This is a genomic window from Streptomyces sp. NPDC058525 (assembly GCF_042719495.1).
Taxonomy (GTDB): domain Bacteria; phylum Actinomycetota; class Actinomycetes; order Streptomycetales; family Streptomycetaceae; genus Streptomyces.
Map to the genome: position 1 here is coordinate 56945 of NZ_JBHXNP010000004.1, position 111468 is coordinate 168412.

The following is a 111468-nucleotide window of genomic DNA, read 5'->3' on the forward strand; positions in this document are numbered from 1 at the left end:
GTCACGTGCGGGAGGGCAGCGGGCTGGTCTCCGCCTATCTGCACTGGCATCTGGAGCGCGGGCTACGCTCCCTGCGATACGTCGAGAAATAGGAGCTGGGCACATGGCACGACGCGGGATTCTGGGACGCTCTCGCCGCGAGTACAAGGTTCCCGAGCCGCACCCGTCCGGTGAGCGCCCGCCGAAGATCCCCGGTGAGCTCGTCCCGAACCACGTCGCGGTCGTCATGGACGGCAACGGCCGCTGGGCCAAGGAGCGCGGCCTGCCGCGCACCGAGGGCCACAAGGTCGGCGAGGGCGTCGTGCTCGACGTGCTCAAGGGCTGCCTGGAGATGGGCGTCAAGAACCTCTCCCTGTACGCCTTCTCGACGGAGAACTGGAAGCGCTCGCCCGACGAGGTCCGCTTCCTGATGAACTTCAACCGCGACGTCATCCGCCGCCGCCGCGACGAGATGAACGAGCTCGGCATCCGGATCCGCTGGGTGGGCCGCATGCCCAAGATGTGGAAGTCGGTCGTCCAGGAGCTCCAGGTGGCCCAGGAGCAGACCGTCGACAACGACGCGATGACCCTGTACTTCTGCGTCAACTACGGCGGCCGCGCGGAGATCGCGGACGCGGCGCAGGCCATCGCCCGCGATGTGGCGGCAGGCAGGCTGGACCCGTCGAAGGTCAACGAGAAGACCTTCGCCAAGTACATGTACTACCCGGACATGCCGGACGTGGACCTGTTCCTGCGCCCGAGCGGCGAGCAGCGCACGTCCAACTACCTGCTCTGGCAGAGCGCGTACGCCGAGATGGTCTTCCAGGACGTGCTGTGGCCGGACTTCGACCGCCGCAACCTGTGGCAGGCCTGCCTGGAGTACGCCCAGCGCGACCGCCGCTTCGGCGGCGCCGTCCCCAACCAGCCCGAGGCCCCCGGCGCGACCGGCTGAAAACGGCCCCTTAGGATCCCCGTCCATGGACACCACGGGCGGGGATCCGCTGTACCGGATACACGAGGCGGCGACGGCGGGGCAGGCCGTCGAGCTCCACTACACGCCGACGACGGCGGACATGGCCGAGGCGCTGCGCGCCCGCAACAGGACCCCCGCCGGCCGCCGTCAGCGCCGGCCCTACGTCCTGCTGAGCCTGCTGGGTCCGGTCCTGGCCACCGTGCTGATCGTGCGGGACGGCGGGACGACGCCCGTGACGACGGGGCTGCTCGCCGGGGTCGTGTTCGGCTGGGCGTACCTGCTCTTCGGCCACCGGATGATGGCCCGGGCCTTCCGGGGCGTGCTGGAGACGGCGGGCGACTGCACGGCGGTCGTCGACGAGCACGGGGTGGCCGTCACCGGATCCCGGTCCTCCACGCACCACGCGTGGACCGCCCTGGCCCACTACGCGCAGACCCCGGCGCACTTCGCGCTGTTCTCCGGTGACCGGCAGGCGGCCACGGTGACGGTGCTGCCCGTGCGCGGCCTCGCCGATCCCGCGGACGCGGACCGGCTGCGGGCGATCCTGGACCGCAACCTGACGCGGGTCTAGGCGGCGGCCGCGCAGTCGGCGCAGGTGCCGAAGATCTCCACGGTGTGGGCCACGTTCACGAAGCCGTGCTCGGCCGCGATGGACTCGGCCCACTTCTCCACGGCCGGGCCCTCCACCTCCACCGCCTTGCCGCACTTGCGGCAGACCAGGTGGTGGTGGTGGTCCCCGGTGGAGCAGCGCCGGTAGACCGACTCGCCGTCGCTGGTGCGCAGGACGTCGACCTCGCCGGCGTCCGCGAGCGACTGGAGCGTGCGGTACACCGTGGTCAGGCCCACGGAATCGCCACGGTGCTTGAGCATGTCGTGGAGTTCCTGGGCACTGCGGAACTCGTCCACCTCGTCCAGCGCCGCCGCCACGGCGGCCCGCTGCCGGGTGGATCGTCCTCGTACTGGCGCGGCATTCGTCTCGCCAGGCGCAGTCGCCACCGGTTCCTCCTCGTATCGGCCTGCGGCCATTGTGCCAGCCCGCTAGACCTTCACATCGTCCCGAGTGCAGACCGCCTCCGCCGCGACCGCGGCTCTGGCCCGGCGCCGGGCCAGGGGAGCGGAGAGTGCGGTCAGCGCCATGAACACGGCGATGGCGAGCAGCACGATCATGGCACCCGAGGGTGCGTTGACGTAATACGTGGTGGCCGTGCCGGTCAGGGAGACGGCCAGGCTGATGGCGACGGCCCCGCCCAGGGTGGCCGCGAACCCGCGGGTGAGGCGCTGGGCGGCGGCGACCGGGATCACCATCATGGCGCTGACCAGCAGCAGGCCGACGATGCGCATCGCGACGGTCACGGTGACGGCGGCGGTGACGGCGATCAGCAGGTTCAGCGCGCGCACCGGCAGGCCCGTGACCTTGGCGAACTCCTCGTCCTGGCAGACGGCGAAGAGCTGCCGGCGCAGGCCGATGGTGACGGCGAGGACGAAGGCGGCGAGGATCGCCATCGCGGTGACGTCCTCGGCGGCGACGGTGGTGATTGAGCCGAACATGGCGCTGAGCAGGTTGGTCGTGGAGCCGCCGCCGACGTTGATGATCATCACGCCGCCGGCGAGGCCGCCGTAGAAGAGCATGGCGAGGGCGACGTCGCCGCTGGTCTTGCCGCGGGAGCGGATCAGCTCCATGCCGACGGCGCCGATGACGGTGACCAGGGTGGCCATCCACACCGGGCTGCTGTTGAGCACGAAGCCGAGGGCGACACCGGTCATGGCGACGTGGCCGAGGCCGTCGCCCATGACGGCCTGGCGGCGCTGGACCAGGTACGTGCCGATGGCGGGCGCCGTGATGCCGACCAGGGCGGCGGCGATCAGGGCCCGCTGCATGAAGGCGTGGTCGAGGAGGTCCATCAGCTCAGCAGTCCCGTCCGCAGGGGCTCGGCGTCGTGCGCCGCGTGGGGGTGTACGTGGTCGTGGCCGGGCAGGGCGTGCTGGCCGACGGCCTCCGGGGGCGGGCCGTCGTGGACGACGCAGCCGTCCCGCAGGACCACGGCCCGGTCGATCAGCGGCTCCAGCGGGCCCAGCTCGTGCAGGACCAGCAGTACGGTGCTGCCGACGGCGACCTGCTCGCGCAGGGCGTTCGCCAGGACCTCCTGGTTGGCGAGGTCGACGCCGGCCATGGGCTCGTCCATGAGCAGCAGCTCGGGCTCGCCGGCGAGCGCCCGGGCTATGAGCACGCGCTGGTGCTGGCCGCCGGAGAGGGCGTTGACGGAGACGCCGGCGTACCCGTCCATGTCCACGAGGGCCAGGGCGCGGTCGACGGCGGCCCGGTCGGCCTTGCGCAGGAGGCCGAAGCGGGTGCGGGCGAGCCGTCCGGCGGAGACGACCTCGCGGACGGTGGCCGGGACGCCGCCGGCGGCCGTGGTGCGCTGCGGGACGTACCCGATGCGCGACCAGTCGCGGAAGCGCTTGAAGTCGGTGCCGAAGAGCGACAGAGAGCCCTCGGTGAGCGGGACCTGGCCGACGATCGCGCGGACGGCGGTGGACTTGCCGGAGCCGTTGGCGCCGAGCAGCGCGACGACCTCACCGCGGCGGACGGTGAGGTCGATCCCGCGCAGCACGGGGCGCGAGCCGAGCGAGGCCGTGGCCCCGCGCAGGGATATGACGGGCTGGTCAGCGGCCTGCCCGGGCAGGGTCTGCATGGCTCGCGCCTCCGTAACTGCTGCTGTCATCTACTTGGCTCCGAGCGCCTTCTGGAGGTTCTTCAGGTTGGAGCGCATGACCTCGAAGTAGTCAGCGCCCTGGGACTTGTCGGTGATTCCCTCGAGCGGGTCGAGGACGTCGGTCTTCAGACCGGTGTCCCCCGCGAGGCTCTTCGCCGTCTTGTCGCTGGCCAGGGTCTCGAAGAACACCGTGGAGACATTGTCCTTCTTCGCGATCTCCTGGAGCTCCTTCATCCGGGCGGGGCTGGGCTCGGACTCGGGGTCGACGCCGGAGATGCCCTCCTGGTCCAGGCCGTAGCGTTCGGCGAGGTAGCCGAAGGCGGAGTGGGTGGTGATGAAGGTCTTGCCGGCCGTGTTGGCCAGGCCGTCCTTGAACTCGGTGTCCAGGGCGGTCAGCTTCGCGACGAGGTCGTCGGTGTTCTTCTTGTAGTCCGCGGAGTGGCCGGGGTCGGCCTTCTCCAGGGCCGCGCCGACGCCCTTGGCGATCTCCGCGTACTTGGCGGGGTCGAGCCAGACGTGCGGGTCCTCGCCGGCCTCGCCGTGGCTGTGGTCGTGGCCCGCCTCGCCCTCGCCCTCGTGGCCGTGGTCGTGGCCGGAGGCGGCATGGGTCTCGAGCTTGGTGAGGGTGGCGGCGTCGACGACGTTCTTCACGCCGGACTGGGCGACGGCCTTGTCGACGGCGGGCTGGAGGCTCTTGAGGTAGACGATCACATCGGCGTCCGCGAGCTGCGCGGTCTGCTTCGGGGTGATCTCCAGGTCGTGCGGCTCGACACCCGGCTTGGTCAGGGTGTCGACCTTCACGTGGTCCTTGCCGATCTGCTCGGCGAGGAACTGCATCGGGTAGAACGACGCCGTCACGTCGAGCTTGCCGTCCTTGCCCTGCGTGCCGCCGGATTCGGCGGCACCGGCTCCGGAGCAGGCGGTGAGGGCCGTGGCGCCGAGGGCGACGGCTCCGGCGAGGGCGGCGGCGGGTATGAGGCGTCGTACGTTCATGACATCCATTTTCATCAAAAATGGAAACGATTGTCAAAAACCCTGGTGGGAGAGGTGTGGGCGGGCCCGGGGAGGGGGATCCGATTTGAAAGGGGGGGTGCGGGCGCCGGTAACCTGAGGCATTCGCCGTTCGTCCTCGTAATGAAGAGAGCACCGTGGCCGCCGACAAGATCGACACCATCGTCAGCCTGAGCAAGCGCCGTGGCTTCGTTTTCCCGTGCAGTGAGATCTACGGCGGTTCCAAGGCCGCCTGGGATTACGGCCCGCTCGGTGTCGAGCTCAAGGAGAACATCAAGCGCCAGTGGTGGAAGGCGATGGTCACCGGGCGTGAGGACATCGTCGGCATCGACTCGTCCGTGATCCTGGCCCCCGAGGTCTGGGTGGCCTCCGGCCACGTCGCGACCTTCTCGGACCCGCTGACCGAGTGCACCTCCTGTCACAAGCGCCACCGCGCCGACCACCTGGAGGAGGCGTACGAGGCCAAGCACGGCCGCGTGCCCGCCAACGGCCTCGCCGACGTCAACTGCCCCAACTGCGGCGTGAAGGGCCAGTTCACCGAGCCCAAGCAGTTCTCCGGCATGCTGGAGACCCACCTCGGCCCGACCCAGGACACCGGCTCCAAGGCGTACCTGCGCCCCGAGACCGCCCAGGGCATCTTCACCAACTTCGCCCAGGTCCAGACCACCTCGCGCAAGAAGCCCCCCTTCGGCATCGCGCAGATGGGCAAGTCCTTCCGCAACGAGATCACGCCGGGCAACTTCATCTTCCGCACGCGCGAGTTCGAGCAGATGGAGATGGAGTTCTTCGTCAAGCCGGGCGAGGACGAGCAGTGGCAGGAGTACTGGATGGCGGAGCGCTGGAACTGGTACCGCGACCTCGGCATCCGCGAGGAGAACATCCGCTGGTACGAGCACCCGGCGGAGAAGCTGTCCCACTACTCGAAGCGCACCGCCGACATCGAGTACCGCTTCAACTTCGGCGGCAACGAGTTCTCCGAGCTCGAAGGCGTGGCCAACCGCACCGACTTCGACCTCAAGGCCCACTCCGCCGCCTCCGGCCAGGACCTCGTCTACTTCGACCAGGAGTCGAAGGAGCGCTACACGCCGTACGTCATCGAGCCGGCGGCCGGTGTCAACCGCGCCATGCTCGCCTTCATGCTCGACGCGTACAACGAGGACGAGGCCCCGAACGCCAAGGGCGTCATGGAGAAGCGCGCCGTGATGCGCCTCGACCCGCGCCTGGCCCCGATCAAGGTCGCCGTCCTGCCGCTGTCCCGCAACGCGCAGCTGTCGCCGAAGGCCAAGGGCCTCGCCGCCGACCTGCGCAAGTTCTGGAACATCGAGTTCGACGACGCCGGCGCCATCGGCCGCCGCTACCGCCGCCAGGACGAGATCGGCACCCCGTTCTGCGTCACCGTCGACTTCGACACCCTCGACGACAACGCGGTGACCGTGCGCGAGCGCGACACCATGAAGCAGGAGCGCGTCTCCCTGGACCAGATCCAGAGCTACCTCGGCAGCCGCCTGCTCGGCTGCTAGCCCAGGCTTCCGCTTCGGCGAAACGACCGGTGGCCCGGTGCGCACGCGCGCACCGGGCCACCGGTCTTTGCCGGTGGGGTTCGGGGCGGGGGAGCCCCGTCAGGCGCGCAGGCCCCGGATGATCAGCGCGGTGACCGCCTCGAACTCGGTGAAGATCGTGGGCGACAGCCAGTCGGCCGCGTACTGGGGATCATGGAAGCGGCCGGTGGCGTCGAAGACCGCGCGGGCGGCCGCCGGCACGTCGTCGGCCGAGAGCGTGCCGGCCGCGACCCCCTCGGCGATGATCCGGGCCAACTGGTCGATCAGCTCGGTCAGATGCCGGTCCACGACGTCGCTGTTCTCGTCGAGCAGCACGATGTAGGTGGCGAACAGCTCCGGGTCGTCGCCCGCCTTGTGGCGCTTCGCCTCGAAGAGGGCCGCCAGCCACGACTCCAGCTTGGAGGGGGCGCTGGATGAGCTCGCCGAGGTGATCTGCTCCAGCGCGACCACGCTCTTGGCGAGCCAGCGGTCCGTGACGGCCTCGCGCAGCGCCGCCTTCGACGGGAAGTGCCGGTACACGCTGCCGTGGCTGACGCCCAGCGCGCGGGCCACGTCCACCACCGTCGCCTTGGTGGGGCCGAAGCGGCGCAGCACGTCCTCGGTGGTCTCGAGGATGCGCTCGGGTGTCAGGGGCTCGGCAGCAGCGGGGGACATGGGTACGACCGTACCGCCAGCTCAGTGCTCACTGTCGAGGTGGGCCATCTGGGCCGCCGGGTACCGCTCGCCCGCCGCGGCGCCGACGGGGACGGCCTCCTCGATGGCGGCCAGGTCGGCGGCGCTCAGCGTTATGTCGAGGGCGCCCAGTGCCTCGGTCAGCCGGTCCCGGCGTCGGGCGCCGACCAGCGGCACGATGTCCTCGCCGCGCGACAGCACCCAGGCGATGGCGGTCTGGGCCACGCTCACGCCCTTGCCCTCCGCCACCTTGCGCAGCGCCTCGACCAGGTCGAGATTGCGGTCCAGGTTGTCGCCCTGGAAGCGCGGGCTCATCCTGCGGAAGTCGCCCGGGGCCAGCGCGCGGTCGCGGGTGAAGTGGCCGCTGATCAGGCCGCGGGACAGCACCCCGTACGCCGTGACGCCGATCCCGAGCTCCCGGGCCGTCGGCAGGATCTCCTCCTCGATGCCGCGGGAGATCAGCGAGTACTCGATCTGGAGATCGGCGATCGGGGCGACGGCGGCGGCCCGGCGCAGGGTGTCCGCGCCGACCTCGGAGAGGCCTATGTGGCGGACGTGTCCGGCCTCGACCGCCTCGGCGATGGCCCCGATGGTCTCCTCGATGGGGACGTCCGGGTCCACCCGGGCGATGCGGTAGATGTCGATGTGGTCCCGGCCGAGCCGCTGGAGCGAGTAGGCCAGGAAGTTCTTGACGGCCTCGGGCCGGCCGTCGTAGCCGGTGAAGCCGCCCTCGACCGTGCGCAGGGCGCCGAACTTGACGCTGGTCAGCGCCTGCTCGCGAGCGGCGGCCGGGGCGGTGCGCAGGGCCTCGTTGATCAGCAGTTCGTTGTGGCCCATGCCGTAGAAGTCGCCGGTGTCGAGCAGCGTGACGCCCGCGTCCAGGGCGGCGTGGATGGTGGCGAGGGACTCGGCGCGGTCGGCCTCCCCGTACAGGGCGGACATGCCCATGCAGCCGAGGCCCAGCGGGAAGACGGACGGCCCGGTGGTGCCGAGCCGGCGGTGGGCCGGGTTCACGGTAAGGGGTGAAAGGGGTGAGGTGCTCTCGTTCTTCGTCATGGAACGAGAGTGACATGACGAGTGACAGATTTCAATATCTGTCACTCGTCAGGGTGGCGGGGCTACGACAGCGCCCGCAGGACCAGGGCGGCCGCGGCCGCCGCGGCGAGGACGGCGGCCGGTGCGAGCTCGTAGTCCTTGACCCGGAGGTGGCTGATGACCGCCCCGATGAAGTAGAGGGTCGCGCCGGCGGCCGCGATGCCGAGCGGCGTGAACCACAGGCCCGCGACCAGCCCGATCGCGCCCGCGGCCTTGAGGGTGGCCAGGCGCGGCAGCCAGGAGTCCGGCACCTGCACTGGTCACCCAGACCCGGGTGAAGAAGGCGCTCGGCGCGGCCGGGCTCACCCCGCGGCACGCGATGACGCTGATGCACCTGGAGGACGGCCCCATCAGCCAGCGGGCGCTCGCCGAGCGGCTGGAGGTGGACCCGAGCGTGCTCGTCGGGATCCTGAACGACCTGGAGGGCGACGGCCTGGCCGAACGCCGCCGGGACCCCGCCGACCGGCGCCGCCACAACGTGGCCATCACCGCCGAGGGGGAGGCCGCCCTCGGCAAGACGAACGCGGCCCTCGACGAGGTCGAAGGCGGCATGTTCGCGGGACTGTCGGACCGGGAGCGCGATCTCCTGCGCAGCCTCCTCGACCGGGTCAACACCTCGGCCGAGGACTTCAGCTGCGACGAGTAGGGGCCGCGCGGGTGACGCCCGGACCTGCGGACCGGCAGCCGGCGCGCGCGGGAGACCGCGAGGTCAAGGGCACGGCCAAAGACGCGGTCGGGGACGCGGTCAGGAACGCGGCGAACCCGTCGCCGCGGAAGGGCTGACCGGCTCCTCCAGGCTGCGGGCCGTGCGGTCCGCCGTCGCGCGGGCCCAGTTGCCGCTGGTCACCGCGCCCACGACCAGCACCGCCAGTCCGCACAGCATGATGATCCACCAGGCCGGCTGGGCCGCCTCGGAGAAGTCCGATCCGCTCGCCAGCCCCGCCGCCAGGACCGAGCCGATGACCGCGACGCCCAGCGTGCCGCCCGTCTGCCGGCTGGTGGAGGCGATGGCGGCCGCGACACCCGCCTGGGAGCGCGGCATCCCGGACACCGCCGTATTGGTGATGGGCGCGTTCACCATGCCGAAGCCGAGCCCGAACAGCACGTACCCGGTGAACAGGAGCGGGTTGGACGTCTCGGCCTCGAAGAGCGCGAAGAGCAGCCCGCTCGCCCCCATCGCCACCCCCGCGATCAGCAGGCAGATCCGGGGCCCCCGGGAGCCCACCAGCCGCCCCGCGATCGGCGCGAACACCACGGTCAGAGCCGCCATCGGCAGCATGTAGAGCCCGGCGTGCAGCGCGTTCAGCCCGCGCACGTCCTGGAGGTAGAGCGTGTTCAGGAAGAGGAAGCCGGCCAGTCCGGCGAAGGCGCTGATCGCGATCACCGTCGACCCGCTGAAGGGTGCGCTCCGGAAGAACCGGAGATCGATCAGCGGCTCCTTGCGCCGGGGCTCGTAGACCAGCAGTCCCACGAACGAGGCGACGGCCACCACCCCGCAGCCCATGATCAGCGGCGAGCGCCAGCCCGCGGCCGGCGCCTCGATGATCCCGTACGTGAGACTGCCGAGCAGCGCGATGACCAGCACCTGGCCCACCGGGTCCGGGCGGCGCGGCCGGGCCGCCCGGGACTCGGAGATGTGGCGCAGGGTGAGGACGAGCGCCGCCAGGCCGATCGGCAGGTTGATCAGGAAGATCGAGCGCCAGCCCACGGAGTCCACCAGCACCCCGCCGATCAGCGGGCCCGCGGCCATGGAGATGCCGCCGACCGCGCCCCACACGCCGATGGCCCGGGCCCGTTCGGCCGGATCGGTGAAGGTGTTGGTGATGATCGACATCGCCACCGGGTTGAGCATCGCCCCGCCGATGGCCTGGACCATCCGGAAGAAGACGAGCCAGCCGAGGCTGGGGGCGAGCGAGCACAGCAGGGAGCCGGCGGTGAAGGCCAGCAGGCCGGCGATGAACACCTTGCGGCGGCCGATCCGGTCGGCCGTGGAGCCCGCGAGCATCAGCAGCGAGGCCAGGACGAGCGTGTACGCGTCGATGGTCCACTGCAGCCCCGCGACCGAGGCGTCGAGCTCGCGGCGCATCGACGGGAGCGCGACGTTGAGCACGGTGTTGTCGAGGCTGACGATCAGCAGGCTCATGCAGCAGATCGCCAGGACGAGCATGCGCTGCCGGCGGCTCGGCTGACTCGGCTCGATCATGCCGCCGATCGTACGTCTGCCGCACCCCCTCGGCATGCGGGACAATGGGCGGATGACCACGCTCCCTCCGCCCCTCGCGATCGGCCCGTACACCGTGCAGCCGCCGGTGGTGCTCGCGCCGATGGCCGGCATCACCAATGCCCCGTTCCGTACCCTCTGCCGGGAGTTCTCAGGCGGCAAGGGGCTGTTCGTGAGCGAGATGATCACGACGCGCGCCCTGGTCGAGCGCAACGAGAAGACCATGCAGCTGATCCACTTCGACGAGACCGAGAAGCCCCGCTCGATCCAGCTGTACGGAGTCGACCCGGTGACGGTCGGCAAGGCGGTCCGCATGATCGTCGAGGAGGACCGCGCCGACCACATCGACCTCAACTTCGGCTGCCCGGTCCCCAAGGTCACCCGCAAGGGTGGCGGCTCCGCGCTCCCGTACAAGCGGAACCTGCTGCGCGCGATCCTGCGCGAGGCCGTCGCCGGCGCCGGCGACCTCCCGGTGACCATGAAGATGCGCAAGGGCATCGACGACGACCACCTCACCTACCTCGACGCCGGCCGGATCGCTGTCGAGGAGGGCGTCACCGCCATCGCCCTGCACGGCCGCACCACGGCCCAGCACTACGGCGGCACCGCCGACTGGGAGGCCATCGCACGGCTCAAGGAGCACGTGCCGGAGATCCCGGTGCTCGGCAACGGCGACATCTGGTGCGCCGAGGACGCGCTGCGGATGGTCCGCGAGACCGGCTGCGACGGCGTGGTCGTCGGCCGCGGCTGCCTGGGGCGGCCGTGGCTGTTCAACGACCTGGTGGCGGCCTTCGAAGGCCGCCCGGAGGACTTCCACAAGCCCACGCTGCGCGAGGTCGCGGGCACCATGCACCGCCACGCGCAGCTGCTGGGGGAGTGGATCGGCGACGAGGCGCGCGGGGTGATCGACTTCCGTAAGCACGTGGCCTGGTACCTCAAGGGCTTCTCGGTCGGCTCCGAGATGCGCAAGAGGCTGGCGGTCACCTCCTCCCTGGCCGAACTGAACGCTCATCTGAGCGAGCTCGACTTGGATCAGGCCTGGCCGGAGAGTGCGGACGGCCCTCGGGGCCGGACGTCCGGAAACAACCGGGTTGTCCTGCCGGAGGGCTGGCTGAAGGACCCGTACGACTGCGCGGGCGTCAGCGAGGAAGCGGAACTGGACACCTCCGGAGGCTGACAAATCGCCCTCCGTGTTGCGTGATATACGCCACGCATGGGAGGGGTTTCGCTCAGATGAGCGCTGAAGTCACGGGTAAGACTTTCAAAGGGTGGCACTGGGTGCCACCCTTTGTGCGTTCAAGACTTGAACGCAAATGTATCGATGATCGCTCATCCGAGCGTGATCAGGCTTCAAAACCCACCTCCCCATTCGGGAAGTGAAGGCTGTTGGTACGTTCTGATTACCCGTGAGTTACTTTCGATCTGCTGGCGCACGGGTGGTTACAGCCGCATGACGACCAAGTGGACGTACCCAGAAGCCTTCGATCTGGGTATGTTCCTGGCCGTCAGGGCAGCCACCGAGCCTCGAGGAGTCGAGACCCGTGTCGGAAAACAAAGATCAGAAGTTCGTCTACGACTTCACCGAGGGAAACCGCGACCTCAAGGACCTTCTCGGCGGCAAGGGTGCCAACCTCGCCGAGATGACCAACCTGGGCCTCCCGGTCCCTCCCGGCTTCACCATCACCACCGAGGCCTGCAAGGTCTACCTCGACAGCGGCACGGCCCCGGCCGAGCTGCGCGACGAGGTCAGCGCCCACCTTGCCGCCCTCGAGACGAAGATGGGCAAGAAGCTCGGCCAGTCGGACGACCCGCTCCTGGTCTCCGTCCGCTCCGGCGCCAAGTTCTCGATGCCGGGCATGATGGACACGGTCCTCAACATCGGCCTCTCCGACGACTCCGTCACCGGCCTCGCCTCCCAGGCCGGCAATGAGCGCTTCGCGTGGGACTCGTACCGCCGCCTCATCCAGATGTTCGGCAAGACCGTCCTGGACGTCGACGGCGAGCTCTTCGAGGACGCCCTCGACGAGGCCAAGGCCGCCAAGAAGGTCACCGTCGACACCGACCTCGACGCCGCCGACCTGAAGAAGCTGGTCAAGCACTTCAAGAAGATCGTGGCGAAGGAAGCCGGCCGCGAGTTCCCGCAGGACGCCCGCGAGCAGCTGGACCTCGCCGTCGAGGCGGTCTTCAACTCGTGGAACACCGACCGCGCCAAGCTCTACCGCCGCCAGGAGCGCATCCCGAGCGACCTGGGCACCGCGGTCAACATCTGCTCCATGGTCTTCGGCAACCTCGGCCCCGACTCGGGCACCGGCGTCGCCTTCACCCGCGACCCGGCCAGCGGCCACCAGGGCGTCTACGGCGACTACCTCCAGAACGCCCAGGGCGAGGACGTGGTCGCGGGCATCCGCAACACCGTGCCGCTCGCGGACCTGGAGGCCATCGACAAGGCCTCGTACGACCAGCTCATGACGATCATGGAGACGCTGGAGACCCACTACAAGGATCTCTGCGACATCGAGTTCACCATCGAGCGCGGCCAGCTGTGGATGCTCCAGACGCGCGTCGGCAAGCGCACCGCCGGTGCCGCCTTCCGCATCGCCACGCAGCTCGTGGACCAGGGCCTGATCGACGAGGCCGAGGCCCTCCAGCGCGTCACCGGCCACCAGCTGGCGCAGCTGATGTTCCCGCGGTTCGACGAGGGTGCCGGCGGCAAGAAGGGGACCGAGCTGCTCGGCCGCGGCATCGCCGCCTCCCCGGGCGCGGCCGTCGGCAAGGCCGTCTTCGACTCGTACACGGCCGTCAAGTGGTCCCGGTCCGGCGAGAAGGTCATCCTGATCCGCCGCGAGACCAACCCGGACGACCTGGACGGCATGATCGCCTCCGAGGGCATCCTGACCTCGCGCGGCGGCAAGACCTCGCACGCCGCCGTCGTCGCCCGCGGCATGGGCAAGACCTGTGTCTGCGGCGCCGAGGAGCTCGACGTCGACACCAAGCGCCGCCGCATGACGGTCGGCGACACGGTCATCGAAGAGGGCGACGTCGTCTCCATCGACGGCTCCACCGGCAAGGTCTACCTCGGTGAGGTACCCGTCGTACCGTCCCCGGTCGTCGAGTACTTCGAGGGCCGCATGCACGCCGGCGCCGACGACGCCGACGAGCTGGTCGCCGCCGTGCACCGGATCATGGCCTACGCGGACCGCGTCCGCCGCCTGCGGGTGCGCGCCAACGCCGACAACGCCGAGGACGCGCTGCGCGCCCGCCGCTTCGGAGCCCAGGGCATCGGCCTGTGCCGCACCGAGCACATGTTCCTCGGCGAGCGCCGCGAACTCGTGGAGCGGTTGATCCTCGCGGACACCGACGAGGAGCGCGAGGAGGCACTCAGTGCCCTCCTGCCGCTGCAGAAGAAGGACTTCGTCGAGCTGTTCGAGGCGATGGACGGCCTGCCCGTCACCGTCCGCCTCCTGGACCCGCCGCTGCACGAGTTCCTGCCCGACATCACCGAGCTGTCGGTGCGCGTCGCCCTCGCCGAGTCCCGCAAGGACCACAACGAGAACGACCTGCGCCTGCTCCAGGCCGTCCACAAGCTGCACGAGCAGAACCCGATGCTGGGCCTGCGCGGCGTCCGCCTGGGCCTGGTCATCCCCGGTCTGTTCAAGATGCAGGTCCGGGCGATCGCCGAGGCCGCGGCCGAGCGCAAGAACGCCAAGGGCGACCCGCGCGCCGAGATCATGGTCCCGCTCGTCGGCACCGTCCAGGAGCTGGAGATCGTCCGCGACGAGGCCGACCAGGTCATCGCCGAGGTCGAGGCGGCCACCGGCACGAACCTCAAGCTGACCATCGGCACGATGATCGAGCTGCCGCGCGCCGCCCTGACGGCCGGGCAGATCGCCGAGGCCGCGCAGTTCTTCTCCTTCGGTACGAACGACCTGACCCAGACGGTGTGGGGCTTCTCCCGCGACGACGTCGAGGCCAGCTTCTTCACCGCGTACCTGGAGAAGGGCATCTTCGGGGTCTCGCCCTTCGAGACCATCGACAAGGACGGCGTCGGCTCGCTGGTCCGCCACGCGGTCGAGCAGGGCCGGGCCACCCGCCCCGACCTCAAGCTCGGCGTCTGCGGCGAGCACGGCGGTGACCCCGAGTCCGTCCACTTCTTCCACGAGGTCGGCCTCGACTACGTCTCCTGCTCGCCGTTCCGGATTCCGGTCGCGCGCCTGGAGGCCGGCCGCGCCGCCGCCGAGGCGAAGGGCAGCGACAGCCGCTGATCCCCGGCCCCTGAGAAGGGCCCCCATAGACCGCGCCTGCCCCCGGGTTCCCTGACTGCCCGGTGGCGGGCGCGCCCTATTTTTTTCTGTTCAACAAATCTTTACGCCAGCAGGCGGTGGACGGATCCCCACCCGTCCACCGCCGCTGTCATTCTGCCGGGCACGTCGGCGCTTCCCGGTGCGACCGACCGCCAGGCCCCGCAAAGCCCCCCACGGCCTTCACGGAGCGTTTCGGTCGCATCGGAGTGTGCCCGGCGGAGTACAGGATTTCGGTTGTCACGCTCCTGCCGAAAGGGGTTTCAACTGTGGCCGAAAGGGCGTGGTGACCACGTGTGACGGCATGCATACTCATGGGGCGGGGGGATTGCGGTTGCACAGGTGGGGGTTCGGTGCTGCGTATCCATTTCACTGGAGTGGACCTGGCACGCGTACGGATGGCAGGGCGTCCCGATGCGTTGTGGGAAACGATTCTCAGCTTTCACCGCTTAAGGGACCGGCGTGATGCCCGGTTGTTCGGTGAATGGCGAACGGAAACGCGGGGCAGGTTGAATGGTGAAACACGCACGCTCGGCATGCTCATACCGGCGCGCGGATATTTTCCCGATTTCCTGACCCCGGTGGAGGGGCAGTACGGGTGGGACGTGGCGCTCGACGCGCTGCGCGGGCTCCGGCCGGACCGGCTGCGGCGCGAGCTCGTGCTGCTCGCCGGCGGGTCCGGCGCGGGAGCGGGCGCGGGCAGCGGACCGGGTGCGGGCGCCGGAGCGCCGATCGCCCCGCGGCTACGGGAGTTCATGGACGGCGGCACCAAACACCTGCCCAGGCTCCTGGGCGAGCTGCGCGCCTACCACCGGGCGGCCGTGGAGCCGTACTGGACGCACATACAGGCGCAGATAGAGGCCGAGCGCGCCGCGCGCGGCCGCGCCCTGCTGGACGGGGGCGCGGACGAGCTGCTGGCCTCGCTGCCGCCGATGCTGCGCTGGCGGGCCCCGGTGCTCGAGTGCGACTACCCGGTGGACCGGGACGTACGGCTGCGGGGGCGCGGGCTGCTGCTCCAGCCGTCCTTCTTCTGCCGGCGCACCGCGGTGACCCTGCACGATCCGGAGCTGCCGCCGGTGCTGGTCTACCCGGCCGCCTCGCACCTGGCCTCGGCCCCGGCGGGCGGCGAGGCGGCGCGCACCGTGCACGTCGAGGAGCAGCGCCGGCGCACGCTGGGCAAGCTGGTGGGCCACACCCGCTCGGTGGTGCTGCGGGCCATCGGCGACGGCGCCACCACCAGCGAACTGGCCCGCCGGGCCGGGGTCTCGCTGGCCTCGGCGAGCCAGCACGCCTGCGTGATGCGCGAGGCGGGGCTGGTGACGACGCTGCGGCACGGCAACGCGGTGCTGCACACCGTGACCCCGCTGGGGGCCGCGCTGCTCAAGGGCGGCGCGGTGGCCTCGTGAAACGCCGCGGCCCCCGGCTGGGCGCCGGGGGCCGCGACGGTACGGGGCTCAGGTGCGGAACGGGCCCGTCACCTCGTAGGTGATGCCGGCCGACGAGCTGCCGCTCGTACCGCGCTGGCTGGAGAAGTACAGCCGGTTGCCGGCGGGGGAGAAGGCCGGGCCGGCGATCTCCGAGGAGGACTGGCCGGTGATCCGCAGGAACGGCGCCACCACGTCGTCCGGGGTGATCACGCAGATCTCCATGGTGCCGCCGTCCTCGGCGACGTACAGATCGCCGAACGAGGATCCGGTGACGTTGTCGACACCCGTCAGCGGGGCGGCGCCGCCCGGCACCAGGGAGTCGTCGTACGCCAGCTCGTACGTGTTGTTCGCGAGGTTGAGCTGCCAGACCCGGTTGTCGCCCTTGGTGGTGAACCAGACCGTGTCGTTGGCGTAGTGGCAGCCCTCGCCGCCGTTGAACTTCTTCGACCCGGAGACCTGGCTGCGGGTGGCGGTCGGCGAGCCGTCCGGGTCCGGGACGTTCGCCCAGGTGAAGGAACCGGAGGTGGCGGTACCGGCCTTGAGGACCTGGAGGGTGCCCGAGGAAAGGTTTCCCCAGGTGGTCGGGACGAAGCGGTAGAAGCAGCCGCTGCTCTCGTCCTCGGTCAGGTAGATCACCTTGCGCACCGGGTCGGCCGCGGCCGCCTCGTGCTTGAAGCGGCCCATCGCGGCCCGCTGCACGGACGCGTTCACGCCGTACGGATCGGCCTCGTAGACGTAGCCGCGGTCGACCTCCTCGCAGGAGAGCCACGTGTTCCACGGGGTCTTGCCGCCCGCGCAGTTCTGCCGGGTGTTGGAGAGGATCCGGTAGGCGCCGGTGACGGTGCCGGAGGAGTCGAACCTGACCGCGCTCGCGCCCCCGGAGGGGTTGACCTCCGAGTTCGACACGTAGATCCAGCCCGCGCCGTCCGTGTAACAGGCGCCGCCGTCCGGGGCGTTGTGCCAGCGGTACGAGGTGCCGGCGACGGTCTGGCCGGAGCGCGCGATCACCCGGCTGGTGAAGCCGGCCGGCAGCTGGATGCCGTTCGCATCCGCCGCGCCGAGCGCTCCGTACGGTCCGGCGCCGGGCTGGGCGGGCGCCGCGTAGGCCGCCCCGTGCATCAACGTTCCGCCGAAGGCGGCGGCCGACGAACCGATCACCGCGCCGCGCAGGAAGGTACGACGTTCCACGGTCACTCCTGTGGGAGGAAGGCCCCGCGGCCGGTCGGACGCGGGGTCGCACGCGTCGAGGAACCTAGGAGGCGCCAGTTGACGTGGCGCCAATTCCTCATTACGCATGAGCGACCGCTCAGGTTCAATCCTCCGGCAGGCCTTTCGGAGCGCCCGGGCGCCCACGATGTGACGTACGGCGGGACTTTCTGCCCTGGGGAGGCCCGCCGTGCGGAAGGATGGTGGAGCGATGAACCACTTCGCCGCCGCCGACGACATCTCGGGCCGCGCCGACCTCGACGTCGTGCTGCGCCGCTTCTACACGGCGGCCTTCGCCGATTCCGCCATCGGCCCCTTCTTCACCGAGATCGCCGGCACGGACCTCGAAGTCCACCTGCCCCGGATCACCGACTTCTGGGAGCGGGCCCTCTTCCGCTCCGCCGAGTACCGGCGCGACGCCTTCGGCCCGCACGCCGCCCTGCACTCGGTGCGGTCGCTGACCGCCGCCGACTTCGGCCGCTGGGTCCAGCTGTGGCACGCCACCATCGACGGACTGCACCGGGGCCCGAACGCCGAGCGGGCCAAGGCCCAGGGCGAGCGGATCGCGCTGGCCCTGCACAAGCGGCTCGCGGGCGACGGGGCGGCCATGGACGGCGAGGACGGCCTCGGCTTCGTCCCGCTGGCGGCGGTGGAGCTGCGCTCGGTGGCCTGACCTGCGGTTTTGGCCTGCCGGGCAGGGCCGGGAAGAAATCTCGGAAAAATCCCGCGCAGAGCGATGAGTTTCCTCGCGTCCCCCGGTCTACCTCTCGAAAGCAGCGAACACCGCGCGAGAAGAAGAGAGACCGAGATGTCCCAGCCCCAGATGATCTTCGTCAACCTGCCGGTCAAGGACCTGGACGCCGCCCGGGCCTTCTGGGAGAAGCTCGGCTACTCCTTCAACCCGCAGTTCTCCGACGAGACCGCCGCCTCCCTGGTGATCAGCGACACCATCTTCGCGATGCTGCTGACCGAGGAGAAGTTCGCGTCGTTCGCCACCAAGCCGGTCGCCGACGCCGCCAAGACCACCGAGGTGATGGTCGCCCTCAGCGCGGACAGCCGCGCCAAGGTCGACGAGGTCGTCGACGCCGCGCTCGCGGCCGGCGCCACCGAGCCGCGGCCGCCCATGGACCTGGGCTTCATGTACGGCCGCGCCTTCGAGGACCTGGACCACCACGTGTGGGAGTACGTCTGGATGGACCCGGCCGCCATCGAGGGCTGATGCCGGCTACGAGGTCGCGGCGGTCCGCACCGGATAGGTACGGACCGCCACCTCCTCGTCGTCCAGACAGCGCCCCGACTCCAGGTCGAAGCGCTGCTTGAGCAGCGGCGAGGCCACGAACGGCCGGCCCGCCGCACTCCCCAGCAGCCCCCGCGACAGCACGTGCGCGCCCGTGAAGGGGTCCTGGTTCCCGATGGCGTACGGACGGCCCGCGCGGTCGACGAACACCGCCGCCTGGCTCCCGTCGGGCAGCAGGGCCGCCACCCCCCGCCCGGGGATCAGCGCGGACAGCTCGCACACCGTCAGCCAGCCTTCGGCCACCTTCAGTTCGACGGTCATCGGACGGCTCCTCCAATGGTCAGGACGGCCAGGTCGGGCTTGACCTGGTCGCGCTCGGGGACGAACTTCACGGTCGGGTCGGGCGCCCCGGGCGCGTTCACGAACGACACGAACCGGCGCAGCCGCTCCGGGTCCCCGAGCGTCTCGGCCCATTCGTCGCGGTAGTGCGCCACGTGTTCGGCCATCAGCGACTCCAGCTCCGCGCACAGCCCCAGCGAGTCGTGCACGATGACGTCCCGCAGGTGGGACAGGCCGCCCTCCAGCCGCTCCAGCCAGGTCGAGGTCCGCTCCAGGCGGTCGGCGGTGCGGATGTAGAACATCAGGAACCGGTCGATCAGCCGGACCAGTTCCGCATCGGACAGGTCCTGGGCGAGGAGGTCGGCATGGCGCGGGGTGGCCCCGCCGTTGCCGCCCACGTAGAGGTTCCAGCCGCTCGCCGTGGCGATGACCCCGAAGTCCTTGCTCTGCGCCTCCGCGCACTCGCGGGCGCAGCCGGAGACCGCCGACTTGAGCTTGTGCGGGGCGCGCAGCCCCCGGTAGCGCAGCTCCAGGTCGATGGCCATCCGTACGCTGTCCTGCACTCCGTAGCGGCACCAGGTCTGCCCGACGCAGGACTTCACCGTCCGCAGGGCCTTCCCGTACGCGTGCCCGGACTCGAACCCGGCGTCGACGAGCCGGGCCCAGATCCGCGGGAGCTGGTCCACGCGCGCGCCGAACAGGTCGATGCGCTGCCCTCCGGTGATCTTCGTGTAGAGGCCGAAGTCGCGGGCCACCTCGCCGATCACGATCAGCCGCTCCGGGGTGATCTCGCCGCCGGGGATGCGCGGGACCACCGAGTACGAGCCGTTGCGCTGCATGTTCGCGAGGAAGTGGTCGTTGGTGTCCTGGAGCGCGGCCTGCTCCCCCTCCAGCACGTAGCCGCTGGCGCCGACGGCCGGGGCGAGGGAGGCGATGATCGAGCCGACGGTGGGCTTGCACACCTCGCAGCCGTCGCCGCCGCGGGCCTCGGGACGGCCGTGGCCGTCGAGGAGCTCCTGGTAGGAGGCCAGCCGCCGGGTGCGGACGATCTCGTAGAGCTCGGCGCGGGTGAAGGGGAAGCAGCCGCACAGCCCCTTGTCGGCCGCGGCGGGCAGCAGTTGTCCGATCACCTTGACGCAGCTGCCGCAGCCGGTGCCCGCCTTGGTGCACTTCTTCACCTCGGCGAGGGTGGCGCAGGCGGCGATGGCCTTCTTCGTGACGTTGTGGCAGGAGCAGATCACCGCGTGGTCGGGGAGCGCGGACGGGCCGAGCGCGACGGGCGCGCCGACACCGGCCGGCAGGACCAGCTGCTCGGGGGCGACGGGCGGCACGCTGCCGGTGAGCGGGCGCAGCAGGCCGTACGCGTCCGCGTCGCCGACGAGCACCCCGCCGAGCAGCACCCCGTCCGGGGAGACCACCAGCTTCTTGTAGACACCGGAACGGGAGTCGGACCAGACCACGTCGAGGCTGCCCGGTGCGCTGCCGTGGGCGTCGCCGAAGGAGGCCACGTCCACGCCGAGCAGCTTGAGCTTGGTGGACAGATCGGCCCCGGTGAACTCCTTCTCCCGGCCCAGCAGATCGTCGGCGGCCGTCTCGGCCATCTCGTAGCCGGGCGCGACCAGGCCGTAGACGCGGCCGTCGCAGGCCAGCGCGCACTCGCCGATGGCGTAGACGCGCGGGTCGGAGGTGCGGCAGCGGGAGTCCACCGCGATGCCGCCGCGGTCGCCGACGTCCAGGCCCGAGGCGCGGGCCAGCTGGTCGCGGGGGCGGACCCCGGCGGAGAAGACGACGAGGTCGGTGTCGACGGCGGATCCGTCGGACAGCAGCATGCCGCTGACGTGGCCGTCCTCGCCCGTCAGCACCTCCTGGGTGCCGACACCGGTGTGGACGGTGAGGCCCATGGACTCGATGGTGCGCAGCAGGGCGGCGCCGCCGCCTTCGTCGACCTGGACGGGCATCAGGCGCGGGGCGAACTCCACCACGCGGGTGGCGAGCCCGAGCCCCTGGAGCGCGCCGGCCGCCTCCAGCCCGAGCAGGCCGCCGCCGACGACCGCGCCGCTGGTGCGGCCCTTCGCGTACTCCTCGATCGCGAGGAGGTCCTCGATCGTGCGGTAGACGAAGCAGCCGGGGGCGTCCTTGCCGGGGACGGGCGGCACGAAGGGGAAGCTGCCGGTGGCCAGGACCAGGACGTCGTACGGGAACACCTGCCCGGAGCGGGAGGTGACGGTGCGGGCGGCCCGGTCGATGTGCTCGGCGGGGTCGCCCAGGTGCAGGTCGATGCCGTGCTCCGCCATGAACCCGGCGGGCGTCATGGACAGGTCCTCGGCGGTGCTGCCGGAGAAGTACGAGGTCAGGTGGACGCGGTCGTAGGCGGGCCGGGGCTCCTCGCAGAGCACGGTGATCCGGTGGGACCGGGTCGCACCGCGCTCGGCGAGAGCCTCCAGGTAGCGCTGGCCGACCATGCCGTGCCCGATGAGCACGATCGCGGGCAGGGGCTCGGTCATGTCAGTGGCCTCCGTCGTCGGTGAGCAGGTGGAACAGGTCGAGGGGTGCCTCGTCGCCCTCCCAGGTGCGGGCGACGGCGCCCACGGTGGAGAGCTCGCCGAGCAGGACCCCGCCGACGAGGCGGTCGTCGCGCAGGACGACCGTCCGGTAGGTCCGCCGGGTGGCGTCGGCGAAGCGGACCACGTCGTCGCCGGGGCGGGGGGTCGTCTCGCCGAAGCAGGCGAGGTCGAAGGGGCCGGCGCCGGCGCTGGTGCCGGTGCCGGTGCCGGTGCCTCCGGCGGTGGTGAGGGTGAGGCGGGTGAGGGCGCGGGTGCCGGTGTACGAGGCGTCCGCGCCGTTCAGTACCGCGGCGAGGACATCGGCCTGCTCCAACGCGGCCCCGGCCAGGCCGTACACCTGGCCGGCGTGCTCGGCGCAGTCGCCGATGGCGTGGATCCGGGGGTCGCTGGTGCGCAGCCGGTTGTCGACCACGATGCCCTTGCGCACGTCGAGCCCGGCGGCCTGCGCGAGCCCGGTGCGGGGGCGCACGCCGCAGGCGAGCACGACGAGATCGGCCTCCAGCCGATACCCGTCGGCCAGCTCGACCCCGGTGACACGACGCTGCGCCCCCGGCAGCGGCGCCGTAGCCGCAGTCGACAGGCCGCGGACCCGGCATTCCGTGTGGATCTCCACGCCCAGCGCTTCGAGGTGGGCATGGAGCAACGCGGACGCCTCCGCGTCCAGCTGGCGTTCCATCAGCCGCGCCGCCTGCTGCGACAGGACCACCTGCGCCCCCCGCGCGGCCAGCGCACGGGCCGCCGAGACGCCCAGCAGGCCCCCGCCGATCACCACCGCCCGCACGCCCGGACGTACGGCGGCCGAGAGCTCCAGGCAGTCGTCCATCGTGCGGAACGCGTGGACCCCGTCGGGCAGATCCCGGCCCTCGGGCTCGAACAGCCCCCGCAGCGGCGGCAGCACCGGGTTCGATCCGGTGGCCAGCACCAGCGTGTCGTAGGCCAGGGCGGCGCCGTCGTCGCAGTGGACGGTCCGGTCGGCGCGGTCCACGCGGACCGCGCGCACCCCCCGCCGCAGCACCGGACCGGCCTCCGGGAGGGCGGCCACCTCCGGCGCGTACCGGCCGGCCAGCACCTCGGCGAGCAGCACCCGGTTGTACGGAACGTGCTGCTCCTCACCGAGTACGGTCACCGCCGCGCCGCCGGTCAGCCGCGCGGCGAGCCGCAGGCCGGCGAGGCCGCCGCCGATCACCACCACACGCTGCTTCGAGGTCATGCCCCGAGCGTGCGGGTCCGCTGTTTCCCCGCCGCATCGCCCTTGTTACCCGGACGGAACGCCGCCCTCAGCGCACGGGTTAAGCGTCGGTGAGGCCTCCCTCAAGGCGGTCTTAAGGATCACCGAACCCCTCCGGCGGGCCCTTAGCGTGACCCGTATGCGAGATGTGGCGGGGCTGGTCAGGGGCGGGATGCTGGGCGGGGCGGGGGCGGTGACCCTGCTCTGGGCGGTGCAGGTGCGGCCCTCGGCCCGGCCCGACGCGCTGTTCGCCACCGCCGCGCACCTGACCGGCCTGCTCGCCGGGTACGGGGTGCTGGTGCTGCTGTTCCTGATGGCCCGGGTACCCGCCGTCGAGCACGGCGTCGGCGCCGGCCGGCTCGCCCGCTGGCACGCGCTCGGCGGCCGGCACGTCCTGCTCCTCTGCTTCGGGCACGGGCTCTTCGCCCTGCTCGGATACGCCGTGCACGAGGGGGTCGACCTGGTCTCCGCCGTCCGGGAGCTGCTCGGCTACCCCGCGCTCGCCGCCGCCACGGCCGGGACCGTCCTCCTGGCCGCGGTCGGTGTGACCTCCGCCCGGGCGGTACGCCGCCGGGTGTCCCACGAAACCTGGCGCGGGGTGCACCTGCTCGTCTACCTCGCGGCCGCCCTCGCCTTCGGACACCAGCTCGCCGGCCCCGATCTCGCCCTCGTCGCCTGGTTCTGGGCGCTCGCCCACGCCGTGGTCGCCGTCCTGCTGCTCTGGTACCGGGCCGTGGTCCCCGTACGGCAGGCCCTGCGGCACGCGCTGCGCGTCGCGGAGGTCAGGGCCGAGGGGCCCGGGGTGGTCTCCGTCGTCATGTACGGGGAGCACCTGGCGGAACTGCGCGCGGAGCCGGGCCAGTTCCTGCGCTGGCGGTTCCTCCAGCGGCGGCTGTGGCACACCGCCCTGCCCTTCTCGCTGTCCGCCCCGGTCCGCGGCAACACCCTGCGCATCACCGTCAAGGGGCTCGGCGGCCACTCCCGGCGGATCCGCCGGCTGCGGCCGGGCACGCGGGTCCTGGCCACCGGGCCGTTCGGGGCGCTCACCGCCGCCCGGCGGACCCGGCCCAAGGTGCTGCTGATCGCGGGCGGGGTCGGGATCACGCCGATGCGGGCCCTGTTCGAGACGCTGCCCGGCGCCCCCGGGGACATCACCCTGCTCTACCGGGCCGGGGCCGAGGAGCAGCTCGTCCTGCGCGCCGAGCTGGAGGCCATCGCGGCCGAGCGGCAGGCCGGGCTGCACTACCTGCTGGGGCCCTCGGGGTCCGCGTACGATCCGCTCGCCCCGCAGGCGCTGGCCGCGCTGGTGCCGGACCTGGCGGAGCACGACGTGTACCTGTGCGGGCCGCCGGGGATGGCCGAAGCGGCCCAGACGGGGCTGCTGCGGGCCGGGGTGCCGGCCGGACACATCCATTCCGAATGCTTCGGCCTCTGACCGGGCGTCCGGTTCGAGCCCCGCTCTTCGGCTTCCGACGTCAGTTTCCGACGCCGGCTTCCGCCTTGAGTCCCCGCCTTCAGCTTCCGACTTCAGTTCCCGAGAGGCCCCGCTCCCATGCGCCATCCGCTGCACATCGCCCTGCCCCTGTCCGCGCCGGCCGCCGCCCCCGCCGCCAGGGCCCGGCACCGCAGACCCCGCCGGCCTCCGCTGCCGGCCGGCGGGCTCGGTCTGGGCCTGGGGCTGGCCAGTGTGCTGGTCGCCAGCGTGCTGACCGCGGCCGTGGACCCGGCGGCTCCGGTGGCCCCGGACCGGGTGCCGGCCCGGCAAAGCTCAACCTTTGCGCAAGTTTCCGGGGATTGATGGATACGACACCTGACAGGTCCATAGGGTCAGGTGGTGCCTGACATCTCCTTGACCATGATCATCATATTGTGCGTGGCCGCGGCGGCCGCCGGCTGGATCGACGCCGTGGTGGGCGGCGGTGGCCTGCTGCTCCTGCCCGCCCTGCTGCTCGGCCTGCCGAACGCCCACCCGGCCACCGTCCTCGGGACCAACAAGGCCGTCGCCATCGTCGGCACCACCGGCGCGGCCGTCACCTACCTCCGCAAAGCCCCGGTGGACGTGAAGCTCGCCGTCCGCATCGGCGTCGCCGCGCTCGCCGGCTCGATGGGCGGCGCCGCGCTGGCCGGCGGCATCAGCAAGGACGCGATGCGTCCGCTGATCATGGTGGTGCTCGTGGTCGTCGCCGCCTTCGTGCTCTTCCGGCCCGCCTTCGGCACCGCCCCCGGTGCCTCGCCGGTCAGCAGGCAGCGGGTCTTCCTCGCCATCGGCCTCGCCGGTCTCGGCATCGGCTTCTACGACGGGCTCATCGGGCCGGGCACCGGCACCTTCCTGGTCCTCGCGCTCACCGCCCTGCTCCACCTCGACCTGGTCACCGCCTCCGCGACCGCCAAGATCGTCAACGTCTGCACGAACGCCGGGGCGCTCGCGATGTTCGCCTACCAGGGCATGGTCCTGTGGCAGCTGGCCGCGCTGATGGCCGCGTTCAACCTGGCCGGCGGCATGGTCGGCGCCGGCATGGCCCTCAAGAAGGGCAGCGGCTTCGTCCGCGGCGTGCTGCTGACGGTGGTGGGCGCGCTGGTGGTCAAGCTCGGCCTCGAGCAGTGGGGGTAGCCGGTCAGTACGTCCCGGTGAGGTGCGCGAAGACGACCACGTTGCCGCGGTAGCCCGTACGCGGCGAGAACCCGCCGCCGCAGGTGATCACCCGGAGCTCGGCGCGCGCCGAAGGGCCGTACACGCGGGTGTCGGGAAAGGCCTTGGCGTCGTAGACCTCGACCGCGTGGACGGTGAACACGGCGGTACGGCCGTCCGCGCGCGGGACCTCGACGGCGGCCCCGCGGCGCAGGGCTCCCAGGTGGTAGAAGACCCCGGGCCCGGCGGAGTCGTCCACGTGCCCCGCGATGACCGCCGTGCCGGTGGCGCCCGGGGTGGTGCCGTCGCGGTACCAGCCGGCCAGGTCGGGCCGGTCCGGCGGCGGCACTTCGAGGCTGCCGCCCGGCTGGAGGCCGAGCCCGGTCAGCGGGGCGTCGACCCGGATGGAGGGGATCCGGATCCGCCGGGGCGGTGATCCGGTCAGCGGGGCGATCCCGGGGCCCGTGGCGCCGGCGGCGGTCAGGGCCTCGGCGGGGGAGGGCAGCGGCGGCCCGACGGGCTCGCGGGAGCCGCTGGTCACGAGCCAGATGCCGATGCAGGCGGCGAGGGCCACGAGGCCTCCGTGGCGGGCTCCGCGGAAATCGCCACCCATGCGTACCCCCTCGGCCTTCCGTTTCGGGGTGACTGGCCGTCGCCCGGCCCCGCGAACGGGGGGACCTCGCGGGGCGGGCGACGGGGGACGGTACCGGTCGGACCGCGGCCGGAGCCGCGGTGGGCGTCCGTCAGCTCCGCGTGCCGCTCGCCCGGCGACGCAGGAGCCAGGTACCGCCGACGGCGGTCGCGGCCAGCACTGCCGCTCCCGCCGCGATCTTGGCGGGGTCGCTGGTGGTGGTCGTGCCACCGCCCACCCCGGTCTGGACGTGGCCCTGCGGGCCTCGTTCGGTGACGACCAGGTCGCCGGTGGCGAACTTGCCGTTCGCGCAGGTCGCCCCGATGCCGTAGGTGCCCGGGCGGGTGCCGCGGGCGACCTGGAACTGGCCCACGACCACCTCCTTGTGGGTGCCCGGGACCAGCTTGAACCGGCCGCCGCCCACCGTGGTGGCATCGCCCTCCGCATGGCTGCCGGGCCCGCAGGCCTTGGTGTTCACGGTGACGGTGGCACCCGGGGCCGCGGACTTCGGCCACACCTCCAGCGGGGCGAAGTCGCCGGGTGCGAAGCCCACCATGCCCAGGTCCACGGCGGCCACCGCACCGGCGACGGGGCCGACGAAGGCGGCGCAGGTCAGCGCGGCGGCAGTCAGCGCGTGGGCCGTACGTCGGCGCATGGGAGCTCCCTGGAGACACGGGGTCGTGCTTCCGAGGAAACCCGGACCGCCCGCGGCGCGCCTGCTGATGTTCCGTCAGGTCCGCTCGCGCGGGCCCTTCCGCCGGACCGTCAGCGCAGGTCAAAGGCCCTGATACGGCCATTCGGGCCGCCTTCGCCGTCCGGGTGAGACCGGCCGCGCGGAAGCGGTCAGGCCGGCGGCAGCACCACCGTGGCCGAGGCGCCCGACGGCGGCACGTTCTCGAGGACGACCCGTGCGCCGATCACCTGCGCCTGCCCGAGGGCGATGGTCAGGCCGAGCCCCGTGCCCTGGCCGCGTTCGGCGGCGCCGGTCAGGAACCGCTGCGGCCCCTCGCGCAGCAGCTTCTCCGGGAAGCCCGGCCCCCGGTCCCGGACGGTCACGGTGGTCCCGGACACCGTCACAGTGACCGGCTCCCCGCCGTGCCGCCGCGCGTTGACCAGCAGGTTCGTCAGGATCCGCTCGAAGCGCCGTACATCGGTGCGGACGTACGCCGACCCGGCCGCGCCCTCCGCCCCGTCCAACCCGTCCGCCCCCTCCGGCTCCGCCGCCCCCTCCTCGGGGTACGCGCCCACCACCACCAGGGCCGCCACCCCCGAGCGCCGCGTGATCGAGTGCACCAGCGGCCCCAGCCGGTGCGCCGCCAGCTGCGGCTCCTCCCGGTTGGCGTCGAGCCGGGCCACCTCCAGCAGGTCCTCGGTCAGTGTCCGCAGCGCCGCGACCCGGTCCCGTACGAGCTCCGTCGGACGCCCGGCCGGCAGCAGCTCGGCCGCGGTGTGCAGACCCGTCAGCGGGGTCCGCAGCTCGTGCGCCACATCCGCCGTGAACCGCTGCTCGGCCTCCAGGCGGTGCTGGAGGCTGGCGGCCATCGTGTCGACCGCCGAGGAGAGTTCCGCGACCTCGTCCCGCGTCCCCGGCACCCCGGACAGCCCGATCCGCGCGTCCAATTCGCCCGCGCTGATCCGGCGGGCCGTCTCCGCGGCCGTCCGCAGCTCCCTGCTCAGCCGGCTGGCCAGCAGCGCCCCGCCGACCGCCGCGAGCGCCACGATCACCGCCGCGTACGCCACGAGCCCGCGGTCCAGCTCGGCCAGCTCCTCCCGGTCGTCGGCCAGCGACAGCCGTACGGACAGCACGTGCGCCCCGCCGACCGGCCGGGCGGCCCACACCGCCGGGTGCGGCCCGGACATGTCCAGGTAGGTGGTCCGCTCCCCGTCCAGGGCCGCCGTCCGCAGCGGCTCCGGCAGCTCCGGACAGTCGATCCGGGCATCGGCCTCGCCGACCTTGTCGGCGTCGAGCCGGCCGGTCAGCTCGTACACCTTCCGCACGCTGATCAGCTGGTTGGTGGCGTTGGCCCGCGCCGCGTCGGCGATCTGCCGGGTGCGCGCGTCGTGGATCAGGAGCCCGATGGCGACCGCGACCAGCGAGCAGCCGACGGCGAGCAGGATGGAGATCTTCCAGCGCAGGCCGAGGGCCCGCAGCAGGTGCCGGTAGCGGGTCAGGAGGGCCCTCACGGGGTGTTCCTGCCGTCCTTGCGGAAGCGCCGCTCGTCGTTGACCACCGTCATCCGCTCGCCGTCCCAGTGGTAGCGCACGACCTGTTCGGAGCCGTCGTCGGCGGCGATGCGGACCAGCAGGTCCGTGCCGATGGTCTCCGCCGTGAGCCGGCGGCCGATGGTGAAGAGGATCGAGACGATCCGGCCGTTGACCACCGCGTACACGCTCAGCGCCGAGCGGCCGGTCGGCACGTCGGCGGCCACGATCAGGTCCGGGTGGCCGTCGCCCGTCAGGTCCCGGTGGACGGGCGGGCGGATCCCGGCCCGGCCGGGCACCAGGATGCCCGTCCCCTTGCCGAGGTACGGCTTCATCCGCGGGTCGGCCCGCGCGATCTCGGTCGCGTCGAGCCCGGTGAGCCCCTTCGGCCCGGGCTCGGGGGCGTTCTTCAGGGGCGTCGGCGCCGGCTCCCGGCGGCCCACCGCGGAGCCGGGGGCCTGGGTCCAGGCGGGCCAGAGCGGTTCGGGGCTCGGCTGGCTCGAGACCGGGGGCGCGGGCGTCCCCGCGCCGAGCCCGGCGGGTGCGGCGCAGCCGCCGGCGGCGAGTGCGCAGACGCACAGCACGGCGGCGAGCAGGCGGTGGGACGAAGGTGTCATGGGGGCAGAACCGTGGGGTGGGGGAGACCGGGGACCGACGCTAGACGGCACGGGTCACGGGCACCGGGACGTTGTGTAACAGCGGTGCGTACGGTGGTGTGCCGCAGGCAAGTCGGGACCTTGGTCCCGGTCCGCGGAGTGTTCCGCCGTACCCCAGGGAGGGCCCCGTGACATCGGTCGTTCGGCCACAAGATCCGACCGCTCCGCTCCCGTTCTTCGTCTACGGGACGCTGCGCCCGGGCGAGGTCAACCACGACCTGTTCCTGCGCGGCCGCACGGTCGCCGAGGAGCCCGCGAGCCTCCCCGGCGCGGCGCTGTACGAGGGCCCCGGCTATCCGTACGCGGTCGAGCGCCCGGGCTCGGCCGTGGCCGGGGAGCTGATCACCGCGGCACCGGACGCGTACGGGGAGCTGCTGGCCGCGCTGGACGTGCTGGAGGAGTACGGGGGCCCGGGCAGGCCGGGGAACGTCTACGACCGGATCGCCCGCGAGGCCCTGCGCGCCGACGGCACTCCGGTGCGGGCCTGGGTCTACCTGGCGTCCCCGCTGCTCGCCCGCGACCTGCGGGAGTCGGGCACCGAGATACAGGGCGGGGACTGGCTGGGGCGCTGAGGGGCCGCCGCGGCGCCGCTACACCCTTCGGGGCTGCTAGAGCCCTTCGGCGCCGCGGTTGCGCAGCCGCTGGCCGTACTGCTGGAGCACCCACAGCTCTTCCTGGACCGCGGCCAGTTGCTCCGGCGGGGCCTGCGGGCCCAGCCGGGACAGCGTGCCCTGGATCTCGTGGACCCGGCGGTCTACGGCGCGCAGCCGCACCTGGACCAGCTGGACGCCCGCGTAGATCTCGTCCACCGTCTTGGCGTGGATGGCCTCGACGGCCAGCTCCGTGACGAGCGCCCGGACGGTGTCGTTCGGCGCGGCGTCCCGCACGCGGGCCAGGTAGTCGTCGGTGCCGAGCGAGGCCCCGCCCGCGTCCTGGACGGCCTGGCGCACGGCCGCGTACGGCGGGGCGGTGAACTCGTCGATCCCGTACGCGTCGAACGCCGGGGAGACCAGGGCCGGGCGCTGCAGGGCCAGCTTCAGCAGCTCGCGCTCGGTGCGGTGGGCGGGGCTGCGCAGGTTCAGCGCGGGTCCGCCGCCCGGCTGGGCGGCCGGCGCGGCGGCGGCCTCGTAGGACTGCCGGCCGCCGCCCCTGCCCTGCTGCTGGGGCTGGCCGCCGCGCTCGCGGGCCCAGCGCGCGAGCTGGGCGACGCGCTTGACGACGAACTGCTCGTCGCGGATGCCCAGCATGCCCGCGAGCTGGACCGCGGACTCGTGCTGGATCGCGATGTTCTTGATGTGGGCCACGACCGGAGCGGCCTCGTCCAGCGCCGCCGCGCGGCCCGCCGGGTTCTCCAGGTTGTGCCGGGCGACGATGTGCCGCAGCGCGAACTCGAAGAGCGGGGTCCGGGATTCCACGAGCCCGGCGACGGCCGCGTCGCCCTGGGCGAGGCGCAGGTCGCAGGGGTCCATCCCGCCCGGGGTGATCGCGATCGAGGTCTCGGCGGCGAACTTCTGGTCGTCCTCGAAGGCCCGCAGCGCGGCCTTCTGGCCGGCCGCGTCGCCATCGAAGGTGAAGATCACCTCGGCGGTGGCGTTGTCCATCAGCAGCCGCCGCAGGATCTTGATGTGGTCCCCGCCGAAGGCCGTGCCACAGGTGGCGATCGCGGTGGTCACCCCGGCCATGTGGCAGGCCATCACGTCCGTGTAGCCCTCGACCACCACGGCCCGCGAGGTCTTCGCGATCTCCTTCTTGGCCAGGTCGATGCCGTACAGGACCTGGGACTTCTTGTAGATCGCGGTCTCGGGCGTGTTCAGGTACTTGGGGCCGTTGTCGTCGTCGCGCAGCTTGCGCGCGCCGAAGCCGACCACCTCGCCGCTGATGTCGCGGATGGGCCACATCAGCCGGCCTCGGAAGCGGTCGATGGGCTTGCCGCTGCGGCTGTCCTGGGCGAGGCCGGAGGTGACCAGCTCCTTGTCGCTGAAGCCCTTGCCGCGCAGGAACCGGGTCAGGTGGTCCCAGCCGGCCGGGCTGTAGCCCACGCTGAAGTGCGCCGCGGCCGCCTGGTCGAAGCCGCGCTCGGCCAGGAACTTGCGGCCGATCTCCGCTTCGGGGCTGCCCAGCTGGTCGACGTAGAACTGGGCGGCCGCCTTGTGCGCCTCGACCAGGCGGATCCGCTCACCGCGGCCGCTGGTGCCGGCGGTGTAGCCGCCCTCCTCGTAGCGCAGGGTGATGCCCGCCTGGCCGGCCAGGCGCTCGACCGCCTCCGAGAAGGAGAGGTGGTCGATCTTCATGATGAAGTCGAGGGTGTCCCCGCCCGCCTGGCAGCCGAAGCAGTGGTAGAGACCCTTGCTGGGGCTGACCTGGAAGGACGGGGACTTCTCGTCGTGGAAGGGGCACAGGCCCTTGAGGTTGCCGCCGCCCGCGTTGCGCAGCTGGAGGTAGTCGGAGACCACGGCGTCGATCGGGACCGCGTCCCGTACCGCCTTCACGTCGTCGTCGTTGATCCGTCCTGCCACGCGTGAAGTCTACGGCCGCACGCGGACAAACCCGTCAGGCCCCCTCGGGCGTCAGCAGCGACGCGAGCGGAACCGAGGGATCCGCCAGTTTGTCGCGGTCCACGGGCTCCTTCGACCTGATCAGGGCCTGGATGTGCTCGGTGACGTCCCAGACGTTCACGTTCATCCCGGCGAGCACCCGCCCTTCCGAGAGCCAGAAGGCGATGAACTCCCGCTTGGCCGCGTCCCCGCGGATCAGCACCTGGTCGTAGCCGCCCGGCGGCGCGTAGCCCGAGTACTCCAGACCCACGTCGTACTGGTCGGAGAAGAAGTACGGCACCCTGTCGTACGAGACCTCCTGGCCCAGCATCGCCCGTGCGGCGGCCGGCCCCCCGTTCAGCGCGTTGGCCCAGTGCTCGACCCGCAGCCGGGTCCCGAGCACCGGGTGGTGGGCCGCGGCCACGTCCCCGACCGCGAAGACGTCCGGGTCGGAGGTGCGCAGGGAGGCGTCCACCGCGATCCCGCCCCCGTGCTCCCGGTCGACCAGCGCCAGCCCGGAGGTCTCCGCGAGCGCCGTGCGCGGGGCCGCCCCGATCGCGGCGAGCACCGCGTGCGCCGGGTGCTCCTCCCCGTCGTCCGTACGGGCGGCCAGCACCATGCCGTCGTGGCCGACGATCTCGGTCAGCCGGGCGCCGAAGTGGAACCGCACCCCGTGCTCGGCGTGCAGGTCGCCGAAGAGCCGGCCGATCTCCGGACCGAGCACCGCGTGCAGCGGGGTGGGCTCGGGCTCGATGACGGTGACCTCGGCGCCGTAGCCGCGGGCCGCCGCGGCGACCTCCAGGCCGATCCACCCGGCGCCCGCGATCAGCAGGTGGCCGTTGTCCCGGCCGAGCCCGGCCAGGACGCCCCGCAGCCGTTCGGCGTGGGCGAGGCGGCGCAGGTGGTGCACCCCGGCCAGGCCGGTGCCCGGGATGTCCAGGCGGCGCGGCTCGGCGCCGGTGGCCAGCAGCAGCTTGTCGTAGTGCAGGACGGCGCCGTCGCCGAGGACCACCTTCTTGGCGTCCCGGTCCAGGTGGACCGCGGGCTGGCCGAGGTGCAGCTCGACGTCGGCGGCTGCGTACCAGGACGGCTCGTGGACGAAGACGCTGTCGCGGTCGTCCTTGCCCGTCAGGTACCCCTTGGACAGCGGGGGCCGTTCGTAGGGATGGTCGCGCTCGTCGCCGATCAGGATCACCCGCCCCGTGAACCCCTCGGACCTCAGCGTTTCGGCCGCTTTTGCCCCGGCCAGCCCTGCGCCCACGATGACGAACGTCCGGTGTGCGTCGACCACCTGATGCCTCCTCATAACCTCTCCGCCACATGCGACCACATGCGAGCGTCCCGCAATGAGCCTGCCGCGTGAAGGGGGAGTGGCCCGATCAGCTCACCCGTCGGCGCGTCGCGTGCGCTGGGTGAGGCGTGCGTGCAGGGAACGGGCGGACGCGTCGGTGAGCGACGCGATCTGGTCGATGACCGCCCGTTTCCTGGCCTTGTCGTCCGGCGCCGCGTCGAAGATGGCCCGGAACTGCGGGTCCAGGCCCTCGGGGGCGCGGGCGCTGAGCGCCTCCGCGAGTTCGGCCAGGACGATGCGCTGGTCGGCGCGGATCCGCTCCTGTTCGTCGCGCTGCATGACGTACAGGTCGGCGACCGCCTTGAGGACGGCGCACTCGTTGCGCGCCTCGCGGGGGACCACCAGTTCGGCGCCGTACCGGGTGAGCCGGCCGGAGCCGTACGCCTCACGGGTGGCGCCCTCGGCGGCCAGGCAGAAACGGCCGATGAGCTGGCTGGTCGCGTCCTTCAGCCGGGCCTGGGCCACGGCCGAGCCGTCGTACCCGTGCGGCCACCACTCCTGCTCCATCAACCGGTCGAGGGCGGCGCGCAGCTCCTCGGGCTCGGTGTCGGAGGGCACGTAGCGGCCGATGGCGACCCGCCAGATCGCGGTGCGCTCGGGCTCGGCGAAGAGCAGGTTGGGGTCGAGGTGGCCCGCGTGCAGCCCGTCCTCGAAGTCGTGGACGGAGTACGCGACGTCGTCCGCCCAGTCCATGACCTGGGCCTCGAAGCACTTGCGGTCCGCGGGCGCGCCGAGGCGCAGCCACTCGAAGACGGGCAGGTCGTCCTCGTAGGCGCCGAACTTGACCGAGCCGGGGTCGGTGGGGTGGTTGCCGCGGGCCCACGGGTACTTGGTGGCGGCGTCCAGGCAGGCCCGGGTGAGGTTGAGGCCGACGCTGACGAGTTCGCCGCTCGCCGGGTCGGGCACGAACCGCTTGGGCTCCAGACGGGTCAGCAGGCGCAGCGACTGGGCGTTGCCCTCGAATCCGCCGCAGTCTTTGGCGAACTCGTTGAGCGCCTCCTCGCCGTTGTGGCCGAAAGGCGGGTGCCCCATGTCGTGGGAGAGGCAGGCGGCCTCGACGAGGTCGGGGTCGCAGCCGAGCGCGGCGCCCAGCTCCCGGCCGACCTGGGCGCACTCCAGGGAGTGCGTGAGGCGGGTACGGGGGCTCGCGTCCCAGTCGTAGGAACGGGTGCCGGGCGTGACCACCTGGGTCTTCCCGGCGAGGCGGCGCAGGGCGGCGGAGTGCAGCACGCGGGCGCGGTCGCGCTGAAAGGCGGTCCTCCCGGGCCGTTTGTCCGGCTCGACGGCCCAGCGTTCGGTGGCGGTGGGGTCGTACAGGTCGTCTGCCGGGGTGTGCGCGGTGCCTTCCATGAAGAGACGGTAACCGGAACCTCTGACAAACCGGGATCAGGCGGAGAGGAGTTCCGGCCGTTCGGCGCTGTGGACGGCGCCGCGGGGCAGGGCGCACGCCCGGTCGAAGCGGTGCAGCAGCAGGCGGGCCAGCGCCGGGTGGTCGCCCAGCGGCGCGGCGGCGAGGCCGGGCGCGGCCGCGGCGGCCTGGGCGGCGAACCGGCCGGGTGCGGCGAAGTACGAGGCCACGGCCGGCCGGCGGTGCCCGCGGGCGGCCAGGGCGCGGATGGCCTCGGGGACGGTGGGGGAGGCGGCGGAGGCGTAGGCGGGGACCACCGGGACGCCGCCGAGGCGCTCGCCGAGCAGGGCGGCGGTGCGGCGGGTGTCGGCGGCGGACTCGGGATCGCGGGAACCGGCGGCGGCGAGCACCACGGCGGTGCTCGCGTGGCGGGCGGAGCCCCAGCCCGCCTCCTGGAGCCGTTCGTACAGGGCCTCGACGAGCAGCGGGTGCGGGCCGAGGGGCGCGGCGACGGTGACCCGCAGGTGCCGGGCGGCGGCGGCCGCGGCGGGGAGATCACGTTTGACGTGGTACCCGCGGCCGAGGAGCAGCGGGACGAGGACCGCCTCGCCGCTCAGCTCCCGCAGGGTGTCGCCGAGCAGCGGCCGGTTCAGCTCGATGTGCCCGAGCCGGACGTCGAGGCGGGGGCGGAGCTCGCGGACGCGTTCGAGGAGGGCGAGGGCGGTGTGAAGGGCGCGCGGGTCGCGGCTGCCGTGGGCCACGGCGACGAGGGCGGGCTGCTGCATGGGTGGGCTCCGTGGGGCCGGGCGCGCGGCGGGCGGACGCCGCTGAGCTGCGTGCCGAGTTGGGCGGTGATCCGGGACAGCAGTTCGGCGGCGCTGCCGAAGGGGAGGGACAGGGTGTCGGGAGGGTGCACCGGCTCCGTCATGAACCGATCCTGCGCGCCGGAGGTTGCCGGGGCGTTGCGCCGCGGTGACGGGTGTTTTCCGGGTGCTCACCCACGCGTTCGGTCATTCGTGCGGGTGAAAGGAGGGGAGGGCGGAACTGGCGGCCGTGGCCCACTCGTCAATCCGTGCGAACGAGGTGTGAGGCGTGGGGTGCGAGGGGGGCGGTCATGAAGAGGCACGGCTGGACTGGGGCGGAGGCACGGTCGGCGGCGCGGTCGGTGGCACGGTCGGCGGAGGCGGCTGGGGCGGGGGCGCGGTCGGCGGCACGTACGGCGGCGCGGGTCGCGGTGCGGGTGGTGGCGCGGGCCGTGGCGGGCCGGCGGTCCGGGGCGCCGCGCGGGGTGCGTGCGCGGCGGCGGGCCGTGCGGGTCGTGGTGGCGGGCTGCGCGCTGGCGCTGCTGCCCGCGGCGTGGACGCACGCGGCGGCCGCGGACCGGCTGCGGACCACGGCCGACGCGCCCTCGGCCGAGGTGGCCGTGGTGTTCGGGGCGGGGCTGTGGAACGGGCAGCCGACCCCCTATCTGGCCACCCGGCTCGATGCCGCCGCCGAGCTGTACCACGCGGGCAAGGTGAAGGTGGTGCTGGTCACCGGGGACAACAGCCGCAAGGAGTACGACGAGCCGGACGCGATGCGCAGGTACCTGACCGGGCAGGGGGTGCCGGACGGACGGATCGTCAGCGATTTCGCGGGCTTCGACACCTGGGATTCGTGCGTCCGGGCCAAGGAGATATTCGGGGTCGACCGGGCCGTGCTGATCAGCCAGGGCTTCCACATACGCAGGGCCGTCGCCCTGTGCCAGGCGGCGGGCCTGGACTCGTACGGGGTCGGGGTGCCCGACGAGCACGACGCCACCTGGTACTACGGCGGGACGCGCGAGGTCTTCGCGGCCGGCAAGGCGGCGCTGGACGCGGCCTTCAAGCCCGATCCGCGCTTCCTGGGACCGAAGGAGCAGGGGGTGTCGCGGGCCCTGGGGGCTCTGGCAGACTGACGCGGCGTTGGCTATTCCTATTAGTCATATACGGTCGGTCCGTTCGAGCGTCAGAGGTGAACCGTGGCTGTGGTGGATCTCAGCGGCAAGGTCGTCGTCATCACCGGTGGGGCCCGCGGCCTGGGCGCCGCGACGGCGCAGGCCGTGGTGGACGGCGGCGGCAGGGTGCTGGTCACCGATGTGCTGGAGGCGGAGGGCGCGGAGACGGCCGCGAAGCTGGGCGGCTCGGCGCGCTTCCTGCGGCACGACGTGACGAGCGAGGCCGACTGGCAGGCGGCACTGGAGTACGCGGTCGCCGAATTCGGCCGCGTCGACGGGCTGGTGAACAACGCCGGGATAGCCACCGGCCAGTTCCTGGAGCACGAGAGCGTCGAGCACTTCCGCCAGGTCGTGGAGATCAACCTGGTCGGCGTGTTCATCGGCATCAAGACGGCCATCCCGCTGCTCCGGGAGAACGGCGGCGGCTCCATCGTCAACATCTCCTCCGCCGCGGGCCTGACCGGCCTGGCGCTCACCGCCGGGTACGGCGCGTCCAAGTGGGGCGTGCGCGGCCTGTCCAAGATCGGCGCGGTGGAGCTGGCCGAGGCCGGGATCCGGGTGAACTCCGTCCACCCCGGCATGACGCTGACCCCGATGACCGCCCCCGTCGGCATCCGGACCGGCGAGGGCAACTACCCCGGTGCCCCGATGGGCCGGGTCGGGGTCCCGGAGGAGATCGCCGCGGCCGTCGCGTTCCTGCTCTCGGACGCCGCCGGGTACATGACGGGCGCCGAGCTGGCCGTCGACGGCGGCTGGACGGCCGGCCTGACCGTGAAGTACCTGACCGGCCAGTGAACCCCGGCCGCCCGCCGGAGCGCCGGGCCTCACAGGCGCCGCCGGACCCCGCTGAGCCGGAGCAGGCAGGCTTGTAACGCGAGGCGGCGGCCCGCGTAACACCGCCGTCGCAGGCTGGGCGGTATGCACACCCCGGAAGCAGCCGCCACCGCCACGCACTGTCCGTACTGCGCGTTGCAGTGCGGCATGAACCTCCGCCCCGAACCGGGCGGCGAGGGCGTCACGGTGGAGGAGCGCGCGGACTTCCCCGTCAACCGGGGCGCGCTGTGCGGCAAGGGCCGCACCGCCCCCGCCGTGCTCTCCTCCCGGGTGCGCCTGACCGGGCCGCTCGTCCGCACCCACGCCGGGCGGCTCGAACCGGCCACCTGGGAGGAGGCCCTCGACGCCGTCGCCGAGGGCCTCGCCCGCACGGGCCGCGCCTACGGGCCGGACGCGGTCGGGGTCTTCGGCGGCGGCGGGCTCACCAACGAGAAGGCGTACGCGCTCGGAAAGTTCGCCCGGGTGGCCCTGCGCACCTCGCAGATCGACTACAACGGCCGGTTCTGCATGTCCTCGGCCGCCGCCGCGCACCAGCGGGCCTTCGGGCTCGACCGCGGCCTGCCCTTCCCGCTGGAGGACATCCCCCGCACCGGCTGCGTGATCCTCGTCGGCTCCAACCTCGCCGAGACCATGCCGCCCGCCCTGCGCTACCTCACCGAGCTGAAGCAGAACGGCGGCACCCTGATCGTCATCGACCCCCGCCGCACCCGCACCGCCGAACAGGCCGACCTGCACCTCGCCCCGCGGCCCGGCACCGACCTCGCGCTCGCCCTCGGCATGCTGCACCTGGTCGTGGCGCAGGGGCGCACGGACGAGGAGTTCATCGCGGACCGGACCACCGGCTGGGAGGCGGCCCGGGCCGCCGCGATGGCCCACTGGCCCGAGCTGGTGGAACGCATCACCGGCGTGCCCGTGCCCAGGCTCCGCGAAGCGGTCGAGATGTTCTGCGCGCCCTCCTCCGCGATGGTCCTCACCGCCCGCGGCCCGGAGCAGCAGTCCAAGGGCACCGACACCGTCGGAGCCTGGATCAACCTGTGCCTGGCCACCGGCCGGGCCGGCCGCCCGCTCTCCGGCTACGGCTGCCTCACCGGCCAGGGCAACGGCCAGGGCGGCCGCGAGCACGGCCAGAAGGCCGACCAGCTCCCCGGCTACCGCAAACTCACCGACCCGGCGGCCCGCGCGCACGTGGCCGGGGTCTGGGGCGTCGACCCCGACACCCTGCCCGGCCCCGGCCGCAGCGCGTACGAACTGCTCGACGCCCTCGGCACCGACGTCCGCGCCCTCCTCCTCATGGGCTCCAACCCGGTGGTCTCCGCCCCCCGCGCCGCCCACATCGAGGACCGCATCCGCTCCCTGGACTTCCTCGCCGTGGCCGACGTGGTCCTCTCCGAGACCGCCGCCCTCGCGGACGTGGTCCTGCCGGTCACCCAGTGGGCGGAGGAGACCGGCACCACCACCAGCCTGGAGGGCCGCGTCCTGCTCCGCCGGCGCGCCCTGACCCCGCCGCCCGGAGTCCGCACCGACCTCGAGGTGCTGCACGGCCTCGCCGCCCGCCTCGGCATCGAGAAGGGCTTCCCCACCGCCCCGGAGGAGGTCTTCGACGAACTGCGCCGCGCCTCCGCCGGCGGCCCCGCGGACTACTCGGGCATCAGCTACGCCCGCATCGAGGCCGAACAGGGCGTCTTCTGGCCCTGCCCGGACGGCGCTTCGGGCACGCCCCGCCTCTTCCTGGACCGCTTCGCCACCGACGACGGCCTGGCCCGCTTCGTCCCCGTCTCCCACCGCGACGCCGCCGAGGTCCCCGACGCCGACTACCCGCTGCTCCTGACCACCGGCCGGGTCGTCGCCCAGTACCAGTCCGGCGCCCAGACCCGCCGCGTCGAGGAGCTCAACGCGGCCGCCCCCGGCCCCTTCGTGGAACTCCACCCCCGCCTCGCCGCCCGTCTCGGCGCCGTCGACGGCAGCCCGCTGGCGGTGGTCTCCCGCCGCGGCCGGTCCGTGGCCCCGGCCCGCATCACCGACGCCATCCGCGCGGACACCGTCTTCATGCCCTTCCACTGGCCGGGCGAGGGCCGCGCCAACACCCTGACCAACCCCGCACTGGACCCGGTCTCCCGCATGCCCGAGTTCAAGGTCTGCGCGGTCCGCGTCGAACCGGCCTGACCTCCGGCCGCCGGATCGGACATGGGTGCGGACCGCTTCGGACGGGCCCCCGGGGGGTAACCATCCGGTCACGCACCGGACTCAGAAAGTGCCCGCACGCCCCTCGTGACAGTGATGTGTCGTACCCCACACTGAGTTGCGGTGCCTGAGTCCTCGGACCCCTGGAGGTCGCCCCCGTGCAGACCCAGACGCAGCCCCCGACCGTCACCCTGACCGTGACCGAGCAGCCCGAACCCGAGGCCGAGGCCATGGACGACGAGCCCGAGCCCCTCGACCTGGCCGACCAGATCGAGCAGGTGCCGGCCCAGCGCAAGCGCGTGGACAGCGGTGCCGGGGCGGCGGGCCCGTCCGCCGACCTGTTCCGGCAGTACCTGCGCGAGATAGGCAGGATCCCGCTGCTCACCGCCGCCGAGGAGGTGGACCTCGCGCGGCGCGTCGAAGCCGGCCTGTTCGCCGAGGAGAAGCTCTCCGGCACCCCGGACCTCGACTCCCAGCTCGCCTTCGACCTCGACAAGCTCGTCGTCATGGGGCGCATGGCCAAACGCCGGCTCATCGAGTCGAACCTCCGCCTCGTCGTCTCCGTCGCCAAGCGGTACGTGGGCCGCGGGCTCACCATGCTCGACCTCGTGCAGGAGGGGAACCTCGGGCTCATCCGGGCCGTCGAGAAGTTCGACTACGCCCGCGGGTTCAAGTTCTCCACGTACGCCACCTGGTGGATCCGGCAGGCGATGTCCCGGGCCCTCGCCGACCAGGCCCGGACCATCCGCGTGCCCGTCCACGTCGTGGAGCTGATCAACCGCGTGGTGCGCGTACAGCGCCGCATGCTCCAGGAGCGCGGCTACGAGCCGACCGCCGAAGAGGTCGCCGCCCACCTGGAACTGACCCCCGAGCGGGTCCTCGAGGTGCTGCGCCTCGCCCAGGAGCCGGTCTCCCTGCACGCCCCCGTCGGCGAGGAGGACGACGTCGCGCTCGGCGACCTCATCGAGGACGGCGACGCCGCGTCACCCGTGGAGTCCGCCGCGTTCTTCCTGCTGCGCGAGCACCTGGAAGCCGTGCTGTCGACCCTCGGCGAGCGCGAGCGCAAGGTCGTCCAGCTGCGCTACGGGCTCGACGACGGGCGCCCGCGCACCCTGGAGGAGATCGGCCGGATCTTCGGCGTGACGCGCGAACGCATCCGCCAGATCGAGTCCAAGACCCTCAACAAGCTGCGCGACCACGCCTTCGCCGACCAGCTGAGGGGCTATCTGGACTGAGCCGGGACACCGGAAGGGGGCGCCCCGCAGGACGCCCCCACCCCCGCCCCCACCCCCGCCGCCGGGCCGTCGCCCGCTAGTCGACCTCGGCCACCGCCTGCGCGAACTGCGCCGCGTACAGCCGGGCGTACGCCCCGCCCGAGGCCAGCAGCTCCTCGTGCGTGCCCTGTTCCACGATCGAGCCGCTCTCCATCACGAGGATCACGTCGGCGTCGCGGATCGTGGACAGCCGGTGCGCGATCACGAAGGAGGTCCGGCCGTGCGCCAGGCGCGCCATCGCCTTCTGGATCAGCACCTCGGTACGGGTGTCCACCGAGCTCGTCGCCTCGTCGAGCACCAGGATCACCGGGTCCGAGAGGAACGCCCGCGCGATGGTGATCAGCTGCTTCTCACCCGCGCTGACCCCCGCGCCCTCGTCGTCCAGCACGGTGTCGTAGCCGTCCGGCAGGGTGCGGATGAACCGGTCGGCGTGGGCCGCCCGCGCCGCCTCCTCGATCTCGGCGCGCGTGACCTCTCGCGAGGCGCCGTAGGCGATGTTCTCCGCGATGGTGCCGCCGAACAGCCAGGTGTCCTGGAGCACCATGCCGATCGAGCCGCGCAGTTCCTCGCGCGTCATCTTCGCGATGTCCACCCCGTCCAGGGCGATCTCGCCGCCCGTGACCTCGTAGAACCGCATCAGCAGATTGACCAGCGTGGTCTTGCCGGCGCCGGTCGGGCCGACGATCGCGACCGTGTGCCCGGGCTCGACGCTCAGCGAGAGGTTCTCGATGAGCGGCTTGTCCGGCGCGTAGCGGAAGGCCACCTTGTCGAGGGTGACCTGCCCGCGCACGTTCTCCGGCCGCTCCGGCACCTCGGCGTCCGGCTCCTGCTCCTGCGCGTCCAGCAGCTCGTAGACCCGCTCCGCCGAGGCGACGCCGGACTGGATGAGGTTCGCCATCGTGGCGACCTGCGTCAGCGGCATCGAGAACTGCCGCGAGTACTGGATGAACGCCTGCACGTCACCGATCGACAGGGTGCCCGAGGCGACCCGGAGCCCGCCGACCACCGCGATCAGCACGTAGTTGATGTTCGATATGAAGAACATCACCGGCTGCATGATGCCGCTGACCAGCTGCGCCTTGAAGGAGGCCCGGTACAGCGCCTCGTTCTGCTCGGCGAAGACGGCCGCGGACTCCTTCTGCCGGCCGAAGACCTTGACCAGCGCGTGGCCCGAGTACATCTCCTCGATGTGCGCGTTGAGCACACCGGTGTTCTTCCACTGCGCCACGAACTGCGGCTGCGACCTCTTGCCGATCTTCGCCGCGGCCACGACCGAGATCGGTACGGTCACCAGCGCGACCAGCGCCAGCAGCGGCGAGATCCAGAACATCATCGCGAGCACGCCCACGATGGTCAGCAGCGAGTTCAGCAGCTGCCCCATCGTCTGCTGGAGCGTCTGCCCGATGTTGTCTATGTCGTTGGTGGCCCGGCTGAGCACCTCGCCGCGCTTCTGCTGGTCGAAGTACGACAGCGGCAGCCGCGACAGCTTCCCCTGGAGCTCCTCGCGCATCCGGTAGAGCGTGCCGTTCATGACGTGGTTCGACATTCGGGTGGCGACCAGCATCAGCAGCCCGGCGAGGGTGAAGACCACCAGCGCCCAGATCGCCACGACCCCGACCGCACCGAAGTCGATGCCCTGGCCCGGCGTGAAGTCGGTGCCGGAGAGCATGTCCGCCATGCCGTCCTGGCCCTTGGCGCGCAGCCCGTCCAGCGCCTGCTGCTTGCTGATCCCGGCCGGCATCTGCCGTCCGACGATCCCCGCGAAGACCAGGTCGGTGGCCTCGCCCAGGATCTTCGGGCCGACCACCGCGCAGCCGACGCTGCCGATGACGGCCCAGACCATGCCCCACAGCCTGAGCCGGTCCTGCGCGAGCTGGCCGAGCAGGCGCTTGCCCGACCCCTTGAAATCCATGGACCGTTGGACCGGTCCCGCCATCATCCGTCCTCCGGGCCCGCTCATGCGGCCTCCGCCTCCGTCAGCTGGGAGAGCACGATCTCCCGGTAGGTCTCGTTGCCGGCCATCAGCTCGTGGTGGCGCCCCTCGCCCACGACCTGGCCCTCGTCCAAAACGATGATCCGGTCGGCGTCGCGGATCGTGGAGACCCGCTGGGCGACGATCACCACGGTCGCGTCCTCCGTCTCGCGGGCGAGCGCCGCGCGCAGCGCCGCGTCCGTCGCGTAGTCCAGGGCCGAGAAGGAGTCGTCGAAGAGGTAGATCTCCGGGCGCTGCACCAGCGTGCGGGCGATGGCCAGACGCTGGCGCTGCCCGCCGGAGACATTGGTTCCGCCCTGGGTGACGGGCGCCTCCAGGCCGCCTTCCAGCGTGGACACGAACTCCTTGGCCTGGGCCACCTCCAGCGCCTGCCACAGCTCCTCGTCCGTCGCGTCCGGGCGCCCGTAGCGCAGGTTGGAGGCGACGGTTCCGGAGAACAGGTACGGCTTCTGCGGGACCAGGCCGACCGTCTTGGCCAGCAGGTCGGGATCGAGCCGCCGTACGTCCTCCCCGTCGACGAGCACCTCGCCGCCGGTCGCGTCGAACAGCCGCGGGACCAGGCCCAGCAGCGTGGACTTGCCGCTTCCGGTGGAGCCGATCACGGCGGTCGTCTCGCCGGGGCGGGCCAGCAGGTCGATCCCGCGCAGGACCGGGGCCTCGGCGCCCGGGTAGCGGAAGTCGGCGCCGCGCAGCTCCAGGCGGCCGCTGCGGGTGAGCTCGCGCACCGGGTCGGCGGGCGGGACCACGCTGGACTCGGTGTCCAGGACCTCCTGGATGCGCTCGGCGCAGACCTCGGCGCGCGGCACCATCATGAACATGAAGGTGGCCATCATCACGGACATGACGATCTGCATCAGGTAGGCGAGGAAGGCCGTCAGCTGGCCGATCTCCATGCCGCCGCTGTCGACGCGCATCGCACCGAACCAGATGACGGCGACGCTGGAGACGTTCACGACCACGATGACGGTCGGGAACATGTAGGCCAGCAGCTTGCCGGTGGCCAGCGAGACGCCGGTCAGATCGGCGTTGGCCTCCCGGAAGCGGTCCTTCTCGTAGTCGTCGCGGACGAAGGCGCGGATCACCCGGTTGCCGGTGATCTGCTCGCGCAGCACCCGGTTCACGGTGTCCAGGCGCTCCTGCATCGTGCGGAACAGCGGCCGCGTCCTGAAGACGATCGCACCGACCGCCAGGCCGAGTACGGGCACCACGGCGAGCAGGACGCCCGACAGCTTCACGTCCAGCGACAGCGCCATCGCGATGCCGCCCACGCACATGATCGGCGCCGAGACCATCAGGGTGAAGGTCATCAGCACCAGCATCTGGACCTGCTGGACGTCGTTCGTCGTACGGGTGATCAGCGACGGGGCGCCGAACTGGCCGAGCTCGCGCGCGGAGAAGCTCTGCACGCGGTCGAAGACCGCGGCGCGCACGTCCCGGCCGAAGGCCGCCGCCGTGCGGGCACCGTAGTAGATGGCCCCGACGTTGCAGACCAGCTGGACGAGCGAGACACCGAGCATCAGTGCGCCGAAGCGCAGGATGTAGCCGGTGTCGCCGTTGACGACACCGTTGTCAATGATGTCCGCGTTGAGGGTGGGCAGGTAGAGGCTCGCACTGGTCTGGAGCAGCTGCAGCAGCACCAGCAGGGCGATGGGTTTCCGGTATGGACCCAGATGGGTCCACAGAAGTCGTATGAGCACGCGCAGGCTCCGGTCGGCATGATCGAGGGGGTTCACCCCATCTTCGGCCACCCGGAGGCCGGATCCCCAGCAGTTTTCGCAAAGGCCGGTCAAAAGGAGGAGCCCGCCCTGCGACGCGGGACCTAGTGCCCGGCCGTCCCGGCCGAGGCGCTAGAAGGCGCCGGGGTGGATCTCCTCGCGCGTCGCGGCGTACTGCTGGCGCACGGCCTGCCACGAGGGGAACTCCTCGCCCGGCTCGAACACCTGCGCCGCCGGGGCCGGCCAGACCGGCGGGGTGTGCGGGGCCAGGGTGCCCTGCGCCACTCCCAGCGCCCACGCCGCCTGGCGCGCCGCGCCCAGCGCCGCGTAGTCGGCCGGAGCGGGCACGACGATCTGCGTTCCGAACAGCCCCGGGGCCGCGGCCTGCACGGCCGGCAGCTCGGCCGCCGCGCCCAGCAGGAACACCCGGCGGATCTCGACCCCGCGCGAGCGCAGCACGTCGAGCGCGTCCACCAGCCCGCACAGCATGCCCTCGAAGGCGGCCTGGGCCAGGTGTTCCGGCTTCATCGAGTCCCGGCGCAGCCCGGACAGGGTCCCGGCGCTGTGCGGCAGGTTCGGCGTCCGCTCACCCTCCAGGTACGGCAGGAGCACGAGGCCGTGTGCGCCCGGAGTCGACTTCAGCGCCAGCTCGGACAGCCCCTCCAGGTCGGTGCCCAGCAGCTCGGCGGTGCCGCGCAGGGCCCGTACGGCATTGGAGGTGTTCACGACCGGCAGGTGCATGCCGCTGGCGTCGGCCAGCGAGGTGATCAGGCCGCCCGGCTCCGACAGCGCCTCGTGGTGCACCGCCATCACCGAGCCGGAGGCGCCCAGCGAGACCACCGCGTCGCCGGGGCCGAGCCCCAGCCCGAGCGCGGCGGCCATCGTCTCGCCGGTGCCGGCCGATATCAGCAGCCCCTCGGGCGTGGTCCCGGCGGCGTCGGCCGGACCGAGCACCTCGGGCAGCAGCGCCATGTGCCCGAGCGCCAGCTCGACCAGGTCGGGCCGCCAGGAACCGGTGGCCGCCGACCAGTAGCCGGTGCCGGAGGCGCCGCCCCGGTCGGTGGTCCGGCGGACGGGCCGGCCCAGCAGCTGCCAGACCAGCCAGTCGTGCGCGGACATCACCACGGCCACCCGGCGGGCGGCCTCGGGCTCGGCGCGGGCCAGCCAGGCCAGCTTGGCCAGCGGCTGGGCGGCGTGCGGGACCGAGCCCACCGCCTCGGCCCAGGCCTGCCGGCCGCCGAAGGCGTCGACGAGGTCGGCGGCGGCGACCTGCCCGCGCTTGTCGTTGCCGATGAGGGCAGGGCGTACGAGTGCGCCCTGCGCGTCGAGCGGCAGCAGGCCGTGCTGCTGCGCGGAGACCCCGATGGCCTGGACCCCTTCGAGGAGCCCGCCGCCGGCCGCCTCGCCGAGCGAGAGCAGCCAGGCCTGCGGGTCCGTCTCGTAGGGGCTCGCGCCGTCGGGTTCCCCGGTGGGCTGTGGATGGGGTGCGTACCCCTGGCGCAGCACGGCACCGGTGTCGGTGTCACAGACGACGATGCGAGTGAAGGCGGAAGAGCTGTCCAGCCCGGCGACTATCCCCATGCGGAGAATTCTGCCGCACGCCGGGCCGGTCTCCGCCGCCTCGGACGCCTCGGATGTCTGAGGTGACGCAGGTGACTCAGGTGTTGCTCGTGCCCCAGTCGTCCTCGCTGCCACCGCCGACCCGGTCGCGCAGTCCCCGTACCCGGCCGGCCAGCGAGGCGGGCACGGCGTCGCCGACCTTCTCGCTCACCGCGGCGAAGGCCTTCCCGGCGAACTCGCGCCCGGTCTGCCCGGCCGTCTCGGCGGCGTTGCGCACCGCGGGGTTCTGCGCGATCTCCCGCGCGGACTTCTTCAGGGACTCGTAGCGCTCGCGCCCGGCCCGGGTCCCGAGCACGTACCCGAGGGCCAGTCCGACCACGAACGTGACCTTGTACCGCATGCCTGCCACCCTTCGTCGTGTGGTGCCCGGCCTGCTGTCGATACCGATTGGCGGAGCACCCCCCTGCTTGCGCTAATCTATGACTCGCAACGGGCGCTCGCCCCCCGGCAAGGCCGGAGGTGGGCTGTTCGATGCACCGCAGCAATCCCCTGTAGCTCAATTGGCAGAGCAGCCGGCTGTTAACCGGCAGGTTACTGGTTCGAGTCCAGTCGGGGGAGCGCGATCCCCTGTAGCTCAATTGGCAGAGCATTCGGCTGTTAACCGGAGGGTTGCTGGTTCGAGTCCAGCCGGGGGAGCAACGAAGAAGAGGGCCCATCGCGGGTCCTCTTCTTTTTTGTCACCCCGTCCGGGAACCGGGCAGCCCTCAGCGCGGTCTCTCTGAACAGGCGAAGCCGATCATGCGAGGCATCCGAGGCAGGAGATCGTATGAGCGGCTATGCTGCGGCAGACGGCGCGCACACATGTACGCGCCACGCCGTGAAGGGGCGGTAGCTCAGCCGGTTAGAGCAGCGGACTCATAATCCGTCGGCCGTGGGTTCGAGTCCCACCCGCCCCACTGCGAGCCGCAGGTGCAGAAACGATTGCACCTGCGGCTTTGGCGTTCCGGGAGTTCTGCGAGTCCAGGACTTCCCGTACTTCCGGGAGTTCCGGACTAGAAGTTCTCCGTTTCGTCCGCGAGGTGGCGCAGTACGTCCGACAGGTCCTGCCGGCGGGCGAACGCGGCCCGCTGCCGGTGGGCGCCCGAGCCGTCGCGGAGCAGGCCCGCCAGGGTCTTCGCCGCATGGTCGAGGTCGCCCGAGGCGGCCAGGGCCGGGGCGACCAGGTCCAGCAGGGCCTCCGCGAGGTCGGCCGCCGGGAGTTCGGCGCCCGTGTACGGGTCGAGGCCGAAGCCCTCCAGGCCGTCGTGGGCCGCCCGCCAGCGCGCCAGGCGCAGTACGTCGTCCCGTACGGGCGGATCGGGACGCTGCTCCGCGATCTCCCGCAGCGCCGTGGACACCAGCGCGCGGACCAGCTCGGCCTGGAGGATGGCCGTGTCGAGGTACGGGGACATGTCGGGCGCCCGGATCTCGAGCGTCGGCCAGTGCCCCGAGGGGCGCAGGTCCCAATAGACCATCTTCGTGTCCAGCGCCGCGCCCGAGCCGAGCAGCGTCTGCACCGAGTGCCGGAAGTGCGCGGTGGACGTGAAGTGCGGGGGCAGCCCCGCCGAGGGCCAGCCCGACCAGGCCATCGCCCGCCAGCTGGCGTGACCGGTGTCACGGCCGCCCCAGAACGGCGAGTTGGCGGCCAGCGCGATCAGCGTCGGCAGCCATGGTCTGACCCGGTTGGAGACCGCGACCGCCGTGTCCACGTCGAGGGTGCCCACGTGGATGTGCCGGCCGCAGCTCACCAGGGTGTCGGTGAGCGCGCCGAAGCGGCGGTGCTGCTCGCGCTGGCGCGGTTCGTCGTCGGTCAGGTGCAGCGGCCCCTCCACGGCCACGACCGGCGAGGGGGCGGCCAGCAGGCGGCAGCCGTGGGCGCGGGCGGCCCGGCCGAGGGTGCGCCGCAGCGCGGCGAGCTCCTCGCGCAGCGAGGCCGCCGAATGGGCGATCGGGGTGGAGATCTCCACCTGGTAGCGGGTGCCCTCGGGATGCAGTTCGCCGGGCAGCCCGCCGGCCGTGGCGAGGACGAGCGGGGCGGCGGGGACCACCCGGAAGGTGCGGGCGTCGACGAGGAGGAACTCCTCCTCGACGCCGACCGTGAGCGGGACGATGGGGCGCACCGTCTTCTGCCCGGTGCCGGTGCTCGTGGTGCTGTTGCCAGGTTCGATCACTACGCCTCCCTGGACATACGAGTCTTTTCATCATGAGCTGAACACCAGGGGAGGAGCGCCTGTCGATTCGGTCAAAAATCAGGTGATAGTGGCGAGTTAGCGGCAAGGGCCGGTCCGGCGTGGGGCCGGGGATCCGCGTGGGGTGACTGGTGCCGGTGCGCGCAGCCGGCGGAAATCCCCGGGGCCGCCCGGGGGCCGCCGGTTATCATCCGCTGTGACCCCCGTAGCCGCCCCCGACCGCCCGCGGCGGCGGATATTCGCCGACCTCACCCCGCTGCGCACCTCCCGCGACTACCGGCGGCTGTGGGTCGGCGGCACCATCTCGTGGGTGGGCCAGGCGATGACGGCCCTCGCGATCTCGCTCCAGGTCTACGACATCACCCGGTCCAGCTTCGCCGTCGGTCTCGTCGGACTCTTCTCGCTCGTCCCGCTCGTCGCCTTCGGGCTCTACGGCGGGGCCATCGCCGACACCGTCGACCGCCGCAAGCTCGGCCTCTACAGCTCGCTGGGCGCCGCCGCCCTCTCGGTCGCGCTCGCCGCCGCCGCGCTGCTCGACTACCACCGCGTCTGGTTCCTGTACGCCGTCGTCGCGCTCCAGGCGGTCTGCGGGGCGCTCTCCGGCCCGGCCAGGTCCGCCATGATCCCCCGGCTGCTGCCGGCCGAGCAGCTGCCCGCCGCCAACGCGCTGAACTCCGTGACGATGACCTCCGGGACGATGGCGGGCCCGATGCTGGGCGGGCTGATCGTCGGCTGGTGGGGGTACCAGGCGGCGTACCTGATCGACGCCGTGACCTTCCTCGCCGCCCTCTACGCGATGTGGCGGCTGCCGTCGATGAAGCCCGACCGCGCGGAGGGGACCCGGGGCAGGGCCTCGGTCGTCGACGGCCTGCGGTTCCTCGGGACCCGGCCCAACGTCCGCATGACCTTCTTCACCGACATGGCCGCCATGGTGCTGGCGCACCCGAGGGCGCTCTTCCCGGCTGTCGCCGTCCTCTGGTACGGCGGCGACGCCAAGACGGTGGGCCTGCTGGTGGCCGCGCCCGCCGTCGGGGCGCTGCTCGGCGGGCTGTTCTCCGGCTGGCAGGGCCGCATCCGGCGGCACGGGCTGGCCATCCTGTTCGCCGTCGGCTCGTGGGGGGTGGCCATCGCGGTGTTCGGGCTCACCCGGAACCTGTGGCTCGGGCTGCTCTTCCTGGCCCTGGCCGGGTGCGCGGACACCGTCTCGATGGTGTTCCGGACCACCATGCTCCAGTCCGCCACCCCGGACGACATGCGCGGCCGCCTCCAGGGCGTGTTCATCGTGGTCGTCGCGGGCGGGCCGCGGCTCGGGGACTTCCTCGCCGGGACGGCCGCGGACCTGACCTCCCCGGCGGTGGCGATCACGGGCGGCGGCCTCGCCTGCGTGCTCGTACTGCTCCTGCTCGCACTGCGGTGGCGGGGCTTCGCCCGCTACGACGCACGGTCGCCGCAGGCCTGACCGGCGGGGAGGGGGCGATTGCCCCGATCCGGGCGGTTGTGAAGAGTCGGTGCGCGGCTTCTGCGACTCGCTCGACAAGGCCACCCTCGACGGGTCGCCGGTCGGCGGCATCTCGGGACTCGCTCTCGACCGGGACGGGACGGTCGCCGCGGTCTCCGACCGGTCGGCGCTGTACCGGCTGAAGGTGGCGAAGGGCAACACCCCGGCCGCCACGGCCACCGCGCGCCTGCCGCTGACCGACGGCGCCGGAAAGGTCCTCGACTCGGAGGGCGTGGTCGTCGACCGTGACGGAAGCTACCTGGTCGCCGACGAGACCGCGCCCGTGATCCGCCGCCACGGCCGGACCGGGGAGGTGCTCGCCGCCCTGCCGGTCCCGCCGTCCTTCACGATCGCACCGGAGGGCCGGGCCGCGGCGAACCAGACCTTCGAGTCCCTCACCCTGCTGCCGGGCGGGCACACGCTCGTCGCCGGTCTCGAAGGGCCGCTCGCCGGCGACGGCAAGGACGCGCAGGGCCGGACCCTGCAGCGCATCCAGACCTGGGAGCGGCGCGGCGGGCAGTTCGCGCTCGGCCGCCAGTACGCCTACCCGGTGGACGCGGGCCACGGCCTCGTCGAGCTCGCGCCGAGGGTATGGTCGCGACGGACCACGACGGCCCCGGCCAGGTCCGGCTGCTGCCGGCCGGCGACGACAACGAGCTCCCGCAGCAGGCCACCCGCCTGTACACGGCTGATGTGAAGCTGCCGAAGCGCCGCTTCTAGGCCGCCGGAGTGACGATTCCGCGGGCCACCCCCAGGGCCACCAGGTCCTGGGGGCGGATGCGGAGCTGGTCCGCGGTGGCGGGGGCGTCCGCCGGGGGCCGCTTGAGGATGGCCGCCGCGAGCTCCGGGGCGATGACCGAGAAGTAGCTGTCCGGGGTGACCCAGGTGTTCCCGGGCGCGGCCAGGGCGAGGGCGCCGCCCGAGCCGCCCTCGCCGATCAGCAGGGTGGTGACGGGCACGGCGGCCGCGGCCAGGGCGGCGAAGGTGTCCGCGATGGCCGCGCCCGCGCCCGCGTGTTCGGCGGCGGCGTCGTTGGCCGCGCCCGGGGTGTCCACCAGGGTGAGCACCGGAATGCCGAGCCGGTCCGCGAGGCGGATGACGCGGGCGGCCGTACGGTAGCCCGCCGGGCGGGTGGCCGTGCCGCACTGGGCGGCGTACGCGACGGCCCGGCCCTCCCGGAGTCCGAAGCCGCACAGCATCCCGGGGTCCGTACCGCCCGCCCGGTCCCCCGAGAGGGGCAGCCGCAGGGTGAAGTACGCGTCCAGGTAGGCCTCGGCGCGCGGCCGGTCCGGGTGGCGGGCCCGGAGGACCGCGTCCCAGCCCGTGGCGGGTTCCGTGACGCGGGCCAGGGCGGCCGGGGGCTCGACGGGGCCGTCGGGGCGGGGCGCGGACAGTACGCGGAGCCAGTCGGACAGGGTGTCGGGGAGCTCGGTCGGCGGCACGACGGCGTCCACGTGGCCGGCCGCGAACTGGCCCTCGGCGCAGTACGCGGCCGGGTCCGCGTCCGCCGGCCGCACCCGGGACCCGGCGAAGCCGACCTGGGCCCCGGGCAGCGCGAGCACCACGTCCGCCCCGGCGCCGAGCGTGGCCCAGCCGCCGCCGGTGGTCGGATCGCGCAGCACGGCGATCTGGGGGAGCCCGGCGGCCCGGGTCAGCACGCACTGGCGGGCCACGCGCTGGAGCTGGGTCAGCGCGAGCATCCCCTCCTGCATCCGGGAGCCGCCGGTGGCGATCAGGGAGACGAGCGGGAGGCGGAAGTCGCGGGCGTGGGTGTACGCGGCTTCGAGCCGGTCCCCGGTGCGCTCGCCGAGCGAACCGCCGAGGAAGCCGAACTCGAAGGAGATGACGACGGCTTCGCGGCCGTCGATCCGGGCGGTCCCGGTGACGACGGACTCCCGCTCGCCGGTCCGGGCCTCGGCGCGGGCGCGCGAGTCGTCGTACCCGGCCCAGGCCAGGGGACCGTCGGCCGGTGATTCCCGTGGGGGCGCGGGGAGTTCGGTGAAGCTGCCGGGGTCGGTCACGGAGGCGATGGCCGCGCGGGCCGAGAGGCGGATCGTCACGGGGCCACCCTAGGGGCTGCGTTCACGGGAGGGGCAGGGCGATTTTGACCGCGTACGCGGCGACCAGGCCGTAGCCGAGGCGGAAGGTCCAGGCGCGGGCGGCGGCGGAGATCCGGCTGCCCGCGAGGGCGCCGAGCGCGACGAGGGCCTGCTGCCAGAGGAGCGAGGCGGCGCCCACACCGACGAGGAAGGCGGCACCGGCCGCGCCGGTGCCGAGGGCCTGGCCCTGGGCGGTCGTGAGCGCGGCGAAGTAGAGGGCGGTGGTGGGATTGACCGCGGTAAGCCCGACATACCGAGCAAAGGCCCTACCCGGCCGGCCGTACCCCGACCGGGGGTTCGCCTCCATCGCCGGCGGGGCTGCGTTGGGCTTCGTCGGCGGTTGGGGCCCGGGGCGCGGCTCCGGGAGGGTTGACGATGTCGGATTCCGGCGGGAGTTGGCGAGGCCGTGAGCCGCGATGGCCAGGAGGATCAGGGCGGAGACCAGCCGGACCCAGGCCTCGACGGGGGAGACGCGGGAGGCCACCCACGGTCCCAGGGCCGTGGCCAGGGCCGCGTAGCCGAGGTCGACCACCGCGATGCCCGCGGCGGCGGCCACCGCGGTCCGGCGGTGCCGCATCGCCTCCTGGAGCAGCAGCACGCTCATCGCACCCATCGGCATCGCCACGCCCAGGCCCGCGACCGCGCCCGCCAGGGCCGGTGTCATCAGTTCGTCCATGGGGGGAGGGTCCGGCCCGCGGACCGCCGGACGGGCACGAATATCGGCCACGACTGCGAGAATCGTGGTATGGACCGCCTAGACAGGGAAATCCTCGGGATCCTCCAGCAGGATGCGCGGATCTCCTACCGCGACCTCGGTGTCCGCGTGGGCCTCAGCGCCAACGCCACCGCCGACCGGGTGCGCCGGATGCGCAGGGACGGCGTGATCCGCGCCTTCACGGTCGTGGTGGATCCGGCCGCCGACACCGCGGGCGGGCTGGTGGTGTTCATCGACGTCACCCTGCGCCAGGACACCACGAACGAGGAGTTCGAACGGCAGGCCGGCAAGCTCTCCGGGATCACCGAGGTGGTCCACGTGACGGGCGAGCACGACTACCTCGTACGCGCCCGGGCCGCCGACCCGGCCGCCCTCGACGCCCTGCTGCGCCGCCTGAAGCGCGAGGCCGGCGTCGCCCAGTCCAACACCCGCATCGCCCTCCGCGCCGCCACGAGGCCACCCCCTCCGTAGCCCCGGTGACGGGGACGGGGTGGGGTGTTGTCCGGGACGTAAAACGTGATTTGTTGGCGCGGTAGATCCCCGCGCCCCTCAATCAGGACAGGGCGCCATAAATCATGAGTCCCGGCCAACACCCCACCCCGTCCCCGTCCCCCAAAGCCCGACGCAGCAACGGCCCGGCTCCGGCGCAGCCGACCCGGCCCGGCGCAGCCGACCTGCCCCTGTGCAAGCCCACTTGGCTCCGGCGCAGCCGCCCGACCCGGCCTCGGCGCAAGCCGATCCCGCCCCGGGGCAGCGGCCCCAGCCCCGGCGCAGCGGCCCCAGCCCCGGCGCAGCCGACCCGGCCCCCGGCGCAGCCGCCCCCGCCCCGGCGGAGCCAGCGCGGCCGAGGCGCAGCCGGCTCGCCCCCGGCGCAGCCGGGCCCGGACCGTTACCCCGCCCGGGAGGGCTACAGCGCCGAGGTCCACGTCAGCGTCGTCCCCCGCGCCCCCGACTCCCCGCGCCCGTCGTCCGCCACCGTCAGCCGGACCCCCGTCGGCGTCGCGTCGATCTCCACGTCGATGGAGGTGACGTCGCCGCGCCGGTGCGCCGCGGCCAGCGCGCCGCGCAGCGCGGACAGCAGGTCGCCCGCCACCGGCTCCGGGAGCAGCGCGTCCACCGCTCCCACGAACTTCACCGACGGCTGGAAGCCGAGCAGCACCGCCGCGCCGCCCGTCTCGCGCAGCACCCGCCCCCGAAGCGTCGTCGGGGCGTCGGTCGGCGGCTGCTGGAGGGCGAAGATGGCCGTCCGGACCTCCTGGATGGTGGAGTCCAGTTCGTCGACGGCCAGGCCGAGCTCGTCCCCCACCAGATCGCCGGAGGGGGCGTTGGAGGAGCGCCGCCGGGTGCTCTCCAGCATCATCTCGGTCGCGAACAGCCGCTGTACCACCAGGTCGTGCAGGTCCCGGGCGATGCGGTCGCGGTCCTCGTACACCGCCAGCTGCTCCCGGTCGTGCTGCGCGTCCGCGAGGACGAGCGCCAGCGCCGCCTGGGAGGCGAACTGCGAGGCCAGCAGCCGGTCCACGGCATCGTACGGGCGGCCGCCCCGGTCGCGCGGCAGGGCCAGGGTGCCGATCAGCTGGCCGCCGCTCTGGAGCGGGAGCATCATGCTCGGCCCGAACCGCTCCCGGACGTGCGTGGTCATCCGGGGGTCGGTGGCCGAGTCCTCTATGAACACCGCCTCGCCGCCCAGCAGCTGCTCCAGTACGGGCGAGCCGGGGGCGATCGCCGTCCCCACCAGGTCCCCGGGGTCCCCGTGGGTGGAGGCGGCCACGATTTCCATGCCGCCCTCCGGGGTCGGCTGGAGCACCACCCCGGCGGCCGCGTCCGCGAGCAGCCGGGCCCGTTCGGCGACGCACATCAGCGCGTCCGCAGCGGGGCGCCCGGCCAGCAGGGTGGTGGTCACGGCGGCGGCGCCCTCGATCCAGCGCTCCCGGCGGCGGGCGGTCTCGTAGAGCCGGGAGTTGCCGATCGCTATGCCCGCCTGCGAGGCCAGGACGCGCAGCAGCGAGAGGTCGGTGTCCGTGAAGGGGCCGCCGCCGCGCTTCTCGGTGAGGTAGAGGTTGCCGAAGACCTCGGTGTGCACGCGGATCGGCACGCCCAGGAAGCTGCGCATGGGCGGGTGGCCGGGCGGGAATCCGGCCGACCGGGGGTCCTGGGCGAGGTCGTCGAGCAGGAGCGGGCGAGGGTCGCTGATCAGCGCTCCGAGCAGGCCGGAGCGGCCGTCCGGCAGGTGCGGGATCGCGGCGCGCTCCGCGTCGGTCAGTCCCGTGGTGAACAGTTCGGTCAGCCGGGAGCGCTCGGGGTCGACGACCCCGAGCGCTCCGTAGCGCGCCGTGCAGAGCTCGGCCGCGGATTCCACGATGTGCTGGAGGGTGGAGTGCAGCTCCAGCTCGGAGCCGACGCTGAGCACCGCCTCCAGCAGTACGGGAAGACTCGGCTGCTCCGGCTCGGGGTACGTCATTCGGCCAGCGGGTTGAGAACCATGGGGGCGATCTTGCCTTCCAGCATGGCGCCGAGTCCGAGCACGGCGCACACGTCCGGCCGTTCCGCGATGGCCACGGGCATTCCGGTCGCGTCGCGGAGCATCTGGTCGAGGCCGGGCAGCAGGGCGCTGCCGCCCACCATCATGATCCCTCGGTCCGTCAGGTCCGCGACCAGGTCCGGCGGGCAGTCCCGCAGCACCTTGCCGATGCCGTCGAGGACGGCGGTCAGCGGGGTGTGGATGGCGTCGCGCACGGCCGCGGTGTCCACGTGGACGGAGCGGGCCAGTCCGGTGGCCACGTCGCGGCCGTGGATGAGGGTGGAGGCGGGGCCTTCGGCGGTGATGCCGTTGCCGTGCAGGGCCAGCTGGAGCGGCCGGACGGCCTGGCTGGGCAGCATCAGCTCGTGCGCGTGGCGCAGGTGCTGGACCACCGCGTGGTCGATGGCCTCGCCGCCGACGGGGATCCGCTCGGCGGTGACGATCGAGCCGAGGGACAGGACGGCGACCTGGGTCGCCGCGGCCCCGCACACCATGATCATCGTCGCGGTCGGCTGCTCCACCGGCAGTCCGCAGCCGACGGCCGCCGCGATCAGGGTGTCGACCAGTTCGACACGCCGGGCGCCGAGTCCCACGAGGGTCTCCACGGCGGCCCGCTGGGCCAGCGGGTCGGCGTCGTGCGGGGTGCAGGCGGCGGCCCGCAGCCGCGGCTTGCGGCGCAGGGCGCGCCGCAGCTTCTCGCCGAGGAGGTGGCGCAGCATCCGCTGGGCCATCTCGATGTCGACGACGGTGCCGCCGGAGACGGGGCGTACGACACGGATGTAGTCGGGCGTGCGGCCGGTCATCCGCTCGGCGAACGTCCCGACGGCGATGAGCGCGCCGGTCCGGGTGTTCACCGCGGCGACGCTGGGCTCGTCGACCACGAGGCCGGCGCCCTTGACGTACACGCGGGTCCGGGCCGCCCCCAGGTCGACGGCGACGTGGCAGCGGCGCAACTGCTCAAGACTGACGGTCACGGCAGATCCTCCCGAGAGCGCTGACGCAAGAGGACCGGCGGGGTGCCGGTCACTTTTCATATCATCCCGGATATTTCGGACTTACCGCCCGTTGAGCTGCTCCGGCCGGGGGGTGCCGCGCGCCGTTCCGCGCCTGCATGGGGGTGGATTTCTGTACCGACAGGCAGCAGCATGCGCGCACCGCACGCGCTACTCGCCCGTAACAAGGTAAAGGGGACCCGATGCTGACGGCCCGCCAGAGACTGCTGGCACTCCTGACACTCTGCCTGGCGCTGCTGGCGCCCCTCTCCGCCCATGCCGCCGACCGGGGTACGGCCCCCGCCCCTGATCAGGCGTCATCGCGCAATCCGGTGATCTTCGTGCACGGCTACAACGCCGATCCGGGGGTCTGGGGGAGCCTGCGCGCGGACCTGCGGGCCGCCGGGTACGCCGACTCGGAGCTCTTCTCCTGGGGCTACGACACCCACCAGTCGGTCAACGAGGTCCTCGCCGGGCGGTTCGGCGCGTACGTCGAGGAGGTCCGCCGGCAGACCGGCGCCGCCAAGGTCGACGTCGTCGCGCACTCCTTCGGCTCGCTGGTCAGCCGCTGGTACGTGAAGTTCGGCGGCGGTCAGGCCACCGTGGACCGCTGGGTCTCCCTGGCCGGGCCCAACCGCGGCACCTCCACCGCCTGGGCCTGCGCCCTGTGGGACCAGGCGTGCCGGGACATGACACCCGGCTCGTACGTGGTGAAGAACCTGAACGGCGGGGACGAGACCCCGGGCGCGGTCGCGTACGCCACCTTCTGGTCGAACTGTGACGAGGTGGTCAATCCGGACGACAGCGTCCCGCTGACCGGAGCCGCCAACACGCCGGTCGGCTGCCTCAAGCACAACGACCTGCTCGGCGACGACGCGACCTCGGCGGGCGTCCGCGCCTTCCTCGCCACCTAGCCGCTAGCCGTCGGCCACGGCGACCCGCTGGAGCAGGCCGTACGTGAACTCCGCCACGCGGGGCCTGCCCCCGGCGGTGAACGCGAGGCGCCAGCGGGTCGGCGCGGTGCCCTCCATCGGCCGCACCGGCGCGAAGGCCCGCGCCACCTCGTCCACCGTCGCCGACCAGGGCCGCAGGTCGTCCGCCGACTCCAGTACGGGTCCCCCCGCGCCCGGGGCCCGTACCAGCCACTCGTTCCACACCGCTCCGTCCGGCGCGGCCAGCACCTCGAAGCGCAGGTCCGGCCAGAGCGGCACCGGCCACAGCAGGGCCTCGCACTCCAGGTCCCCGATCCGGCGGGGCCCGGCCGACTCCGGCGGGCCGAGCACCGAGCGGTAGCGGGCCAGGGCTCCGCGGGACCGCGGCGACCGCACCATGGCCTGCCAGCGCTTGTTCGCCTCGCGCTGCTCCGCGAGCGAGGCGCCGAGCCGCCGCCGGGCCTCGTCGGCGAGGTCCGGCTGGAAGTCCGCCATCCGGCGCAGCAGCACCAGCTGGAAGGCGGCCGGCCCGAAGGGTCCCGGGGTGCCCGCAGGGGGGTTCGCTGTCACGGAGTCCACGATTCCACACAGGATCCTTACGTTTGCGGGATCCGGATGTTGCCGGGGACCACGTAGCCTGCGGGCGCTATGGACTACTGCCCCGCTTGTCGGAGGCACCTCAACGGCGCACTGGCGTGCGCCGGGTGCGGAACCCCGGCCGAATACCTGATGCCCGCGCCGCCCGCCGCGCCCGCCGCCGCGGTGGCCGGGTACGAGCCCGAGCGCGCTCCGCGGACCACGGCCGAGGTGTACGCCGACTCGCTCGTCGTGCTGTCCGCGCCGAACGAGCGGCGGCCCGGTGCGCGCCGCCGCGCCACCCACCGCAGGCGCCGCCGGACCGTGCTGACCATGGGGCTGGGGCTGCTGATCGCGACCGCCGGCACCCTGGCCGTGGCCAGGATGGCCACGGACGGGCAGCGCAGCGACCGGGCCGCCACGGTGGTGCTGACCGACGACGGCCCCCAGCAGCCCGCGCCGCTGCCGGACGCCTCGACTCCGCGCGCCCCCGAGCCCGCCGCCTCGGGCAAGGCCTCCGGAGCCGCCAAGGCCACCGGGCCCGCCGCGAAGACGGGCGCGCCCGCGCAGGGAGCCGGGGGAGCCGCGCAGCCGGAGCCCCCGTCGTCCGCCCCCGCGCCCACGGCGTCGGGGCCGGCCTCCGGTACCCCCAGTCCGCGGGGCTCCGTGAAGCCCACCGCGTCGGGACAGCAGACGCCGAGCGGATCCGCAACGCCCCCGCCCCCGCCCCCGCCGGCGCCCACCCCCACCAAGGACTGCGGCTTCCTGGGCTTCCTGTGCTGGGGTGACTAGCACCGGGGCGAACAGGGCCGGGGTGACCAGGCCTAGCCCAGCATCCGCCTGAGCAGGTCCCGCAGGGCCGTCCGCTCCTCCGCCGACAGGCCGGCCAGCGGTTCGCGGGCGAAGTCCAGCGACTCGCGCAGCCGGTCCGCGGTCTGCACGCCCTCCTCGGTCGGGGCCGCCAGCTTGACCCGCCGGTCGGCGGGGTCCGGGCGGCGCTCGACCAGGCCGCGGGTCTCCAGCCGGTCCACGATGCCGGTCACGTTCGAGGGCTCGCACCTCAGCTTCTGGGCGATCCGGCGCATCGGCAGCGGCTCCAGCGCCAGCAGGTTCAGCACCCGGGCCTGGGCGCCGGTCAGCTGGTGGCTGGCGGCCGCGTGCTCGTACTCCATGTGGTAGCGGGCCACGACGTCGCCGATGAGTTCGACGACCTCGACGGTCACTGGGTCTACGCGACGACTGGGCATGGAACCAGCGTACCCATTTACTTGACAACATGAAATATCCAGGCGCATGGTTGTTTCACCTAGTGAAGCAATTCCGTTCTACCAGGAGCGCCGCATGTCCCAGATCCCTGCCGTCAGCCGCGAGTGGCACCTCGTCCGTCGCCCGCAGGGCTGGCCCGTCGCCGAGGACTTCGCCCTGCGCGAGGTCCCCGTATCCGCAGAGCCCGCCCCCGGCCGGATCCTCGTGCGCAACCTCCACATGTCCGTGGACCCCTACATGCGCGGCCGGATGAACGACGTGAAGTCGTACGTCCCGCCCTTCCAGCTCGACCGGCCGATGGACGGCGGAGCGGTCGGCGAGGTCGTCGCCTCCGCCGCCGAGGGCTTCTCGGTCGGCGACCACGTCCTGCACGGCCTGGGCTGGCGCGAGTACGCGGAGCTCGACGCGAAGCACGCCACCAAGGTGGACGGCTCGCTCGCCCCGCTCTCCGCCTACCTCGGCGTGCTCGGCATGCCGGGCCTGACCGCCTACGCCGGCCTCTTCGAGGTCGCCTCCTTCGAGGAGGGCGACGCCGTTTTCGTGTCCGGCGCGGCGGGAGCGGTCGGCAGCCTCGTGGGCCAGTTCGCGAAGATCAAGGGCGCGTCCCGGGTGATCGGCTCCGCAGGCTCCGACGAGAAGGTGACGCTCCTCACGGAGAAGTACGGCTTCGACGCCGCCTTCAACTACAAGAACGGCCCGGTCGCCGAGCAGCTGCGCGAGGCCGCCCCCGAGGGCATCGACGTCTACTTCGACAACGTCGGCGGGGACCACCTGGAGGCCGCGATCTCCTCCCTGAACGTGAAGGGCCGCGCCACCCTGTGCGGCGCGATCGCCCACTACAACGACACCGAGGCCGCCCCCGGCCCGCGCAACCTGATGCAGGTCATCGGCAAGCGCCTGCGCCTGCAGGGCATCCTCGTCAACGACCACGCCGGCCTCCAGCCGCAGTTCGTCCAGGACGTCGCCGGCTGGCTGCGCTCCGGCGAACTCCGCTACGACGAGACGGTCGTCGACGGCGTCGAGAACGCGGCCTCCGCCTTCCTCGGCATGCTGCGCGGCGACAACACCGGGAAGATGATCGTTTCCTTCACCGGTTAGGCTCACCCCACACCGCTGTGGTCGTGGGCGCGAGTCACGGCGATTCACCTGGAGGATTTTCTTCATGTCCATCACGCAGTCCGACGTCGCGTACACCGCTGTCGCCACCGCCGAGAACGGCCGTGACGGCCGCGTCGCCACCAACGACGGCCAGCTCGACGTCGTCGTGAACCCGCCGAAGGAGCTCGGCGGCAGCGGCGCCGGCACCAACCCGGAGCAGCTGTTCGCCGCCGGCTACAGCGCCTGCTTCCAGGGCGCCCTGGGTGTCGTCGCGAAGAACGTGAACGCCGACATCTCCGGCTCCACGGTCACCGCCGAGGTCGGCATCGGCAAGAACGACGAGGGCTTCGGCCTGATCGTCAAGATCTCCGCCGTGATCCCGAACGTGGACGCCGCCACCGCCAAGGAGCTCATCGAGAAGGCCCACGAGGTCTGCCCGTACTCCAAGGCCACCCGCGGCAACATCACCGTCGAGCTCGCCGTCTGATCCGGCACCGCTCAGCCGAGGGCCGCACCCCGATCCGGGGTGCGGCCTTCGTCGTAGACTGGCGCCATGCGTGATCTTGCGGGGGGATTCCGGTATCTGCTGGCCGGACAGCGGTGGGTGCTGCGGCACGGGCGGTGGCTGGGATTCGGGCTGCTGCCCGGGCTGGTGTCGCTCGCCCTGTACGCCGGCGCGCTGATCGGGCTCGGCTACGGCGCCGACGACTTCGCCGCCTGGGTCACCCCCTTCGCCGACGGCTGGTCCTCGCCGTGGACCGGGCTGCTGCGGGGCTTCCTGACCGGGCTGGTCTTCGGGCTCGGCCTCTTCCTCTCCGTCATCACCTTCACGGCCGTGACCCTGCTGGTCGGCCAGCCCTTCTACGAGTCCCTCTCGGAGCAGGTCGACCGCAGCGAGGGCGGCGACGTCCCCGAGTCAGGGCTTCCGCTCTGGCGCGAGCTGTGGGTCTCGGCCCGGGACAGCGTCAAGGTGCTCGGCCGGGTGCTGCTGTTCGGGATCCTGCTCTTCGCCCTCGGTTTCATCCCGCTGGTCGGGCAGACCGTGGTACCGGTCCTCGGCTTCTGCGTCTCCGGCTTCTTCCTGACCCAGGAGCTCACCGCCGTCGCCCTCCAGCGGCGCAAGGTGGACCTGCCCGAGCGGCTGGCGCTGCTGCGGTCGCGGCGGATGCTGGTGCTGGGCTTCGGGGTGCCGCTGGTGCTCGCGTTCCTGGTCCCGCTGGTCGCGGTGTTCCTGATGCCGGGCGCGGTGGCCGGCGCCACGCTGATGGCACGGGACCTGACGGGGGCCGGCGAGGCCCCGCGCACGGAGAACGGGGCCGGAGCCGGATCCGGGGCCCTGCCCGCGGCCGGGCCCGGAGCGGCGGCCGGAGGTTTCGGACCGCCGCCGCCCGCCTACTCGTAGCCGGCCCCCGCACGCGCGGTCGCACGCGCGGTCGCGCCCGCGGTCGCACCCGCGGTCAGGCGCGCCGCAGCAGGGTGATCGCCCCCGCGGTGTCCTCAGCCCCGTGCCCGGCCGGGTCGGCGGCCAGCCTGCGGCGCATCAGCTCCAGGTACGGGGAGATCAGCTCGGCGCTGACCCCCTGCTGCTCGGCGGTGCGCAGCAGGGTGCCGCTCGCGGCGACCTGCATGGCCAGGTTGGACACCACCCCGGTGGTGAAGTCCCGCGAGTCCAGCCGCTCGGCGGCGTTGCCGACGAAGAAGCCCATCGCGCCGAGCCACTCGGACAGCAGCGGGGCCAGGTCCCGCGCGGGGATGTCCTCGCCCTCGATCAGCGCGTAGGCGTGCGAGATGCCCGCGAACATCCCGTACATCGCGCTGAGCAGCGCCACGTCGTGCAGCGCGGCGTGGCCGGGGTCCTCGCCGACGAACCGGGCGCCGGCCGGAACCTCCAGGACGGCCCGGTGGGCGTCGAAGAGCCCGCGCGAGCCGCTGTAGAAGACGTAGCCGCCGCTCTCCGGGGCCCCGATCATCGACGGGGTGGCCATGATGCCGGCGTCGACGAACCGGGCCCCGCGCTCCTTGGCCCACGCGGCCCGCGCCCGGCCCTCGGCCGGGGTGCCGGTGGTGAGGTTGACGAGGTCCTTGCCGGTCAGGTCGACGCCGTCCAGGGCGGAGCCGACGCTGGGGTCGTCCAGCAGGCAGACCACGACGAGCCGGTTCGCGGCCACCGCCTCGGCGGGGGTCGCGGCGGCGACGGCGCCTTGGGCGGTGAGCGGACCGGCCTTGGCGGCGGTGCGGTTCCAGACGGTGAGGTGGTGCCCGGCGGCGAGCCAGGTGCGGGCCAGGGCGGTGCCCATGTCGCCGAGGCCGAGCAGGGTGAGCGCGTTGCGAGGTGCGGTGTCGGTCATGACGTTTAGCCTGGTGGCAGGCCGTGAGGCACTCAAGTACGCACCTTGGAGTGGGTGGTTACCCCGAGGTGAGCGAGCAGGTGGGAGGGGTGCGCGATGGCGGTGGCACGGAGGCCCGGAGCGGATCACTGCGGGATCGCCGCGGCGATGTCCGTGATCGACGGGAAATGGAAGGTCTCGCTCCTGTGGGAGCTGGAGCAGTGCCCGCGCCGCTTCGGCGAACTGCGCCGGCTGGTCCCGGGCGTCTCGGAGAAGGTGCTCGCCGCGCAGCTGCGCGAGCTGGAGGCGGACGGCATCGTGCACCGCGAGGTCTTCGACGAGATCCCGCCCCGGGTCGAGTACTCCTTGACCCCGCTGGGCCAGGAACTGAACGCGGCCCTGGAATCCCTGGGGCAATGGGGTGCGAAGCACCTTCTTCCGGATTCGGCGTAGGCCCCGGTCCTCGGTTCCGGGCCCCCCTCTACCCCCGGTGGGCCCGTAGTATGCATGGCAGCAAGTGCCAAGGCTGTCTCTCACTGCCCTTGAGTTCGCCCTGGCCCGGAGCTTCGGCGGGGCCGGGGCCGGGCAGCGGCTTGCCGAGCAACGACCGGCCGTCGGGCCGAGGACCGACCAGCAGTAGGGACACAGCAGTGACAGTCAGTACCGAGGGCACCGCGACCGTGCTGCCCCCGGGCGGACCGGCCGCGTCCGCCCGCCCGATACCGGCCGTCCGGCGCAGGCCGGGCTCCCGCGGCACGCTCCTGCTCCTCGAGGCCGTCGTCGCGTTCGCCGCGGCCCTCGTGCTCCCGCTGCTGGCCCGCGGCTTCAAGCTCGACCCGCTGGACCGGATCGCGCAGGTCAGCGGCCTCGCCGCGATCCAGCTGCGGTTCGCGCTCGTCGGGCTGCTGTTCATCGCCGCCGTGGCGCTGGCGCTGCGGCTGCGCAAGGGCCGGCACTTCGACCTGGCCGCCCGGATCGCCGCAGCCGCCATCGCCGGTCTGGCCAGCGGCTTCGTCGCCGCCGGCGCGGTCGTGGCCCTGCACGGCACGCCCTGGCCGATGTTCGGCCTCAACGGCGACAGCGGCCGCATCGTAGAGTGGGCCAACGCGGTCGCCAACGGCCGCCCCTCGGGCTCCCCGGTCTACCCGCCGGCCCCCCTCTACACCCTCGGCCACTACGCCGAGTGGTTCCGCGGCGGCAACACCGCGTACGCCTTCAAGGACCTCCAGATCCTGGGCGCCGCCGCCTTCGGGCCGCTGGTCTACCTGTGCTGGCGCATGCTGCTCAGCCCGGTCCGCGCCCTCGCCTTCGGCGTGGCCCCGGCCTTCGCGCTGATCGACGCCTACAAGCCGTACAGCCAGACCGTCCTCGTGCTGCTCGTGCCGGTCCTGGTGGCGCTGGTGGTGTCGCTGAGCCGCAGCGCCGTACAGGGCTGGCGGCCGCTGCTGGTCAAGGGCGCCGGGTTCGGTGCGCTGCTCGGCCTGATGTTCCTCACCTACTCGGGCTGGTTCCTGTGGAGCGCGGCCGGCGTGTTCTTCGCCGCGCTGCTCTACTTCCCGTGGCGGAGCGGACGGCTCGGCCGCCTCAAGGGCGCGGCCTTCCTCGGCACCACCCTGGCGGCCTTCCTCGTGGTCGCGGGGCGCTACCTGATGGTCATGCTGACCGAGGGCCAGACCACCAAGGACTACAACTTCCGGTTCGACAACTTCACCGACCCGGCGTACTACCTCATGTGGCGCACCGACATGCCCGGCAAGGTGGGGGACTGGCCGCCGCCCGGCGAGTACGGCGGGGTCGGGCTGTTCGCGCTGGTCACCTTCGTGTGCCTGGGCGCCGCGATCTGGCTGGGCATCCGCAAGCCGATGGTGGTCACCATCGCGGCCATGTTCATCAGCGCGTGGGTGATGCGCATGTACATCGCCTCGCACATGTACGAGACGCAGACCGTCCAGCTCTACACCCGCACCAACAACCAGCTGCTCTACTGCGGGCTGCTGCTGTGCGCGCTCGTCGCCCACCTGGTCTCGCAGCGGATGGCCGCGCGCAAGGCGGAGGCGGAGGTCGCGGCCGGTGCGGCCGGCGGCTCCGCGGGCAGTACGGCGGGCACCGGGTTCCCGGCCCGCGAAGGGGCGGTGATCGGAGCGCTGTGCGCCCTGCTGCTGCTCCTCGGCACCGTCTCCTCCTCGATGGCCGACCGCTACATGCCGGCCAAGGAGAACACCTACCGCATTCTGCCCTGGGTCTCGCACACCATCACGGAGCAGGACGGGAGCTGCCCGAAGTACGCGCCCGGCGGCACCTGCTCCAAGGACGGCGACCAGAGCTGGCTGAGCTTCATCCGATGACTCGAGGGAACCGATGATCCCCGCACTGACGCGGTTGGCCGACTGGTCGGCCAGAACACCCAAGCGGCTCTGGCTGATCTCGTTCGCGCTGTTCTTCACGCTCGCGGGCTCCTGGTCCGCGGCCAGCCCCCTCGGCAGCTCCCCCGACGAGCACGCGCACTTCATCCGTGCCGCGGCCGTCGCCAGGGGCCAGATCGGCGGACCCCAGGTGATGGTTCCGCACACGGTGGCGGGCATCGAGGGGCAGTTCGCCGAGACCGGGGTGGACCTCCCGCGGTGGTACGGCAACCTGCCCACGGTGCACGAGTGCTACTCCTGGCGCCAGTCGAGGCCCGCGTCCTGCGCGCCCTCGCTCGGGAACGCCCAGGAGATCGTGCAGACCACCACGGCGGCCGGCCGCTACCACCCGGCGTACTACCTGGCGACCGGCTGGCCGAGCCTGCTGGTCGACGGCCCCAAGGGGCTGTACCTGATGCGCTTCGTGTCGGCGCTGCTCTGCTCGGCGCTGCTGGCCAGCGCGGTGGTCACGGCCGCCGAATGGCGCCGGCGCTCGCTGGCGGTGCTCGGCGTGCTCGCCGCGGCCACGCCCATGACCCTGTACATGGCCGGCATGGTCAACCCCAGCGGCGGTGAGATCGCCGCCGGGATCCTGGTGTGGACGGCCCTGCTGGCGATCGTGCTCTCGCCCGATCCACGGCTGCTGAACCGCCGGCTCGCCCGGCTGGGCATCGGCGGACTCGTACTGATCAACATCCGGCCGCTCGGCCTGATCTGGTTCGCCGGGGCCGTCGTCTTCTGCCTGCTGCTGACGCAGCGGCGCGGAGTGCTCGGCTCGGTGCTGCGCCGCAAGGCCCTGTGGATGTGGACGGGCCTGCTGGGCCTGGCCACGGCCGGGGCGCTGTACTGGGCGGCGAAGCACCCCGACAACTCGAAGATAAACATCCCCGACTCGCTCACCGCGGGCGTGGCGGCCAAACGCACCATGGGCAACACCGACTGGTACATCAAGCAGATGCTCGGGTTCTTCGGCTGGCTGGACACCCCGGCCCCGGCCTTCACGTACCTGGTGTGGATGGCGGTGCTCGCGACGCTGGCCGCGCTGGCCCTGATCTACGGGCGCAAGCGCGACCTGCTGGCGATGTTCGGCATGCTGGCCGCGATCGTGCTGGTCCCGGTGGCGGCCCAGGCCTCCGAGGCGGAGCGGATCGGCATGGTGTGGCAGGGCCGCTACCTGCTGCCCTTCGCCGTCGGCCTGCCGCTGATGGCCGTGCTGATCTGCGCCACGCGCGCCTCCGAGCGGGGCTTCCCGTGGCGGCGGCTGGTCGGCTTCTCCGTGGCCGGCCTCGCGCTGGCCAACGGGGCGGCGTTCTACTGGGTGCTGCGCCGCTTCACGGTCGGCACCAAGGGTTCGTGGCTGGCGACCCACGCGCACTGGGCCCCGCCCGGCGGCTGGGTGTTCTGGACCGGCGTGTACACGGCGGCGGCCCTCGCCATCGTGGTGACGGCCCTGATGTCGGACCGCAAGCCCGCCCCGCCGCAGCTCCCGGACCTGGACACCCCGCGGCAGGGCCACCACGCGCGGGTGCCCGAGCCCGCCTGACCCGGGCCGTCAGGTGGTGGCGCCGACCTCGGCGGCCACCACCGACGGCGTCCGGTCGTCCGCCTCGGCCAGCAGCCCGCCGCCCGGGGCCCACACGGCCGCGCCGCCGCAGCCGGTCCACGGGCCCGCCGGGCCGACGTGGTTGGCGAGGACGACGTACAGGCCGTGCTGCTCGGCGATCCCGGTGTGCACGGCCACCCGCTGGCGGACGCCGTCGCCCGTCCCGTACAGGGACGAGGCGAGGTGCACCCGGCAGCCGTCGGCGGCGCCCCGGCCGGACAGGTCGGGGAAGTGGTTGTCGTAGCAGATGCCCAACGAGAAGCGGATCCCGCCGAGTTCGAACCGCCCCTCGGCCCGCCCGGGGCTGAAGACGTCCTGCTCGTGCCCGTAGAGGTGCTGCTTCAGGTAGGTGGTCACGTGCGCGCCGTCCGCGTCGTGGACCAGCGTCGCGATGGCGGGGCGCCCGTCCCCGGCGGGGACGGCGACGTTGACGGCGGTGGCGACGCCGGCGGAGCGCAGCGGATCCAGCCGCGGGTCGTCGGCGGCCGTCCACAGCCCGGGGTCGGCGGCGAGCGCGTCCAGCTCGTAGCCGGTGAGCGCGAGCTCGGGGAACACCACGAGCCCGGCGCCCTGTTCACGGGCCCGTACGGCGAGTTCGGCGGCCCGTGCGGTGTTCGCGCGGACATCGGCGGGTATGCAGGTCAGCTGCGCTGCGGCGATCTTCACCCGACTCAGCCTAGGGCCGCGCGTCAACTCCCGGCAGGGCCCCGCAGCAAGGTCAGGAACGAGCGGAACGCCGCGGGCATGTCCACCTCTTCGGGGGCGAGGAGCCACTGGTACTGGAGGCCGTCCATGACCGCCGTCAGCAGCGGGGCCGCCTGTTCCGGGGTGAGGCCCGAGGGGAGGCGCTCGCCGAACTCGGCGCGCAGGACGGCCGCCATCTCACCGCGGACCTGCGCGTAGCGCTCGGTGAAGAACTCCCGGGCCGGGTGCCCGTCGGTCACGCTCTCGCCCAGCAGCGCCGAGAAGGTCTGCACGATGCCCGGGCGCATGGCGTTGTACTCCACCAGCGAGGCCAGCAGGTCGAGCCGCCAGGTGTCCGCCGAGGCCCGTGAGCCGCCGCCCGTGTCCCAGCGGTCGCGCTCTTGCAGCACCGCGACCAGCAGGGCCTCCTTCGTCGGGAAGTAGTGCAGCAGTCCCTGCTGGGTCAGGCCGACGCGCTCGGCCACCGCGCCCAGCGATGCGCCCCGGTAGCCGCGCTCCGCGATCACCTCGACCGCGGCGCGCACGATGTCCTCGCGCCGTTCCTCGCTCCTCGCCCTGGCCATCGCCCCGGCACCCCTTTCCGTTCGCGCCTGTCCTCAGCACCGTACGACATTCGAATATCACGAAAACATTACGAGACCTACCGCTCTACAGGCAACAGGTCCACGATGGGGGCACCGCACTCGCACCGCACTCGCACCGCACTCAACGAGGAGGCACGGCCGTGACCGATGCCGATCAGGTCCGCAACAGCGTCGTAGAAGAGGCGCTCGGCAAGCTGGATCTCGACACCAAGACCCGTCTGCTGGCCGGCCAGGACATGTGGTCCCTGCCCGCCGTTCCCGAGATCGGCCTGAAGTCCCTGGTCATGTCCGACGGCCCCATCGGGGTGCGCGGCGTGCGCTGGACCGCCGACGACCCGTCCATCGCCCTGCCCTCCCCGACCGCGCTCGCCGCGGCCTGGGACCCGGCCCTCGCCCGCCGGGCCGGCCGTCTGCTGGCCCAGGAGGCCCGCCGCAAGGGCGTCCACGTCCTGCTCGCACCCACCGTCAACCTGCACCGCTCCCCGCTCGGCGGCCGGCACTTCGAGTGCTACTCCGAGGACCCCTACCTGACCGGCGAGGTCGGGGCCGGGTACGTGAACGGCGTCCAGGACGGCGGGGTCGGCACCACGGTCAAGCACTTCGTCGGCAACGACGCCGAGACCGAGCGGTTCACCGTCGACAGCGTCATCGCCCCGCGCCCGCTGCGCGAGCTGTACCTGGCCCCCTTCGAGGCCATCGTCGCCAATGCCCACCCCTGGGGCATCATGACCGCCTACAACCGGGTCAACGGCACGACGATGACCGAGCACCGGTACCTGGTCAACGAGGTGCTGCGCGGCGAATGGGGCTTCGACGGCTGCAACGTCTCCGATTGGATGGCCGCCCGCTCCACCGCCGGGGACATCGAGGGCGGCATGGACGTGGCCATGCCCGGACCGCAGAGCGTCTACGGACCCGCCCTCGCCGAAGCCGTCCGGGCCGGCGAGGTCCCCGAGTCCGCCGTGGACGAGGCCGTGCGCAACGTGCTGCGCCTCGCCGCCCGCGTCGGCATCCTGGAGGGCGCCCCCGCCGCCGTCACCGAGGCCCCCGCCGAGGTCGACGGCCAGGCGCTGGCCCGCGAGCTCGCCGCCCGCGGCTTCGTCCTCGTCCGCAACGAGGCCGTGGCCGGCCGGAGCGCCGCCCTGCCCCTCGACGCCGCCGCCGGCACCGTCGCCCTCCTCGGCGCCGCGGCCCGCGACGCCCGCATCCTCGGCGGCGGCTCCGCCACCGTCTTCCCCGAGCGGACCGTCTCCCCGCTCGACGGCCTCACCGCCGCCCTCCCGGACGGTGCGCTGACCTACTGCGTCGGCGCCGACCCCTCCGAGGAGCTCACCCCCGCCGGCAAGGGCTTCGAGCTGCGCGCCGTCTGCCGCGACGCCTCCGGCGCCGTCATCGGCGAGGGCAGCCTGCCGTCCGGCCAGGTCCAGTGGATCGGCAACGACCTGCCCGCGGGCGCCGCGTACGAGACGATGGCGTCCATCGAGGTCACCGGCACCTTCCTGCCGCGCGAGAGCGGCGAGCACGCCTTCGGGACCCGCGGGCTGGGCGCCTTCACCCTCGCCGTCGGAGGGCGGACCCTCTGGGAGGGCGTCCAGGAGATGGGCAACGAGGCCGACCCCTTCGAGGCCTTCTTCGGCGCCCCCAGCGAACGCGCCCGGATCGACCTCGCCGAGGGCGAGCCCGTCGAGGTCTCGCTGACCTTCCACGTGCCCGACATGACCGCGCTGCCGCTCAAGGCGATCATGTTCTCGCTGCTGCACCTCGGCCCGCGGCGCGACGCCGACGAGCTGATCGCCGAGGCCGTGGCGGCCGCCCGCGCCGCCGACACCGCCGTCGTGGTCGTCGCCACCACCGACCGCGTGGAGTCCGAGGGCTTCGACCGCAAGGACCTGTCCCTGCCGGGCCGTCAGGACGACCTGGTGCGCGCCGTCGCCGCCGCCAACCCGAACACCGTGGTCGTCGTCAACGCCGGCTCCCCGGTCGAGCTCCCGTGGCGCGAGGAGGTGGCCGCCGTACTGCTGACCTGGTTCCCCGGGCAGGAGGGCGGGGCCGCGCTGGCCGACGTACTGCTCGGGGACGCGGAGCCGGGCGGGCGGCTGCCCACCACCTGGCCGGCCCGGTTCGCCGACGCCCCCGTCACCGAGGTCGTGCCCGCGGACGGGCGCCTGGAGTACCGGGAAGGGCTGTTCATCGGCTACCGGGCCTACGAGCAGCAGGGCGTCCTACCCGCCTTCCCCTTCGGGCACGGGCTCGGATACACCGACTGGGCGTACGAGTCCCTCGAGGTCACCGCCACCACGGCCCGGGTCCGCCTCACCAACACCGGCACCCGGCCCGGCCGCGAGACCGTCCAGGTCTACCTGGCGCCCAAGGCCGACGCCTTCGAGCGCCCGGCCAGCTGGCTGGCCGCCTTCGCGGGCGTCGAGGCGGGCCCCGGCGAGAGCGTCGAGGCCGAGATCGCCCTGCCCGAGCGGGCCTTCGAGATCTGGGACGAGGAGACGGGCGGCTGGCGGCGGATCGGCGGCAGCTACGAGGTCCGCGCCAGCCACTCGCACGGCGACACGCGGCTGACGGTCACGCTCGACATCTCGTGACACAGCGTCACGACACGCCGTAAGGACGAAATGGCCGGAAATAACCCCTGCCGCGTCCCCTGAAACTGGACCGGAGGCGGGCCCTGACACTCGCCTCCGGTCCGTCGCGTCAACGTGGCGGCTGCGCCGCCGTCACCTGTCGGTGCGCCAGTTCCGCCAGCCGCGCCTGGCCGTCCTTGCCCGGATGGAACCAGTCCCAGCGGCTCAACTGCTCCGTCGAGAAGGGGTACTGGAAGACCGCTCCGCCGTCGTAGCGGCACAGCGCGTCCTTCGCGCAGACCTCGCGCAGCACCTCGTTGTACTCGACCACCCGCGCCCGCACCTGCTCGCGCCGGGCCTGCGCCCCCGAGCCCGCCGACAGCGGATCGGCGAGCATCGACTGGCAGATGCCGAGGCTCCAGATCCGGCGCACCATCGGGTCGTCCTTGCCCTGCTCCCACAGCCGCTGGAGGTCCGGGACGCTGGAGACGTACACCTGCGTGGCGGGGGTCGCGGCCCGCAGCCCCGCGAGGGCCGCCTCGAAACCGGACCGGAACTCGGCCACCGGAGTCATCGACGAAGCCGTGGGCCGGCAGGCGTCGTTCGAGCCCACCATGACCGTGACCAGGTCGGGCTTGTGCGCGGCCGCCTGCGACAGCTGCGCGGGCAGGTCCGCCATCCGCGATCCGGTCACCGCGAGGTTCCAGCTGCGGGCGGGCGCCTCGGCCTCCCCGAGCAGCCGCGCGGCCAGGGACCGGACCGCAGGATCGTTTCCGGTGGCCCAGGAGGCCTCGGGGCAGTCGGCCAGGACCGAACAGGCGTCGAAGCCGCGGGTGATGGAGTCGCCGACCGCCGCGATCGAGGCGGGCGCGGTGTTCCAGCGCGGCGCGGCCTGCGCCCCGCGCTCGCCCTCCTCGCCCGGACCGCCCGGCCCGCACCCCGTCAGCGCCCCGGCCAGCAGGACGGCCGCCGCTCCCGCGCCCGCGAGGGTCCGGCGCGCGCGGCTGCGCGGAGCGGTGGTGCGCATGGGATGGTCCCCTCCTCGACACCCCCGTGTCGTGCGGGGGGTCCTGCTGAGTGAAAGCTCTGTGTTTACCGGCCTCGGAGCGACCGTACGTCACACCATGACCCCTGACGCACGGTAGCTTTTTCCCGTGGCGTTTCGGCCGCAGGTCCCGTTGCGCAATGTCAAATAATTTCCGTTACATTACATCACGTCACATACTGTCCGTTTTCTGGAGTTTATTCCCGACCTCGTCCCACACTGGAGGTCCCGGTGACGACACGTGGAGTTCTGTACGTGCATTCCGCACCGCGCGCGCTCTGCCCGCACGTGGAATGGGCTGTTGCGGGCGTGCTCGGGGTGCGGGTGAACCTCGACTGGATCAGGCAGCCCGCCTCCCCGGGCACCTGGAGAGCCGAGTTCTCCTGGCAGGCCGAGGCGGGCACCGCCTCGAAGCTCGCCTCCGCACTGCGCGGCTGGCACCTGCTGCGCTTCGAGGTGACCGCCGAACCCTGTCCGACCGCCGAGGGCGAGCGCTACAGCTCCACCCCGGAGCTCGGCATCTTCCACGCCGTCACCGGCATGCACGGCGACATCCTGATCCCCGAGGACCGGCTGCGCGCCGCCCTCGCCCGGTCCGGCCGCGGCGAGACGGACCTGGAGGCGGAGATCGCCAAGCTGCTCGGCAAACCCTGGGACGACGAACTGGAGCCCTTCCGCTACGCGGGCGAAGGGGCCCCGGTGCGCTGGCTCCACCAGGTCGTCTGAGGACACCGCCGCCCGCGGACGACGCGAAGGGCCCCGACCGGCAGCTGCCGGTCGGGGCCCTTCGTACGTACGGGGTCAGACGCTCCGGAAGGCGAGGGTCACGTTGTGGCCGCCGAAGCCGAAGGAGTTGTTGATCGCGGAGATCGGGCCGTCGGCCGGCAGCTTGCGCGGCTCGCCGCGCACGATGTCCGCGTCGATGTCGTCGTCGAGCTCGTCGACGTTGATCGTCGGCGGGGCCAGCCGGTGGTACAGCGCCAGCACGGTCGCGACGGTCTCGATACCGCCCGCACCGCCCAGCAGGTGACCGGTCATCGACTTGGTCGCGGAGATCGCGATGTGGTCGAGGTCGTCGCCCAGCACCTTGCGCAGGGCCTTCAGCTCGGCCGTGTCACCCTGCGGGGTGGACGTGGCGTGCGCGTTCAGGTGCACCAGCTCGGTCGTGTCGAGCCCGGTGTTGTCGAGCAGGTTCTGCACCGCCGCCGCGACACCGCGGCCGGTCGGCTCCGGCTGCGCGATGTGGTGGCTGTCCGCGGACAGGCCCTGGCCCAGCACCTCGCAGTAGACCCGGGCGCCGCGCGCGGCGGCGTGCTCGGCGGACTCCAGGACGACGACGCCGGCGCCCTCGCCCAGGACGAAGCCGTCACGGCCCTTGTCGTAGGGGCGCGAGGCCTGCTCGGGGTTCTCGTTGTTCTTGGACATCGCCATCATGTTGGCGAACGCGGCGATCGGCAGCGGGTGGATCGCCGCCTCGGTGCCGCCCGCGACGACCACGTCGGCACGGCCGCTGCGGATCATCTCGACGGCGTAGCCGATGGCCTCGGCGCCGGACGCGCAGGCGCTGACCGGAGTGTGCACGCCCGCCCGGGCGTTGACCTCCAGGCCGACGTTGGCGGACGGGCCGTTCGGCATGAGCATCGGGACGGTGTGCGGGGAGACCCGGCGCACACCCTTCTCCTTCAGCACGTCGTACTGGTCGAGCAGGGTCGTCACGCCGCCGATGCCGGAGGCGATCACGGTGCCCAGGCGCTCGGGGGCGATGGACGCGCCCGTCGTCTCCGCGCCGGCCGGGTCGGTGTAGCCGGCGTCGGCCCACGCCTCGCGGGCGGCGATGACGGCGAACTGCGCCGAGCGGTCGAGCTTGCGGGCCAGCGGCCGGGGCAGGACCTCGCCGGGGTCCACGGCGGCCTGTGCGGCGATGCGGACCGGGAGCTCGGCGAAGCGCTCGCCCTCCAGGGGCTTTACGCCGGAACGGCCGGCGAGCAGACCTTCCCAGGTCGAAGCGCTGTCGCCACCCAGCGGAGTGGTTGCGCCGATACCGGTGACGACCACGGTGCGATTGGTCGGGCTCACAGGAATTCTTTCTCCACGTCTCAGGGGGTGCTGAATTGTCACGGCGCCACCGCCAGGTGGCGACAAACGCTCGTCAGGCTCAGGCCTGGTGGTTCAGGATGTAGTCCGCGGCGTCGCCGACCGTCTTGAGGTTCTTGACGTCCTCGTCCGGGATCTTGACGTCGAAGCGCTCTTCGGCGGCGACGACGACCTCGACCATGGAGAGGGAGTCGACGTCGAGGTCGTCGGTGAACGACTTGTCGGTCTGGACGTCCTCGACGGGGATGCCGGCGATCTCGTTGACGATCTCGGCGAGACCGGCGACGATCTCTTCCTGGGTGGCGGCCATGTGGCGCTCCTTCTCTGGGTAACTGGGTATTCGGGCCGGATGCGAATCCGGACCCTAGGGGAGGGTAACGACCGTCGCGGCGTAGACGAGTCCCGCCCCGAAGCCGATGACGAGCGCGGTGTCGCCGCTCTTCGCCGCTCCGGTCGCCAGGAGCCGCTCCATAGCGAGCGGGATCGAGGCGGCCGAGGTGTTGCCGGTGGTCTCCACGTCACGGGCGACCGTGACGTGCTCCGGCAGCTTCAGAGTCTTCACCATCGAGTCGATGATCCGCATGTTTGCCTGGTGCGGAATGAAGACGTCCAGGTCGTCGGCGGTGATCCCGGCGGCGTCGAGCGCCTGCTGGGCCACCTTGGCCATCTCGAAGACGGCCCAGCGGAAGACCGCCTGACCCTCCTGCGTGATGGCCGGGAACTTCTCGGCGCTGTCCTTGCTGCGGAACTCGTCCCACGGCACGGTCTGCTTGATGGTCTCGGACTTGTCGCCCTCCGAACCCCACACCGTGGGGCCGATGGCGGGCTCGTCCGAGGGGCCCACGACGACGGCGCCGGCGCCGTCACCGAACAGGAAGGCCGTCGCGCGGTCCTCCAGGTCGGTCAGGTCCGAGAGCCGCTCCACGCCGATGACGAGCACGTACTGGGCGGAACCTTCCACCACCAGGCCCTTGGCCAGGGTCAGGCCGTAGCCGAAGCCGGCGCAGCCCGCGGAGATGTCGAAGGCGGCCGGCTTCACGGCGCCGACCCGGTGCGCGATCTCCGTCGCGATCGCCGGGGTCTGCTTGAAGTGCGAGACCGTCGAGACGATCACGGCACCGATCTGCTCCGGGGAGACACCGGCGTCGGCCAGCGCCTTGCCGGAGGCCTCCACCGACATCGCGGCGACCGTCTCCTGGGGCGAGGCCCAGTGCCGGGTGGCGATGCCGGAACGGGAGCGGATCCACTCGTCCGACGAGTCGATCGTCTCGAGGATGACCTCGTTGGGCACCACACGGGTCGGGCGGTAGCCGCCGACGCCGAGGATGCGGGCGTACGGGGAGCCCTTGGCCGGCTTGATCTTGGACATGCTGTGTGGGCTCCTTCTCTCAGGCCGTCTGCTCGGCGATGAGCGCCGCGGCCTTGTCGAGATCGTCCGGGGTCTTCAGCGCCACGTTCGGCACGCCCTTGAGCGCGCGCTTGGCCAGACCCGTCAGGGTGCCGCCGGGGCAGAGCTCGATGATCCCCGTGACGCCCAGCTCGGCGAACGTCTCCATGCACAGGTCCCAGCGGACCGGGTTCGCGACCTGGCCGACCAGGCGGGCGACGACGTCGGCACCCGTGGCGACGACGAGGCCGTCCTTGTTCGAGACGTACTTCAGCGCCGGGTCCGCCGGGGACAGGGCCGCGGCGGCCTTCTCCAGCGTGGCGACCGCCGGGGCCATGTGGTGCGTGTGGAAGGCGCCCGCGACCTTGAGGGCGACGACCTTCGTGGAGCCTTCGGGCTTCTCGGCGACCAGGGCGGAGATCTGCTCCGTGGTGCCGGCCGCCACGATCTGGCCCGCGCCGTTGATGTTGGCCGGGGTCAGCCCCAGCGCCTCCAGGTGCGCGACGACCACGTCGCGGTCACCGCCGAGCACCGCGGCCATGCCGGTCTCCGTGACGGCGGCGGCCTCGGCCATGGCCAGACCGCGCGTACGGACGAGCGACAGCGCGTCGGCGTCGGACAGCACACCGGCGTACGCGGCGGCGGTGAACTCGCCTACGCTGTGGCCCGCGACGGCGCCGAAGGCCGAGGACGGGCCCAGTGCGCCGGCGGACAGCAGACCCGCCGCGACCAGCAGCGGCTGGGCCACGGCCGTGTCGCGGATCTCGTCCGCGTCGGCCTTGGTGCCGTAGTGGGCAAGGTCGAGCCCGATGGCGTCCGACCAGGCGGCGACGCGGTCAGCGGCACCGGGAAGGTCGAGCCAGGGAGTCAGGAAGCCGGGCGTCTGAGCGCCTTGGCCGGGAGCGACGAGTACGAGCACCCTCACACTCTCTCTTGTGGATGGTCCCTGCCGCCCGTGGGGACAGGGACCAAGAACCGTCGGGGTAATTGTTGATGTCCGACAAAAGTCTAGGACTGGCTGTCACCGTCGGCCAGACGCCCCAGAATCAGGGCGATCCGCAGCGTGAACGCCGAGCGGACATCAGAAGGTGACCAGCCGGTGACGTCGGTCACACGTCGCAGCCGGTAGCGCACCGTGTTCGGGTGCACGAAGAGCATGCGCGCGGCCCCTTCGAGGCTGCTCGCCTGCTCCAGATAGACACTCAGCGTCTCCAGCAGCGCCGAGCCCGCCTCCTCCAGCGGTCTGTAGATCTCCTCCACCAGCTGCTCACGGGCAGCGGGATCCGAGGCGATGGCCCGCTCCGGCAGCAGATCGTCCGCCAGAACCGGGCGCGGGGCGTCCTGCCACGCCGTACAGGCCTTCAGCCCGGCCGCCGCGGCCTGCGCCGACTTCGTCGCGTTCAGCAGGTCCGACACCACCGGACCGGCTACGACGGGACCGGCCGCGAACGGCCCGATCAGGGACTTCGCCACCTGCATCGGGTTGTCGCTGCCGCCCGCGATGACCACCAGGCGGTCGCCGAGCACCCCCGTCAGGACCTGGAGCTTGTGGTGCCGGGCCGCGCGCCGGATCGCCTCGACGGTCAGCTCGCTGTCCCCCTCCGGCGCGGTGCCCAGCACCACGCACACGTGCTCGGGGGAGTTCCAGCCCAGCGCCGCGGCCCGCGAGAGCGCGCCCTCGTCGGCCTCGCCGGACAGCACCGCGTTGACCACCAGCGACTCCAGCCGCGCGTCCCACGCCCCGCGCGCCTCGGCGGCCTGCGCGTACACCTGGGCCGTCGCGAAGGCGATCTCCCGGGCGTACACGAGCAGCGCCTCGCGCAGGATCTGCTCGTCGCCCGGGGCCGCGACCTCCTCGATCGCGGTCTCCATGACCTCGATCGTGGTGCGGACCATCTCGACGGTCTGGCGCAGGGTGATCGCCCGGGTCAGCTCCCGCGGAGCCGTCCCGAACACGTCGGTGGAGATCGCCTGAGGGGTCTCCGGGTGCCGGAACCACTCGGTGAACGCGGCGATGCCGGCCTGGGCGACCAGGCCGATCCACGACCGGTTCTCCGGGGGCATCGCCCGGTACCACGGCAGGGTCTCGTCCATGCGCGCGATCGCGTTGGCGGCGAGCCGGCCGGAGGACTTCTCCAGTCGGCGCAGCGTCGCGGTGTGCGGATGGGCGGGAGCGGGATGCGCGGCCTGTGTCGCGGGGGAATGCTCACGTTCGGGTTGGGGCACGTGACAAGACTGCCTTATCGGGACGGCTGCGCGGAGTCCGGTCCCGTGTCCGGCCTGTGGCTGGGTCTACGGTGGCCCCCATGATTGATGTACGCCGCGGCGCCGACCGGTACGAGGGCGGGGACCAGGCCGCCGGGATCACCACCCGGCACGCCTTCTCCTTCGGATCCCACTACGACCCGGAGAACCTGCGCTTCGGTCCGGTCCTGGCCTGCAACGAGGAGACCCTCGCCGCGGGCGCCGGTTTCGACGAGCACCCGCACAGCCACACCGAGATCGTCACCTGGGTCGTCGAGGGCGAGCTCACCCACCGCGACGACACCGGCGAGGAGGGCGTGGTCCGTCCCGGAGACGTACAGCGGCTCAGTGCCGGATCCGGGGCCCGGCACGTGGAGCGCAACGACGGCGCGGGACGGCTGCGCTTCGTGCAGACCTGGCTCGCGCCGCTCGAACCGGGCGGCGACCCCTCGTACGAGGTGGTCGGGGGCATCTGCGACGGCACGCCCTACGAGGTCCCCGCGGCCGGAGCCGTGCTGCACGTCCGGCGGCCGGGCGCGGGCGAGCGGGTCGCCGTACCGGCGGCGGAGCGCGTGTACCTGCACGTGGTGCGCGGGGACCTGCGCCTGGACGGGGAGGAGCTCGGCCCGGGGGACGCGGTGCGGATCACCGGCGAGAAGGGCCTGGAGATCGTCGCCGGGTCCCCGGGCGAGCTGCTGATCTGGGAGCTTCCGGCCTAGGCGGAGCGGAGCTCGGCGAGGACCGCGTCGGTGAACGGGGTCCACGCCTCCACCGCCCACGGGCCGAACGCGCGGTCCGTCAGGGCCACGCACGCGGCGGCGGCGTCCGGGTCCACCCACAGGAAGGTGCCGGACTGGCCGAAGTGGCCGAAGGTGCGCGGGGACGAGGAAGAGCCCGTCCAGTGCGGGGACTTGCCGTCGCGGATCTCCATGCCCAGGCCCCAGTCGTTGGGGGACTGGTGGCCGTAGCCCGGCAGGACGCCCTTGAGGCCGGGGTGCACGACGGAGGTGGCCTCCGCGACCGTGCGCACGTCGAGCAGCCGGGGCGCCTGGAGCTCGGCGGCGAACCGCAGGAGGTCGGAGACGGTCGAGACGCCGTCCTTGGCGGGCGAGCCCTCCAGGGTGGTGGAGGTCATGCCCAGCGGCTCGCACACCGCCTGGTGCAGGTACTGCGCGAAGGGGATGCCGGTGGCCTTGGCGATGTGGTCGCCGAGGACCTCGAAGCCGGCGTTCGAGTACAGCCGGCGCTGCCCGGGCGGGGCGCTCACCCGGTGCTCGTCGAAGGCCAGCCCGCTGGTGTGCGCGAGCAGGTGACGGACCGTCGACCCCTCGGGCCCGGCCGGCTCGTCCAGCTCGATCGCCCCCTCCTCGTACGCGACGAGGGCCGCGTACGCGGCGAGCGGCTTGGTGACCGAGGCCAGCGCGAAACGGTGGCCGACGGGTCCGTGGGAGCCGGCCAGGCTGCCGTCGGCGCGTACGACGGCAGCCGCGGCCGTCTGCACCGGCCAGTTCTCGATGATCCGCAAGCTCTGCATGGCGTCGAGCCTACTTGCTTGGAGTGCACTCAAGGGTTTTAGCGTGTGGCCCATGAGCCTGACGCAGACGCGGTACACGATCAGCGAGGTCGAGGCCCGGACCGGTCTGACCCAGCACACGCTGCGCTGGTACGAGCGGATCGGCCTGATGCCGCACGTGGACCGCTCCCACTCGGGACAGCGGCGCTTCACCGACAAGGACCTCGACTGGCTGGCGTTCGTGGGCAAGCTGCGCGCCACCGGGATGTCGGTGGCGGACATGGTCCGCTACGCCGAACTGGTCCGCGAGGGCGAGCACACCCTCGACGAGCGCCGCGAGCTGCTGGAGGCGACACGGCGCGATGTGCGGGCCCGGCTCTCGGAGCTGACGGACGCGCTCGCCGTACTGGACTACAAGATCGATTTCTATGCGATGAAGGCGGTCGCGGGGAAGGCGCAGTCATGACGGAGTACGACGGCACCACCACCATCGAGCAGGTCGAACTCGGCAAGGGCGGCCCGCTGGTCGGCGTCCAGGGCCTGGGCTGCATGGGCATCAGCGAGTTCTACGGGGACACCGACGAGGCGGCGGCCCGCGCGACCCTGGACGCGGCGCTGGCCGCCGGGGTCACCCTCTTCGACACCGCGGACGTCTACGGGCAGGGGCGCAACGAGGAGTTCCTCGCCCCCTTCGTGGCCGCGCACCGCGAGGAGATCACCCTGGCGACGAAGTTCGCCATAGAGCGCAACGAGGACCCGCACTACCGCGGCGTCCGCAACGACGCCGCCTACGTCCGGCAGGCGGTCGAGGCCAGCCTGCGCAGGCTCGGCGTGGACGTCATCGACCTGTACTACATGCACCGGCGCGACCCGGCGGTGCCGCTCGCCGAGTCGGTGGGCGCGATGGCGGAGCTGGTGCGCGAGGGCAAGGTGCGCCACCTGGGGCTCAGCGAGGTCACCGGCGCGGAACTGCGCGAGGCGCACGCCGTGCACCCGATCGCGGCGCTCCAGTCGGAGTGGTCGCTGTTCAGCCGGGACGTGGAGCGCAGCGCGGTGGGTGCGGCGGCCGAGCTGGGCGTGGCCTTCGTGCCGTACTCCCCACTGGGCCGGGGGTTCCTGACGGGGGCCTTCGCCGACGCCTCGACGGACCTGGAGGCCGAGGACTTCCGCCGCCACCAGCCGCGGTTCACCGGCGAGAACGCGAAGTCGAACGCGGCGCTGCTGGCCCCGGTCCGGGAGGTCGCGGCGGCGCACGGGGCGAGCCCGGCGCAGATCGCGCTGGCCTGGGTGCAGCAGCGGGCGCGGGTGCACCAGGGGCTGACCGTGGTCCCGATCCCGGGCACCCGCAGGGCGGAGCGGCTGCGGGAGAACGCGGCGGCGACGCGGATCACGCTGACGGCGGCGGAGCTGGCGCTGCTGGAGCCGATCGCCTCCCGGGTGGCGGGGGACCGCTACCCGGACATGACCTTCACCTCGGCGTCGCGGGAGGCCTGACCGGCCGTCCGGGGCTGCCGAGCCGGCCCCGGGCGGCGGTCAGGTGGTCTCGGCCGTGAACCGGTCCCGCAGGGCCACGTACTCCGCGTCCGTCAGCAGGCCCGCCGAGTGGAGCTCGCTCAGGTGCTCGAGCCGGTCGTCGGACGGCCGGGGCGAGGGGAGGGCGGCGACCGGGGTACGGCCGCGCAGGGCGGCGAGGACGGCCGCGGCGAACGGCAGCGACTCGTGCACCGACCCGTAGCCGACGGCGAAGACGGCCGCCGCGAGGTCGTGGCTCGGGCGGGGGTCGGCCCCGGCGTCGTGGGGCTCGCGCAGCAGCAGCCGCAGGTGTCCGCCGGGGCCGTCCGGGGAGCTCCACTCCACGCCGGCGATGTCGGCCAGCGGGTAACGCTGGTCGCCCGCCTTCCATTTGGTGCTGGTGGCGCCCGTACGCGACCAGTGGAAGGCGACCGCCGAGCCGTCGAGGGTCACGCGCGCGTCGTACGCCTTCAGCTGGAGCGGCGGCCGCGGCACGTCGACCAGGAAGTGCTCGGCGGGCTCGGCCGCCTCCGGGCCGAGCCGGGAGCGCAGCGCGTCGGCGAAGGCCTCCGCGTACGGGGCCCGGTCGCCCGGCAGCACCATCCGGTAGGGGTCGCAGACCTCCCTCAGCTGCCCGGCGGCGGCCTCCATCAGCGGATCCGCGCCCGGCCGCGGGACGGCGCGCAGCACCACCGTGTCCCGCTTCCCGGCGGTCACGGTCACCCCGGACACCGCTTCCAGGGGGATCCGGCGCGTGCCGAGGGCGTGCAGGAGTCTCGGCTGTCTCGGCGTGCGTATCCCCCGTGCGAAGCGGATGAGCACCGAGTCCGAGTCGAACTCCCAGACGGCATGGTTTCCGGCCAGTACGTCACCCATGCGGCACATCGTAAAGGGAGGGGCCCTCGCGCGTCCCCCTCGGAGCGAGCCCCACTTTTCGGGCCTCTACGCGCGTCAGTCGGTCTCCGCACCGGAAACGCCGTCCCGGCAGGCGTCGTCCCCGGTCGCGCACACGACGGAACCGAATGCGCCGGTTCCGATTTTGGCGAAGTTGTCCACCGAATCGGTACCTGGCTCGAAATAGCCGGTGTGGGCCTTGGCCGTGGCGGAGGACAGCAGTCGCGCACCGAATTCCGGAGAGACCGGGTCGGCACCGTGGCCCAGCCCGCCGAACTCCAGGTGCGGTACGTCGGCGATCCAGTCGCCCTCGTCCCGCGTGGCCCAGACCCGGGCCGAGGTGTGCAGTCCGGCGACGTTCTCCGTGCGCATCCCGGGGCTGCCCGCCACCACCACGTCCGTCACCCGGCGCGGCAGCTCGTGCGCGGCGACCCCGCACACCACCGATCCGTAGCTGTGGCAGAACAGCGCCACGGTGGAGTCCCCGGGCAGGGCGGTGGTCAGCGCCTTCAGCCGGACGGCGCCGTCGAAGGCCATCCGGCCGGTGGCGGCGTCCATGCCGACCCCGGTGGGCGCGCTGTAGCCGGCCCAGGCGATGACCGCGGTCCGGCTGTCCGGGGCGGCCGCGCGCTGGGCCTCGTACAGGGACTCGGCCATGCCGACCGGGGCGGTGAAGCGGCGCTGCGTGCGCTCGAAGGTGACCGCGTCGGTGTCGACACCGGGGACGACCACCGAGACCCGGCGGGCCCGGTCCAGGTTCCCGAAGACCTCGGCGACGAGGCCGCCGCCGGTGGGGTCGAAGGCGAGGATCTGCCGGCCGGGCTCGGCGAGCGAGGCGAAGCGGTGGGCGCGGCGGATGGCGGTGGCCCGGTCGGCCGGGGCCAGGGCCACGTCGCGGCCGCGGGCCTCCTCGACCAGGCCGGCCTGCTCCAGGCCGAGCCGGTTGGCCCGGTAGCGGGTGTCGGCGGGGGCGCCGTCGAGGTTGCCCACGACCAGCGGGTAGCCGTCGGCGAGCCGGGCCCGCTGGGCGCCGTCGAGCCTGTCGAAGAAGTGGGCCACGGTCGTGGCGGGGGCGTCGGCGGGCGGAACCGGCCGGCCGCCGATGCGGGCCTGGGACCAGGCGGCGAGCGCGGCGGTGCGCAGCGGGGTGCCGCCCTCGGGGCGGTGCACGGCCGTCCAGCCGGTCGTCGCCAGCATGACGAAGACCACCGCCAGCGCGAGCAGGGTGCGCAGGGCGGCGGGGCGCGGGTCGGCGCCGGGGGCGGTGGGGAGGGCGAGGCCGGACAGGTTCACTGGGACCAGCGTAGGAGACCGATTCCGGCCGGGGCGCGCCGGGTGACGGGTCTCACGGCCGACCGGGTGTGGCCGCACCGCCAGTTGGCGATCAGCGGTCAGCCGGCGGGATCCCGGCCGTCGGGGGTCCGCCGGCGCCAGTCCCCTGCCAGAGCAGGGCCGATCTGGTCCAGATAAGCCCCGGTCATCCGCCGGATCGCGGCCACGCCGGTGTCCTCGCCCTGCCCCCACAGCCGGCCCGTGACCCGCATCACCCCGCAGAACACGGCGGCGGCGACGCGCGGGCGCGGATCGGCGTCCACGTCCAGGCCCTCGCGGGCGGCGAGCAGCCGGGAGATCCGTTCCTCCAGGCCGGTGGAGCGGCGCAGGTGCACGGCGAGCAGGGCCGGGGTGCGCTCGATCAGCCGGTAGCCGCGCATGTACAGCTCGACGGGGACCACCTCGCACAGGGCCTCGTCGAGGGTGTCCCAGGTGGCGAGCACCGCGCCGCGCATCGCCTCGAGCGGGCCCTCGGCGGCCGGCCGGGCCTGGAGCGCGGCGAAGAAGTGCGACTCGACCAGGTCCTGGACGGCGAAGGCGACCTCCTCCTTGTTCGCGAAGTACCGGAAGAAGGTGCGCTGCGAGACGTGCACGGTGTCGGTGATCTCGTCGACGGTGGTGCGCTCGTACCCCTGGGAGACGAACAGCAGCAGGGCGGCGCGCAGCAGCGCGTCCCGGGTCCGCCGCTTCTTGCGCTCGCGCAGTCCCGCCACCACGGGTGCGGCCGGTGCCGTCCGCTCGTCGGTCCTCACCGCGGGGCTCCCTTCTGACGCGGAGTGGGCGGTCAGGCTATCTGTGACCTGCCCCACACCGGCCGTCGCGTTAAGCCGTTGGTGAAGGGACGGCAACTCGTTCGGGGACAGCCCGAGGGCGGCGCGGCCGGCCGCCTGCGCCCCGGGCGGGCCCGGCAGAGCCCGGCGGAAAGGCCGCTTGGAAGGGCCCGGCGGAAGGGTCAACTCCGTACGTACGACAGCCCCGCCGGACGGTTCCGGCAGGGCTGTCGCCTATCAGGGTGGACCCGGCCGCGCCCCCTTCCGCCCGCCCGTATCCGCAGGTCAGCGTGGTGTCAGCGGAGCACCGGAAACGGTCCGGGTGCCGCCCGTCCACAAGGAGTTGACCCGTCATGCGTACGTGGAGCACCACTTTCGCCGCCTTCGCCCTGGCCCTGACCGCCCTCATCCCGAGCTCGGCCGGCACCGCGCACGCCGCGGGCCAGGCGACCCTCGGGTCCTGCGCCACGGGCCAGCTGTGCCTATGGGCGAAACCGGAGTTCAAGGGAACCCGGCACACCCACGAACTGAGCACCCTGGACGTCAACAGCTGCACCGCACTGCCCGCCGGAACCAGCGCGCAGTCCCTCGCCAACCGCACCGGGCGCCCGGTGACCACCTATCAGTCGGCCGTGTGTGCGGAGACCGGCGAGTTCCAGACCTACCCGGGCGACGGGGTCTGGCTGCCCCAGTCCCCCTACCAGGCAAGGGCGTTCAAGGTGTGGGAGAACTAGCCCCGGCCCGGGGCCCCGCCACCGCCTCCAGCGGCGCCGGGGCCCCCGGCTGTCCGGCCCCCGGCTGTCCGGCCCCCGGCTGTCCGGCCCCCGGCTGTCCGGCGGCCGGCCGGCCGCCCAGCCGGGACACCTCGGCGCGCAGCGCCCGTACCTCCGCGTGCAGCTCCTCGAGGGCCGCCAGCTGGAGCCGCTCCACCCGGTCGTCCCGCTCGAAGCGGGCGATGAACCAGGCGGCGATGTTCGCCGTCACCACACCGAGCAGGGCGATCCCGGACAGCATCAGCCCGACGGCCAGCACCCGGCCGAGCCCGGTGGTGGGGGAGTGGTCCCCGTACCCGACGGTCGTCATGGTGGTGAAGGACCACCACACCGCGTCACCCAGATTGCGGATGTTGCCGTCCGGGGCGTCCCGCTCCACGCTCAGCACCGCGAGCGAGCCGAACATCAGCAGCCCCACGACGGCGCCGGCCACATACGTCGTCAGCCGGATCTGCGGAGCCATCCGGGCCCGCCGGCCCACCAGCAGCAGCGTCGACACCAGCCGCAGCAGCCGCAGCGGCTGCACCAGCGGCAGCACCACGGCGCACAGGTCCAGCCAGTGCGTCCGCACGAAGTGCCGGCGGTCATCCGTGATGCCCAGCCGCACCAGGTAGTCGAGGGCGAAGGCCCCCCACACCGCCCACTCCGCGTAGGTGCACGCCCGGTGCACCCACGGGCGCGCGTCGGGCATCACGATCGGCACGGCGTACGCGACGGCGAAGCACACGGCGAACACCAGCAGCGGAGCCTGCGTGCGGCGCTCCCAGCGCGCCTGGAGGGAGGGTTCCTTCATGCGGAGCATCGTAAGGAACGCGTAAAGCGCAGGTGCCCCCGGCTCCGCCGGAGGCACCTCGCCCACACCCGGCGGCGGCCGGGTCCGGCCGCCGCCGTCATCCGATCCGCCGCGCGGCGGCTAGGCGTCGCCGCCCGCCGCGCCCGGGTCCGCCGCCGTGACGTCCAGCAGCTGGTACCGGTCCACGGCCTGCTTCAGCACCGAACGGTCGACCTGGCCCGTCTTGGCCAGCTCGGTCAGCGTCGCCAGCACCACCGACTGGGCGTCGATGTGGAAGAAGCGCCGGGCCGCGCCGCGCGTGTCCGCGAAGCCGAAACCGTCCGCGCCCAGCGAGGTGTACGGGCCGGGGACCCAGCGCGAGATCTGGTCCGGCACCGCCCGCATCCAGTCCGACACCGCCACGAACGGCCCCTCGGCACCCGACAGCTTCCGCGTCACGTACGGGACGCGCTGCTCCTCCTCCGGGTGCAGCAGGTTGTGCTCCTCCGCCTCCACGGCCTCGCGGCGCAGCTCGTTCCAGGAGGTCGCCGACCAGACGTCCGCCCGGACGTTCCATTCGGCCGCGAGGATCCGCTGCGCCTCCAGCGCCCACGGCACCGCCACGCCCGAGGCCAGGATCTGCGCCCCGATGGTGCCCGCCGTGCCCGCCGACACCCGGTGGATGCCCTGGAGGATGCCGTCCACGTCCACGTCGGCCGGCTCGGCCGGGTGCTGGATCGGCTCGTTGTAGACGGTCAGGTAGTAGAAGACGTCCTCCGCGTCGGGCCCGTACATGCGCCGCAGACCGTCCTTGACGATGTGCGCGATCTCGTAGCCGTACGCCGGGTCGTAGGCGACGCAGCCCGGGTTCGTCGAGGCCAGCAGCTGGGAGTGACCGTCGGCGTGCTGGAGCCCCTCACCCGTCAGGGTGGTCCGGCCGGCGGTCGCACCCAGCACGAAACCGCGCGCCAGCTGGTCGGCCATCTGCCAGAACTGGTCACCCGTGCGCTGGAAACCGAACATCGAGTAGAAGACGTACACCGGGATCAGCGGCTCGCCGTGCGTGGCGTACGCCGAACCCGCCGCGATCAGCGAGGCCGTGCAGCCCGCCTCCGAGATGCCGTCGTGCAGCATCTGGCCGGTCGGCGACTCCTTGTACGCGAGCAGCAGGTCGCGGTCGACCGCCTCGTACTGCTGACCCAGCGGGTTGTAGATCTTGGCGCTCGGGAAGAACGCGTCCATGCCGAAGGTGCGGTACTCGTCGGGCGCGATCAGCACGAACCGCTTGCCGATCTCCTTGTCCCGCATCAGGTCCTTCAGGATGCGGACGAAGGCCATCGTGGTCGCGATCGACTGCTGGCCCGAGCCCTTCCTGGCCGCCGCGTACGTCGCGTCGCCCGGCAGCTCCAGCGGCTTGGCGCGCACCACACGGGTCGGCACGTAGCCGCCCAGGGAGCTGCGCTGGTCGTGCATGTACTGGATCTCGGGCGAGTTGCGGCCCGGGTGGTAGTACGGCGGCGCGCCGTTCTCCAGCTGCTGGTCCGTGATCGGGATGTGCAGGCGGTCGCGGAAGCGCTTGAGGTCGTCGACCGTCAGCTTCTTCATCTGGTGCGTCGCGTTGCGGCCCTCGAAGTTCGGGCCCAGCGTCCAGCCCTTGACCGTCTGGGCCAGGATCACCGTCGGCTGGCCCTTGTGGGCCTTGGCCGCCGCGTACGCCGCGTAGACCTTCTTGTGGTCGTGACCGCCGCGGCCCAGGTGCTGGATCTGGTAGTCGGTCATGTTCGCGACCATCGCCCGCAGTCGCTGGTCGTCCCCGAAGAAGTGCTCGCGGATGTACGCGCCCGACTCGGTGGCGTACGTCTGGAACTGCCCGTCGGGGGTGGTGTTCATCTTGTTGACGAGGATGCCGTCGCGGTCCTGCGCCAGCAGCGGGTCCCAGGAGCGGTCCCAGATCAGCTTGATGACGTTCCAGCCGGCGCCCCGGAACTGCGACTCCAGCTCCTGGATGATCTTGCCGTTGCCGCGCACCGGGCCGTCCAGGCGCTGCAGGTTGCAGTTCACCACGAAGGTCAGGTTGTCCAGGCCCTCGCGGGCGGCGATCGACAGCTGGCCGAGCGACTCCGGCTCGTCCATCTCGCCGTCGCCGAGATACGCCCAAACGTGGGACTTGGAGGTGTCGGCGATCCCGCGCGCCTCCATGTACCGGTTCATCCGGGCCTGGTAGATCGCACCGAGCGGGCCCAGGCCCATCGAGACGGTCGGGAACTCCCAGAAGTCCGGCATCAGCCGCGGGTGCGGGTAGCTCGAAAGGCCGTACGGGGCCTTCGACTTCTCCTGCCGGAACGCATCGAGCTGCTGCTCGGAGAGCCGGTCCAGGAGGTAGGCGCGGGCGTAGATGCCGGGCGAGGCGTGGCCCTGGAAGAAGATCTGGTCGCCGCCGTCGCCCTCGTCCTTGCCCCGGAAGAAGTGGTTGAAGCCCACGTCGTAGAGGGAGGCGGAGGAGGCGAAGGTCGCGATGTGGCCGCCGACCCCGATGCCCGGGCGCTGCGCGCGCGAGACCATCACGGCCGCGTTCCACCGGGTGGCGTTGAGGACCTTGCGCTCGATCTCCTCGTTGCCGGGGAAGAACGGTTCGTCCCTGGTGGCGATCGTGTTGACGTAGTCCGTGCTGCGCATCTCCGGCACGGCCACGCGCTTCTCGCGGGCCCGCTCGATCAGCCGCAGCATCAGATAGCGGGCCCGCTCACGGCCCCGCTCGTCGACCGCCGCGTCCAGCGAGTCGAGCCACTCCTGCGTCTCCTCCGGATCGAAGTCCGGGACCTGACTGGGCAGGCCGCCAATGATGATCGGATTGCGATCGGATGCGGAAACCACGCTGTTCCTTCGCTGTCGGGGGAGTCGTGCCTTCGGTTCGCCGCCTCCCATGGTCTTACGCTCGGCCGAAATCGTCATCTTTACCGCTGGGTAATCCCTGGAGGCGGCAGGAAGTCCGGGATGGGCGATCCGAGGGCGGCCCGGCCAAATCGCAACCTTACGCCCATGTCGGTCACACCCCGTCAACGAACTCGTAAGGACGTTCGTCCTTCAAACAGGTAGGAAAGTCCCGAGGTGTTGCCGATGATGCCGAAAGAACCGCAATGGTGTGGGATGAATCACCAGAGCCCCCCACAAGGAGGCTGAAAGTTGCGGCGAGACGGCCGCAATCGTCACCGTTTCGACGGTCTCGGCGGCCGGGTACTTGCGCGATCCGCCGCGCCCGTGTGGACTACGTCCAATGCTGCGCGTACGCGCGCCGCCAGAAGACATTCACCGAACATGAGCAGGAGGCACCCCGTGAGCGCGACCGCGGACCACGCGGAGAACCTGGCCGCCCGGCTGGGTTTCCAGTCCGAACAGGTGGTCCAGGAGATCGGCTACGACGACGACGTCGATCAGGAATTCCGTGATGTCGTTGATGAGCTCGTCGGCGATCTCGTCGACGAGGACTACGACGACGTCGCGGACGCCGTGTTGCTGTGGTTCCGCGAGGACGACGGCGACCTGGCGGACGCCCTGGTCGATGCCACCGAGCTGATCGAGGACGGCGCACTGATCCTGCTGCTGACCCCCAAGACGGGCCGCCCCGGCTACGTCGAGGCCAGCGACATCAAGGAAGCCGCGGAAACCGCCGGCCTCTCGCTGGCCAAGGGTCTCCCCGTGGGCAAGGAGTGGGCCGCCACCAAGCTGGTGACGCCCAAGACGGCCGTCAAGACCAAGCGCTAAGCCGCGCCCTCCGCTCCAGAGCGGACACTTTTCGCACCCCGTCGACCCCGGTCGGCGGGGTGTGTGCGTTCTCCGCCCCGCCCCGCCTAGGCTGTGCCTCACCCGAACGGCCCACTGCGGCCGATCCAGGAACGCGGGAACGAAAGGGATGCGAGAGATGGCGATCGAGGTCGGCGACAAGGCCCCGGACTTCGAGCTCAAGGACAACCACGGCGCCACCGTGCGGCTCTCCGACTTCCGGGGGGAGAAGGCCGTGGTGCTGCTCTTCTACCCGTTCGCCTTCACCGGCGTCTGCACCGGTGAGCTGTGCGAGCTGCGGGACCAGCTGCCGCGCTTCCAGAACGACGAGGTCCAGCTCCTCGCCGTCTCCAACGACTCCGTGCCGACCCTGAGGGTCTTCGGGGAGCAGGAGGGCCTGGAGTACCCGCTGCTGTCGGACTTCTGGCCGCACGGGGAGACCTCGCGCGCGTACGGGGTCTTCGACGAGGAGAAGGGCTGCGCGGTCCGCGGCACCTTCATCATCGACAAGGACGGCGTCGTGCGCTGGACGGTCGTCAACGGGCTGCCCGACGCGCGTGACCTGAACGAGTACATCAAGGCGCTCGACAGCCTCTGAGGGGCTCGGCGGGCTCTTTGCCGCAGTTCCGCGCGAAAACCGTTTACAGGCGGGAACCCGTCACTAGGATCGAAACGTTGATCCGGTAGCTCCCCCGGCCACGGCCGGGAGGGCCCAGTGCACGACGGGGCACCGCCCCACACACAGAACCCAATGGAGGACCCGTGGGAGTCAGCCTCAGCAAGGGCGGCAACGTCTCGCTGACCAAGGCCGCGCCTAACCTGACGGCGGTCATCGTCGGTCTGGGCTGGGACGCTCGCACCACCACCGGTGTCGACTTCGACCTCGACGCCAGCGCGATCCTGACCAACGACCAGGGCAAGGTCGCCAGCGACGCGAACTTCGTCTTCTTCAACAACCTGAAGAGCCCCGACGGCTCGGTCGAGCACACCGGTGACAACACCACCGGTGAGGGCGAGGGCGACGACGAGGCGATCAAGGTGAACCTCGCCGGCGTCCCGGCCGATGTCGCCAAGATCGTCTTCCCGGTCTCGATCTACGAGGCCGAGGGCCGCCAGCAGAGCTTCGGCCAGGTCCGCAACGCGTACATCCGCGTGGTGAACCAGGCGGACAACACGGAGCTCGCCCGCTACGACCTCTCCGAGGACGCCTCGACCGAGACCGCCATGGTCTTCGGCGAGCTGTACCGCAACGGCGCGGAGTGGAAGTTCCGCGCCATCGGCCAGGGCTACGCCTCGGGCCTGCGCGGCATCGCGCAGGACTTCGGCGTCAACGTCTGAGCCCAGAGCAGTCATCCGTCCGGCGCCGTGCACTGTGTGTACGGCGCCGGACCGGCTTTGCGGCCCTGCGGACCGGCCCACGGGCCACTGCGGGGCACTGCGGGCCACGCACCCGTACGGCCCGCGGAACGCAGCCGCACCCGCGGCCGCACCCGCGCGGCCGCACCGCACGCAGCCACACCGTCACGCAGGCACACCGTCGTCCGGGGAGGACCACAACATGGGCGTCACACTCGCCAAGGGGGGCAATGTCTCCCTCTCCAAGGCCGCACCGAACCTGACCCGGGTTCTGATCGGCCTCGGCTGGGACGCACGCTCGACCACGGGCGCGGACTTCGACCTCGACGCCAGCGCGCTGCTGTGCAACAGCGGCCGGGTGCTCGGGGACGAGTACTTCATCTTCTACAACAACCTGAAGAGCCCCGACGGCTCGGTCGAGCACACCGGGGACAACCTCACCGGCGAGGGTGACGGCGACGACGAGTCGATCATCATCGACCTCAGCAAGGTGCCGGAGCGCGTCGACAAGATCGTCTTCCCGGTCTCGATCCACGAGGCCGACAGCCGCCGGCAGAGCTTCGGCCAGGTCAGCAACGCCTTCATTCGCGTGGTGAACCAGGCGGACGGCCAGGAACTCGCCCGCTACGACCTCTCCGAGGACGCTTCCAGCGAGACCGCGATGATCTTCGGCGAGGTCTACCGGTACGGAGGTGAATGGAAGTTCCGTGCAGTGGGGCAGGGGTACGCGTCGGGTCTGAGGGGCATCGCTCTAGACTTCGGGGTCAACGTTTCGTAAAGCCGCAACAAGACGCATGGGGTGCCAGGTGCCAGTGGTTCTGAAAACCTTCGGCTGGTCGTTCGCCATCACGGCGCTCGGCCTCGCCTTTGCCGCGTGGCAGTGGGGGTGGGAGGCGTTCGGGATCGTATTGATCCTGTCGATCCTCGAGATCTCGCTGTCCTTCGACAACGCGGTCGTCAATGCCGGAATCCTGAAGAAGATGAATGCCTTCTGGCAGAAGATCTTCCTCACCATCGGCATCCTGATCGCCGTGTTCGGTATGCGGCTGGTGTTCCCGGTGGCGATCGTCGCCATCAGTGCCAAGGTCGGCCCCATCGAGGCCATCGAGCTGGCGCTGGACCACCCCGAGCAGTACGAGGCCCTGGTCACCGACGCCCACCCGGCGATCGCCGCCTTCGGTGGCATGTTCCTGCTGATGATCTTCCTCGACTTCATCTTCGACGAGCGGGAGCACAAGTGGCTTGCCTGGCTTGAGCGTCCGCTCGCCAAGCTCGGCAAGGTCGACATGCTGTCGGTCTGCATCGCCCTGATCGTCCTGCTCGTCTCGGCGATGACCTTCGCCGTCAACGCCCACACCAGCACCGGCCACGCGGACAAGTCCGCCACCGTGCTGCTCGCCGGCGTCGCCGGTCTGATCACGTACCTCATCGTCGGCGGCCTGTCCTCGTACTTCGAGGACAAGCTGGAGGAGGAAGAGGAGCGCGAGCACGAGGAGGAGGAGAAGGCCAAGGCCGCGGGCAAGCCCGTATCCGCCGTCGGCCTGGCCGGCAAGGCCGCGTTCTTCCTCTTCCTGTACCTCGAAGTCCTCGACGCCTCGTTCTCCTTCGACGGGGTCATCGGCGCCTTCGCCATCACCAACCACATCTTCTGGATGGCGCTCGGCCTCGGCATCGGCGCCATGTACGTCCGTTCGCTCACGGTCTACCTGGTCCGCCAGGGCACGCTGGACGACTACGTCTACCTGGAGCACGGCGCGCACTACGCGATCGGCGCGCTCGCGGTCATCCTGCTGGTCACCATCCAGCACGAGATCAGCGAGATCATCACCGGCCTCGTCGGCGTGCTGCTGATCGCGGCCTCCTTCTGGTCCTCGGTGCGCCGCAACAAGCGCCTGGAACTGGAGGGTTCCACCGCCAAGGCATGACCGCGGCGGTAATGCGGAACGCTCAACTGCGGGGCGGTCCACCGGGTCCACGGACCCGGCGGGCCGCCCTGCTTCCGTAGTCAACTTCCGTGGCCGTACAGGGGACCAGGGGAACAAGGGGAACAAGGGGGCAGGGGGATGGGCTTCTTCGACGGGATCATGGGCAGCCGCGCCGTGCAGTTCCAGTCGGGCAGCGCCTCGTCGAACGCGATCGAGCTGACGAAGCGGCACCCGACGGTGTCGCTCACCAAACAGGGGGCGGTGCACGGCAATCTGCGCGTCAACCTGTCCTGGCGCATGCGCACCTCGGACATAGGCGGCAGCAGCCACGGGCAGAGCGGCCGGCTGCTGCGCCATCCATTCAAGCTGTTCAAACCCGACATGGTGCAGGCGCACACCCAGGGCATGGTCAACGTCGACCTCGACATGGGCTGCCTGTACGAGCTGACCGACGGCACCCGGGGCGCCGTCCAGCCGCTCGGCAACCTGCTGGGCGACATCAACGACCCGCCGTACGTGAAGCTCAGCGGCGACGACCGGTTCGGCTCGGCGTCCGGGGAGACCCTCTACGTCAACCTCGACCACGCCGAGGAGATCAAGCGGCTGCTGGTCTTCGTCTACATCTACGACCAGACCCCGGCCTTCGACCGCACCCACGCCATGGTCACGCTGTTCCCGGTCACCGGCCCGCGCATCGAGATCCCGCTGGAGGAGCGGCAGCCGCAGGCCCGCTCCTGCGCGGTGGTCTCGCTGGAGCACGTCAAGGGCGAGTTCACCGTCCGGCGCGAGGTGAAGTTCGTGTACGGGTTCCAGGCCGAGCTGGACCGGCTGTACGGCTGGGGGCTCCAGTGGGGGCGGGGCTACAAGAGCACCAAGGCCTGACCGGAGCCCCGCCCGGGGACCGGGCGGGGCCGCGCAGCCGTGTCACGGCGTCCGCGGGGCCAATGGCGTCACGGCGTCACGGCGTCGCGGCGGCACGGCTTCCGCGGCGGCACCCGCGTCCGCGCCGTCAGCGGCGGATGAACTGCGGGCCCTGCACCGGCAGCCGGAAGGACGGGTCGGCGCCCGGACCCGGCAGCGGGGCCGGGGACACCGGCTGCGGGTACCCGTAGGCCGGCTGGACGGACGGCGGGGCCTGGGTGGGCGGGGCCATGGCGGCCGTCTGGTCGGCGGTGGGTCCGGCCGCCGGGCTCCCGGCCGCCGGGCTCGCGCCGGGCTCGGCGGCGTTCTCGTCGACCGAGATCCCGTGGTCGGTGGCCAGCCCGACCAGCCCGTCGGAGTAGCCCTCGCCCAGCGCGCGGAACTTCCACCCCTCGCCCCTGCGGTACAGCTCCCCGCAGATCAGGGCCGTCTCGGCGCCCGTCTCGGGCCGCACGTCGAAGTAGGCCAGCGGTTCGGAGCCGCCGGTCGCGGTGGCGTCGTACAGGAGGATCCGCAGGTCCCGGACCCGCTCGAAGGGCACGTCCTCGGCGGAGGCGACCACCAGGATCCGGTCCACGGCCGGGGTCACCGTCCGCAGGTCGGCCTGGACCGCGTCGGTGACCGCCTCGCCGAGCTGCTTCTTGCCCAGCCGCCACACGGCCCCCGAGGGGTGCCGGGGCTGGTTGTAGAAGACGAAGTCCTCGTCCGAACGCACCCGGCCGTCGGAGCCCACGAGCAGCGCGGAGGCGTCCACGTCGGGCACCTCGGGGCCGGTGGTCCAGCGCAGCACCGCCCGGACCGCCGTGGCGGCCACCGGGATGTTCGAGCCCTTCTGCATCGCGTGCGTCATGCCCGTCATCCTGCCCTCCCCGGGTGGACCGGGACAATGCGGCCCCCCGTAGGGCCTTGTCTCGAACGCGAGAGCTGGGCATGGTGCAAGAGGGTTACCTGAACTTCATGTGCTTGAGGAACTCTTGACTCACGTTCGTACGTACTATTACCGGCCACGCCAGTTGGGCCGCCGAGGCAGTACGGGGGAAGCACATGCGTCACTTTGGGCACGTATCGCCCACAGTCCGTAAGGACCTCTTCCACCAGGAACCGGCCGAATTCACCGGAGCCTCCCCCGCCCGCACCCTCGCCGCGGCCCTCGGAGCCACCCTCTACAGCCCCGCCACCCGCCCCCAGCTCGCCCGGGACATCCGCAAGCAGGCCGGCCGCGGAGTCGTCTCCATGGTCCTCTGCCTGGAGGATTCGATCAGCGACGGCGATGTCGCCGGGGCCGAGGAGAACCTCGTCCGGCAGTTCGCCGAGCTCGACACCGACGACGACGAGCTCCCGCTCCTGTTCATCCGCGTCCGCGCGCCCGAGCAGATTCCCGACCTGGTGAGACGCCTCGGCGGCGCCGCGCACCGACTGTCCGGATTCGTACTTCCCAAATTCAACGAGAGCAGTGGCAGCGCCTTCCTCGACGCCGTGGCGCAGGCGGAGGCCGTCGCCGGCCACTCCCGCCTGTATGCCATGCCCGTCCTGGAGACCCCGGACCTACTGCACCTCGAAACCCGCGTTGAGACGCTTGCCGGCATCTCCCGCACCGTGAACAGCCACCGCGAGCGGGTCCTGGCCCTGCGGCTCGGCGTCACCGACTTCTGCTCCGCCTACGGCCTGCGCCGCACCCCCGACATGACCGCCTACGACGTCCAGATCGTGGCCGGCGTCATCGCCGACGTGGTCAACGTCCTCAGCCGCGCCGACGGCACCGGCTTCACCGTCACCGGACCCGTCTGGGAGTACTTCCGCCGCCAGCAGCGCCTCTTCAAGCCCCAGCTGCGCCGCAGCCCCTTCCTCGCGGAGGGCGTGGAGGAACTGCGCACCGCCCTGATCGAACACGACCTGGACGGCCTACTGCGCGAGATCGAACTCGACCGGGCCAACGGACTGCTCGGCAAGACCTGCATCCACCCCGCCCACGTCACGCCCGTCCACGCCCTGTCCGTGGTCTCCCACGAGGAATTCTGCGACGCCGAGGACATCCTGCGCCCCGAGCGCGGCGGCGGCGGGGTGATGCGCTCGGCATATACGAACAAAATGAATGAAGTGAAGCCCCACCGGGCCTGGGCCCTGCGCACCATGCAGCGCGCCGAGGTCTTCGGTGTGGCGAAGGAGGAGGTCGGCTTCGTCGACCTGCTCACGGCCGGACTCCAGGTGTGAAACCCCTGGTGACGGCGGAGACGACGAGGAAAGGCAAGACGATCGAAGCGGTGTGGTCGGGAACCTGGGTCGCGGACCGGCTGGGCGTCAGCCTGGAGGAGGCCGGTGCGCCGGGCTCGCCACGGCTCGCGGAGCTGCTCGGACTGGCGCTGCGGCGCAACCCCAAGCGGGCCCACCTGCTGGTCTCGCAGGTACTGGGCAAGCACGTCCCGCAGTCCCCGGCCACCGTCTACGCGGCCGGGTACGGGCTCGGCGAGCGGGTCCGGGCGCTGCTCGGCGCGGACGGCGCCGCCTCCGCGGTGGTCCTCGGCTACGCGGAGACGGCCACCGGGCTCGGGCACTGCGTCGCCGACGGCCTGGGCGACGTCCCCTACCTGCACTCCACCCGCCGGCCCGTACCGGGCGTGCGGCCCGCAGGCGGCTTCGAGGAGGCCCACTCGCACGCCACCTCGCACCTGCTGCTGCCCGAGGACCCCGCACTGCTCGCGGGCAGCGGGCCGCTGGTCCTCGTCGACGACGAGTTCTCCACCGGCAACACCGTCCTGAACACCATCCGCGACCTGCACGCCCGCCACCCGCGCGAGCACTACGTGGTCGTCGCCCTCGTCGACATGCGCTCCCCGGCCGACCGCGACCGCCTCACCGCCTTCGCCGCGGACATCGGCGCCCGCGTGGACCTCATAGCCCTGGCCTCGGGCACGGTCACCCTCCCGGACGGCGTCCTCACCAAGGGCCAGGCCCTGGTGGAGCAGTACGAGGCCCGGGCCGCGCAGGCCCAGCCCCGCCGGCCGTCGGGGCGCGAGGTCCCGGGCGGAGCCCCCGGAGACGACCCGCAGCCGTTCACCCGCGTGGACCTGGCCTGGCCGGCCGCGGTGCCCGACGGCGGCCGCCACGGCTTCACCCCCGCCCACCGCACGGCCCTGGACAAGGCCCTGCCCGACCTGACCGCCCAGCTCGCCGCCGCCCTCGGCGACACCCCCGGCCGGATCCTCGTACTCGGCAACGAAGAGCTGATGTACGCCCCCCTGCGCCTCGCGAAGGCCCTGGAGGAGGCGGGCGCGGCCCGCGAGGTCCGCTTCTCCACCACCACCCGCTCGCCCGTGCTCGCCGTCGACGACCCCGGCTACGCCATCCGCACCCGGCTCGTCTTCCCCGCCCACGACACCCCGCCGACCACCGCCGGGAGCACCCCCACGGCCGACGACCCCGGCGACCGGTACGCCTACAACGTCGCGGGCGCCGGCTTCGACGCGGTCGTCGCCGTCGTCGACTCGGCCGGCGACACCCCCGAGCTGCGCACCGGACTGCTCGCGAGCCTCGCTCCGCACACCGGCCGGGTCCTGCTGGCCGTCGTACCTTCCTACGTACCCGACCGGCAGGAGCAAGAGCCGATCATGACCGAGCGGACCACGGACGAGGCGGCGCACCAGCCCGTGCACACGCCCCTGCGGGAGCCCCTGCGCGGCCCCGCCTTCTCCTCGTACGCCGCCGAGGACGTCGGCTGGCTCCTCCAGGACTTCTCCGACGTCGAGCTGGAGGCCCCGACCGAGGAGCGCGAGGAGGCGATCCAGGCGGGCGGCGCGCACTACGCCGAGTCCCTGCCCGTCGAGTACCAGCCGTCCCCCCAGTACCAGGAGCTGTACCAGAGCGCCCTGACCGCCTCGGCGGCCCGCATCGCCCGCGCCGTCGGCACCGTCACCGAGACGGTCCTCGCCGAGCGCTCCCCCTCCCCGGTACTGGTCTCCCTGGCCCGCGCCGGCACGCCCGTCGGCGTACTGATGCGCCGCTGGGCACAGGCCCGGCACGGCCTGGACCTGCCGCACTACGCCGTCTCCATCGTGCGCGGCCGCGGCATCGACGCCAACGCCGTGCGCTGGCTCGCCGCCCGCCACGACCCGGCCGACATCGTCTTCGTCGACGGCTGGACCGGCAAGGGCGCCATCACGCGCGAGCTGACCGCCGCCCTCGCCGAGTACCCCGGCTTCAACCCGGAGATGGTGGTCCTCGCCGACCCCGGCTCCTGCGTGCAGACCTACGGCACCCGCGAGGACTTCCTCATCCCCTCCGCCTGCCTCAACTCCACCGTGTCCGGCCTCATATCGCGTACCGTCCTCAGGTCCGACCTGGTCGGGCCCGCCGACTTCCACGGCGCGAAGTTCTACCGCGAGCTCGCCGGCGCGGACGTCTCCACCGCCTTCGTCGACACGGTCGCCGCCCACTTCGACGAGGTCGCCGACGCCGTCGGCGAGGAGGTCAAGGAACTCCTCGCCGCGGACCGCACCCCGACCTGGGAGGGCTGGGCGGCCGTCGAGCGGATCAGCGAGGAGTACGGCATCCACGACGTGAACCTGGTCAAGCCCGGAGTCGGCGAGACCACCCGGGTGCTGCTGCGCCGGGTCCCGTGGAAGATCCTCGCCCAGCGCGGCGCCGGCACCGACCTGGACCACGTACGGCTGCTCGCCGAGCAGCGCGGGGTCCCGGTGGAGGAGGTCGACGGCCTGCCCTACACCTGCGTCGGACTCATCCACCCCCGATTCACGCGCGGCGCCACCGGCGCCGACGGAAAGGCTGTGGCCTCGAAGTGACTGTCCTGGTAGCCAGTGATCTCGACCGTACGCTCATCTACTCGGCGGCGGCCCTCGGCCTGACCATGCCCGACCCGGTGGCCCCCCGGCTGCTGTGCGTCGAGGTCCACGAGAGCAAGCCGCTGTCCTACATGACGGAGACGGCGGCGGGACTGCTGGCGGAACTGACGGCCGACCCTTCGGTGGTCTTCGTCCCGACGACCACGCGGACCCGCAAGCAGTACCAGCGCATCCGTTTCCCCGGCCGCCCGGCCAAGTACGCCATCTGCGCGAACGGCGGCCAGCTGCTCGTCGACGGAGTGCCCGACAAGGACTGGCGGCGGCAGGTCGCGGCCCGTCTGGCGCAGGAGTGCGCCCCGCTGGAGGAGGTCCACGCCCACCTGCTGGCGGTGGCCGACCCGGCCTGGCTGCGCAAGGCACGGGTGGCGGAGGAACTCTTCGCGTACCTCGTCGTGGAACGCGCCCTCGTCCCCGACGAATGGCTCAAGGCCCTGGCGGAGTGGGCGGAGGCGCGCGGCTGGACGGTGTCCCTCCAGGGCCGCAAGATCTACGCCGTTCCGCGCCCGCTGACCAAGAGCGCGGCGATGCACGAGGTGGCCCGCCGTACGGGCGCCACCACGACCCTGGCCGCCGGAGACTCGCTCCTGGACGCCGACCTGCTGCTCGCGGCGGACGCGGCCTGGCGCCCGGGCCACGGCGAACTCGCCGACGCCCAGTGGCACGCCCCGAACGTGAAGGCCCTGGCCGCGGCGGGCGTGCTGGCGGGCGAGGAAATCGTGCGCGAATTCGGCCGAGCGGCCGGACGGGCGGCCGGAGCGTTGCGAGACTGACCGTATGACCAAGGGCAACAGCACCAAGATCACGGATGAGCTGTACCGGTACATGCTCGCCCACAACCCCCCGCTGGACGCCGTCCAGCGGGGGCTCGTGGAGACGACCTACGCCAAGTTCCCGGACGTCGCCGGGATGCAGTCCGCGGAGGAGCAGGGGCCGCTGCTGGCCTTCCTGGTCCGGCTGACGGGCGCCCGCCACATCGTGGAGGTGGGCACCTTCACCGGCTTCTCCTCCCTCGCGATGGCCCAGGCGCTGCCCGCCGACGGCCGCCTCATCGCCTGCGACGTCTCCGAGGAGTGGACGGCGTACGGCAGGGAGGCCTGGGAGGCGGCGGGCGTCGCGGACCGCATCGAGCTGCGGATCGCGCCGGCGCTGGACACCCTGCGCGCCATGCCCGCGACGCCGCACATCGACATGGCCTACGTGGACGCCGACAAGGAGAGCCAGATCGCCTACTGGGAGGAGCTCGTGCCGAGACTGCGCCCGGGCGGCCTGATCGTCACGGACAACACGCTCTTCCACGGCGCGGTCCTCGACGAGGCGGCCACCGGCTCGGCGGCCGGTGTCCGCGCGTTCAACGACCACGTCACGGCGGATCCCCGCATGGAATCGGTCCTGCTGGCGATCTCGGACGGCCTGACCCTGTCCCGCAAGCGCTGACGGGTCTGGTTCGGCTCGCGGCTCCGGTGCGGCTGGGGCTCCGGTCTGGCTGGGGCTCCGGTCTATCCGCAGCCGCCTCCACCGCAGCAGCCGCCGCCCCCGCCCCCGCCGCCCATGGCGCGAGCGGGCGCGGGGGCACTGCCGGTCCCGCCGACGGCGACGGCGGACAGCAGCTTGACGGTGTCGGCATGACCTGCGGGGCAGTCGGCGGGCGCCGAGGACTCGGCCATCGGCCGGCTCAGCTCGAAGGTGTCGTCGCAGGTCCGGCAGCGGTACTCGTATCGAGGCATGCGGCCAAGGCTATGCCGCCACGGCCGCGACGGCTACGGCCGACCCGGCGCGGCCGCCCGGTACGCCCTGTCCTCCCTCGCCGCCTGCTCGGGGTGGCGGGCCCGCCAGTACGGATTGTCGTGCGGCAGCGCGCTGCCGACCCGCCCGTACATCCCGAACCACATCAGCATCACGCCGACGACGAAGCTGAACAGCACGTTGGGGATCTTGAAGGCCAGGAAGTTCAGCTCGGTGTCGAGCAGCGCGAGGTTCACGAACCCGCTCGCGATGAACAGCAGGCCCAGCACGATGTTCAGGGTGGAGGCGAACGTCCCGCCGATCACCATCCCGATGCACAGCAGCAACCCGATGCAGATCGACAGGACGCTGAGCGCACCGTTGGTGTTCAGGGCCAGCACCGTGTCGCCGCCGGTGTCGAAGAACCCGATCCGGTCGACGAGCCCCAGGATCCCGAACACCACCAGCAGCAGCCCGGTCAGACCGGCACCGACCCGGTAGACCTTGCTGAGCTTGTGATCGGCCGGCAGATGCTCGTCGAGCCGCGCGTTGACGGGGTGCAGGGCGCGCTGCAGCAGCCCGGGGGAGGCCGCCTGTGGCGTGTGGGCCGCATAGGGCTCGTGGGGTACGTAGGGCGCGTAGGACTCATGGGGCTCGGTGCACCCGTACAGCGCGTGCGGCGCATACGTCTCACGCCGCGACACGGGCTGCTCACCGGACCTGTGGGAAGTATGGACAGCCATCCCGCCCTCCTCTGCTCCGTTCCGGGCACCAACACCAGCATCCGCCGCCACCCCGCTGGGGACAACCTGGCTGATACCGGGAGGCAGGGGAGAGCGTGCCGGGGCCGCGCACGGGGGCGCCGGCCAGTACTCCCACTCAGCCGTGCCACTCGGCTGCGCCACTCAGCCGCGGCACTCAGCTGTGCCAATCACCCGTGGGCTGTGCCACTCAGCTGTGGCCGCGCTCTGCCCGGATCCCGTTCACCACACGGTTCACGGCCTCCCGTACATCCTGCATCTCCAGCAGGAACGCCCAGTAATCCGGATGCCGCCCCTCCAGCCCGGCCAGCGCCCGGGCCACCCGGGCCACCGACTCGTCCAGCGGCCGCGCGTGCCGCGGATCCGGCACACTGCGGCCCGCCATCGCCAGCCGCTGCGCGTCGCGGATCGCGAACCGCGTCCGGTCCACCTCGGCCTGCGGATTGCGCGCCACGTCCTCCAGCCGCGTCAGCCGGTCCTGCGCCGCCGACACCGCCTCGTCCGTGGCCTCCAGCGAATCCCGTACCGCGTCGATCAGCGCCCCCACATCGGCCCAGCGCTGCTCGTCGCGGGCCCGGGACGCCTCCAGCAGCCGGTCCTCCGCCCGCGCCACATCCCGTATCGCCTCGTCCGGCACCTGCTGGAGGTCCTGCCAGCACGCCGCACTGAACCTCCGGCGCAGCTCGCTGAGCACCGGATCCACCCGGTCCGCACGGTTGCGCAACGCCTGGGCCCGCGTCCGCAGGCTCACCAGCCGCCGGTCGATCTCCGCGGCCCGCTCCGGCAGCCGGGCCGCCTCGGCCCGCACGCCCTCCGCGTCCCGCAGCATCCGGTCGGCACGCTGCACGGTCTCCTGCACCCCGTGCCGGCCCGCACCCTCGTTCAGCTTGGTCAGCTCCGGACCCAGCGCCGCCAGCCGCGCCGCCAGATCGTCGGCCCGCATCCCCTTGGCCCGTACGGCATCCAGCGCATCACTCGCCGCCAACAGCGCGGCCTTCGCCCGCTCCCGAGCCGGGGCCACCCGGGCCAACTGCGTCTCGGCCTTGTCCAGCAGCGGCTGCAACCCCTGCGCGAACCGGTCCAGCTCCCCCTTGACCCGCACCAGCTCATCGCGGGCCCGGGTCAGCTCCTCCCGCGCCCGCGAGGCGGCGGCCGCCTCCAGATCGACCCGGTCCAGGTCGTGCGCGTCCACCGCCTCGATGTACACATGGCTGACCTGATCGATCCGCTGCCCGAGCGCGGCGAACCCCTCGCCGGCCTGCCGCCCGGCGGGCGAACCGTCCGCCGCTGCGATCGTCTCGATCGAGATCCGCAGGTCCCGCTGCGCGCTGTCGAGCTCGTAGAACGCCGCGGCAGCGGCATCCTTCGCCGCCTGCGCCTCGGCCCGCCGACTCTCGTCCCGCCCACCGAACCACCGCCGGGATGCCGTCGTCACAATCCCTCTCCCGTACCGCGTGTCCGCAATGCCCCGGACCATTCTCCCCCAAGGGAACGGGTTTGCGTGGGGGGTGTGCCCGCCATGTAGGCTGTCCACTCATCCACGGGTGCGTAGCTCAGGGGTAGAGCGCTGCTCTTACAAAGCAGATGTCGGCGGTTCGAAACCGTCCGCGCCCACCACCACGAAGGCCCCCAACCGATCACGGTTGGGGGCCTTCGTGCGCCGCCAACGGGCGCGTGATTTATTGCCGCGCGGACGGCGGGCAGCCACGCTGGGGTTACCAGGACGGGCGGGCCGTGGGAACCTCGGGGGATGGGCGAGTGGCTCGGGTGGGGTGGGGTGGTCGCGGCGGTCGTCGCGGCCTTGGTGGTGCTGGAACGGGCGGTCGGAGCGGGCTTCGAGCGCAAGCGGGCCGAGGAGAGGGCCCGGCTGCTCGCGCACGTCGCCGAACCGGCCGTCGTCACGACGGGGAACCCCAAGTTCGATGACGTCGGGGGTATCCAGCACCCTCCCGCGGGGGAACTCGGAGACCGGCGCGACGAGTTCACGCCGATCCTCGTGGAGTACTACGCCTACGGGCTGACGCAGGCCCGCAGCAGCTTCGCCACCAGCCAGCGGTTCGCCGGGGTCGGTGCGGCGATCCTCCTCGCCGGGGTCGCCCTGGCCGTCTGGAAGGCGGAGACCGGCGGGGAGCTGTACCTCGGAGTCGTGACCGGCTCGTTCGGACTGGTCACCACCCTCGTCGGGCAGCTCTTCCACCGGCGGGCCGACATCGCGCTCAAGCACATGGCCGACCAGACCACCTCGCTGCGCGACGACCGGCGGGCCGCCGAGACCACGCAGCAGGCCATCGGGCTGCTGGACGAGGTCGCCGACCCGGAGCTGCGGAGCCGGCTCCAGGCCGGATTGATCATGAAATTGTCCGGGGCCGAGCTGCCCCGCTAGCGGGATAGTAGGGGTATGTGCCGTTCCATTAAGACCCTGCGCCCGCCCGCCATCCCCGAGAAGGCCACCGAGGAGGAGATCCGCGCCGCCGCGCTGCAGTACGTGCGCAAGGTGTCCGGCTTCCGGGCGCCCGCAGCGCACAACCGCGAGGTGTTCGACGCGGCCGTGGACGCCATCGCCGAGGCCACCGCCGAGCTCCTCGACGGGATGCACGTACGGGGCCAGGCCGCCCCCGCATGAGCCGGGCGGGGGCGAGCCGGTGCGCGGTCAGGCCGCCGCTCGGCGCCGCATGATCCACACGCCGGCGCCCAGCGCGCCCGCGACGAGGGCGCCGCCCATGGCGATCTGCCCCGGGCTCATCGAGTCGATGCTGCCGCCCGTCCCGCCGCGCGCCGCGCCCGGGGTGACGTTCAGGGACACGGTGACGCGCTCTCCGCCCGGTGCGCACTCGAAGGTGACGCGGTGGGTGCCCTGGCCGGCGTTGCGGTAGACGGTGGCGCTGCCGAAGAGGTTGGTGGCCTCCAGGTTCCCGGGGGTCAGACGTACCTCTCCGAACGCGCTGGAGGTGGCCCGGCCGACCTTGGTGCCGCAGCCCTCGAGATTGAGGGCCACCCGGCCGCCCGGGGCGACGGTGGTGGGGGAGACGGTGGCGGTGGGAGCGGAGTACGCCAGCGTGGCGGGAGTGGCGGCGGCGACGGCCAGGGTCGCGGCGGCGACGGCCAGCAGGCGGCGGCGACGGGCCGCGGCAGGCAGGGCGGCTACTCGGGCGGCGGACGGCTCGGCATGGGGTGTGGCGGGCAGTTTGGCGGGCATGGAGAGAACTCCTCGGCTCCTCGAAACGGCGCGGCCACGGCACGGATGTGACGCGGGTTCGGTTGTGCACCGTGCTGTGGACGCTAGGAGCCGAGCCCGGAGGCGGCGATCGGGGCCGGGTGAACGGGTGAGCCACTGCTCCGCCCGGGGGAGGGGCGGGGGCAGATCCTGGCGGGGGCCGGAACCCTACGCCGCAGGGGCCGCCGCCGGCGCGGCCGGGCGGCGTACGAGGAAGGCCGCCAGGGCGCCCGCGGCGAAGAGCGCGACGATGGAGACCGCGGTCCCGAGCCACTGCGTGCCCAGCCACTGGGTGCCGAAATAGCCCAGGGCCACGCTGTAGCCCGCCCAGGCCATGCCCGCCAGCATCGACCAGGGCAGGAACTCCTTCACCTTGCGGTGCGTCTTGCCCGCGCCCAGCGACACCACCGAACGCCCGGCCGGCGCGAAACGGGCGATCACCACCAGGGCGCCGCCGCCCCGGGCCAGAGCCGTCCCCAGCCGCTCATGGGCGCGGGTCAGCCGCCGGGAACGGGCGATGGCCCGGTCCAGCCGGGCACCCCCGCGCCGCCCCAGCCGGTACGCGGCCATGTCACCCAGCACCGAGGCGGTCGTGGCGATCACGAGCAGGGCCAGGATGTCCGGCACCTGCGCGGGCACGGCCACCGGCCCCGCCGCCCCGGCGGCCGCGGCCGCCGCCGCAGCGGTGATCACCAGCACCCCGCTCGGCAGCACCGGAAGGAACACGTCGAGCACGACGGACACCGCCACCACGGCGTAGATCCATGGGCTCGCGGTCAGCGACCCCAGAGTCTCAAACAAGGCGGGACTCCCCAGTCCGGTTGACGTGCAGCGGCATGAAGCGCCGCGACGTCGCGGGGGAGCGGCAGGAGCGGCTTGACAGCCATACAGCGTACGCCCGGCGTTCGCACACCGGATGCCCGGGGCGCCCCCGCACCCCCCGGCGCGTCAGACCCCGATGTCACACCGAATCCCGCACCCGGCGCAACACCCGAGGCCAGGCCCGCACCCTACTCCGCCCCGGCCAGCTCCCGGTCCAGCACCGTCACCAGCCGCGTACCGTCCCGCCCCCGGCGGCCCTTCTGCGCCTGGTCCAGCCGCAGCCGGGCCGTCCGGCCCGCCAGCGCCAGCGTCATCAGCTGGTTCCCGAACCACGGGCCGCCCGTACGCCGCCAGCTGACCGGCGGCCGGCCCGTCCGCCCGTGCCGCGAGAAACCGCGCCCCAGCCAGCGGCCCATCCGCGACCAGCCCAGCCGGAAGCCCAGCTTCACCGCCGTGTGGATGGAGTTGTGCACCGGCGAGCACGTCAGCTGGAAGACGCGCGCCGTGCTGGGTATGTGCGGCTCGGCCACATACGCGTGGTGCACGTCCCCCGACAGCACGCACACCGTCGCCGGCGCCCGCGGACCCGTCCCCACCTCCTCGATCAGATCGGTCAGCGTCGCGAACGAGGCCGGGAACGCCGCCCAGTGCTCCAGATCGCTGCGCCGGCGCAGGTTCTCACCGATCCGCGCCCACCGGGGCCCCCGCTCCCCGCGGCACAGCGCGGCATTCCACGTCTCCGCGTCATGGATCAGCGGCGGCATCAGCCACGGCAGCGAGGACCCGATCAGCAGGTGGTCGTACGCCCCGTGCCCCGCGAGCGCGTTCTCCCGCAGCCACGCTTCCTCCGACGGGTCGAGCATCGCCCGGCCGTCCTCCGCCAGCACCCGGGCCGCCCGGGTGTCCACCATCAGCAGCCGGGTCCGGCCGAAGTCACGCCGGTAGCTCCAGCGCACCGCCGCCGGATCGGCATCGGCCGCGGACGCGAAGGAGCGCAGCAGGTCGGTGCCGTCGGGGGTCTGCCGTATCGCCCCGTACAGCCCGTCCGCCTCCAGCTCGGCCGGCGAGAGATTGCCCAGGTGCTGGTACACCCAGTACGACATCAGCCCGCTGATGACCCGCTCCTGCCACCACGGCGTCGCCCGCATCTCCGCCAGCCACGCCGCGCTCGTGTTCCAGTCGTCGATGACGTCGTGGTCGTCGAATATGTGCAGGCTCGGCACCGTCGACAGCAGCCAGCGGATCTCCGGATCGAGCCAGGACTCGTAGTAGAGCCGGGTGTACTCCTCGTAGTCCGCGACCTGGGCGCCCGGCGGATCCCGCAGGTCGCGGCGGGCCGACAGCCACTGCCGGGTCTCCGCCGACAGCGCGTCCGCGTACACCTGGTCCCCGAGCAGCAGCAGGACGTCCGGGCGCACCGCCTCCGGATCGGCGGCCAGCCGCGCCGCGAGGGTGTCGAGCGCGTCCGCCCCGTGCGGCCCGTGCCGGCCGGCGGGCGGCGCGGCCTGCCGGCAGGAGCCGAAGGTGATGCGCAGCCCCGGATCGCGACCCGCCACGGCCGGGCTGGTGATCGTGCTCGGCGGGAAGCCGCTGTCCGCCGGCGGCCACACGAGGACCCCGTCGAGCAGCACCTCATAGGCCGTCACGGTCCCGGCGGTCAGCCCGGTCACCGGCACCAGCGCATAGTGGTGGCCGGCGATCTGGAAGGTGCGCACACTACCGCCGGCCCCGTCGGCGCACCGCACCTCGGCCGTGCACGGGCGGTCCGCCTCCACCCATATGGTGGCGGACCCGCCCGTGTCCCAGTCGACGTGGCGCAGCAGCGGCCCCAGACGCAGTCCGGCCATGTAACTCCCCCTCCTCAGTAGCCCCTTTGATCACGGTACGACGTGGAGGGGGAGCCCCGCCTCCCCCTGGCGGGGGAAATGGCCGGCAGCCCGGGTCAGCAGCCGCCCAGCACGCTCACGAGGGTGTTCTTCTCGGCGGAGTCCATGCTCAGGCCCCAGTACTGCTTCACGTGGACCCACATCCGCGCGTACGTACAGCGGTACGCGGAGCGCGAGGGCATCCACTCGGCGGGGTCGAGGTCGCCCTTGGCCTGGTTCACGTTGTCGGTGACCGCGATGAGCTGCGGACGGGTGAGGTCGTTGGCGAACTGCTGGCGCTTGGCGGTGGTCCAGGAATTGGCGCCGGAGCGCCAGGCCTCGGAGAGGGCCACGACGTGGTCGATGTCGAGGTCGGAGGCGGCGGTCCAGGTGGCGCCGTCGTACTCGGAGTACCAGCTTCCGCTCACGGCGGCGCAGGAGGAGTCCTGGACGACGTTCACGCCGTCCCGCTTCAGGACGGTCTCGCGGGTGTTGCAGCTGCCGGAGACGGTGCTCCAGTGCGGGAAGAGGTCGCGGCTGTAGCCGCTGCCGGATCCTTCCGCCCGCGGGGTGACCGTCGCCAGGTAGGAGCGGGCGGCCGAGGCGCTGATGGGGGCGGGCGGGGCGGCCTGGGCGGCGGGGGCGTTGACGAGGGAGGTGAGGGAAGCGAGCGCGACGGCTGATGCGAACACGCCAATTCGACGCGCGTAGACGGTGGGTATGAGTGCCATGAGGGGCTCCCTGGGTGCGGGGGGTGTGGCCGTGCGGCCCCGGCGGGGCGCGGCCATGGTCTCGGCGCCAGGTTTCGCAGGGATGGGCGCCGGGTGACAGCCTGGCGACATGAGCACGTCAGATCAAGCCAGGCAACGCCGTTCGTTCAAGCGGAAGTTGAGATTCCGGTGGCGTGGAGCGCCTGAGCCTGCGTAGAGCAGGACCAAGGGCCTATTCCGGACACCCCCCGGCGTCGCGTACCCTTGTCGGAGCAGAAGGGGAGTAGCTCTTCGCCGGACCGTCGACATACTGCTGGGTCACCCCAGCCGGCGCCCGGAGGCAGGCCGCACACAGCGGCCGGCCAGCGAGACCTTCGGCCGCAGTGTCCTGTTCCTGCGTGCGCGCGCAGCCATGCGCGCATACGCGAGCCAGGGCGCCGCCGAGCCGAAGCGACCCCTGAAACAAGCACTCCAGGTCTCTCGGTAGCGACGGCGCCCTGCCCTACCGATTGAGGTTCCACCCCCGTGTTCAGCTTCAGCGTCACGGCGATCGCCTTCGGGGTCGTCTTCCTCGCCGAACTCCCCGACAAGACGGCCCTCGCCGGACTGATGCTCGGCACCCGCTACCGCGCCTCGTACGTCTTCGCGGGCGTCGCCGCCGCCTTCGCCGTACACGTCGCCCTCGCCATCGCCGCGGGAAGCGTGCTCACCCTGCTCCCGCACCGGCTCGTCCAGGCCGTCGTCGGCGTCCTCTTCCTCGCCGGCGCGGCCATGCTGCTGTGGAAGAAGGACGACGGCGAGGAGGAGGTCAAGCCGCCCGCCGACCAGTCCTTCTGGAAGGTCTCCGGCGCCGGCTTCATGCTCATCCTGGTCGCCGAGTTCGGCGACCTGACCCAGATCATGACCGCCAACCTGGCCGCCCGGTACGACAACCCGGTCTCCGTCGGCCTCGGCGCCGTACTCGCCCTGTGGGCGGTCGCCGGCATCGGCATCCTGGGCGGCCGCACCCTGATGAAGTACGTGCCGCTGCGCCTGATCACCAAGATCGCGGCCGCGGTGATGGCGGCGCTGGCGGTGTTCTCGCTGTACGAGGCCATCGCGGGCTGAGGCGGCGGGGGCTGAGGGCGGGGGAGCCGGGGCGGGAGCGGGAGGCTCCCGCCCGCGGGCGGGGCCGTGGGGAGTTCGTCGCGGTCGCGCCCCTGGTGTGCGGCACGATCCCGATCGGGGGTCCGGTCGAGAAGGAGTACGGCAACTCCTTCTCGACCACCGTGACCCGCTCCACCACCCGGGGAGCGGGGTGGGACTACCGGTCGAGGCGGGCATCGAGGTCAACGGGCAGTGCGACCTGGCCCCGGACATGCGGCGGCTCCAGGCGAAGTTTCCGCGATCGAAGAAATCCGGACGGCCGTCGAGGCCGCCGTCTGATCCCGGTGCCGACGCGGCCGGAGTTCGGGGCCGCGGCCGCGGTCAGGCCGTCGCGTTGACCGTGATTTCGATCGAGCCGTCCTGGGCCGTGGCCACGCGGAGGGACGTGAGGTCCGGGGCGTGCGTCGTCGGGTTGTGGGCGGCCGCGCGGGGGCCGATGCCGATCACGCGCATGCCCGCGGCCTGCCCGGCGGCGATGCCTGCGGCCGAGTCCTCGAACACGACGCAGTCGGCCGGTTCGATGCCCAGTGCGGCGGCGCCCATGAGGAAGCCCTCGGGGTGGGGCTTGCTGGCCTGGACGGACTCGGCGGTGACCCGCACGGCGGGCATCGGCAGGGCCGCTGCCGTCATCCGGGCCGTGGCCAGGGCCGCGTCGGCGGAGGTGACCAGGGCGTGCGGCAGCCCGGCGATCGACTCCATGAACTCCGGTGCGCCCGGGACCGGGACCACGCCGTCGGTGTCGGCGGTCTCGCGGGCCAGCATCACGGCGTTCTCCGCGTGGTTGACCTCCATCGGGCGGTCCGGCAGCAGGACGGCCATGGTCGCGTAGCCCTGGCGGCCGTGGACCACCTTGAGGGCCTCTTCCGGATCCAGTCCGTTCGCCACCGCCCACTCGCGCCAGCAGCGTTCGACCACCGCATCGGAATTGACGATGGTGCCGTCCATGTCCAGCAACAGGGCCTTGGCGGTGAGGACGACGGGTGCGGTGGCGGTGGTGCTGGCCGGCATCGGCGGGCTCCAGACGGGGCGGGAGAAAGAGAACAAGTGGTTCCGTCCACCGGTCAGGGAGTGAGGACGGAACCACTTTGTTCCTCCACGATACAAAACGGGGGCGGTCCGCGCCACCGCCGGAGGTGTGACCCGTGTCCCTTCTCTCCCTTCTCTCCCCGCTCGCCCCTTGTCTCCCCTTGCAGGGCTTCTCTTCGGGGCTGGCCCGCCGTCGGCGGTCTTCGCGGGGAGCCGTCAGCCCTCCAGGGCCTTGCGGGTGATCGGGCCGTAGACGCCCCACTCCTCGTCATCGATGTTGTTCTGGTACTGGAAGGTCGATACGGCGTTCTCCACCCGCCAGTCGAACTTTCCGTTGATCTTGGACGTGTACAGGCCCCTGGCTGCCAGCAGCCGCTGAAGCTTCTCCACCTCGGCGCCCGAGTCCCCGTAGCGCAGGGTCGGGGCCGCTGCCGGCGGGGAGGGGGTGGGGGTGCGGCTCGGGCTCGGTGACGCGCTCGGGGAAGGGGGCGCGGAGGAGCGGGACGCGCTGGGCGAGGGCGAAGAGGACTTGGACGTGCTCGGCGACGGGGACGGCGAGGCCGAGGCCGACGGGGACGGGCTGGCCGAGCCGGAGGGGGTCGGGCTCTGGGACGGACTGGGCGGGGCCACGCTCGTCACGGGCGCCGAGGCCTTCGCGTCCATGAGGGCGGTGTCCGTGCCCGGGGAGTCCGGGAGCACCCACAGGGCCATGGCCGTCCCGCCGAGGGCCACCACCGCGGCGGCGGCGAGCAGGAGCGGGAGCAGGCGGCGGGCGGCGGGTCCGGTCCGCGTCTCGGGGCCCCCTCCCCCTCCCCTCCCCCCGAACCCGACTGTGGTCGGGTCCGTCCCTGCCTCGGCCGAGACGGCACGGAGCTGCACCGTTTCGGCCGGGTTCGGTCTCTCGGCCGGGTGTGCCGGCTCGGCCGGGCGCGGCGGCTGGCCCGGGTGTGCCGCTTGCTCCGGGTGCGCCGCCGGTCCCGGGCTCAGCGGCTGCCCCGGACGCTGCGCCTGGCCCAGGTGCGGCGAGTGCCCCGGGTCGTGCGGGTGCGCCGGGTCGTGCGGGTGCCCCGGGGTGCGGCCGTTGTCGGGGCCGGTCTCGTCGGAGGGCCAGGGCTGGTGGGCCGGGACCGCGGGTATGCCGTACGCCGGGGTGTCGGCCTGGGAGGCCGGTGTCACGACGCGCGGTATCGGCGGCGGAGGCGGCAGGTCGTCGTCGTCCGGTTCGCCCGGGTCGGGCAGCGAGACGTACGGGCGGATGCGCAAGGGGTCGAAACCCGCACCCGGCACGCACCGGCAGCGGGCCCCGCGGGCGCCGCAATCTGGACAGTGCTCACCGTTCACTGGAATCCCTCCCTGGACACTGCCAGGCATTATGCAGACCCGCCGGGCCGCTCCCAACCCTCCGCCCGCCCCGCCGAGAGGCCATAACCGGACACACCACGCAGGATGGAGATGTTGATCCGGCCTGAGGAGGAATCGATGGCTCAGGATGTGACCACGGATGCCGTGGACCCCGGTCACGGCCCGCAGAACTCCGGACCCGCCGCCGAACACGCCTCCCGCGAGGTTCTCGTCTCCATCGGCGCCCTGCTCTTGGGCCTGCTGATTGCCGCCCTCGACCAGACCATCGTCTCCACCGCTCTGCCGACCATCGTCAGTGAGCTCGGCGGCATGGCGCACCTGTCCTGGGTCGTCACCGCCTACATGCTCGCCTCCACCGCCGTCACTCCCCTGTGGGGCAAGCTCGGCGACCAGTACGGACGCAAGAAGCTGTTCCAGTACGCCATCGTCCTCTTCCTCATCGGTTCCGCCCTGTGCGGCATGGCCCAGGACATGGCGCAGCTCATCGGCTTCCGCGCCCTCCAGGGCCTGGGCGGCGGCGGGCTGATCGTGCTGTCCATGGCGATCGTCGGCGACATCGTCCCGCCCCGCGAACGCGGCAAGTACCAGGGCCTGTTCGGTGGTGTCTTCGGTGCGACGAGCGTGCTGGGGCCGCTGTTGGGCGGCCTGTTCGTCGACCACCTGTCCTGGCGCTGGGTCTTCTACATCAACCTCCCCATCGGTCTGGTCGCGCTCGCCGTGATCGCGAGCGCGCTGCGCATCCCGGTGCGCTCCTCGAAGCACACCATCGACTACCTCGGCACCTTCCTCATCGCGTCCGTCGCCACCTGTCTCGTCCTGGTCGCCTCCCTCGGCGGCACCACCTGGGCCTGGGGGTCGGCCCAGATCATCGGGCTCGCCGTCCTCGGCGCGGTGCTGCTGGCGGTGTTCGTCTTCGTGGAGCGCAGGGCCGCGGAACCGGTCCTGCCGCTGAAGCTGTTCCGCATCCGCACCTTCACCCTCTGCTCGGTGATCAGCTTCGTCGTGGGCTTCGCCATGTTCGGGGCGATGGTCTATCTGCCGACCTTCCTCCAGGTCGTCCAGGGCGTCTCGCCGACGCTGTCCGGTGTGCACATGCTGCCGATGGTGCTCGGCATGCTGATCTCCTCCACCGCCTCCGGGCAGGTCGTCAGCCGCACCGGGCGGTGGAAGGTCTTCCCCATCACCGGGACCGCCGTCACCGCCGTCGGGCTGCTGCTCCTGCACCAACTGCACCGCACCAGCTCCACCTGGGAGATGAGCGTCTACTTCTTCGTCTTCGGCGTGGGACTGGGCCTGGTCATGCAGGTGCTCGTGCTGGTGGTGCAGAACTCCGTCAGCTACGCGGATCTCGGCGTCGCGACGTCCGGCGCGACCTTCTTCCGTTCCATCGGCGCCTCCTTCGGCGTCGCGATCTTCGGCACGATCTTCACCAACCGGCTCGACGACAAGCTGGCCACCGCCCTCACGGGCGTCCGGCTGCCACCCGGTGCGAGCGCCGCGCAGCTGGAGGCCGACCCGCGGGCCATCGGCACGCTCCCCGCCGAGGTGCGGCCCCGTGTCCTCGACGCCTACGCCACCTCCATCACCGACGTCTTCCTCTACGCCGTCCCCGTCGTCCTCGTCGCGTTCGTCGTCGCCTGGTTCCTCAAGGAGGACAAGCTACGCGGTTCGGTCACCGCGCCCGACGTGACGGAGACCCTCGCCTCCAACCCCGTTGAGCGGTCCTCCCGTGACGAGGTCGCCCGCGCGCTGTCGGTGCTGGGCACCAGGGAGGGCCGCCGGCACGTCTACGAGAAGATCACCGAGAAGGCCGGCTACGACCTGCTGCCCGCCGCGAGCTGGCTGCTGCTGCGGATCAACAAGTACGGCTCGGCGGAGCCCGCCCTGCTGGCCGAGCGCACCATCGTGCCGTTGAAGGCCATCACGGACGCCGCCCGCCAGGTCGAGGGGCGTCACCTCGCCGTACGGGACGGGCTCGCGCTGCTCCTGACCGACCAGGGGCGCGAGGCGGCCGCCAAGCTGTCCGCCGCGCGCGAGGAGTCCCTCGCCGAGCTCCTGGGCGACTGGTGGGGCCCGGACCGCCCGACCGACCTGGTCAAGCTGGTTCAGGAGATCAACGCGGAGCTCTGCGGGTCCGACGC

At 72.4% G+C, this 111468-nt stretch carries 104 protein-coding genes and 4 tRNA genes (2 of these 108 only partly in view); 52 read left to right on the forward strand and 56 right to left on the reverse strand.

Annotation, left to right across the window (positions count from 1 at the left end; translation table 11 throughout):
• The 3 genes in view from recO to ACFWP3_RS03475 are tightly spaced (at most 25 nt apart) and all read left to right on the forward strand, a layout consistent with a single transcriptional unit that may run on beyond the window.
• Window positions 1-92: the 3' end of a DNA repair protein RecO gene (gene recO / locus ACFWP3_RS03465; RefSeq protein WP_384215740.1), read on the forward strand. 655 nt of this gene lie to the left of the window's left edge; only the last 92 of its 747 coding nucleotides appear in the window; the start codon falls outside the window, past its left edge; the stop codon is at window positions 90-92.
• A gap of 11 nt (window positions 93-103) precedes the next feature.
• Complete coding sequence (locus tag ACFWP3_RS03470) at window positions 104-931, forward strand: isoprenyl transferase (protein WP_384215741.1); 828 nt, start codon at window positions 104-106, stop codon at window positions 929-931.
• A gap of 25 nt (window positions 932-956) precedes the next feature.
• Window positions 957-1523: a YcxB family protein gene (locus ACFWP3_RS03475; RefSeq protein ID WP_384215742.1), complete on the forward strand. Its 567-nt coding sequence runs from the start codon at window positions 957-959 to the stop codon at window positions 1521-1523.
• On the opposite strand, the gene ACFWP3_RS03480 is transcribed toward ACFWP3_RS03475, so the two are convergent.
• From ACFWP3_RS03480 to ACFWP3_RS03495, 4 genes are read right to left on the reverse strand one after another with little or no spacing between them, the layout of a single operon-like run.
• On the reverse strand, window positions 1520-1948 hold the full coding sequence (locus tag ACFWP3_RS03480) for a Fur family transcriptional regulator (RefSeq protein WP_384215743.1): 429 nt from the start codon (window positions 1946-1948) through the stop codon (window positions 1520-1522). The genes ACFWP3_RS03475 and ACFWP3_RS03480 overlap by 4 nt on opposite strands.
• A 42-nt stretch (window positions 1949-1990) precedes the next feature.
• Complete coding sequence (locus ACFWP3_RS03485) at window positions 1991-2854, reverse strand: metal ABC transporter permease (RefSeq protein ID WP_384215744.1); 864 nt, start codon at window positions 2852-2854, stop codon at window positions 1991-1993.
• Window positions 2854-3645: a metal ABC transporter ATP-binding protein gene (locus tag ACFWP3_RS03490; protein WP_384215908.1), complete on the reverse strand. Its 792-nt coding sequence runs from the start codon at window positions 3643-3645 to the stop codon at window positions 2854-2856. Before ACFWP3_RS03490 ends, ACFWP3_RS03485 begins: the two co-directional genes overlap by 1 nt.
• Window positions 3646-3675: 30 nt before the next feature.
• Complete coding sequence (locus ACFWP3_RS03495; RefSeq protein ID WP_384215745.1) at window positions 3676-4659, reverse strand: metal ABC transporter substrate-binding protein; 984 nt, start codon at window positions 4657-4659, stop codon at window positions 3676-3678.
• A 155-nt stretch (window positions 4660-4814) separates the two neighbouring features.
• Between ACFWP3_RS03495 and ACFWP3_RS03500 the strand changes: the two genes are divergently transcribed.
• Window positions 4815-6197, forward strand: a complete 1383-nt coding sequence (locus ACFWP3_RS03500) for a glycine--tRNA ligase (RefSeq protein ID WP_384215746.1) — start codon at window positions 4815-4817, stop codon at window positions 6195-6197.
• Window positions 6198-6296: 99 nt separating this feature from the next.
• Here ACFWP3_RS03500 and ACFWP3_RS03505 read toward each other — a convergent pair whose 3' ends face one another.
• From ACFWP3_RS03505 to ACFWP3_RS03515, 3 genes are all read right to left on the reverse strand, one after another.
• On the reverse strand, window positions 6297-6890 hold the full coding sequence (locus tag ACFWP3_RS03505; protein WP_384215747.1) for a TetR/AcrR family transcriptional regulator: 594 nt from the start codon (window positions 6888-6890) through the stop codon (window positions 6297-6299).
• Window positions 6891-6911: 21 nt separating this feature from the next.
• Complete coding sequence (locus tag ACFWP3_RS03510; protein WP_384215748.1) at window positions 6912-7964, reverse strand: aldo/keto reductase; 1053 nt, start codon at window positions 7962-7964, stop codon at window positions 6912-6914.
• 62 nt (window positions 7965-8026) lie between these two features.
• The gene (locus tag ACFWP3_RS03515; protein ID WP_384215749.1) at window positions 8027-8254 is read right to left on the reverse strand and encodes a DoxX family protein; all 228 of its coding nucleotides are present in this window, start codon (window positions 8252-8254) and stop codon (window positions 8027-8029) included.
• A gap of 23 nt (window positions 8255-8277) precedes the next feature.
• Between ACFWP3_RS03515 and ACFWP3_RS03520 the strand changes: the two genes are divergently transcribed.
• Window positions 8278-8649, forward strand: a complete 372-nt coding sequence (locus tag ACFWP3_RS03520; protein ID WP_384215750.1) for a MarR family winged helix-turn-helix transcriptional regulator — start codon at window positions 8278-8280, stop codon at window positions 8647-8649.
• A gap of 99 nt (window positions 8650-8748) precedes the next feature.
• On the opposite strand, the gene ACFWP3_RS03525 is transcribed toward ACFWP3_RS03520, so the two are convergent.
• A complete protein-coding gene (locus ACFWP3_RS03525) occupies window positions 8749-10206 on the reverse strand; it encodes an MFS transporter (RefSeq protein WP_384215751.1) in 1458 nt (485 codons plus the stop codon).
• 34 nt (window positions 10207-10240) lie between these two features.
• On the opposite strand from ACFWP3_RS03525, the gene dusB reads away from it, so the two are divergent.
• The 3 genes from dusB (at window position 10241) to ACFWP3_RS03540 (ending at window position 15928) form a co-directional block, all read left to right on the forward strand.
• Window positions 10241-11401 (forward strand): tRNA dihydrouridine synthase DusB, encoded by a 1161-nt coding sequence (gene dusB, locus ACFWP3_RS03530; RefSeq protein WP_384215752.1) that lies wholly within the window; start codon window positions 10241-10243, stop codon window positions 11399-11401.
• Window positions 11402-11765: 364 nt separating this feature from the next.
• A complete protein-coding gene (gene ppdK, locus ACFWP3_RS03535; protein WP_384215753.1) occupies window positions 11766-14486 on the forward strand; it encodes a pyruvate, phosphate dikinase in 2721 nt (906 codons plus the stop codon).
• 389 nt (window positions 14487-14875) lie between these two features.
• Entirely contained in the window at window positions 14876-15928 is a 1053-nt protein-coding gene (locus ACFWP3_RS03540; protein ID WP_384215754.1) for a helix-turn-helix domain-containing protein, read from the forward strand.
• A gap of 48 nt (window positions 15929-15976) precedes the next feature.
• Here ACFWP3_RS03540 and ACFWP3_RS03545 read toward each other — a convergent pair whose 3' ends face one another.
• Complete coding sequence (locus ACFWP3_RS03545; protein WP_384215755.1) at window positions 15977-17137, reverse strand: alkaline phosphatase PhoX; 1161 nt, start codon at window positions 17135-17137, stop codon at window positions 15977-15979.
• 229 nt (window positions 17138-17366) lie between these two features.
• Between ACFWP3_RS03545 and ACFWP3_RS03550 the strand changes: the two genes are divergently transcribed.
• Window positions 17367-17828, forward strand: coding sequence for a group III truncated hemoglobin (locus ACFWP3_RS03550; protein WP_384215756.1), 462 nt, complete (start codon window positions 17367-17369; stop codon window positions 17826-17828).
• A 135-nt stretch (window positions 17829-17963) separates the two neighbouring features.
• Window positions 17964-18374, forward strand: coding sequence for a VOC family protein (locus ACFWP3_RS03555; RefSeq protein WP_384215757.1), 411 nt, complete (start codon window positions 17964-17966; stop codon window positions 18372-18374).
• Window positions 18375-18380: 6 nt separating this feature from the next.
• Here ACFWP3_RS03555 and nirD read toward each other — a convergent pair whose 3' ends face one another.
• Genes nirD through ACFWP3_RS03570 form a run of 3 tightly spaced genes read right to left on the reverse strand, consistent with a single transcriptional unit; the run spans window position 18381 to window position 22505 of the window.
• Window positions 18381-18713: a nitrite reductase small subunit NirD gene (gene nirD / locus ACFWP3_RS03560; protein ID WP_384215758.1), complete on the reverse strand. Its 333-nt coding sequence runs from the start codon at window positions 18711-18713 to the stop codon at window positions 18381-18383.
• Window positions 18710-21235, reverse strand: coding sequence for a nitrite reductase large subunit NirB (nirB, locus tag ACFWP3_RS03565; RefSeq protein WP_384215759.1), 2526 nt, complete (start codon window positions 21233-21235; stop codon window positions 18710-18712). The genes nirD and nirB overlap by 4 nt, the downstream gene beginning before the upstream one ends.
• A 1-nt stretch (window position 21236) precedes the next feature.
• Window positions 21237-22505: an NAD(P)/FAD-dependent oxidoreductase gene (locus ACFWP3_RS03570; RefSeq protein ID WP_384215760.1), complete on the reverse strand. Its 1269-nt coding sequence runs from the start codon at window positions 22503-22505 to the stop codon at window positions 21237-21239.
• A gap of 157 nt (window positions 22506-22662) precedes the next feature.
• Here ACFWP3_RS03570 and ACFWP3_RS03575 point away from each other — a divergent pair, with 157 nt between their 5' ends.
• Entirely contained in the window at window positions 22663-23958 is a 1296-nt protein-coding gene (locus tag ACFWP3_RS03575; RefSeq protein ID WP_384215761.1) for a ferric reductase-like transmembrane domain-containing protein, read from the forward strand.
• Between the two features lie 399 nt (window positions 23959-24357).
• Window positions 24358-25134 (forward strand): sulfite exporter TauE/SafE family protein, encoded by a 777-nt coding sequence (locus ACFWP3_RS03580; protein ID WP_384215762.1) that lies wholly within the window; start codon window positions 24358-24360, stop codon window positions 25132-25134.
• 4 nt (window positions 25135-25138) lie between these two features.
• On the opposite strand, the gene ACFWP3_RS03585 is transcribed toward ACFWP3_RS03580, so the two are convergent.
• The 4 genes from ACFWP3_RS03585 to ACFWP3_RS03600 form a co-directional block, all read right to left on the reverse strand.
• Window positions 25139-25765 carry a class F sortase gene (locus ACFWP3_RS03585; protein ID WP_384215763.1) on the reverse strand — a complete coding sequence of 209 codons (627 nt, stop codon included), beginning with the start codon at window positions 25763-25765 and terminating at the stop codon, window positions 25139-25141.
• Window positions 25766-25895: 130 nt separating this feature from the next.
• Window positions 25896-26438, reverse strand: a complete 543-nt coding sequence (locus ACFWP3_RS03590) for a hypothetical protein (RefSeq protein ID WP_384215764.1) — start codon at window positions 26436-26438, stop codon at window positions 25896-25898.
• A 188-nt stretch (window positions 26439-26626) separates the two neighbouring features.
• Window positions 26627-27967 carry an ATP-binding protein gene (locus ACFWP3_RS03595; RefSeq protein WP_384215765.1) on the reverse strand — a complete coding sequence of 447 codons (1341 nt, stop codon included), beginning with the start codon at window positions 27965-27967 and terminating at the stop codon, window positions 26627-26629.
• Complete coding sequence (locus tag ACFWP3_RS03600) at window positions 27964-28602, reverse strand: hypothetical protein (protein WP_384215766.1); 639 nt, start codon at window positions 28600-28602, stop codon at window positions 27964-27966. The genes ACFWP3_RS03595 and ACFWP3_RS03600 overlap by 4 nt, the downstream gene beginning before the upstream one ends.
• A 167-nt stretch (window positions 28603-28769) precedes the next feature.
• Here ACFWP3_RS03600 and ACFWP3_RS03605 point away from each other — a divergent pair, with 167 nt between their 5' ends.
• Window positions 28770-29213: a gamma-glutamylcyclotransferase family protein gene (locus ACFWP3_RS03605; RefSeq protein WP_384215767.1), complete on the forward strand. Its 444-nt coding sequence runs from the start codon at window positions 28770-28772 to the stop codon at window positions 29211-29213.
• Between the two features lie 36 nt (window positions 29214-29249).
• Here the strand turns inward: ACFWP3_RS03605 and dnaG are convergent, their stop codons facing one another.
• From dnaG to ACFWP3_RS03625, 4 genes are all read right to left on the reverse strand, one after another.
• Window positions 29250-31157 (reverse strand): DNA primase, encoded by a 1908-nt coding sequence (gene dnaG, locus ACFWP3_RS03610; RefSeq protein ID WP_384215768.1) that lies wholly within the window; start codon window positions 31155-31157, stop codon window positions 29250-29252.
• A gap of 34 nt (window positions 31158-31191) precedes the next feature.
• Window positions 31192-32466 (reverse strand): NAD(P)/FAD-dependent oxidoreductase, encoded by a 1275-nt coding sequence (locus ACFWP3_RS03615; protein WP_384215769.1) that lies wholly within the window; start codon window positions 32464-32466, stop codon window positions 31192-31194.
• A 93-nt stretch (window positions 32467-32559) separates the two neighbouring features.
• Window positions 32560-33876, reverse strand: a complete 1317-nt coding sequence (locus tag ACFWP3_RS03620) for a deoxyguanosinetriphosphate triphosphohydrolase (RefSeq protein ID WP_384215770.1) — start codon at window positions 33874-33876, stop codon at window positions 32560-32562.
• Between the two features lie 36 nt (window positions 33877-33912).
• The gene (locus tag ACFWP3_RS03625) at window positions 33913-34659 is read right to left on the reverse strand and encodes a sirohydrochlorin chelatase (RefSeq protein ID WP_384215771.1); all 747 of its coding nucleotides are present in this window, start codon (window positions 34657-34659) and stop codon (window positions 33913-33915) included.
• Window positions 34660-34988: 329 nt separating this feature from the next.
• Here ACFWP3_RS03625 and ACFWP3_RS03630 point away from each other — a divergent pair, with 329 nt between their 5' ends.
• The 4 genes from ACFWP3_RS03630 to ACFWP3_RS03645 all read left to right on the forward strand — a co-directional run bounded on the left by ACFWP3_RS03630 (window position 34989) and on the right by ACFWP3_RS03645 (window position 40099).
• Window positions 34989-35810, forward strand: coding sequence for a vancomycin high temperature exclusion protein (locus tag ACFWP3_RS03630; protein WP_384215772.1), 822 nt, complete (start codon window positions 34989-34991; stop codon window positions 35808-35810).
• A gap of 69 nt (window positions 35811-35879) precedes the next feature.
• On the forward strand, window positions 35880-36644 hold the full coding sequence (locus ACFWP3_RS03635; RefSeq protein ID WP_384215910.1) for a glucose 1-dehydrogenase: 765 nt from the start codon (window positions 35880-35882) through the stop codon (window positions 36642-36644).
• Between the two features lie 123 nt (window positions 36645-36767).
• The gene (locus ACFWP3_RS03640; RefSeq protein WP_384215773.1) at window positions 36768-38846 is read left to right on the forward strand and encodes a molybdopterin oxidoreductase family protein; all 2079 of its coding nucleotides are present in this window, start codon (window positions 36768-36770) and stop codon (window positions 38844-38846) included.
• 209 nt (window positions 38847-39055) lie between these two features.
• Window positions 39056-40099 (forward strand): RNA polymerase sigma factor, encoded by a 1044-nt coding sequence (locus tag ACFWP3_RS03645; protein WP_384215912.1) that lies wholly within the window; start codon window positions 39056-39058, stop codon window positions 40097-40099.
• Between the two features lie 76 nt (window positions 40100-40175).
• Here the strand turns inward: ACFWP3_RS03645 and ACFWP3_RS03650 are convergent, their stop codons facing one another.
• From ACFWP3_RS03650 to ACFWP3_RS03665, 4 genes are all read right to left on the reverse strand, one after another.
• Window positions 40176-42098 (reverse strand): ABC transporter ATP-binding protein, encoded by a 1923-nt coding sequence (locus ACFWP3_RS03650; RefSeq protein ID WP_384215774.1) that lies wholly within the window; start codon window positions 42096-42098, stop codon window positions 40176-40178.
• Window positions 42095-43828, reverse strand: coding sequence for an ABC transporter ATP-binding protein (locus ACFWP3_RS03655; protein WP_384215775.1), 1734 nt, complete (start codon window positions 43826-43828; stop codon window positions 42095-42097). The genes ACFWP3_RS03650 and ACFWP3_RS03655 overlap by 4 nt, the downstream gene beginning before the upstream one ends.
• 150 nt (window positions 43829-43978) lie before the next feature.
• Window positions 43979-45427 (reverse strand): FGGY family carbohydrate kinase, encoded by a 1449-nt coding sequence (locus tag ACFWP3_RS03660; RefSeq protein WP_384215776.1) that lies wholly within the window; start codon window positions 45425-45427, stop codon window positions 43979-43981.
• A 76-nt stretch (window positions 45428-45503) separates the two neighbouring features.
• On the reverse strand, window positions 45504-45806 hold the full coding sequence (locus tag ACFWP3_RS03665) for a YtxH domain-containing protein (RefSeq protein WP_384215777.1): 303 nt from the start codon (window positions 45804-45806) through the stop codon (window positions 45504-45506).
• Window positions 45807-45951: 145 nt separating this feature from the next.
• On the opposite strand from ACFWP3_RS03665, the gene ACFWP3_RS03670 reads away from it, so the two are divergent.
• The 3 genes from ACFWP3_RS03670 to ACFWP3_RS03680 all read left to right on the forward strand — a co-directional run bounded on the left by ACFWP3_RS03670 (window position 45952) and on the right by ACFWP3_RS03680 (window position 46362).
• Window positions 45952-46024 (forward strand) — tRNA-Asn (locus tag ACFWP3_RS03670).
• A gap of 5 nt (window positions 46025-46029) precedes the next feature.
• Window positions 46030-46102, forward strand: a tRNA-Asn gene (locus ACFWP3_RS03675).
• 186 nt (window positions 46103-46288) lie between these two features.
• Window positions 46289-46362, forward strand: a tRNA-Ile gene (locus tag ACFWP3_RS03680).
• Between the two features lie 96 nt (window positions 46363-46458).
• Here ACFWP3_RS03680 and ACFWP3_RS03685 read toward each other — a convergent pair.
• A complete protein-coding gene (locus ACFWP3_RS03685) occupies window positions 46459-47616 on the reverse strand; it encodes a glutamate--cysteine ligase (protein WP_384215778.1) in 1158 nt (385 codons plus the stop codon).
• A gap of 214 nt (window positions 47617-47830) precedes the next feature.
• Here ACFWP3_RS03685 and ACFWP3_RS03690 point away from each other — a divergent pair, with 214 nt between their 5' ends.
• Both ACFWP3_RS03690 and ACFWP3_RS03695 read left to right on the forward strand, forming a co-directional pair.
• A complete protein-coding gene (locus ACFWP3_RS03690; RefSeq protein ID WP_384215779.1) occupies window positions 47831-49093 on the forward strand; it encodes an MFS transporter in 1263 nt (420 codons plus the stop codon).
• 49 nt (window positions 49094-49142) lie between these two features.
• A complete protein-coding gene (locus ACFWP3_RS03695) occupies window positions 49143-49829 on the forward strand; it encodes an esterase-like activity of phytase family protein (RefSeq protein ID WP_384215780.1) in 687 nt (228 codons plus the stop codon).
• A gap of 19 nt (window positions 49830-49848) precedes the next feature.
• Here ACFWP3_RS03695 and ACFWP3_RS03700 read toward each other — a convergent pair whose 3' ends face one another.
• Complete coding sequence (locus ACFWP3_RS03700; protein WP_384215781.1) at window positions 49849-51192, reverse strand: carboxyl transferase domain-containing protein; 1344 nt, start codon at window positions 51190-51192, stop codon at window positions 49849-49851.
• Window positions 51193-51214: 22 nt separating this feature from the next.
• The gene (locus tag ACFWP3_RS03705; RefSeq protein WP_384215782.1) at window positions 51215-51907 is read right to left on the reverse strand and encodes a LysE family transporter; all 693 of its coding nucleotides are present in this window, start codon (window positions 51905-51907) and stop codon (window positions 51215-51217) included.
• 69 nt (window positions 51908-51976) lie between these two features.
• Between ACFWP3_RS03705 and ACFWP3_RS03710 the strand changes: the two genes are divergently transcribed.
• Window positions 51977-52417 (forward strand): Lrp/AsnC family transcriptional regulator, encoded by a 441-nt coding sequence (locus ACFWP3_RS03710; RefSeq protein ID WP_384215783.1) that lies wholly within the window; start codon window positions 51977-51979, stop codon window positions 52415-52417.
• Between the two features lie 436 nt (window positions 52418-52853).
• On the opposite strand, the gene ACFWP3_RS03715 is transcribed toward ACFWP3_RS03710, so the two are convergent.
• Together ACFWP3_RS03715 and ACFWP3_RS03720 are read right to left on the reverse strand one after the other, a co-directional pair.
• Complete coding sequence (locus ACFWP3_RS03715) at window positions 52854-54407, reverse strand: GAF domain-containing protein (RefSeq protein WP_384215784.1); 1554 nt, start codon at window positions 54405-54407, stop codon at window positions 52854-52856.
• Window positions 54404-55441 carry a rod shape-determining protein gene (locus ACFWP3_RS03720; protein ID WP_384215785.1) on the reverse strand — a complete coding sequence of 346 codons (1038 nt, stop codon included), beginning with the start codon at window positions 55439-55441 and terminating at the stop codon, window positions 54404-54406. The genes ACFWP3_RS03715 and ACFWP3_RS03720 overlap by 4 nt, the downstream gene beginning before the upstream one ends.
• A 221-nt stretch (window positions 55442-55662) precedes the next feature.
• On the opposite strand from ACFWP3_RS03720, the gene ACFWP3_RS03725 reads away from it, so the two are divergent.
• Window positions 55663-56373 (forward strand): esterase/lipase family protein, encoded by a 711-nt coding sequence (locus tag ACFWP3_RS03725; RefSeq protein WP_384215786.1) that lies wholly within the window; start codon window positions 55663-55665, stop codon window positions 56371-56373.
• A 3-nt stretch (window positions 56374-56376) separates the two neighbouring features.
• Here the strand turns inward: ACFWP3_RS03725 and ACFWP3_RS03730 are convergent, their stop codons facing one another.
• Window positions 56377-56886: a hypothetical protein gene (locus ACFWP3_RS03730; RefSeq protein WP_384215914.1), complete on the reverse strand. Its 510-nt coding sequence runs from the start codon at window positions 56884-56886 to the stop codon at window positions 56377-56379.
• A gap of 234 nt (window positions 56887-57120) precedes the next feature.
• On the opposite strand from ACFWP3_RS03730, the gene ACFWP3_RS03735 reads away from it, so the two are divergent.
• The gene (locus ACFWP3_RS03735) at window positions 57121-57759 is read left to right on the forward strand and encodes a hypothetical protein (protein WP_384215787.1); all 639 of its coding nucleotides are present in this window, start codon (window positions 57121-57123) and stop codon (window positions 57757-57759) included.
• A gap of 32 nt (window positions 57760-57791) precedes the next feature.
• Here ACFWP3_RS03735 and ACFWP3_RS03740 read toward each other — a convergent pair whose 3' ends face one another.
• The gene (locus tag ACFWP3_RS03740) at window positions 57792-58214 is read right to left on the reverse strand and encodes a MarR family winged helix-turn-helix transcriptional regulator (RefSeq protein ID WP_384215788.1); all 423 of its coding nucleotides are present in this window, start codon (window positions 58212-58214) and stop codon (window positions 57792-57794) included.
• A 94-nt stretch (window positions 58215-58308) separates the two neighbouring features.
• Here ACFWP3_RS03740 and ACFWP3_RS03745 point away from each other — a divergent pair, with 94 nt between their 5' ends.
• From ACFWP3_RS03745 to ACFWP3_RS03755, 3 genes are all read left to right on the forward strand, one after another.
• Window positions 58309-59331, forward strand: a complete 1023-nt coding sequence (locus tag ACFWP3_RS03745) for an NADP-dependent oxidoreductase (RefSeq protein WP_384215789.1) — start codon at window positions 58309-58311, stop codon at window positions 59329-59331.
• A 64-nt stretch (window positions 59332-59395) separates the two neighbouring features.
• On the forward strand, window positions 59396-59818 hold the full coding sequence (locus ACFWP3_RS03750) for an organic hydroperoxide resistance protein (protein ID WP_384215790.1): 423 nt from the start codon (window positions 59396-59398) through the stop codon (window positions 59816-59818).
• 66 nt (window positions 59819-59884) lie between these two features.
• Window positions 59885-60733, forward strand: a complete 849-nt coding sequence (locus ACFWP3_RS03755; RefSeq protein ID WP_384215791.1) for an EI24 domain-containing protein — start codon at window positions 59885-59887, stop codon at window positions 60731-60733.
• Window positions 60734-60788: 55 nt separating this feature from the next.
• Here ACFWP3_RS03755 and ACFWP3_RS03760 read toward each other — a convergent pair whose 3' ends face one another.
• Window positions 60789-61679 carry an NAD(P)-dependent oxidoreductase gene (locus ACFWP3_RS03760; protein WP_384215792.1) on the reverse strand — a complete coding sequence of 297 codons (891 nt, stop codon included), beginning with the start codon at window positions 61677-61679 and terminating at the stop codon, window positions 60789-60791.
• Between the two features lie 147 nt (window positions 61680-61826).
• Between ACFWP3_RS03760 and ACFWP3_RS03765 the strand changes: the two genes are divergently transcribed.
• The 3 genes from ACFWP3_RS03765 to ACFWP3_RS03775 all read left to right on the forward strand — a co-directional run bounded on the left by ACFWP3_RS03765 (window position 61827) and on the right by ACFWP3_RS03775 (window position 65603).
• Window positions 61827-62111: a winged helix-turn-helix transcriptional regulator gene (locus ACFWP3_RS03765; RefSeq protein WP_384215793.1), complete on the forward strand. Its 285-nt coding sequence runs from the start codon at window positions 61827-61829 to the stop codon at window positions 62109-62111.
• Window positions 62112-62308: 197 nt separating this feature from the next.
• On the forward strand, window positions 62309-64003 hold the full coding sequence (locus ACFWP3_RS03770; RefSeq protein WP_384215795.1) for a hypothetical protein: 1695 nt from the start codon (window positions 62309-62311) through the stop codon (window positions 64001-64003).
• 13 nt (window positions 64004-64016) lie between these two features.
• Window positions 64017-65603, forward strand: coding sequence for a DUF2142 domain-containing protein (locus ACFWP3_RS03775; protein ID WP_384215797.1), 1587 nt, complete (start codon window positions 64017-64019; stop codon window positions 65601-65603).
• A 9-nt stretch (window positions 65604-65612) separates the two neighbouring features.
• Here the strand turns inward: ACFWP3_RS03775 and ACFWP3_RS03780 are convergent, their stop codons facing one another.
• Together ACFWP3_RS03780 and ACFWP3_RS03785 are read right to left on the reverse strand one after the other, a co-directional pair.
• Window positions 65613-66329 carry a carbon-nitrogen hydrolase family protein gene (locus ACFWP3_RS03780; protein ID WP_384215799.1) on the reverse strand — a complete coding sequence of 239 codons (717 nt, stop codon included), beginning with the start codon at window positions 66327-66329 and terminating at the stop codon, window positions 65613-65615.
• Window positions 66330-66352: 23 nt separating this feature from the next.
• Complete coding sequence (locus ACFWP3_RS03785; RefSeq protein ID WP_384215801.1) at window positions 66353-66931, reverse strand: TetR/AcrR family transcriptional regulator; 579 nt, start codon at window positions 66929-66931, stop codon at window positions 66353-66355.
• A 161-nt stretch (window positions 66932-67092) separates the two neighbouring features.
• On the opposite strand from ACFWP3_RS03785, the gene ACFWP3_RS03790 reads away from it, so the two are divergent.
• The gene (locus ACFWP3_RS03790; protein ID WP_384215803.1) at window positions 67093-69546 is read left to right on the forward strand and encodes a beta-glucosidase; all 2454 of its coding nucleotides are present in this window, start codon (window positions 67093-67095) and stop codon (window positions 69544-69546) included.
• Between the two features lie 109 nt (window positions 69547-69655).
• Here the strand turns inward: ACFWP3_RS03790 and ACFWP3_RS03795 are convergent, their stop codons facing one another.
• The gene (locus ACFWP3_RS03795; protein ID WP_384215805.1) at window positions 69656-70552 is read right to left on the reverse strand and encodes an SGNH/GDSL hydrolase family protein; all 897 of its coding nucleotides are present in this window, start codon (window positions 70550-70552) and stop codon (window positions 69656-69658) included.
• Window positions 70553-70801: 249 nt separating this feature from the next.
• Between ACFWP3_RS03795 and ACFWP3_RS03800 the strand changes: the two genes are divergently transcribed.
• A complete protein-coding gene (locus ACFWP3_RS03800) occupies window positions 70802-71296 on the forward strand; it encodes a DUF3145 domain-containing protein (protein ID WP_069920163.1) in 495 nt (164 codons plus the stop codon).
• Window positions 71297-71371: 75 nt separating this feature from the next.
• Here the strand turns inward: ACFWP3_RS03800 and ACFWP3_RS03805 are convergent, their stop codons facing one another.
• The 5 genes from ACFWP3_RS03805 to ACFWP3_RS03825 form a co-directional block, all read right to left on the reverse strand.
• On the reverse strand, window positions 71372-72646 hold the full coding sequence (locus ACFWP3_RS03805; RefSeq protein WP_384215808.1) for a beta-ketoacyl-[acyl-carrier-protein] synthase family protein: 1275 nt from the start codon (window positions 72644-72646) through the stop codon (window positions 71372-71374).
• A 79-nt stretch (window positions 72647-72725) separates the two neighbouring features.
• Window positions 72726-72974, reverse strand: coding sequence for an acyl carrier protein (locus ACFWP3_RS03810; protein ID WP_361760513.1), 249 nt, complete (start codon window positions 72972-72974; stop codon window positions 72726-72728).
• A gap of 54 nt (window positions 72975-73028) precedes the next feature.
• On the reverse strand, window positions 73029-74033 hold the full coding sequence (locus ACFWP3_RS03815) for a ketoacyl-ACP synthase III (RefSeq protein WP_384215810.1): 1005 nt from the start codon (window positions 74031-74033) through the stop codon (window positions 73029-73031).
• A gap of 19 nt (window positions 74034-74052) precedes the next feature.
• Window positions 74053-74970 (reverse strand): ACP S-malonyltransferase, encoded by a 918-nt coding sequence (locus ACFWP3_RS03820; RefSeq protein WP_384215812.1) that lies wholly within the window; start codon window positions 74968-74970, stop codon window positions 74053-74055.
• 89 nt (window positions 74971-75059) lie between these two features.
• Window positions 75060-76277 carry a PucR family transcriptional regulator gene (locus ACFWP3_RS03825; RefSeq protein WP_384215814.1) on the reverse strand — a complete coding sequence of 406 codons (1218 nt, stop codon included), beginning with the start codon at window positions 76275-76277 and terminating at the stop codon, window positions 75060-75062.
• An 80-nt stretch (window positions 76278-76357) separates the two neighbouring features.
• On the opposite strand from ACFWP3_RS03825, the gene ACFWP3_RS03830 reads away from it, so the two are divergent.
• Entirely contained in the window at window positions 76358-77014 is a 657-nt protein-coding gene (locus ACFWP3_RS03830; protein ID WP_384215816.1) for a pirin family protein, read from the forward strand.
• On the opposite strand, the gene ACFWP3_RS03835 is transcribed toward ACFWP3_RS03830, so the two are convergent.
• Window positions 77011-77829, reverse strand: coding sequence for a serine hydrolase domain-containing protein (locus ACFWP3_RS03835; RefSeq protein ID WP_384215818.1), 819 nt, complete (start codon window positions 77827-77829; stop codon window positions 77011-77013). The genes ACFWP3_RS03830 and ACFWP3_RS03835 overlap by 4 nt on opposite strands.
• A gap of 52 nt (window positions 77830-77881) precedes the next feature.
• Here ACFWP3_RS03835 and ACFWP3_RS03840 point away from each other — a divergent pair, with 52 nt between their 5' ends.
• Both ACFWP3_RS03840 and ACFWP3_RS03845 read left to right on the forward strand, forming a co-directional pair.
• On the forward strand, window positions 77882-78274 hold the full coding sequence (locus ACFWP3_RS03840) for a MerR family transcriptional regulator (RefSeq protein WP_384215820.1): 393 nt from the start codon (window positions 77882-77884) through the stop codon (window positions 78272-78274).
• Complete coding sequence (locus ACFWP3_RS03845; RefSeq protein WP_384215822.1) at window positions 78271-79302, forward strand: aldo/keto reductase; 1032 nt, start codon at window positions 78271-78273, stop codon at window positions 79300-79302. Before ACFWP3_RS03840 ends, ACFWP3_RS03845 begins: the two co-directional genes overlap by 4 nt.
• 39 nt (window positions 79303-79341) lie before the next feature.
• On the opposite strand, the gene ACFWP3_RS03850 is transcribed toward ACFWP3_RS03845, so the two are convergent.
• The 3 genes from ACFWP3_RS03850 to ACFWP3_RS03860 form a co-directional block, all read right to left on the reverse strand.
• Window positions 79342-80196 (reverse strand): DUF4429 domain-containing protein, encoded by an 855-nt coding sequence (locus tag ACFWP3_RS03850; protein ID WP_384215824.1) that lies wholly within the window; start codon window positions 80194-80196, stop codon window positions 79342-79344.
• Between the two features lie 75 nt (window positions 80197-80271).
• Window positions 80272-81423 carry an alpha/beta hydrolase gene (locus tag ACFWP3_RS03855; RefSeq protein ID WP_384215916.1) on the reverse strand — a complete coding sequence of 384 codons (1152 nt, stop codon included), beginning with the start codon at window positions 81421-81423 and terminating at the stop codon, window positions 80272-80274.
• Between the two features lie 182 nt (window positions 81424-81605).
• Window positions 81606-82298, reverse strand: coding sequence for a TetR/AcrR family transcriptional regulator (locus ACFWP3_RS03860; protein WP_384215826.1), 693 nt, complete (start codon window positions 82296-82298; stop codon window positions 81606-81608).
• 371 nt (window positions 82299-82669) lie between these two features.
• Between ACFWP3_RS03860 and ACFWP3_RS03865 the strand changes: the two genes are divergently transcribed.
• Window positions 82670-83050: a peptidase inhibitor family I36 protein gene (locus ACFWP3_RS03865; protein ID WP_384215828.1), complete on the forward strand. Its 381-nt coding sequence runs from the start codon at window positions 82670-82672 to the stop codon at window positions 83048-83050.
• On the opposite strand, the gene ACFWP3_RS03870 is transcribed toward ACFWP3_RS03865, so the two are convergent.
• A complete protein-coding gene (locus tag ACFWP3_RS03870; protein WP_384215830.1) occupies window positions 83031-83882 on the reverse strand; it encodes an ion channel in 852 nt (283 codons plus the stop codon). The genes ACFWP3_RS03865 and ACFWP3_RS03870 overlap by 20 nt on opposite strands.
• A gap of 120 nt (window positions 83883-84002) precedes the next feature.
• Window positions 84003-86735 carry a pyruvate dehydrogenase (acetyl-transferring), homodimeric type gene (gene aceE / locus ACFWP3_RS03875; protein ID WP_384215832.1) on the reverse strand — a complete coding sequence of 911 codons (2733 nt, stop codon included), beginning with the start codon at window positions 86733-86735 and terminating at the stop codon, window positions 84003-84005.
• A 459-nt stretch (window positions 86736-87194) separates the two neighbouring features.
• Here aceE and ACFWP3_RS03880 point away from each other — a divergent pair, with 459 nt between their 5' ends.
• The 6 genes from ACFWP3_RS03880 to ACFWP3_RS03905 all read left to right on the forward strand — a co-directional run bounded on the left by ACFWP3_RS03880 (window position 87195) and on the right by ACFWP3_RS03905 (window position 91804).
• Window positions 87195-87623: a DUF3052 domain-containing protein gene (locus ACFWP3_RS03880; RefSeq protein ID WP_384215834.1), complete on the forward strand. Its 429-nt coding sequence runs from the start codon at window positions 87195-87197 to the stop codon at window positions 87621-87623.
• Between the two features lie 157 nt (window positions 87624-87780).
• Window positions 87781-88239, forward strand: a complete 459-nt coding sequence (locus ACFWP3_RS03885; protein ID WP_384215836.1) for a peroxiredoxin — start codon at window positions 87781-87783, stop codon at window positions 88237-88239.
• Between the two features lie 164 nt (window positions 88240-88403).
• Window positions 88404-88979, forward strand: coding sequence for a TerD family protein (locus ACFWP3_RS03890; RefSeq protein WP_384215838.1), 576 nt, complete (start codon window positions 88404-88406; stop codon window positions 88977-88979).
• Between the two features lie 220 nt (window positions 88980-89199).
• A complete protein-coding gene (locus ACFWP3_RS03895) occupies window positions 89200-89775 on the forward strand; it encodes a TerD family protein (protein WP_384215840.1) in 576 nt (191 codons plus the stop codon).
• Window positions 89776-89809: 34 nt separating this feature from the next.
• On the forward strand, window positions 89810-90922 hold the full coding sequence (locus ACFWP3_RS03900; protein WP_384215842.1) for a DUF475 domain-containing protein: 1113 nt from the start codon (window positions 89810-89812) through the stop codon (window positions 90920-90922).
• A 138-nt stretch (window positions 90923-91060) separates the two neighbouring features.
• Window positions 91061-91804, forward strand: coding sequence for a Tellurium resistance (locus ACFWP3_RS03905; RefSeq protein WP_384215844.1), 744 nt, complete (start codon window positions 91061-91063; stop codon window positions 91802-91804).
• Window positions 91805-91931: 127 nt separating this feature from the next.
• On the opposite strand, the gene ACFWP3_RS03910 is transcribed toward ACFWP3_RS03905, so the two are convergent.
• On the reverse strand, window positions 91932-92693 hold the full coding sequence (locus ACFWP3_RS03910; protein ID WP_384215846.1) for a TerD family protein: 762 nt from the start codon (window positions 92691-92693) through the stop codon (window positions 91932-91934).
• Window positions 92694-92887: 194 nt separating this feature from the next.
• On the opposite strand from ACFWP3_RS03910, the gene ACFWP3_RS03915 reads away from it, so the two are divergent.
• The 4 genes from ACFWP3_RS03915 to ACFWP3_RS03930 are packed head-to-tail and all read left to right on the forward strand — an operon-like array spanning window position 92888 to window position 98133.
• Window positions 92888-94054, forward strand: a complete 1167-nt coding sequence (locus ACFWP3_RS03915) for an HpcH/HpaI aldolase/citrate lyase family protein (RefSeq protein ID WP_384215848.1) — start codon at window positions 92888-92890, stop codon at window positions 94052-94054.
• A gap of 8 nt (window positions 94055-94062) precedes the next feature.
• The gene (locus ACFWP3_RS03920) at window positions 94063-96639 is read left to right on the forward strand and encodes a phosphoribosyltransferase (RefSeq protein ID WP_384215850.1); all 2577 of its coding nucleotides are present in this window, start codon (window positions 94063-94065) and stop codon (window positions 96637-96639) included.
• The gene (locus ACFWP3_RS03925) at window positions 96636-97469 is read left to right on the forward strand and encodes an HAD family hydrolase (protein ID WP_384215852.1); all 834 of its coding nucleotides are present in this window, start codon (window positions 96636-96638) and stop codon (window positions 97467-97469) included. Before ACFWP3_RS03920 ends, ACFWP3_RS03925 begins: the two co-directional genes overlap by 4 nt.
• A 4-nt stretch (window positions 97470-97473) precedes the next feature.
• Window positions 97474-98133 carry an O-methyltransferase gene (locus ACFWP3_RS03930; RefSeq protein ID WP_384215854.1) on the forward strand — a complete coding sequence of 220 codons (660 nt, stop codon included), beginning with the start codon at window positions 97474-97476 and terminating at the stop codon, window positions 98131-98133.
• Between the two features lie 62 nt (window positions 98134-98195).
• Here the strand turns inward: ACFWP3_RS03930 and ACFWP3_RS03935 are convergent, their stop codons facing one another.
• From ACFWP3_RS03935 to ACFWP3_RS03945, 3 genes are all read right to left on the reverse strand, one after another.
• A complete protein-coding gene (locus ACFWP3_RS03935) occupies window positions 98196-98423 on the reverse strand; it encodes a zinc ribbon domain-containing protein (RefSeq protein ID WP_384215856.1) in 228 nt (75 codons plus the stop codon).
• Between the two features lie 33 nt (window positions 98424-98456).
• The gene (locus ACFWP3_RS03940) at window positions 98457-99164 is read right to left on the reverse strand and encodes a DUF4383 domain-containing protein (RefSeq protein ID WP_384215858.1); all 708 of its coding nucleotides are present in this window, start codon (window positions 99162-99164) and stop codon (window positions 98457-98459) included.
• Window positions 99165-99372: 208 nt separating this feature from the next.
• Complete coding sequence (locus tag ACFWP3_RS03945) at window positions 99373-100659, reverse strand: hypothetical protein (protein ID WP_384215860.1); 1287 nt, start codon at window positions 100657-100659, stop codon at window positions 99373-99375.
• A 65-nt stretch (window positions 100660-100724) separates the two neighbouring features.
• On the opposite strand from ACFWP3_RS03945, the gene ACFWP3_RS03950 reads away from it, so the two are divergent.
• The 3 genes from ACFWP3_RS03950 to ACFWP3_RS03960 all read left to right on the forward strand — a co-directional run bounded on the left by ACFWP3_RS03950 (window position 100725) and on the right by ACFWP3_RS03960 (window position 101805).
• A tRNA-Val gene (locus tag ACFWP3_RS03950) sits at window positions 100725-100799 on the forward strand.
• 133 nt (window positions 100800-100932) lie between these two features.
• Window positions 100933-101565: a hypothetical protein gene (locus tag ACFWP3_RS03955; RefSeq protein ID WP_384215861.1), complete on the forward strand. Its 633-nt coding sequence runs from the start codon at window positions 100933-100935 to the stop codon at window positions 101563-101565.
• A gap of 15 nt (window positions 101566-101580) precedes the next feature.
• Entirely contained in the window at window positions 101581-101805 is a 225-nt protein-coding gene (locus tag ACFWP3_RS03960) for a DUF2277 domain-containing protein (RefSeq protein WP_069920138.1), read from the forward strand.
• Window positions 101806-101832: 27 nt separating this feature from the next.
• Here ACFWP3_RS03960 and ACFWP3_RS03965 read toward each other — a convergent pair whose 3' ends face one another.
• From ACFWP3_RS03965 to ACFWP3_RS03980, 4 genes are all read right to left on the reverse strand, one after another.
• Window positions 101833-102378, reverse strand: a complete 546-nt coding sequence (locus tag ACFWP3_RS03965; RefSeq protein WP_384215863.1) for a hypothetical protein — start codon at window positions 102376-102378, stop codon at window positions 101833-101835.
• A 186-nt stretch (window positions 102379-102564) separates the two neighbouring features.
• Complete coding sequence (locus ACFWP3_RS03970) at window positions 102565-103197, reverse strand: DedA family protein (protein ID WP_384215865.1); 633 nt, start codon at window positions 103195-103197, stop codon at window positions 102565-102567.
• 209 nt (window positions 103198-103406) lie between these two features.
• Window positions 103407-105065: an alkaline phosphatase D family protein gene (locus ACFWP3_RS03975; protein ID WP_384215867.1), complete on the reverse strand. Its 1659-nt coding sequence runs from the start codon at window positions 105063-105065 to the stop codon at window positions 103407-103409.
• A gap of 95 nt (window positions 105066-105160) precedes the next feature.
• Window positions 105161-105805 (reverse strand): HNH endonuclease family protein, encoded by a 645-nt coding sequence (locus tag ACFWP3_RS03980; RefSeq protein WP_384215918.1) that lies wholly within the window; start codon window positions 105803-105805, stop codon window positions 105161-105163.
• Window positions 105806-106318: 513 nt separating this feature from the next.
• Between ACFWP3_RS03980 and ACFWP3_RS03985 the strand changes: the two genes are divergently transcribed.
• Window positions 106319-106900: a TMEM165/GDT1 family protein gene (locus ACFWP3_RS03985; protein WP_384215869.1), complete on the forward strand. Its 582-nt coding sequence runs from the start codon at window positions 106319-106321 to the stop codon at window positions 106898-106900.
• A 360-nt stretch (window positions 106901-107260) separates the two neighbouring features.
• Here the strand turns inward: ACFWP3_RS03985 and ACFWP3_RS03990 are convergent, their stop codons facing one another.
• Complete coding sequence (locus ACFWP3_RS03990) at window positions 107261-107947, reverse strand: HAD-IA family hydrolase (protein ID WP_384215871.1); 687 nt, start codon at window positions 107945-107947, stop codon at window positions 107261-107263.
• A 234-nt stretch (window positions 107948-108181) separates the two neighbouring features.
• Window positions 108182-109228, reverse strand: coding sequence for a peptidoglycan-binding protein (locus ACFWP3_RS03995; protein WP_384215873.1), 1047 nt, complete (start codon window positions 109226-109228; stop codon window positions 108182-108184).
• 216 nt (window positions 109229-109444) lie between these two features.
• On the opposite strand from ACFWP3_RS03995, the gene ACFWP3_RS04000 reads away from it, so the two are divergent.
• Window positions 109445-111468: the 5' portion of an MDR family MFS transporter gene (locus tag ACFWP3_RS04000; protein WP_384215875.1), read on the forward strand. The gene runs 49 nt beyond the window's last position; 2024 of the gene's 2073 nt are visible here — the first part of the coding sequence; the start codon lies at window positions 109445-109447; the stop codon falls past the right edge of the window.

Excerpts from the sequence above, each read along its gene's own strand:
- ACFWP3_RS03470 (WP_384215741.1), top strand. The coding sequence starts at position 104 with ATGGCACGACGCGGGATTCTGGGACGCTCTCGCCGCGAGTACAAGGTT.
- ACFWP3_RS03475 (WP_384215742.1), top strand. The coding sequence starts at position 957 with ATGGACACCACGGGCGGGGATCCGCTGTACCGGATACACGAGGCGGCG.
- ACFWP3_RS03485 (WP_384215744.1), bottom strand. The coding sequence starts at position 2,854 with ATGGACCTCCTCGACCACGCCTTCATGCAGCGGGCCCTGATCGCCGCC.
- ACFWP3_RS03490 (WP_384215908.1), bottom strand. The coding sequence starts at position 3,645 with ATGCAGACCCTGCCCGGGCAGGCCGCTGACCAGCCCGTCATATCCCTG.
- ACFWP3_RS03495 (WP_384215745.1), bottom strand. The coding sequence starts at position 4,659 with ATGAACGTACGACGCCTCATACCCGCCGCCGCCCTCGCCGGAGCCGTC.
- ACFWP3_RS03505 (WP_384215747.1), bottom strand. The coding sequence starts at position 6,890 with ATGTCCCCCGCTGCTGCCGAGCCCCTGACACCCGAGCGCATCCTCGAG.
- ACFWP3_RS03510 (WP_384215748.1), bottom strand. The coding sequence starts at position 7,964 with ATGACGAAGAACGAGAGCACCTCACCCCTTTCACCCCTTACCGTGAAC.
- ACFWP3_RS03525 (WP_384215751.1), bottom strand. The coding sequence starts at position 10,206 with ATGATCGAGCCGAGTCAGCCGAGCCGCCGGCAGCGCATGCTCGTCCTG.
- dusB (WP_384215752.1), top strand. The coding sequence starts at position 10,241 with ATGCGGGACAATGGGCGGATGACCACGCTCCCTCCGCCCCTCGCGATC.
- ACFWP3_RS03550 (WP_384215756.1), top strand. The coding sequence starts at position 17,367 with ATGAACCACTTCGCCGCCGCCGACGACATCTCGGGCCGCGCCGACCTC.
- ACFWP3_RS03555 (WP_384215757.1), top strand. The coding sequence starts at position 17,964 with ATGTCCCAGCCCCAGATGATCTTCGTCAACCTGCCGGTCAAGGACCTG.
- nirD (WP_384215758.1), bottom strand. The coding sequence starts at position 18,713 with ATGACCGTCGAACTGAAGGTGGCCGAAGGCTGGCTGACGGTGTGCGAG.
- nirB (WP_384215759.1), bottom strand. The coding sequence starts at position 21,235 with ATGACCGAGCCCCTGCCCGCGATCGTGCTCATCGGGCACGGCATGGTC.
- ACFWP3_RS03570 (WP_384215760.1), bottom strand. The coding sequence starts at position 22,505 with ATGACCTCGAAGCAGCGTGTGGTGGTGATCGGCGGCGGCCTCGCCGGC.
- ACFWP3_RS03575 (WP_384215761.1), top strand. The coding sequence starts at position 22,663 with ATGCGAGATGTGGCGGGGCTGGTCAGGGGCGGGATGCTGGGCGGGGCG.
- ACFWP3_RS03585 (WP_384215763.1), bottom strand. The coding sequence starts at position 25,765 with ATGGGTGGCGATTTCCGCGGAGCCCGCCACGGAGGCCTCGTGGCCCTC.
- ACFWP3_RS03590 (WP_384215764.1), bottom strand. The coding sequence starts at position 26,438 with ATGCGCCGACGTACGGCCCACGCGCTGACTGCCGCCGCGCTGACCTGC.
- ACFWP3_RS03600 (WP_384215766.1), bottom strand. The coding sequence starts at position 28,602 with ATGACACCTTCGTCCCACCGCCTGCTCGCCGCCGTGCTGTGCGTCTGC.
- ACFWP3_RS03620 (WP_384215770.1), bottom strand. The coding sequence starts at position 33,876 with ATGGAAGGCACCGCGCACACCCCGGCAGACGACCTGTACGACCCCACC.
- ACFWP3_RS03625 (WP_384215771.1), bottom strand. The coding sequence starts at position 34,659 with ATGCAGCAGCCCGCCCTCGTCGCCGTGGCCCACGGCAGCCGCGACCCG.
- ACFWP3_RS03630 (WP_384215772.1), top strand. The coding sequence starts at position 34,989 with ATGAAGAGGCACGGCTGGACTGGGGCGGAGGCACGGTCGGCGGCGCGG.
- ACFWP3_RS03640 (WP_384215773.1), top strand. The coding sequence starts at position 36,768 with ATGCACACCCCGGAAGCAGCCGCCACCGCCACGCACTGTCCGTACTGC.
- ACFWP3_RS03650 (WP_384215774.1), bottom strand. The coding sequence starts at position 42,098 with ATGAGCGGGCCCGGAGGACGGATGATGGCGGGACCGGTCCAACGGTCC.
- ACFWP3_RS03660 (WP_384215776.1), bottom strand. The coding sequence starts at position 45,427 with ATGGGGATAGTCGCCGGGCTGGACAGCTCTTCCGCCTTCACTCGCATC.
- ACFWP3_RS03665 (WP_384215777.1), bottom strand. The coding sequence starts at position 45,806 with ATGCGGTACAAGGTCACGTTCGTGGTCGGACTGGCCCTCGGGTACGTG.
- ACFWP3_RS03705 (WP_384215782.1), bottom strand. The coding sequence starts at position 51,907 with ATGGACGAACTGATGACACCGGCCCTGGCGGGCGCGGTCGCGGGCCTG.
- ACFWP3_RS03710 (WP_384215783.1), top strand. The coding sequence starts at position 51,977 with ATGGACCGCCTAGACAGGGAAATCCTCGGGATCCTCCAGCAGGATGCG.
- ACFWP3_RS03715 (WP_384215784.1), bottom strand. The coding sequence starts at position 54,407 with ATGACGTACCCCGAGCCGGAGCAGCCGAGTCTTCCCGTACTGCTGGAG.
- ACFWP3_RS03725 (WP_384215786.1), top strand. The coding sequence starts at position 55,663 with ATGCTGACGGCCCGCCAGAGACTGCTGGCACTCCTGACACTCTGCCTG.
- ACFWP3_RS03730 (WP_384215914.1), bottom strand. The coding sequence starts at position 56,886 with ATGGCGGACTTCCAGCCGGACCTCGCCGACGAGGCCCGGCGGCGGCTC.
- ACFWP3_RS03735 (WP_384215787.1), top strand. The coding sequence starts at position 57,121 with ATGCCCGCGCCGCCCGCCGCGCCCGCCGCCGCGGTGGCCGGGTACGAG.
- ACFWP3_RS03740 (WP_384215788.1), bottom strand. The coding sequence starts at position 58,214 with ATGCCCAGTCGTCGCGTAGACCCAGTGACCGTCGAGGTCGTCGAACTC.
- ACFWP3_RS03745 (WP_384215789.1), top strand. The coding sequence starts at position 58,309 with ATGTCCCAGATCCCTGCCGTCAGCCGCGAGTGGCACCTCGTCCGTCGC.
- ACFWP3_RS03750 (WP_384215790.1), top strand. The coding sequence starts at position 59,396 with ATGTCCATCACGCAGTCCGACGTCGCGTACACCGCTGTCGCCACCGCC.
- ACFWP3_RS03755 (WP_384215791.1), top strand. The coding sequence starts at position 59,885 with ATGCGTGATCTTGCGGGGGGATTCCGGTATCTGCTGGCCGGACAGCGG.
- ACFWP3_RS03760 (WP_384215792.1), bottom strand. The coding sequence starts at position 61,679 with ATGACCGACACCGCACCTCGCAACGCGCTCACCCTGCTCGGCCTCGGC.
- ACFWP3_RS03765 (WP_384215793.1), top strand. The coding sequence starts at position 61,827 with ATGTCCGTGATCGACGGGAAATGGAAGGTCTCGCTCCTGTGGGAGCTG.
- ACFWP3_RS03775 (WP_384215797.1), top strand. The coding sequence starts at position 64,017 with ATGATCCCCGCACTGACGCGGTTGGCCGACTGGTCGGCCAGAACACCC.
- ACFWP3_RS03785 (WP_384215801.1), bottom strand. The coding sequence starts at position 66,931 with ATGGCCAGGGCGAGGAGCGAGGAACGGCGCGAGGACATCGTGCGCGCC.
- ACFWP3_RS03795 (WP_384215805.1), bottom strand. The coding sequence starts at position 70,552 with ATGCGCACCACCGCTCCGCGCAGCCGCGCGCGCCGGACCCTCGCGGGC.
- ACFWP3_RS03810 (WP_361760513.1), bottom strand. The coding sequence starts at position 72,974 with ATGGCCGCCACCCAGGAAGAGATCGTCGCCGGTCTCGCCGAGATCGTC.
- ACFWP3_RS03815 (WP_384215810.1), bottom strand. The coding sequence starts at position 74,033 with ATGTCCAAGATCAAGCCGGCCAAGGGCTCCCCGTACGCCCGCATCCTC.
- ACFWP3_RS03830 (WP_384215816.1), top strand. The coding sequence starts at position 76,358 with ATGATTGATGTACGCCGCGGCGCCGACCGGTACGAGGGCGGGGACCAG.
- ACFWP3_RS03835 (WP_384215818.1), bottom strand. The coding sequence starts at position 77,829 with ATGCAGAGCTTGCGGATCATCGAGAACTGGCCGGTGCAGACGGCCGCG.
- ACFWP3_RS03840 (WP_384215820.1), top strand. The coding sequence starts at position 77,882 with ATGAGCCTGACGCAGACGCGGTACACGATCAGCGAGGTCGAGGCCCGG.
- ACFWP3_RS03845 (WP_384215822.1), top strand. The coding sequence starts at position 78,271 with ATGACGGAGTACGACGGCACCACCACCATCGAGCAGGTCGAACTCGGC.
- ACFWP3_RS03850 (WP_384215824.1), bottom strand. The coding sequence starts at position 80,196 with ATGGGTGACGTACTGGCCGGAAACCATGCCGTCTGGGAGTTCGACTCG.
- ACFWP3_RS03865 (WP_384215828.1), top strand. The coding sequence starts at position 82,670 with ATGCGTACGTGGAGCACCACTTTCGCCGCCTTCGCCCTGGCCCTGACC.
- ACFWP3_RS03870 (WP_384215830.1), bottom strand. The coding sequence starts at position 83,882 with ATGAAGGAACCCTCCCTCCAGGCGCGCTGGGAGCGCCGCACGCAGGCT.
- ACFWP3_RS03885 (WP_384215836.1), top strand. The coding sequence starts at position 87,781 with ATGGCGATCGAGGTCGGCGACAAGGCCCCGGACTTCGAGCTCAAGGAC.
- ACFWP3_RS03895 (WP_384215840.1), top strand. The coding sequence starts at position 89,200 with ATGGGCGTCACACTCGCCAAGGGGGGCAATGTCTCCCTCTCCAAGGCC.
- ACFWP3_RS03905 (WP_384215844.1), top strand. The coding sequence starts at position 91,061 with ATGGGCTTCTTCGACGGGATCATGGGCAGCCGCGCCGTGCAGTTCCAG.
- ACFWP3_RS03910 (WP_384215846.1), bottom strand. The coding sequence starts at position 92,693 with ATGACGCACGCGATGCAGAAGGGCTCGAACATCCCGGTGGCCGCCACG.
- ACFWP3_RS03915 (WP_384215848.1), top strand. The coding sequence starts at position 92,888 with ATGCGTCACTTTGGGCACGTATCGCCCACAGTCCGTAAGGACCTCTTC.
- ACFWP3_RS03930 (WP_384215854.1), top strand. The coding sequence starts at position 97,474 with ATGACCAAGGGCAACAGCACCAAGATCACGGATGAGCTGTACCGGTAC.
- ACFWP3_RS03935 (WP_384215856.1), bottom strand. The coding sequence starts at position 98,423 with ATGCCTCGATACGAGTACCGCTGCCGGACCTGCGACGACACCTTCGAG.
- ACFWP3_RS03940 (WP_384215858.1), bottom strand. The coding sequence starts at position 99,164 with ATGGCTGTCCATACTTCCCACAGGTCCGGTGAGCAGCCCGTGTCGCGG.
- ACFWP3_RS03945 (WP_384215860.1), bottom strand. The coding sequence starts at position 100,659 with ATGGTCCGGGGCATTGCGGACACGCGGTACGGGAGAGGGATTGTGACG.
- ACFWP3_RS03955 (WP_384215861.1), top strand. The coding sequence starts at position 100,933 with ATGGGCGAGTGGCTCGGGTGGGGTGGGGTGGTCGCGGCGGTCGTCGCG.
- ACFWP3_RS03960 (WP_069920138.1), top strand. The coding sequence starts at position 101,581 with ATGTGCCGTTCCATTAAGACCCTGCGCCCGCCCGCCATCCCCGAGAAG.
- ACFWP3_RS03965 (WP_384215863.1), bottom strand. The coding sequence starts at position 102,378 with ATGCCCGCCAAACTGCCCGCCACACCCCATGCCGAGCCGTCCGCCGCC.
- ACFWP3_RS03975 (WP_384215867.1), bottom strand. The coding sequence starts at position 105,065 with ATGGCCGGACTGCGTCTGGGGCCGCTGCTGCGCCACGTCGACTGGGAC.
- ACFWP3_RS03990 (WP_384215871.1), bottom strand. The coding sequence starts at position 107,947 with ATGCCGGCCAGCACCACCGCCACCGCACCCGTCGTCCTCACCGCCAAG.